The following is a 115,343-nucleotide window of genomic DNA, read 5'->3' as shown; positions in this document are numbered from 1 at the left end:
CTGAAACACCTCGGCTATAAGTCAGTAGTAGTAAACCTCTCTGATATCTACGCCATGAATGCCACCCCTACTCAGATCACCATGAGTGTGGCCTTCTCCAATAAAGTATCCCTGGAAGCACTGAACGAGTTCTATGAAGGCGTTTATGCAGCCTGCGAAAAATACGGTGTAGACCTCATTGGTGGCGACACCAGCAATTCCCAGAAAGGATTCATCATCAGCGTAACCGCCATCGGTGAAATAACCCCTGACCAGTTCGTCAGAAGATCTACTGCCCAGAAAGGCGATCTGCTCTGCGTTACCGGCGACCTGGGAGCTGCCTTCCTCGGCCTCACCCTGCTGGAAAGAGAAAAAAAGATATTCCTGGAAAGTCCAGGTGTTACGCCAGACCTGGAAGACCAGACCTATATCATCGGCAGACAACTCAAACCGGAAGCCCGTAAAGACATCATTGACTTCCTCCAGGAACAGGAAATCATCCCTACGGCTATGATGGACGTAAGCGACGGCCTGAGCTCAGAAATACTGCATATCGCCAAACAAAGCAACCTGGGCGTTGTGCTTTATGAAGAGAAGATCCCGATTGCACAGGAAAGCAAGGAGGCAGCCTTGAAATTCGGCATCGACCCTACTGCCTGCGCACTCAGCGGCGGCGAAGATTATGAACTGCTGTTCACCATGAAACAACAGGACTACGATAAAATTGTACTCAACGAACAAATCAGTGTCATCGGTTACATGGCTGATATTACCGAAGGTGCTCATATCCACACCAAAGGAGGCAATAAATTTAAACTGGTGGCTCAGGGCTGGAATGCTTTCAATCAGGAAGCATAATTTCTCCCCAAACGCCTGTAAATAACAAAGACGCAAGGACTAGCCCTTGCGTCTTTGTTTTTATGACTTGTTCTGATTAATTCTTTGACACTGTTACCTTGATGGCCTGGCTGTTATGCGTAGGCGGTAAGTCTCCTGCAAAAACACAGAATTTCAGCAAGTATTCTCCCGGTTTATCCGGCATCACTACCTGCATATCGATCACCCGCCTTAACATAGCCCGCTCCAGCGGAATAGTGGATTTCACCGCTGGCAGAGCTTCCTCTTTGGTAGAGAAGCCGTAACCCAGCACCGGCGGATTGTCCCTGTCTATCGGTATTGGCTGATGGTAGCCATTATTGGGCTGGAGAAACATTTTCACGGTTTCGTTCGGATGGGCCTTAATGGTCGTCAGTGCCGGCTTCAGCTCTACCAGGGAATAGGAGTAATATTTAGGCTGTATACTGATGTCCCAGGTGCCTTTGACGGTCTTCAGGCTATCAGTCACCGGCATATCAGTGCCTGGTTCAAACATTACCATTACCGGCTTGCCCCACAGTTGTTTTTCCGTATCCCAGAAGTTGTACTGGCTGCGCCGGGAATAGCGGCTATTGAGGCTGTAAGACAGCTGCCCGGTATAGAACATGTATTTGGAGGGTAGTTGATAGCTATTTAAGAACACTACGGGACGTCCTTCGGCCCGGGCAGCAACCTGTGATGCCCATTCCCTGTTATGGTGGATTTCAGGCCTTATTTCCACTCCTGGCAGAAAATCCCATATCATGTATACCCGGGTCGCCAGTACCAGCAAAAGAGTCACCGGCAAGGTATACAACAGTATTTTCCGGGACCATCCCCTACGTACCACCGCCTGATGTGCCAGTATCACCACCGGAGTGAATACCATCACGGTCCAGTTGGCTTCCACCCTGCCTTTGAATGTACTGATCAGGAAAAACACCAGTACGCCTATCAGACTGAATTTCAGCGCCCGTTCGAACGTATTCTGTATAGGGCAACGGAAAGCATAGTACAACAGTAACCAGCCTACCAGCGGGCCAAACAGCAGTAGCTGTCCTCCCAGATAGTCCAGCGTAAAAGTGATATCATAGGCCGACGCATTCCGTTCTACCAGATGATATTGCAGAGAAGGAAAACCGTGAGTATACTGCCAGTAGATGTGTGGGAAAAAGAGGACGGTAGTGATGATACAGGCTATCCAGAACTTAAATACCCTCAGCAGGTTCATATTGGACAGGACTGTAAAGAACACCAGTAATACCCCGTGGTATTTACTGTAAAACATCAGTGCCATGGTAATCCCCAGCAGCAGGGTATTACGCCAGCTCTGTTTTGCCAGAAAATACCGGTAGGCCCAGAAATAAATGGCAGCAAAAAATATCAGGGGCAGGTCGGGAACAGCCAGCATTCCCCCCATCTGCATGGCGCCCATCGCGCCAATGATCAGGTAAAAAAGTATGTTGTCTTTGGAAGCGATCAGCCTGGCGGTCACCCACAGGGTAATGGTATTCAGCAGCACAATAAAGAGGCGTACGCCTAGCTCATTATGAAAAATGCTGTACCCCATTTTTATCAGGAGGGCAATCATGGGAGGATGATCGAAATATCCCCAGTCGAGATGGCGGGAATATACCCAGTAATAGGCCTCGTCGTCCCACAGTTCGGAGAAACAGGCTTGCAGGAGGGCCAGCACCAACCATGTCAGCAGGAACAGATTTTTGTACTGGCGTCTCGTAAAAAAGTGGATTATGGCATCCATGCAGTCAGTTATGAATGATTTAATCCTGCGAAGATAGTAGTATTAACAGTAAACTGCCACGTCCCAGTGGTCGCGTAGTACGATAAATGCTGCCTCATAGCCTGCTTCGATGCGTCCTAACCGGCCATCCAGGCGCAAAGCCCTTGCCGGGTAAAGGGAAGCCATCTTCAGGGCAGTATGCAACGGGATGCCAGCCTTCTCTGCACAATTATGTACCGCCTGCAACATAGTCAGGCGGGAACCGGACAACACGCCGGCTGCATTTACATACCGGTTTTTCTCCTGTATATAGATATAATCGCCCTCCTGGCTTTCTGCCGCTGCGTCGGAGATCAGAAACAGCCTGCCTTCCATGATACGCTGGCTGATGCTGATAGCAGCAAAATCCACATGTACTCCGTCGGCTACAATACTGGCAAATATCCGTGGATGGTTGTATGCTGCGCCCACCAACCCCGGCGCCCGGCTTTCGAGCGGTGACATGGCATTAAACAGATGGGTAACATGATGTATCCCTGCCTCAAATGCAGCAGATGCCTCTGCATAGGTAGCGTTACTATGACCTGCGAAAATAGTGATGCCGGCATCCTGCAACTGCTTTACCAGTGCGGGATCACAGCATTCCGGTGCCAGCGTGATGATCTTCACCACATCTCTCCCCTTGTCAAGTATCCAGTTGATATCTTCCTGTGTAGGCTTGCGGATATATTTTTCCAGGTGTGCACCCTTTTTAGCCGGGTTGATGAATGGTCCTTCGAGATGCAGGCCCATTACTCCTTTCCCTCCGGCCTGCCAGTAATCTCTGACGGCCTGTATAGCCTGCAACATCTTTGCCGGAGAGATAGTAGGTATGGTAGGCATGATATGGGCTGTTCCTCCGGCTTTACTACCCTCATAGGTGGCTGTCAGGGTTGCCACGGAAGGATGTTGAAAAAACAGGGCTCCATTGCCCCCATACACCTGCAGATCTATAAAGGCGGGGGCCATAAACCCTCCCTGCAGATCTATCACATCGGTGGTACTGATATCTGCAGCAGGCAGGATGGCTGTTATCATTCCCTTGTCCGTTACTACTGCATGGTCATTGATGATCCTGTCGCCAGTGAATATCAGGGCGTTAACATATGTAACAGACATATTGGAAATTTTTTTTAGGGTTGAATTTCGTACAACTCTAAAGGTAGCCCATCGGGGTCAGTAAAAAAAGTGAAGCGTTTGCCGGTATAGGGATCTATCCGGATCGTTTCGGTAACAACTCCTCTGCTGTGAAGGGTTTGCACAGCCGCTATAATGTCGTTCACGGCAAAAGCGAGATGCCGCAGCCCACAGGCTTCAGGGTGACTGGGCCTTGGCAGCGGATCAGGGAAGGAAAAAAGCTCGATTACATACTGGTCTCCCAATGCAAGGTCCAGCTTCCAGGAGTCCCGTTCTTCCCGGTATACTTCCCGAATGATCTGCAGGCCCAGCACCTCAGTATAAAAGGCCTTACTACGTTCGTAGTCGGCGCAAATGATAGCGATATGGTGTACGGCCTGCAGCATGTATTCAGTTTAAACGAGTTCGTTACTTAAAATAGTGAAGTGATCAGCATCTTTCAGGAAAGGAATATTTTTCCTGACATTATCCAGATGCTCACGTTGAAGGGTATACGTAAAAATATCCTCATCATGTGATTTCCGGTAGACGATTTCCCCCATAGGATCTATCAGACTTGTTTCACCGCTATGGTAGATATTGTTGCCGTCGTTGCCTACCCGATTAACACCAATGGCATAACATTGGTTTTCGATGGCACGGGCCTGCAGCAGGGTTTGCCATGCGGTAGTACGGCGTTCGGGCCAGTTGGCCACATACACCAGCACATCGTAAGCAGGGCTGCCGTCGGGCTGTATGCTATTGCGTGCCCATACCGGGAAACGCAGATCATAACAGATATTGAGATTGATTTTCCAGCCTTTTACCTGTGCAATCAGGCGTTTGTTGCCGGGTTGATAATGCTCATGTTCGCCGGCATAACCAAACAGGTGGCGCTTATCATAGGTACCATAGGTACCGTTGGGCAACATCCAGATCAGCCGGTTCAGGTACTGACCATTTTCTTCAATTATAAGGCTGCCGGTGAGGATAATATTTTTCTCTGCCGCCTTTTTCTTCATCCACTGAACAGCGCTTCCATCCATGGTTTCAGCCAGCTTTTCGGGCTGCATGCTGAAGCCGGTGCTGAACATTTCGGGCAAAAACACTACTTCTGTCCGCTCTCCGATGTTGTTGATTTTTTCATCAAACATCTGAAGATTCGCCGCAATATCTTCCCAATAAAGCTGGGATTGTATCAATGTGACTTTTAAATCTGCCATTATCGATTATTGTAACTACAAAAGTAGTGTCTGACGGATTAGAAACTTTTTAAATTATCCGCTGTTCAGGCGTCATTATTTGCGATTTGTTCAAGTGCCTCGTTGATCAGGGAGCTTTCAAAGCCGCGCTGCAACAAGTGCTGCATGGTTTTATACCGCTGCTTCATGGCAGTTTCCCTGTTAAGGGACTGGTATTTTTTATCTGCCAGTTTCAGCAAGGCGGCGTAATAGTCTTCTTCATCTATTTCCGCCAGCCCTTTACGGATGCAGTAATCGGATACTTGCTTTTGTTTCAGTTCTGCCTTTATCTTGTTGCGGCCCCACTGTTTTATCCTGAATTTGCCACCGGCAAATGCTTTCGCAAATCGTTCCTCGTTAAGAAAATTTTCTGCGATCAGCATAGCAATGGCTTCTTCTACTTCGTCACCCCGGAGACCCAGCTCCAGGCATTTGTATTTTACTTCCTGGTGGCAGCGCTCCTGATAAGCACAGTAGCGGCGCAGGGTTTCAAGGTCTTTCTCCATTCAGTTATCTTACGATCCTCAACTTAGCGTAGTTGAGCATAATTTTTTTCTCACCGCCGCCTTTGGGGAACACCACTGTGGCGATACGGTTATTGGGTGCACCTTCCATACCCATGATGGTACCGAAGCCGAATTTCTGGTGTTCTACCTGCATACCGGGCTCCATTCCTGCCGGATCATCCGGGGCAAAGCCAGGAGTAGGCACGTGAGTGGTAGCCGCAGAAGTGGGTCTGGGTGCTGGTTTAGGAGAAGAAGACTGAGACACCTGTTGTTGTCCCGGCGTCTTTTTCTGCATGCGGTCAAACATGTTACCGGTGTTACCACCATTACCCCATCCGGCTGTAGTGCCGCCACCAAAGGCGTTGCGCATACCACCGCCACCAGCATAACTGCGGTCGATGTATTTATCAGGCATTTCTTCCAGGAAGCGGCTTGGTTCGTTTTGTACCAGGTTACCGAAACGATAGCGGCTGTTGGCGTGCGTCAGCCACAGTCTGGCTTTGGCGCGGGTAATGGCCACATAAAAGAGGCGCCTTTCCTCTTCCAGCTCCTCGCGGGTGTTAATAGACATACCGCTGGGGAACAGGGTTTCTTCCAGCCCCACCGTAAACACCACCGGGAATTCAAGTCCTTTGGCAGCGTGGATGGTCATCAGTTTTACCACATTGCTGTCTTCGTCAGTGCCCTGGTCTGCATCGGTGAGCAGGGTGATCTGTTGGAGATAAGTGCCCATGGTTTTATTATCCAGCAGTTCACCTTCTTCATCCGGCGTTTCAGTAAATTCCTTGATGGAGTTGAGGAGCTCTTGCACGTTTTCGTAGCGGGCCAGTCCTTCTGTGGTTTTATCGTTAAACAGTTCTTTTACGATATTGGTGGATTTACCAACCGTCACGGCCACATCATAGGCGTTATGGGTGGTGAGTAGTGCCTGGAAGCTTTTGATCATGGTCACAAAGGCTTCTATTGCTTCGAGGGTGCCACTTCTGAATCCGAATTCACGCGCTCTTTCCAACACTTCCCACATGGTGATGTTGTGTTCGTTGGCGAGCACGATAGTTTTTTCCATGGTTGTTTTACCGATACCTCTCACCGGGTAGTTGATGATCCTTTTCAGGCTTTCTTCATCACGGGTGTTCATGGTAATACGGAGGTAAGCCACGAAGTCCTTGATTTCCTTGCGCTGATAGAAAGACAGGCCACCGAAAATACGGTAGGGAATGGCTTTACGGCGAAGGCTTTCCTCGAAAGAACGGCTCTGTGCGTTGGTACGGTACAGGATCACGAAGTCGCGGTTATCGTAGTGGTTGCGCAACTTTTGTTCTGCGATAGTATCAGCCACAAACTTACCTTCTTCGTTGTCGGTCATGGTACGCACCAGTTTGATAGTATCTCCTTCTGTATTGTCGGTCCAGAGATTTTTTTCAATCTGTCCTTTGTTGTGGGCGATTACTTCGTTGGCCACGTTAAGGATGGATTTGGTACTGCGGTAGTTTTGTTCGAGTTTCACCACTTTCACATCATCGTAGTCTTTCTCGAACTGGAGGATGTTTTGGATGGTGGCACCGCGGAAGGAGTAGATACTTTGTGCATCATCACCCACCACGCAAATATTTTCGTTTACAGCACCCAGCAGTTTAATGATCTCATACTGAGCAGGGTTGGTATCCTGATACTCATCGATCATGATATATTTAAACTTGTGCTGATATTTATGTAATACTTCGGGGAAGCTTTTAAGCAGCACATACATTTTAAACAGGAGATCGTCGAAGTCCATAGCGCCGTTTTTAAAGCAGCGTTTGGCGTACATATCATAGATCTTTCCGATGAGGGGTCTGTTGGCCCTCATATCTTCCTGTTGTACGAGATGGTCGAGCTGGTATTCTTCGGGCCCCATCAGGCTGTTTTTGGCAGCGGAGATGCGATTATAGACGAAGTTGGGTTTATAATGTTTATCATCGAGGTTAAGCTCGTTTACGATGGTTTTCACCACACTTTTAGCGTCGTCGGAATCGTAGATGGTAAAATCGTTGGGATATCCCAGCCGGTGAGCTTCTGCACGGAGGAGGCGTGCAAATACGGAGTGGAAGGTACCGATGTAGAGGTTGCGGGCTTCGCTGCCTCCCAGGATTTTTTCCACACGTTCTTTCATTTCGCGTGCTGCCTTATTGGTAAAAGTCAGCGACAGAATATTAAACGCATCCACCCCATTTCTCATCAGGTGTGCAATACGTGTGGTCAGTACTTTTGTTTTTCCCGAACCGGCGCCTGCAACGATCATCAGGGGTCCATTGATATGAGCTACTGCTTCCCGCTGTCTTTCGTTAAGCTCGTCTAAATAATTTGCCTTCATCACGACTTTTTTGTAGGGTGTAAAAGTACGAAATGAAACTGTGATTCTTTTGATTTTGCTGATGCATCTGATGGGGGAAGCATGACTTTGCTTGCCCAGACCGGGAATCATTTTTTTGATGGTAGCAAAATGATTTTACTTCACCAGGCCGGGGCCGGTGTTTAATATTTTATCGATTTGATGGATACGGGGTAACGGTAAAGGGAACGGGGCGGATACATTTTTTCCGGGGTGTCGGCCTAAACCGAAGCCCGCAAACATAAGTACAGCAGATACTTACTGCCAGACCAGCAACGGTGCAGATAAAAACAGCATAGTATCCTAACACATCTCAGCGCTCTATCGGGTATTCATAGATAATAGCGACTTCCGGTATTTGTCCTGGTTTGCCGGGCTTCTGGTTTTACAAAAGCCTTAACAACTGGTAAATATCTCCAAAAAAATTTCAGTGCCTGGTAATCCTGGTTTTCAACATCTTGCGGGCGAAATGGATGCGGCTTTTTACGGTTCCCAGCGGCTCATTCAGAATAGCAGCGATCTCATAGTATTTGTAGCCTTCAAAATAGAGCAGGAATGGTTGTTTGAAGATAACAGGCAAATTATAGACAGCCATCTGTACATCTTTCACCCGGAGATCTGATTCTGCGAAATTGCCAATAGCGGAAGGCTGGTGGCTCAGCAGATAATCTCCTACTGCATTGTCCAGCAATTTATACTGGCGATTTCCCCGGCGGTAGTTGTTGATAAAAATATTCCGCATGATGGTGTACAGCCATGCGCGGATATTGGTACCGGCGAGGTATTTATCGCGGTTGGACAAAGCTCTGAACAACGTTTCCTGGTAGAGGTCTTTTGCTGACTCAGAGTCTTTGGTAAGCGTAACTGCATACGGCCGCAGGAAATCGGCATTTCCTAGTAACAAATTGTTGAATTCGGTGGATGACATAACGGTTAACTTTAAAATTTTCGAAATGGACTACAGCAAGCAACCCTTGTGGGGGCAGGGAGTGAGTGCATTTTTGGGGCAGCAATGGTAGCCACCGGTACTCCGTCCGATGTACTGCCCGGCACCTGCAGCGTCTGGTGGGGTGATATCAACACCCGCAAGCCGACTGAGAACAGGTGCCCTAACCAGGTGTCTTGATTCTCATCGTATATTCGTTTTAGTTAGAGAATAAGCGTGCATTTGGGGATAATTTGTTGAACAAAAACAGGGTCTTATGATTCTTAATTTATTTTCCTTCGAATTATTTTCTTTTTAACCGGAGAGATAGCGATATCAACATAATGCCTGATATCACTGCGTAAAATCCAAACAGCCAGGTCAGGGTAAGTGCAGCCGCTTCGGGGTTAGATAGTAGCAGGATACCAAAGAGAATAGAAATGGTCCCGCCTGCGATATACCAACCTTCACCCGTTATCAACGCCCGTAACCTGATCGCAATAATGATTTCAAAAATACCGGCCAGCATGGCCCAGAAACCAACCAGGAAGATCAGCGCCGCCCCGGTAGCAAAAGGATTGTATACTGTAAGGACACCTAATATAATACCTATCAAACCAGACAACAGAAATATGCCCCAGTTCTCTGTCGTTTTCCGTGCTGCTATCGCCCCAATCAAAGCGAACAGTCCGGCTACAAAAAGATAGCCCCCCAGGAAAACAATCAGCGTGGTGAAAGTGGCACCTGGCCAGATAATAGCCAGCACCCCCAAAATCAAGGCAAAAATCCCTCTAAGCAAAAAAATCCACCAATAGGCACTATAAAAATTACGCATGCATCTCTCGTTTTATAATTCACAATAAGTGGCTAAATGACAGGATAAATCGCGTTTAAACAACCAGGTATATGCTTGAGTTTCCCAGGATAAAATTATAAAACGATAAATGCCAACTACCTCCCTCAGGTAATACTGTGATAACATCGTACTCTGCCGCGGACTAATGCATACATCCTGATAGAGCCATGGTTTATCATAAGAAAGGTGGCAGGTGTTTTCATGGTGGTAATTTTATAATGATATCAAAGCAGGGTTTAAGTCTCCAATTGAATAGGATCAAGCTCTGCCTGATATTATTAAATACCGATTCGAACAACAACAGGTTAGTCTAAAATGTTTATAAGGGTATATGCCTGACTCTCGTAAAAAACTCATCGATTCACACACAAATGACAATGCTTACATTCGCTCATTGATTCACATAAAAAATAGGATATATATATCTATTATTATAAGCTAGGACTCCTTACACAATTTATAATTTTTTGTTAAAAAAACCAAAATAAACTGTGATTCATTTTGATAATTTTATCGGGCTACCTGAATGACAGTAATTATCTGATTCTTCTGATAGTATAACGGAGAAGGCTATATGATTCTTATCAATGAAAATTCAGATTGATAAGAATCAGAAGAGAGAAAGAAAAACAAAAAAATAACCCTGTCTGCATCTGCATCAGACAGGGTTTATTGCTTTAAAACATTTACACTGATCTCCGCTCATCAGGAACATCAGCGGCATCATACACATCACAGTTATCGTTCGTTTCTATCTACGGGCAACCGTACCGGCTTGTTGGCCAGCTCCCACGCTGTATAAAAAACAAGTTGTGCTCTTCTCGCCAACAGATTGAAGTTAATTTTATCAACGGTGTCAGTGGGCTTATGATAATCCGCATGTGTACCATTGAAATAAAAGATCACTGGTATTCCATGACTCGCGAAATTGTAATGATCGGAGCGGTAATAAAACTGGTGCGGATCGTTGGGATCGTTGTATTTGTAATCCAGCTGAAAACCGGTAAAGGTATTGTTCGCGTTTTCACTGATAGGACGCAGTGCTGAACTCAGCTTGTTATCACCAATGAGGTATACATAATTGGTATCATGTTCGTGTTCGGGATCAACACGGCCAATCATATCGATATTGAGATCTACAATAGTATTGGCCAGTGGATACACTGGATTAGCCGTATAATAGGCTGATCCCAGCAATCCCTTTTCTTCTCCGGAAACAGTCATAAATACGATGCTTCTGCGGGGCCGGTAGCCGTCTTTGGCGGCCTTTCCGAAGGCCTTCGCCATTTCAATTACAGCGGTAGTACCTGACCCGTCATCATCTGCACCGAAATGGATTTGTCCGTCTACAATACCCAGGTGATCATAGTGTGCAGTGACAAATACGATCTCGTCTTTTTTATCGGTGCCTTCCAGATAACCCAATACATTGGAAGGCCACAGGGTCAGATCTTTTTTGTGGAAAACGATATGCAGCGGCCTGGCAGAAGTTTGCGGCAGTATTCCTTTTTCAGCCTGCAGACTATCCCCGCCCATGATAAAGGCAGCTGTTGCCGGCGTAATGTAATAGATGCCTGTTCTGCTGCTGGTGTCGCGGGTTCTATAGATATCGGTTTTGCGGATATAATGCTGGTCCAGTGCGCGGAACCGGTTAGCACCTTTACTCACCACCAGCAAAGCCCTGGCACCTCTGAAAGCAGCCACAGCAGCTTTTTCTGTTGGGTTGGCTTTTTCTCTGGACATCGTGGCAGGCGCACCTTCCCTGACTATTACGATTTTATCTTTTACATCCAGTCCTTTGTAATCATTGTGTTCGGGCGAGATAATACCATAACCGGCATAAACAATGTCTGCACTGATATCGATATCAGGCGTTTCCTGAATGCCGGCGTAAAAGTCGAGGCCAAAATGAAAAGTACGATCTCCAGAGGTGAGTGTGCCCGTTTCCAGGCTGTCACGGTAGAGTGGATAATGCTGCTCCCAGGTGCCTTCAACACCGGGTTGCAGGCCGGCTTCTTTAAACTGGGAGATGATATAGGCGGCGGCCCTCTCCTGCCCGCGGGTACCTGTTTCCCGTCCTTCCATGGTTTCGCCGGCAATGACAGACAGCTGCTTTCTGGCAGATTCCGGAGTAATCATTGCTCCGTACCGGCTGGCGATTGTTTTGTTGGTAACTGGCTGGTAGGCCTTCTGTGCATTTGCACTGGCCAGAAAAAGAAAACATACTATCGTGGCAAGAAGTCTCATGAACTACGTTTTGGTGAAGCTATAACAGCTATAAAAGAAAGAGCCGGACTTTCATCCGGCTCTTTAATATACAAATAATATGATCATGTGTTTACCAGGCTTGTGGGGAATGGTTAAAAACCATTACAGACAGGCCATCTTGCTGACGCGATTCTGATGGCGGCCACCTTCGAAAGGTGTTTCAGCGAAGATATCAACCATCTGATTAGCCACGGCTACATCCACAAAACGGGCAGGAATACACAATACATTGGCATTGTTGTGTGAACGTGCCAGTCTTGCCAATTCTTCTCCCCAGCAGATAGCAGCACGGATGCCCTGGTGTTTATTGGCTGTAATAGCTACTCCGTTGGCGCTGCCGCAGATGAGGATACCAAAGGCAGCCTGTTCTCTTTCTACGGCTGTAGCTACCGGATGTGCGTAGTCCGGATAGTCTACCGAATCTTTGGAATGTGTTCCGTAATCCTTTACTGTGAATCCTTTTGCTTCCAGATAAGAAATCACGTCTTCCTTGTATTCAAACCCTGCGTGATCAGACCCGATAGCTACAGGCAAAGCAGTGTTAAAGGTATGTTGTTGCATAGCGTTACTGTTTACTGTTTGATAGTATCCTTAGGACCATTCTTCCACTTCTTGTTTTTTCGCTGCCTCTTCTCTTTCGCGCATCGCTTTCTTAGATATAAAGATACTGATTTCGTATAGACAGTATAAAGGAGTGAACACGATCAGCTGATCTACAAGGTCTGGAGGCGTGATGATGGCTGCCAGTATCAGGATTACCACGATCGCATGTCTTCTGTAATTACGCAGAAAATCAGGCGTGAGAATACCGAGTTTGGTCAGGAAATATACCAGTATAGGCAGCTCAAACAGTACACCCATACCCAGTACTATCTGAGACATCAGGTCAAAATAGTCATCAATAAAAAACTGGTTGATGGCTTTTGATGTCACGGTATAAGATGCGAGGAAGTTGATGGTAAAAGGCGCCATCAGGAAGTAAGCAAAACAGATACCCAGGAAAAACTGGAAAGACACCCAGAAGATAGCTCCCTTGGCCCATTTCAGCTCTTTCTCTTTCAGTGCGGGTTTTACAAAACGCCAGAACTCCCAGAAAATATAAGGGAAGGCACATATAAAGCCGATGGTGAAAGCCAGTCTGAACTGTAGCATAATCTGACCTACCATTTTGTAGTTCAGGAATTGCACTTTCACTGGTGTAATACAGAGGCTGTCGCCCATACCTACCCAGTGGCTCAACTTACACAATGCGATATAGGAAGGGAAGTTTGCGTTGGTAGGTCCGAATATTACGTTGTCCAGGATCTCCTGAGTATATACAAATCCGAATATACTAAATGCTACTATTGCTAATGCAGATCTTACGAGGTGCCAGCGAAGGTCTTCGAGGTGATCAAAAAAAGACATCTCTGCCTTATCCTCGTTATTTGAAAACAATTTTTTTAACATGTTTTATTACGATCGAGCGGTATTGAATATGATTTCTACAGGATCACAAATATAGTTGTTGAAGTCTACAATTTACAGCAGAAGCGAGATAAAGTATGAGGTTTTAATAGTCTTTTAAGAGAACAGGAGTAGCAATGGGAGCCGTAGTGGTGGTAGTGTTGGCTTGAGTAGGTACAAAAAAAAGAGCCAGCCCGAGAAGAATCAAGAGCCGGCCTTTCATCCATTGTTTGTTAACCCCAAAAAAGTTGAATTCGAGAATGTCTTTTGCTTCCAGTTCAAATTACTTACCTAATTGATGGCAAGCTTTCAGTATAAGTAAGGATCACTGGTCGCTTTTATATTGTAATACAAAAATAACAAGAATTATTTTATTATCAATGTTGGAACACTTTTTTTACAACCTTTTAACAAAAATCAAATCATTGTGTTACATCATCCACAGCAAATGTATACAATCCGTGTTAAATTCCTACTACTTTTTTAAAAAACGTTTTAGCAAATTTTGTTATTATGCCGTTAATACAAACATTACAATTAATTTCATATCATATAAACATCGTATAACATCTGCTAAAATACGGTCTGTCAACCCAGAATTTTCATCTTCACCATCTCGATGCGAGTGTCTGTAACGTTCAGTATATCAAACTCATAGTCACCAATAATGATCCTTTCTTTTATCTTGGGAATGGTTTCATGATGATTGATGATATACCCCGACAATGTTTCACTTTCATCTTCAGGAAAATCAAGACTATATTTTTCATTTAAGTAATCAAGCTCTAATCTTCCTGAAAAAATATACTCTTTTTCGGCGATCTGTTTTTCTACAAACTCTTCTTCATCGTGTTCATCTTTGATCTCTCCGAAGATTTCTTCCAGTACATCTTCAATAGTTACTATACCAGCAGTTCCACCGAACTCATCCACAACCCATGCGATACTTTTGCGCTCTTTGTTGAACTTGCTCAGCAGATCAATGGCACTCATTGTTTCCGGCACAGCCAGTATCGGGTGAATGATGCTTTCGATGTTCTGTGGATTTTTAAACATGTCCAGTTGATGAATATAACCCAGAATATTATCGATTGTTGTATCGTAGATAATAATCTTGGACAGTTTTGTTTCCATGAACTTCTTCCGCGCGTCAATGATAGGGTTTTTGATATCGAGCGCTTCTATCTCTTTGCGGGGAATCAGACAGCCACGGATTTTAACATGAGCCAGTGAGAGGGCATTTTCGAACAGCTCGGTATTCAGCTCCTGGTTTTCACCAAAGTGCTGCTGCGACTGCCGGATGAAATGCTCCACATCTACCCGGGAAAAAGATTCGCGGGTTTCGAGTATACGCACGTTAAAAAGGTATTTCAGCATCCATTCGGAAATAGACACCAGGACATTGCCGATCACGAACAGTGGTTTGGCCACGACAGAGATTGGCAGCGCGAAAAAGCTCAGCAGTGCTTCCGGGCGTGACCGGAAAATGGCTCTGGGTATAAAAAAGCCCAGGAACAACATTATCAGCGATGCCAGTAATATTTCCAGGAAAATTACGAGCGGCATGGGCACGTTTTCAGGCGCTGCAGTACTGGCTTCCCAGATCGGCTGAAAAAAGCCTGCGAGCAGGATGCTGTAGATCACCACGGTGATTGTAAGCCCTACGAGGCTGGTAGCCAGAAAACGGCTGGGATGCTCGTTAAAACCGGCCAGTATTTTGCCGGTAGCCCTTCCCTGCTTTTTTTTGAGCTCAATGCTGAGTTTATTCACATTGGCAAAGGCAGCTTCTATACCTGAGAAGAAGGCTGCCAGCAGTACGAGGAAAACTAGAATTATAATTGTGTATCCGTCCATCCTAACAAAAATAACGAATTAGGTACACCAACGATCACCCTGCTATTTTATATTCAAAAAATCATTTACCAGATTTTTCACTTCTTCGTAGGCCCGTTCCAGTTCATCGTTGACAACAATCCTGTCAAACTCATGAGAGAAAGACAGTTCGTACTGTGCTTTGGCCAGACGCTCGTCCAGTGAGGCCTGTGTTTCGGTACCTCGTTCGCTGAGACGGGTCCGCAGCGCATCGATAGAAGGTGGTTGAATAAAAATAGTGAGGGCTTTATCGTGGTAGTGTTCTTTGATAGAGAGGGCTCCTTTTACATCAATATCCACCATCGGAACCTTGTTGTTATCCCAGATGCGTTCCAGTTCGCTCTTCAGTGTACCGTAGTATTTGCCGGCATATACCATTTCATATTCTGCGAAGGCATTTTCATCAATTTTGGAGTGAAACTCCTCAGTGGTCATGAAATAATAGTCCTTTCCGTTTACTTCGCCTTCACGGGCGGTACGGGTGGCAGCGGACACAGAAAAGGCCAGAACAGGCATGCTGGCCAGCATTTTTTTTACGATGGTTGTTTTACCGGCTCCGGAGGGGGCGGTGACAATGATGATCTTTTTTTCCATTATGATAATAAAAGTCGAAAATAGGCTGCTTGCCTCAAATGCAAAACCCAAAATCCAGTAAAATGTTTCCTGGAGTTTGGGTTTTGAGGAGGTATTAACAGTTTGTTTAAATACGCTTGATATCGGCTCCCAGATTTCTCAACCGTTCGTCGATGTACTGGTAACCGCGGTCAATCTGGTCGATGTTCTGGATGGTGCTTTTGCCTTCGGCGCTGAGGGCAGCGATCAGCAGGGAAACACCGGCGCGGATATCCGGAGAAGACATGGTGATGCCCCGCAGCTGATGCTGACGGCCAAGGCCTATCACCACAGCACGGTGCGGATCGCACAGTACTATCTGTGCGCCCATATCGATCAGTTTATCCACGAAGAACAGTCTGCTCTCGAACATTTTCTGGTGGATCATCACGCTGCCTTTGGCTTGTGTAGCTACTACCAGCACAATGCTCAGCAGGTCAGGCGTAAATCCGGGCCATGGGTGGTCGGAGATGGTAAGGATGGAGCCATCGAGGAAGGTCTGTATTTCATATGATTCCTGGGAAGGAATATAGATATCATTTCCTCTGATCTCGAGTTGTATACCGAGGGAGCGGAATTTCTCGGGGATGATACCCAGGCTTTCCACGCCCGCATTTTTGATGGTGAGCTCACTTTGCGTCATGGCAGCGAGACCGATGAAAGATCCGATCTCGATCATGTCGGGGAGCATGCTGTGCTGGCATCCGCCGAGGGTGGCTACCCCTTCGATGGTGAGCAGGTTGGAACCTACACCGCTGATACGAGCGCCCATGCTGTTGAGCATTTTGCAGAGCTGCTGCAGGTAAGGTTCGCAGGCAGCGTTGTAGATGGTGGTCGTTCCCTGTGCCAGTACTGCGGCCATCACGATGTTGGCTGTACCGGTAACGCTGGGTTCGTCCAGCAGCATATAAGTGCCTTTGAGTCCGCCAGCAGGGGCTTCCAGGCGGAAGTAGTTATCGTCTGCATCGTAGATGAAGCGGGCACCCAGTTTTTCGAACCCGATGATATGGGTATCCAGGCGACGGCGGCCGATCTTGTCCCCTCCGGGTTTCGGGATCAGGGCCTTTCCAAACCGGGCCAGGAGCGGGCCGGCAATCATTACGGAGCCACGGAGCCTGCCGGATTTCTTTTTGAAATCGGCACTCTGCAGATACGCCAGGTCGATGTTGTCGGCCTGAAACTCACACTTATCGCGGCTGATACGGTTTACTTTTACGCCTGCATCTCCCAACAGTTCTATCAACAGGTTGACATCTACTATATCCGGAATATTGTGAATGGTGACTTTCTCTGCAGTCAGCATCACGGCGCTAATGATTTGTAAAGCTTCGTTTTTGGCTCCCTGGGGTATAATTTCCCCTTTCAGACGGTTGCCACCTCTTACTTCGAAGGCACTGCTCACTTGTTCCTGTTTTTGTATTTGTTATTGTGCTTGTTGTTATTGTTTTTGCCTCCGCCTCCGTTGTTGCCTTTGAACTTGTTGTTCTGCTGGAAGTTTTTGCGTTTGTTGGACCTGAAATGATCTCCGCCACCGGTGTTACCACTGGTATTGAAAGTCATGCCGCCACCGGTTTGCGTGTTGGTATTGCTGCTAACGCTGGCATTGCCTGGCTGGTAGTCCAGTTCATTATTACTGATGGACATCAGTTCACCCCTGATAGCATCGTCATGTACACTTTCCTTGTGCCAGTTGGAATAGGCGAGTTTCATGTAGTTGCCGATGCATTGAGTAAACCCTTCCTTTTTTTCCTGGTTGTCTTCATGGATCGCTTTGTCGATCACCAGTTCCAGGTTTTTACCAAAGTGACGGTTGCGGGGATATTTTTTAGGATAGGGCAAACGGTCCGGTTTGGCCTGCAGCGCTTCCCTTGTAGGTCTCGGATATGGAGATTCCACGTTCAGGTTGAATCCGGATATGTTAAAGATATGATCCCATAGTTTGTGCCTGAAGTCTTCCACATTTCTCAGATGCGGATTAAGCGTACCCATTAACTCGATCACAGCCATCGCATTGCGCTGGCGGTCCTCATCATCCTCTATGGTTACCAGGAATTCCACCATTTTCTGGATATTCCTGCCATATTCCTTCATTATCAGGTAATTACGCGTGGTATTATATTCCATTATATATATTTAAAAATATTATTGATGTAGGAACATCTTAAAAGTGAAGATAGTAAAGTGACTGCATCCATGCAAAAATAACAAAAAAATACAAGGAACATTTAACTGTACTGCATTGTTAAACACCCAAAACGGGATGACATGGGACTTTTAACGGACAAGGTAGCCTTAGTAACCGGTGCAGGCTCCGGTATTGGCAAATGTGTAGCGGAAATCTACGCGCACAACGGTGCCAGCGTGGTGGTGAGTGACATCGATGAAAAAGGCGGGAAGGCCGTCGCCGAAGGGATTACACAAGCTGGTGGCAATGCTGTTTTTATTAAATCAGACGTCAGCAAGGCAGCTGAATGTGAACAGCTGGTGGCCGCCACCATAAAGCAATACAAGCAGCTTGACATAGCCTGCAACAATGCCGGTATCGGCGGTGAGTCTGCTCCTACCGGCGCTTATCAGCTTAGTGAATGGGAAAAGGTGATCAACATCAACCTTAACGGGGTGTTTTATGGCATGCGTTATCAGTTGCCCGTCATGGAAAAAGCCGGCAGCGGCGTGATCGTCAACATGGCTTCTATCCTGGGCGCTGTAGGCTTTGCCGGGGCCTGCGCTTATGTAGCGGCCAAACACGCGGTGATAGGACTTACGCAAACAGCTGCCATAGAATATTCTGCCAAGGGTATCCGCATCAATGCTGTAGGTCCCGGATTTATAGAAACCCCTTTATTAAAACATCTGAGCCAGCAGGTGATGCAGGAGCTGGTGGCATTGCATCCCATAGGCCGGTTAGGCAAGCCGGAGGAAGTAGCAGAACTGGTACTATGGTTAAGTTCTCCCCCTTCTTCCTTCGTGACCGGTGGTTATTACCCGGTAGACGGGGCGTACCTGGCCAGATGATTTTCAGGATTTGGAGATTTATAGATTCAGAGAAGTAGAGATTTTGTTATTTTGTTAAAGTAGCAAGACCTTCAGATAACAAAATTTCTAATCCATAAATCTCTTGATATTTTAATGCAGCAAAATAAACTCCCCATACTCCTTCTCCACGGCGCACTTGGCGCCGGGATACAGTTTCAGGCGCTGGCCGCCCAACTGGAGCCTTATTACGATGTTCATATTCTCAACTTCAGTGGTCACGGCGATGTGCCGTTTTCAACCAATGGCTTTAGTATCCACGTATTTGCCGCAGAAGTGCTGGAATACCTTGACCAGCATCAGCTCGACTTTGTGCATGTATTTGGGTACAGCATGGGAGGTTATGTGGCCATGTACCTGGCCCGGCATTATCCGGAAAAAATAGGCCGGGTGATGACACTGGCCACCAAATACAACTGGAACGAGGCCACGGCCAGCAACGAGGTTAAACAACTGAATCCTGTACTGATTGAAGAAAAGGTACCGGGGTTTGCCAGGATACTGCAGGAAAGGCATGTGTCTAATGACTGGAAGGAAGTGGTATCGCGTACTGCGCAGCTGATAACGGAGCTTGGGCATCAGTCGCTGTTAAAGCAACAGGATTTTGCGCAGGTAGCATCGCCGTGTATGCTGTTGCTGGGCGATCGTGATAACATGGTGTCTTTTGCCGAAACGATCGAAGTATATAAATCGTTGCCGGAAGCTCAACTGACGATATTGCCGGATACGGCACACCCGCTGGAAAAGGCGGATGTACCGCTGCTGGCATATTTTATCAAGAGGTTTACTACGCAGAAAATAGCATAGGGGGTTATTCGTCACCCATAGCCAGTTTTCCCCAGTTGTTCAATTCTTCTTCTGTCCATAATTCCGGGAAAAACACGATACGTTTGTTTTTCGGGGGCAGATACTGTTGCCAGTTGGTACCGCCGGTGGCTGCGATGTCTTCCGGTTTTTTGTGCAGATACCTTACGGCGGATTTATAATGCATCAGGGGCCAGCGTACGTTGATGTTCAGGTCATACTCCTTCAGCAGAGGGATAATGGCCTGTCTGTCTGCTGCCGGCAGTTGCAGGTATGCTGACTGGATATTACGTTGTTGGTAACGGGTAGCCAGATCCAGGAAAGAGCTCATGTATTTAAGCTCAAACTGTCGCAGGGTCAGGGTTTTCTTGCCGGTGGCCAGTTCTGTGGCACCACTTCTCCAGTAAATATTGTCCAGCACAGTATTCAGCTCACCGTTTGTCAAGCCCGCACGTTGGGGCTCGTACACCAGATTTTGCAGTTGGGTGGAGCAGATCTCTATCTTACGGAACTGACCACTCTGAAATCCGCTGGCAGGCAGCAAAGCCATCCTGAACTGCAGGAACTGTTCTTTATCCATTCCGTCCACCATGATCTCGAAAGAGTTGATCAGGTTTCGGAAATAGTTGTTGATCCTTTTCAGTTGGGTGGTAAACACCGTTGCCGACAATTCCGGCGCCTGGCATATCTGATCGATAGCCTGCAGGGTCAATTTAAAATACAATTCCGTTATCTGGTGATAAATGATGAAGATATTTTCATCCGGAATCGGCGTGCGCGGATGTTGCAGGTTGAGCAAAACATCCAGTTGGATATAATCCCAGTATGTCAGATAGTCCGCGTACAGGAGCCCGTCGAGATAGGAAGACAGGTTTTGACCCATGGCGGCATACTTTTCTTCCAGCCGTTTGATTTTTTCGGCAATTTCTGTTGTAACCATTGGTGAAAATTAAGCATTCCGGGCGAAAAAGCAACTACAGGAGCTTTCAGGGCCGGGCACTTGATTATTCCACCACGTTGATAGTGCGGTAAAAGCTTTCTTCGAGAGAGATAAGGGTTTCAGTTCTTTCAATTCCTTTTATTTTCTGTAGTTCATCGTGGAGTATACGGCGTAACTGGGTGATGTCTTTACAAATAATTTCTGCGAACATGCTGTAGCTACCGGTGGTATAGTTGAGGCGTACCATTTCCGGGATTTTGCGGAGTTCTTTGGCGACAGTGTCGTACATGGAACTTTTTTCGAGATAGATACCGATAAAGGCGATTACATCATAACCAATCATTTTCAGATCTACATGTAATTTAGTACCTTTAACTATACCCAGTTCTTGCAATTTCTTCATTCTCACATGAATGGTGCCGCCGGAAACGAACAGTTTCTTCCCCAGATCGGCATAGGAGATTTCAGCATTATTCATCATCTCGCTGATTATCTGCAAATCGAGTTTGTCAATATTCAAATTGTGGCTCATTTTTACAATTTGTTTTTGAATGTTTTAAAGTTATATGCAAATATTTAAAAAATATCGAAAATTCAAAAATTTTTCTTAAAAAATTTGCAAGAAATCAGCCTTACCTTTAGATTTGCATTATAATCATTATTCAAATGGCTATTGAAAAGCACTGGCTGTAATGATAATACAAAATTGTGGGATGATGAAACTGGCAGACATGCCCCCTTGTCTCGGGGGTGGGGAGTTCGGGATAAACGTAGTATAAATGGGTTGACCACTAATCTTAATTGTACTATGGCTAACTGCCCCGTGGAGGTTCGACTCCTCCTCCTACAGCCAAATTGGTTTAAAGAGCTCGTAGATCACTGATCTATGGGCTTTTTTTATGCGCTCCTGTTCCGCAGAGACCGCAATGGAAGCCAGCTCAATAAGCTGGTTCTTGCCCCCTTTATGCCTTTGCAAGAAAATAAGCTAATTTTGCCCTCAATGGGACAAAAAAAATTACAACGCTTTGCAGAAATAGAGACCTTCCCCAATGTATTGATATATCCGGAAGGCATGCAGGGAAAATGGAACGAACATTTTAAGAATAATCATCCGGTTACGCTGGAACTGGCCTGTGGTAAAGGAGACTATACACTTGGGCTGGCCCGTATGTACAAGGACCAGAATTTTATCGGCGTGGATCTGAAAGGTAACCGCATCTGGAGAGGCGCCAAAACAGCCATTAACGAAGCTCTTCCTAATGTGGCTTTCCTCCGCACCCAGATTGATAAACTGGACAATTATTTTGCTCCCGGAGAGATCAAAGATATCTGGATTACATTTCCGGACCCATTTCTCCGTAAATCAAAATCCAAGAAAAGACTCACACATCCTAAGTTCCTGCAGCTATTCCAGCCACTGCTGGCAACAGGTGCTACCATTAATCTGAAAACAGATTCTCCGGAACTATACGCTTTTACACAGGAAGTGATTGCCGCCGCCGGCCTAACGCTGCTGGAAGACATTCCGGATGTATATGCCCTGCCCGAAGTACCACCATTGCTGAAAATACAGACCTACTACGAAGGTATGCACCTGGCAGATGGCCGTACCATCCGTTACCTCAGATTTCAGCTGCCAGCCACCCGACTGGACTGGCGCAGCATAAAACTGCCTTCCGATGAAGCAACCGTTGGTGGAGAAGATTGATTTTTACTATAACGCGGAGGGCTATATGGTGTTTACCGAAAAGTATCATCTAGATCGCGGCTACTGTTGTGGCAACGGTTGTAAACATTGTCCATTTGCATATGAAAACGTACCCGAACCCAAAAAGTCCATCCTCCTCAAACGACGCAGCGAAGAAAAAGACGGGCAGTGAGCCCGCCTCTTTCTTTGACGTGGTTTATAAAATAGCCCGTAAAATACCCAAAGGCCGTGTCACCACTTACGGCGCCATCGCGGAAGCAGCCGATATCAAACTCACGCCCCGGATGGTGGGCTGGGCCATGAACGGCGCCGGCCGTGCCAAACCGGTTGTGCCCGCCCATCGGGTAGTTAACCGCAACGGCGAACTGAGCGGACGACATTTTTTTGCTACCCCTACCCTCATGCAGGAACTGCTTGAACAGGAAGGTGTTACAGTAAAAAATGACAAGATAACCGACTTTAAAACCGTATTTTGGGACCCGGGCGCCCGAAAAGCTCCCGCTGCTAAAAAAGCCGTGAAAAAGAAGGCGTGATCACCATTCTCCCGTACAGCAATATTTTTATACTATGACTATACTCAAATTAAAACTGGACCAGGAGCAATTGGTAGAAGATTTTTTTGAGAACACCCACCTGATCGGTATCGCCTCTACCGCCCGCGATTATCAGCTCTGCTGGCAGATCAACCGGCAGCTATATACCAATTTCAGGGTCAACAATCTTCTGGAAATCACCCTTTCGAAGAAAAACAGGTCCTTCCATTTTACAGTGCTGGAGTTTCATGAACCCACCAACTCGGTATCTCACTACTTTTACAATAACCACTGCCAGGCAGAATTTTTGCTACCAGAACTAAAACATATCCACTTCCTCTGGCTGATCAAAGGAGATTATTACCAGGCTACGGATATAAAAAAATTATTGGACGAATTACGCCTCGTACCGCTCGTACAATTAGTATCTTTACTAGATACGAGAGAGATTAAAAATAAAATGAACCTCATTTTTTAGGACAGGATTTAAGACCGACAGCTGCTTCCAGCATAGTATTTTGACCAGCAACCTACTGAATTGCCTTGTTTTCACCTTTAAACACTCCGCTGTATGTGGGCAAAAAAAGACAATCAACTGTACCGGGCTTTTATCTTCAAAGACTTCCGGGAAGCATTCGGGTTCATGACCAAAGTGGCCCTGATAGCTGAAAAGATGGACCACCATCCCTACTGGATCAACGTCTACAATACAGTAGAAATATACCTCAGTACACATGATGCCGGCAACGTGGTGACAGAGAAAGACCAAAATATGGCGAAAGCCATCGATCAATTGTTATAATCAAAATCTCATACACCATCTGTGAAGCGCATTATTATCCTAATGCTGTTGTACTGTTATACTGCAGGAGCCTTTGCCCTTAACCCCTCCCATGATACCCTGATAGCAAAAGACGGTTTTGCTGCCTCGGAACTGGACCTGCGTCCCTACATAAACAGCCTCTCCGACAAAGAGGGTCACCTGACCGTACAACAGGTGACACATCTGCCCTTTACCCCATCTCCACAACTCTTTCATGACTACAAAAAAAATAACGGGCAGATCAACAACTGCTGGCTGCAATTAAAGGCAAAAAACGAAGGCACTACTCCTCTCAATGTTATTCTCTTTGCCGGATGGCACGACTTCATGTACTGGTACGAAAAACCACCCGGAGATACAGCCCGGCTGCTGATGCAAACCGGTCTGATGGCCGACAGAGGAGGCGTAGAAAGATGGGACCACTACGGATTCAACATCAACATTCCTCCCCATCAGTCCCGCACATTCTATCTGCATATCATCAATAAATCATACAACGAAAATCCGCTCACGCCCACGCTCTTCAGCGAGCAGGCCTTCGCCCGCTTCCATAACCGGCAGCAGGACACCTACCGCAAGGAAACGGTAGTGATACAGGTATTGCTAGGCATGCTGCTGGTGTTTTTCAGCATTTCCGTCATTAACTATATACAGTTACCCGACAAATCGTACATCTATTTTGCCATCTATATACTGGGACTGATACTGTTCTTCGCACTGCGGCTGGAAAGCAAGCCCTATCAGCTTTCCTTCTTTCACCGCTGGCCTATGTTGAAGTACTACTGGGACATCCCGGGGTTGTTGTTTTGTTTCTATCTCATGTACCTGATGTTTGGCAATACCTTCCTGAATCTGAAAGAAAGATATCCTTTCATGGAACAGGTGTTTGCCTGGGTATCTACAATTGTGGGCGGCCTGATCATTGTATGCATGTATTGTATCCTGATGGAACAATATCATTTGCCGGTGATCATCTACAGTTACGTATATTTTTGTACGCTGATACCGCTGCTGGTGGTATTTGTAGCACTGGCCAGACGTTCCAGGCATCATCCGCTGGTGCGTTTTTTTCTGTACGGGTCTGTATGTTTGTATCTGGCTTGTCTGGGCTCTTTCCTCATGCATATCCGGCCACTGGGACTGCTCAGTGCACTCGGAGAACTGGCAGCCCCCAGCATGTTACTAATCGGCGGCGTACTGCTACAGGCCATGTTTTTTCTGGCCGGCCTCAGTTATCGTAATAAACTGGTACACCTTGAACGAACACGCACACAAGAGCTGCTAATTAAACAGCTCAATAAAAACAAGGAGCTGCAACGCAAACTCAACGAGCAACTGGAAGAACTGGTAAAAGAACAGACCACGGAAATTCTCCGTAAAAAACAGGAGCTGGAAGAACAACGAAAGATACAGCTGGAAACAGAATACGATAAAAAGCTGACGGAGATAGAGCTGAAGGCCATCCGGGCACAGATCAACCCTCACTTTATTTTCAACTGCCTCAACTCTATCCAGCTGTTTGTGATGCAGCGGGATTATGAGTATGCCCAGAAATATCTGTCGGACTTCTCTTATCTGATCCGCAAAACGCTTGATTTCTCCCGGCGCAACTTTATATCCCTGGCTGATGAGATTATCTATCTGAATACTTATCTGGGTTTGGAGAAAATGCGTTTCGAAAACAGAATGGAGTATGAAATTGTAGTAGATCCGGAGATCGCCACGGCTGAACTGGAGATTCCGGCCATGTTGCTGCAGCCTTATGTGGAGAATGCCGTCAAACATGGTATGACGAATCCGCAGCAGCCTATTGGTCATCTCTCCATCCATTTCAATCAGGTAGCTGCTGATATGCTGGAATGTGTAATCGCCGACAACGGCATTGGTATTGCCCGGTCGAGGTCATTGCGCACTTTGCCTCAGCATCACCAGTCTTCCGGCATGGAGATGAGCCAGAACAGGGCCGAGTTGCTTAATAAGATGTATAATACAGAAATCCATATCGAAATAATCGACCGGTCGGCACGTAATGAGGAAGACAGTGGTACGGTAGTCCGGATTCTCATTCCACAGCTGTAAAAAAGTATATTCTTAAACGTTAGTATTAAAATGATAAAAGCAGTCATCATAGATGATGAGAGAAATAGCCGGGACATTATAGCCCTGATGCTGGAGAAATATTGCCCGGAAGTAAAGGTGGCCGCTACCGCTTCTGACTGTGCAGCAGGTATTGCACAGATCAGGGAGCATCGGCCGGAGCTGGTGTTTCTTGATTTGGAGATGCCCGACGGTACCGGGTTTGATGTACTCATGGGTACTCAGCAGGAAGTTGCTTTTGAAGCGGTGTTTGTGACTGCATTTGAGAAAAAGTTTCTGCATGTGATCCGTTGCAGCGAGGTGGAACTGATATTGAAACCGATAGACAAGGAGAGCCTGCTGCAAGCTGTAACACTGGTCAAAACACGTATTGCCAATAATAGCAGTAAGCAGCGGTATGAGGTGCTGCTGGAGAATTTCAACAATGTGCAGCATGCATCCTGGAAGCTGTTGATATATGACACTAACGGAGAAGAACGTACGATATTTTTACCTGCGGTGGAATGTTTTGAAGCGCAGCAGGACAACTGCCTGTTCCGGCTGGATTCCGGCGTGGAGGTGCAGGCTGAGCGGCCTTTCCGTTATTATGCAGATCTTTTTTCCACGTTGCAGTTTTACCAGGTCAACAATACCCAGATGGTGCAGCTGGCCAATATCAGCCAGGTAGATCCTCATTTGGGTAAGGTGATGCTGAAAAGTGGCATTGTGCTGGACATCACTGAGCGCCGGAGGAAAGACTTACTGAACCGGATGCAGCGGTAGTAAGCATATACAACGATTTACTTATTCTTATATATTGATATTTAAGGCATTTGCGCTCTCCTGATTGTTCAATTTCAATATTTTCAGATTGCTCCTTTAATTTCATCCAAGAAAAACCGCATTTTTTGACCGGGCTGACACCCTCTGCCCTTTTTTCTTCCCTTTTTAACATTTTGCGCGGAGAATACGTAACAATAATTTAACAAAAAAATTTGGTGGAATAACTTTTGGTCGTACTTTTGACCCGTCAAACAAAAAAGTCAGACAGTCAGACTTTAACATTGACGAGCTATCTATGGCAGAACTAGACCAAAAGCGGACATTAATCCTGGAGGCTGCTTTAAAGCGCTTCAAACGGTTCGGCTTGTCTAAAACTACCATGGAAGAGATCGCCAGGGATCTGGAAATCTCGAAAGGTTCTTTGTATTACTATTTTTCAGATAAGGAATCCATTTACGTAGCGGTGGTGGAGCGTATGATAGCAGATTGTTTTTTTGACATGTCTGCTTATGTGGAAGAAGCCACTTCCACAGATGCGATCATCAACCGTTATCTGGAGCTGAAAGAGAGGATGCTGGTGGAGTATCATTTTTTATTCGGAATAAACGAATGGATCAAGGATGTTCCTTCCAGCCGGATGCGGCAAACGATAGAGTTGTTGCAGACTGTGGAAGTTTCTTTTCTTTCTGCCACTATCCGGAAGGGGATCAGTATTGGTGAGCTGTGTGAAGCCACGGATCCTGATACTACGGCGCAGTTGCTTGTCAACGTATTATTTGGTTTATGGGTAATATGGTGCAAATGGCAGGCGACAAGTTTTGACCCTCACGACCGGAATGGCCTCAGATGCTTTATGGAAAGGGAAAGACAAGTATTGTATATTTTCTTTAATGGATTAAGATATAAACCGACAATCAACCAGGATCGGCATTCATGTATGTAGAAGAATCAAAGAAAGAGAGAACAGTTTTAATGTATATTTAAATTTTACGAAAGATGAAAAAGTTGATTGTAATGGCCGCAGTAGCACTGTTCGGCACACAAGTAGCAAAGGCACAGTTATCAAAAGGCGATGTTATCCTGGGCGGAAATGTTAACGTAAGCACCACTTCTGCTAAAGTAAAAGGCACTGATGCAAAAGAAACAAACACTACTTTCGGTATCAGCCCTAAAGTAGGTTACGCACTGAACTCCAACTGGGTAATCGGTGTATTTGCCAACTCTCAGTTCGGCACCGAAAAAGCAGTATCCGGCGTGAAAACTAAAACCCTGGAAATCACTCCTGGTATCTTCGCCCGTAACTACCATATGATCGGTCAGAGCAAATTTGCTTTCTTTGCTGAAGCTAATGCTGGATACGGTTTTGGTAACACTAAAGTAGGTGACACAAAAACTGAAACCATCAATGGCTTTAACGTAAACGTACTGCCTGGTATCACTTACTTCGTAACCAAACACTTCATGATTGAAGGTGCTTTTGGTGGTCTGGGTTACACTTATGCTCAGCATAAAAATGAAGCAACCGGAGTTAAAACAAACGTTAGCAACTTCGACTTCAACTTCACTAAACAGCTGAACCTGGGTGTTAACTTCATATTCTAATCACGTATTTGATTGATGTTATACATAAGAAAGTCAAAAGGTTAGATAGATTGGAGAATCCCGCTGCAGTATTACTGTAGCGGGATTTTTGCTTTTAGTACTTTTTTAATTTGCCTGATACATATTGATGCACATGATGCACAACAAAAAGCCCCGCCGGTTATCCGGCGGGGCTTCATTATGTTAGAAAGAATCTGATTATCCGTTCATGGAGATCAGGAACTCTTCGTTGTTTTTAGTGCCACGCATGTGCTGAAGCATAAAGTGCATAGACTCGTCAGTGTTCATATCTGCCAGGTGATTGCGCAGGATATGGATACGTTTGAGAGAGTCTTTGTCGAGCAGCAGGTCATCACGGCGGGTAGAAGATGCAGATACATCGATAGCCGGGAAGATGCGTTTGTTAGCCAGTTTACGATCGAGCGCGAGCTCCATGTTACCAGTACCTTTAAATTCTTCGAAGATCACCTCGTCCATTTTGGAACCGGTATCTATCAGTGCTGTAGCGAGGATAGTGAGTGAACCACCATGTTCAATTTTACGGGCAGCACCAAAGAATTGTTTTGGTTTCTGCATTGCGTTAGCTTCCACACCACCGCTCAATACCTTACCGGATGCTGGTGCCACGGTATTGTGTGCTCTTGCCAGACGTGTGATAGAGTCGAGCAGGATAACTACATCGTGTCCGCATTCTACAAGGCGTTTGGCTTTCTGCAAGGCGATAGCAGAAACTTTTACGTGTTTCTCCGCTGGTTCATCGAAGGTAGAAGCAATTACTTCTGCTTTTACACTACGTTCCATATCAGTCACCTCTTCCGGACGTTCATCGATCAGTACCACCATCAGATAAATTTCAGGGTGGTTAGTAGCGATGGCGTTGGCCACTTCTTTCAGCAGCATGGTTTTACCTACCTTAGGCTGCGCAACGATCAGGCCGCGCTGTCCTTTACCGATAGGTGTAAACATATCCATGATACGGGTGGAGTAGTTATTGGAAGTTGTTGTCAGTCTCAGCTTTTCGAAAGGGAACAACGGAGTCAGGTAGTCGAAAGGTACGCGGTCACGTACTTCTTCAGGAGACTTACCATTGATGGTTTCTACTTTCAGCAGTGCGAAATATTTCTCTCCTTCTTTTGGCGGACGCACGGAACCCTTAACGGTGTCGCCGGTTTTCAGGCCAAAGAGTTTTATCTGTGAAGGAGAAACATAAATATCGTCCGGGGAACTCAGGTAGTTATAGTCGGAAGAACGGAGGAAACCGTAGCCGTCGGGCATCATTTCCAGCACGCCTTCACTGAGGATCACACCATCAAACTCGATGTTGAAGATGGCGTCCTTTTTAGGATACCGCTGTTTCTGCGCAGCAGGAGCAACTGTATCTATGCCTTCAGGCATCACAAAATCATCATCCTCCTCTTCTTCCTCTTCTGCAGCCGGAACAGCAGGCACTTCTTCTTCCTCTTCTTCTACTTCATCTTCAGTGAAAGCAGGGATAATGATATCATCATCATCATCGAAAGTGAGTGATGGAATGCTGTCCAGGTCTATATCAAAGTCTTTTATTTTGGATTTAGCTGCCGGAGCTGGAGCCGGTTCTGGTTCCGTGTCTTTTGTTTTACCGGGAGCTTTTTTAGTAGATTTTTTTGCGGCTGGTTTTTCGTCAGCAACGGAGGGTTCTTCCGTTTCGTGATGCGCTTCGTCTTTCTTTACAGGTTTGCGTTTACGTGCTTTTTTCTCTTCTCCGTTGGACTGGTTATCTTCTGAGGCCATCACTGCTTGCTTGTCCAGTATTTTGTAGATCAGGTCCTGTTTGTTCAGTTTTTTAGCGTTGGGAACATCAAGCTTCTCAGCAATGTCAAGCAGCTCAGGAACGAGCATGTCGTTCAGTTGTAAGATGTCGTACATCATCTGTGTTGTCAAATTTTAGAAGTGTTGTGAGGCGGGTACCACTGCATACCAACATACACCAATTACAAATAATTGTTTTGTGTCAAGAAATTTAATTAGATTATTAAATTTGATAGGGAATGATTGAGTTTAGGAACTGCTGATGAAGATGTGAAAATGAACTTAATCAGTCAGATTATAACGCAAGATTAAAACAAGTTTTATTATTATCCAAAAAAATTTGCCCCGAAATGCCCCGTAGTCACAGTTGTTCAGCTATCCGGCCCTTCTATTTCCGGCTATAAAAGCGTAGTAGCGCGGTCCTTAAATCTGAGCCTGATCATATATCCGTTTTAATATTATATCAATTTTTAACATTTCTTTTGCAACCAGACAGGAGTATATTATCTTGTTAAGCCACCATTAGTGTTATGGACTATGGGGGAGAACACTTATTTTTGCAATCCTAAAAAAATTAATTTATGAGCCAAAGAGTGAAAGTCAAGCAAATCCTGTCCGATGACAGGACGCATTACGAAGTAACAGTAAAAGGTTGGGTGCGTTCCTTCCGCAACAACCAGTTTATAGCGTTAAACGACGGCTCTACCAATAATAATCTGCAAGTAGTTATCAATATAGAAAATACCGATGCAGCCCTGCTGAAGCGCATCACCACTGGTGCAGCCATCAGTGCCACCGGAGAGGTTATCCCCTCTCTCGGCAAAGGCCAGCGCGTAGAACTGAAGGCCAGCAGCCTTGAAATACTGGGCGACTGCGATGCAGAAAAATATCCTTTGCAGCTGAAAAACAAGCCCAGCCTGGAATACCTGCGTGAAATCGCTCACCTGCGTTTCCGCACCAACACCTTCGGCGCTGTTTTCCGCATACGCCATTCACTGGCCTTTGCAGTACACAAGTTCTTCAACGATCAGGGCTTCGTATACCTGCATACGCCTATCATTACCGCTTCTGATGCAGAAGGCGCCGGTGAAATGTTCAGAGTTACCACTCTCGACATGAAAACCCCGCCCCGTACGGAATCCGGCGAAATCGATTTTAAAGAAGACTTCTTTGGAAAGTCTACCAACCTGACCGTTTCCGGGCAACTGGAAGGCGAACTGGGTGCAATGGCCTTTGGAGAGATCTATACCTTCGGCCCTACCTTCCGCGCTGAAAACTCCAACACTGCCCGTCACCTGGCGGAATTCTGGATGATCGAGCCGGAAATGGCCTTCTATGAACTGGAAGACAACATGGACCTGGCAGAAGCTTTCATCAAATCCCTCATCAGCCACATCCTGGAGCACAACCGTGAAGACCTCGACTTCCTGGCCGCCCGCCTGGTAGAAGAGGAAAAACAAAAGCCTCAACAGGAACGCAGTGAAATGGGACTGCTGGAGAAACTGGAGTTCGTACTGAACAATGAATTCATGCGCATCACTTACACTGAAGCCATCGAGATCCTGAAAAACAGCAAGCCTAACAAAAACAAGAAGTTCCAGTATCTCATTGAAGGATGGGGAGCAGACCTCCAGAGCGAACACGAACGCTACCTCGTGGAGAAACACTTTAAAAAGCCAGTAATCCTGACTGATTATCCGAAAGAAATCAAGTCCTTCTACATGAAGCTAAACGAAGACAACAAAACCGTAAGAGCAATGGACATCCTCTTCCCCGGCATCGGTGAGATGGTAGGTGGTTCACAACGTGAAGAAGATTACGATAAGCTGGTAAAACGCATGGAAGAAATGCATGTGCCGGTAGATGAACTGTCCTGGTACCTCGATACCCGCCGCTTTGGCACCGCACCGCACGCCGGTTTCGGTCTGGGCTTCGAGCGTATGATGCTGTTCGTAACCGGTATGACCAACATCCGCGACGTGATTCCTTTCCCAAGGACACCGAAGAACGCCGACTTCTAACGGTGATGAATGATGATGTAAAGTGATTCTTCTGATGTTTTGCTTCAGATCATTTATTTGATACATCATGATTCATCAAATAAATTATAGTTACCCTGTATGAGCCTTGCTTGTACAGGGTTTTTTATGCGTTTTATTTTTTTGATTTTTATTTTTTTGTGGAAAGTGATGCAGGCTGCATCTAATTAGCAGAAAGCGCTTTCAACCATTTTTTCGTACATGCAAAACCGTTAGTTATGGCTGAAATAAATACAACTGCTCCAAATGGCCGCCACTGCGGCAAAAGAACACGCAGCAACAAAAAATCAACCCGTGTGGATATGACACCTATGGTAGACCTGGGTTTTCTGCTGATCACATTCTTTATGCTCACCACTACCTTGTCACAGCCCAAAACCATGGACCTGCTGATGCCCCGCAGTGATGGAGATCCTATGTCGCTGGCTGCCAGCAAAGCGCTGACTGTTATACTGGGACCTCAGGGACGCATCGCCTGGTATGAAGGCATCGGAGATGATCCATCACAACCGCCACAGGTAAATTATACCTCTTTTGCCAACCACAACGGTATCCGCGATATCATCATCCGTAAAAAAGAAGCAGTGAGTAAGGCCTTCCATCAAAATGATCTGATGGTACTTATCAAAGCTGATAAGCAGGCCCGCTATGAAAATGTAGTAGACATCATGGATGAAATGCTGATCAACCAGGTAGACCGCTACGCTATTGTAGACATCCATCCCAAGGAAGAAGCCTATTTCAAATAGAATTACGAATGGAGCATGGCAACTTACTGCGCTCAAAATGCATTCCTGCCCGCTCTGGTCATCATTATTCGTAATTCGCCATTCGTAATTCGTAATTGATATTCCGTACCTTTACCGCTCCAAAACAATTAAACGATATGGCAATTACCCATTCCATCCCATCAGTAGACCTGGCAGACTTCACCTCCGGTGATGCCAACAGGAAAGCTGCTTTTGTGCAGCAACTGGGAAAGGCTTATGAAGAAGTTGGTTTTGTAGCGGTAAAGAATCATGGTATTCCTGACGAGCTTATTGCAGACCTCTACAATTACGTACAAGCATTTTTCAAGCTTCCCTTTGAAACCAAACATACATACGAAATTCCTGAACTGGCCGGCCAGCGTGGTTATACCTCCTTTGGTAAGGAACACGCCAAAGGTTATGACGCGCCTGACCTGAAAGAGTTTTTCCAGTTTGGTCAGACTGTGGAAGACAACGATCCGATCGGGGAAGAATATCCACCTAACGTAGCGGTGGCAGAAGTACCAGCTTTCACACCGACCTTCTTTAAAGCTTACCGTGGTTTTGAGACTTCCGGCAAGCACCTGCTGCAGGCTATCGCCCTGTTCCTGGGTCTGGACGAGCATTACTTCGATGACAAAATACACAATGGTAATTCCATTCTCAGGGCCATCCACTACCCTCCTATCAATCAGGAGCCTAAATCGGCCATCAGAGCGGAACAACATGAAGATATCAATCTGATTACCCTGCTGGTAGGCGCTTCTGCCGACGGCCTGCAGATCCTGGACAAACAAAATAACTGGGTGCCGGTAACATCCCTGCCGGAACAAATTGTGGTAAACGTGGGCGATATGCTGCAACGCCTTACCAACAACCGGTTAAAATCCACTACTCACCGGGTTGTCAACCCTCCCCGTGAAATGTGGCATACCTCCCGCTATTCCATCCCCTTCTTCCTGCATCCTAAATCCGGTATGAAGCTGGATTGCCTGGGAAGCTGCGTTACCGCCGAAAACCCGCTGGCATATGAACCTATCACTGCCGGTGAATACCTCGATGAACGCCTGCGCGAAATTGGGTTGAAAAAATAAACTATCTCCTGATATACAGAGTCCCGGCAAGGTTACTTACCGGGACTTTACATTTATCCTGCGCGCGGGCAAGTCTGGTTATTTTCTTTTGGCTTCTCTGTATGGTTATTTTTTTCGCTGGTTTTTTCAATATGGTTAGACTTTTAGTCCGGGCACTCTTTCATGCCGGTGGGTTAAAATCTTCGCAAGAACAAACTGTCACAACGGATAAAAGGCCATATTCGATCAGATAGCCTCCCGTATTACAAGTATTGTGCCTTTATTACATTACAGATTAGTATAATTAGCGACACTATTGTATTTTGTAGGATTATTTTTACTAACTTATTGAATCCTTTGGAGCTGAATTCACTTTATCAATAACTGTGTTTCTACGTCATATACCTTTTCTCAAAGCGGTGCTATTACATAGCATAACTGCCTACGGTGGCCCGCAGGGGCACCTGGCAATGATGATGAAAACATTTGTATACCAGCGAAAAGATGTTACCGAGCAGGAGCTGATGGAATATAATGCTTTCTGCCAGTTGCTTCCCGGGGCATCATCATCCCAAACCCTTACCCTCATTGGCTATAAACGCGGTGGCGTGATGCTGGCCATCTTTACCCTGCTTATCTGGATCACGCCAGCCTGCCTGATGATGGGCTCGCTTAGTTTCCTGCTGCAGTATTTCAATAAAAGCGCCTTACAAACGGATATCTTTAAATACGTACAGCCGATGGCGGTAGGTTTTCTGGCCTATGGCGGCCTCAAGGCATACCGGATCAGCATCAACAATGTGGCCACCTTTGTGATCATGATTGTGGCCATGTTTGCAGCCTGTTACCTCAAATCACCCTGGACTTTCCCCGCCCTGATCATATTGGGCGGCATCGTTTCCAACTTCAGTAACAAACGTATTCCGGATATTTCAGACAAGCCGAAAAAAATACAGTGGGGAAATATATGGCTGTTTGTGCTCATCTTCGTACTGGCGGGTATCCTCTCGGAATATGCCCGTTCCCATGAATGGGTGACACGCCGTCCCTTCAACCTTTTTGAGAACTTCTACCGTTTCGGCAGCCTGGTATTCGGCGGCGGCGATATCCTGATCGCGATGATGCTGGAACAGTACGTTACCCGTGCCAAATCGCAATATCTGAGCGCGGAGGAGCTGCTTACCGGTGCGGGTATTATGCGTGCGCTCCCCGGCCCCACCTTCTCGATATCCGCTTATGTAGGAGGCATGGCTATGCGCAATCTGGGCATGGGCTACCAGTTTTTGGGCTGTGTGCTGGCGCCGATCGCCATTTTCCTGCCAAGCCTGTTACTGGTACTCTTCTTTTTCCCTATCTGGCATAACCTGAAAAAATATGTGATCATCTACCGCGCTCTCGAAGGCATCAACGCGGTAGTAGTAGGTATCATGTGGGCCGCCACCTTTATCCTCTTTCTGGCGATCCCCACCAACTGGTACAACATCCTGATCATGATCTGCACGCTGGCATTACTGATATTCACGAAACTCCCTTCGCCATTTATCGTAATTGCCTGCCTTATCATGGGCTGGATTCTGTAAGCAGCTAAATATTGTACTCTTTGATCTTATTATAGAGCGTAGTAAGGCCGATGTCCAGCAACTCCGCTGCCCTGGTCTTATTACCCTTTACCTGACCCAGCACTTTGATGATATGGCTTCTCTCCATATCTGCCAGACGAAGGGAAGACGTGCTGTCATCTTTCCCCTGCTGGAAATCAAAAGGAAGGGAAGACACATCCAGTATATCCGTATCCGTGAGAATGGCTGCCCTTTCAATCACATTACGCAACTCCCTTATATTACCCTTCCAGCTGTGTTGTTGTAAAGCCTGCAGGAAAGCGGGACTCATACCCGTCAGCCGTTTATTCATCTTGGGCGCGAACTGCTGAATAAACCAGGTGGCCAGTAAAGGAATATCCTTTTTACGGTTGTTCAGTGATGGCAGTGATATCTGGAAAACGGACAAACGATAAAACAGATCTTCCCGGAAATGACCGGCGGCGATCTCCTGTTCGAGATTACGGTTGGTAGCGGCAATCACCCGGACATCTGTTTTAATAGCTTTAGGCTCGCCCACTTTATAAAACTCCTGAGCCTCCAGTACACGCAGCAGCTTGGCTTGCAGCTCTACCGGCATCTCCCCCATTTCATCCAGGAAGATGGTACCGCCACGGGCTTCTTCAAAAAATCCTTTTTTATCTTTTACCGCACCGGTAAAGGCGCCGGTCACATGGCCAAACAGCTCACTTTCCAGGATGTCTTTACCGATAGCGCTGCAATTGACCGCCACAAACGGCTGCTGACGGCGGTTGCTGCCTTCATGGATGGCGTGGGCAAACACTTCCTTCCCTGAACCGGTTTCGCCCAGCAGCAGCACCGTCATATCCGAAGGAGCTACTTTCCGCGCCAGTTCTATCGCACTCATAATTTCGGGCGAAGAGCCCAGTATATTGTCAAAGTTATATTTGCCGGCGATCTTTTTCTCCAGGTCGCGGATACGGAACTGCAGCCGGGCTTTGTCCATGGCTTTGCTTACCAGTGGCAGGATGCGGTTGTTGTCATCACCCTTGGTGATATAATCGAAAGCACCGTTTTTGATGGCTTGTACCCCATCAGCGATATTGCCGTAGGCAGTCAGGACGATAGTTTCCACCTGCGGGAAACGGGTGCGGATCGTGGGCACCAGCTCCACCCCATTGCCATCGGGCAGTTTCACGTCCGACAGCACAACGCTGATTTCTTCTTTTTCCAGGATTTTCATGGCAGACCTGATATTGCCTGCTTCATGCATCGTATAACCCTCCAATGCCAGCAAACGGCTCAAAAGCTTCCGTAACTGGTCTTCATCATCTATAATGAGTATATGGCCCTTCAAGGTATCTCAGATTTAATTATTTGGATTGTTGCCTGCGGGACTACGGGCCCCACCTATAACAACAACAAAATAACTAAATAAGTACATAACAAAATCCTTAAATGTTGTCCTTTGTAGCTTCGCCGGCAGACTTCTGATTGGCCTTAAAAACGAGTGCTCCCAGCATAGCGGCCAGCACGCCCATAGCAATATCAGCAATCAACACATTACCCACAAACAGAATCCAGAACCTTTCCTTTTCTGTTTCTATCCCTCTGATAATCCTGGGCGTCTGCTGAAAGCCCTGAGGTATCAGGCGATGAATAGTCCCATTTACCACCAGAACATGAAATATCAGGGCAAATACCCCCAGCAGGAAGGTAGCGAGGAAGGTGGTCCGGATACCCAGGTAAAAAGCGGAAGCCGTAGAAGTCTTCTCACCATGCGTCCCGTTATAATGGATGATGGAGATTAAAATACCTACAAAAAACACCAGGGCGATACCAAAGCCTGTCCACAACGCACCGTATTGATCGGTAGCATAAGAAACAACCGTGAGTACCATACAAATAACGGCGAGAATGATGCCGTATCCCTTCGAATGTACAACGGGCAGATGTAGATGAAACCGTTGCATAACAGGTAGTTTAAAAAGTAAACAAGTCAGGCTTTTGTATGCTTTTCCACGTTACTGATGAATCTGTGCAGGTCATTCTTTGTTTGCAGTATATCCTCCCACAAGTCTCCTGCTTCGTTTATTCGTTGAAGTGAGTTAAAAATATCAAAGTCACTGATCCGCAGCGATTCATTCACTTCCTTCCAGGACAGCGGCATAGACACGGTAGCACCAGGCTTAGGCCTTACCGAGTATGGTGCTGCTACCGTTTGTGCCACCCTGTTCTGCAAATAGTCGAGATACACCTTTTTATTGCGGTCCGATTTAGTTCTTGTTACACTCGTGGTCTGAGGCAGTTCCCGATGAACATGCCGGGCGATATACTCCGCAAATAAACGGCTGGTATCGTAACTGTATTTGCCCCCGGTAGGAATATAGATGTGCAGCCCTTCAGAGCCGGAAGTTTTACAGAAACTCTGCAGCTGGTACTGGTCCAGAAAATCTTTAATATGCAGGGCCGCCTCCACTACGTATTTAAAGTCTATGTTTTGCGGGTCCAGGTCCATCACTACAAAGTCAGGATTATCCAGGCTGGAAGTACGCGACAGCCAGGGGTTGACCTCAATGCAGCCCAGGTTGATCATATAAGCCAGTGTAGCCTGGTTATTGCAGAGCAGATAATCTACTTTTTTACCAGTGGAAGCAGCCATCAGCGGAATGCTTTTAATCCAGTCAGGTGTTTGTTCCAGGTCCAGGTCTTTCTGGTAAAAAGAAGGGTGTGTAATCCCGTTAGGGAAACGATGTAACGACAGCGGTCTGTCTTTCAGGTGTGGCAGGATATAACTGGCTACAGACAGGTAATAATCGATCAGCTGTCCTTTGGTAATATTTTCTTTTGGCCAGTATATTTTCTGCTGGTTGGTGAGGGACACCTTTTTACCATTCAGGGTGATGGCGCGATTATTTTCCGCTGTTGCTGTTGTCATGGTCATGGATTTAGGTGTTTCCGGATGTATGTCCGCAGCGGGTTTATCTTCTCTCAGTCCCAGGAATACAGGCATACGGAGGATACCATCACCGGTCCATTCGGAGAACTTCACCTGACATACCAGTTTGGGTTTGACCCAGGTAACGGGCATGTCTGTCTTTATTTTCTGCGTAAAAGGCGAAGTCTTCTGCACCAGCGGCATCAGCTTGTTGTACAGTATGGTGAGCATGGCATCATTAAAACCTCCGCCGCAGTTGCCGATATACTTCAGCTTTTTATCTTCATACAAGCCCAGTACCAATGCGCCCAGTTTCTTGCGGCTGCCTCTGGGGGCGGTGAAGCCACAGATAAGAGCTTCCTGCTCGTTAGTGACTTTTATCTTCAGCCACGACATGGTTCTCCTGCCTTCTTCGTATGTGCTATCGGTTTTCTTCGCTATAATACCTTCCCACTGCTGTTGTTGTGCCTTCTGGAAAAAATCCTTTCCCTTCTTCAGTACATGAGCAGAAAACTGTACCCTTTTATCATTCAGCTGGTCTACCAGGTCTTTTAACAGGCTCTTTCGTTCCAGTAGTGTGAGCTGTTGTAATTCGCTGCCATTGAGGTGTAACAGGTCGAAGACCATGTATACGAGGTTACCTTTACCGGTAGTTTTATAATTCTGGAGTAATTGAAAGTGAGAATTTTTTTTGTTGTCCAGCACAATGATTTCGCCATCCAGCACCACATTATGCGCAATATTCTCTACAGCCGCCACCACAGCGGGATAGTCCCTGCTAAAATCTTTTTCATTGCGGGAGTAAAGGGATACTTTATGTTGCTGTACAGTGGCAATAGCACGATAGCCATCCCATTTAGTTTCGAATAACCAGTCAGCATCATTAAACGGAGCATCTACCAGTGTGGCCAGCATAGGTTTATATACTTTTTTGACCGCTTGTGTTTTCCGGGTGATGTGTTTTTTTACTGGCTCAGGTTCTGGTTCAGGAGTAGGTATGGGGCTTTTTTTTTACGGGAAGCTTCCTTTTCGCGGATGCCTTTTGTTTTTACGCTTTCCGGCGTATAGTCTTCACTGTTATATTGATCTACTGCATATTTATCACGATGTTTGATCATCAGCCAGGCATTGTCGTTAGCTGCTTTCATTCTTACGAGGGCAAACTCACCTTTCAGCTTTTTTCCTTTCAGCACAATTTTCAGATCGCCGGCTTCGATTTCTTTTTGTGCATCAGCATCAAAATTTTTTCCGCTGCCACGCATGAGTTCAAAGGTGCCTTTATCCCATATATAGACGGTACCAGCGCCGTAGTTGCCTTTGGGGATGGTCCCCTGAAAGTCTTTGTAATCATAGGGATGGTCTTCTACCTGCATAGCCAGCCGTTTATCTGCAGGGTTCATAGACGGCCCCTTGGGTACGGCCCAGCTTTTAAGTACCCCTGCTACTTCCAGCCGGAAATCATAATGCAGCCGGGTAGCATGATGCCGTTGCACTACAAACGCATGTGTTCCCTGCTGAGGTTTGCCTGCCACTGGTTCTGTAGTGGATTCAAAATTTCTTTTCTGTTTATACCTGCTCAGGCTCATGATGCGCGTTTTTTACCGGTGGCAGCTGGTTTACTACCCAGGCTGGCCTTCAGCTGGTCAAAAAGATCATCGCTTTTGGTATGCACAACCTTCATTTTCTTCACCACCGGCTTTTTGCCGCTGGCTTTGGCTTTGATGATTTTCATCAGTTCCTCTTTGTATTCATCTTTATACCGGCTGATATCAAATTCGGCAGCATATTGTTGGATGAGTTCTATCGCCATATCCAGCTCCTTTTTACCTATCTTAACTTCCGAAGGCAATGTCAGATCCTGCGAAGAGCGGATCTCCTCTTCATAGCGCAGTTGCTGCAGCAACAAATAATTTTCGCGGGGCCTGATCACAGAGAGATGTTCCTGACTCCGCAATACAAAGCGGCTCAGGCCTGCCTTACCGGTTTTCTGCAGCGCTTCCAATAGCAGCTCATAAGCTTTTTCACCGCCTTTGGCAGGTTCCAGAAAATAAGGATTTTCGAAATAGATATCGTCAATGGAGGCTTCATCCACAAAGGATTCTATTTCGATGATCTTGCTCTTTTTAGGACTGGCAGCTTCGAAATCTTCATCATCCAGTACCACGTATTCGTCTTTGTAGAGATAGCCCTTAACGATTTGTTCCCAGGGTACTTCCTTACCGGTATTTTCATTGACTCTTTTATATCGGATATGAGCCAGCCCGTTGCTGTCCAGCATATCCAGGTCGAGGCGACTGTCCTGTGTAGCACTATATAATTTTATGGGGATGTTTACCAACCCAAACCCGATTGACCCTGACCATATTGCACGCATGGTATAATGTTTTTGATGATCCGTTGATGATTAACACAAATGGTACCATTATACTGGTAAAACAGCGCGGCATAACTTTTGGTTTTTTCCATTGCTAACCAAAACCTGTTTTTATGGAAAAGCCAGGAGAAATGACGACCCTTACACGTGTCTTACAACGGTTGCATGAAAAAGGCTTTGATCATGAGCTGAAGATGAGTGACAATGGTAGCATGCAATCAGCGGATACTCAGAAAGTTTATCATCCGGAAGATCTTTTGATCATTAAAACCTACCGTTTTGAAGGTGAATCAGATCCGTCTGACTCATCCATTCTCTATGTTATGGAAGACAAAGAGGGCAATAAGGGTTTTGTACTGGATGCATATGGCGTATATAGTACACATGAAGAATCCGGTTTTGACGAATTTATCCATCAGATAAAAGTAGAAGACCGGGAAGAGCAAATACTGTTTGGCTGACTGATCCTGCAGATCAAGGACACTTTTTCATTTTCACAAGGCCCGCTGTATGGCGGGATTTGTGTCAGTAGGACAATTAAAAAAAGCCCTTGTAAAATTATTACAAGGGCTTTTTCGTTCAACAACTATACAGATCTGTTTTATTAAGCATGGTTTTGGTTTATTCGGCAGCTGCTTCTTCATTAACGGTAGATTCAGCTATCTCTGTAAGCAGGCTGTCAGTATGTTTTTCTTCTTCCAGGGTTTGCTCCAGGAGCTCTGCTACATCAGCATGTCCCATTACATTGGCCAGTGTGCGCAGACATCCGTATGTAGCAATTTCGTAATGTTCGATTTTCTGCATGGAAATGATAATGCCCGCATCCCTGACCATGGAATCAGCTTCGGTATCATCCAGAAACACCTGTGCTTCCATCATCAGACCTTCCATGGCTTCACATTTTTTTGTCTGGGGCTTTTTCCCCATTATTTCAAAAATTTCTTCGAGCCGCATGACATGATGTTTGGTTTCTTCCAGGTGTTCATCCATAGCATGAGTCAGTTCATCGGAAGTAGTTGCTTTCTGCATTTTTGGTATTGCCTTGAGCAGATTTTTTTCAGCCCAATAAATATCTTTTAGTTCTTCCATAAAGAGTTCTGAGAATCGGGTGCTGTTCATATGTCCATGGCTATCGGACCTGTGAGCAGGCCTTCTGGCAGAACCGTGTGCGGATTTTGAAGTAGGCATAAAAATTAAATTTTAGGTTCAACGTATGCTACTTATTCCGGCTTATGTCTATCAAAGGCCTTTTCGGCCTCTGGTGAGGCTGGCTGCCGGGGTACTTCCCGTTCAGGCAGCTCTTCCGGAACTGTATCCGGAGGCTTTTCCGGAGGAGGCTGCACCGGCATAGGATCTTCCCTTCTGGGCTCTTCCCGGTCCGGCGTAGGCTCTTCGTCTGGCTGCTTTTTTCTTTCCGGGTTCATAGTTATACTTTATGAGTTCAATTACTGAAAAATCAAAGTTCATTCCAATGCGGGTATACCAACCACCAATATTACAGCACCTGTTCATCAAACCCCTGTCAGTATTCCCTTTCATTGATCAACAACCTTTTCAGCCGGCATTAACAGCAAAGTTTCCCGTCATAGTTGCATGAACCGTAGAAATAAAAAGCATACTGTGGAAATAGTTGCTCAGAAAGGACTTGCCGGATTACGCTGTTTTGTCATCTTTTTTTAAAACATAAAATAGTATCTTGATTGCACTGTAACCATTTATAGTAGAAATCAATGCACTTTCCAGTACATAAAAAAATACGCATCGGATTCTTCATCGCCTTCACAGTTATAATAGCTGCGTCCATATTTTCTTATCTGGTAGCTAAAAACCTGCTGGAGAATGCTGGCAGGCTCAATCATGCGATCGAAGTTTCCAAAAGACTGGAAGTGATCACCCGTCAGCTGAAGGAAGCTGAAGCGGCTATCAGGGGCTATAATCTAACTAAAGACAGTTCCTTCCTCGATCCCAGTATGAAAGAAAGGAGCAAGCGGATTGAGCGGGAATATCTGTTGCTCCGGCAAATAACCGCAGAAAGCCCCCAGCAACAACGACATCTCGACACGCTGCGCGATCTACTTGCGATCAAATACCGGCAACTGATGTCTGGTAGTCATGCTGTTACCGTTGCGAGGCAGGAAAGTTCAGTCAAGGAAGGCGAAAAATCCATGGACAAGCTGGACCGTAAGGTACAGGACATGATTCGCATTGAGGAAAGCCAGGTACATGAGAAGGCCAGGCTCTTTCATTTTTTCTCTGTTCTTTGGGTGCCAGTGATCTTTATTTCGTCGATTGTAGCGATCCTGATAGGGATCTACTCCTACGTGACTCTCACACGTGAATTCAGGCTGCAACTGCATATAGAGAGCAAAATGAAATCCTACCAGCGAGACCTTCAACAAAATATTTCCCTGCTTAACAAAACCAACCAGGAGCTGGAACAGTTTGCTTATGTGGCCTCCCACGATCTTCAGGAGCCGTTGCGCAAAATTTCTACTTTCAGCGACCGGTTGCAGATGAAATATAAAGATCAGCTGCCCCCCGATGCCACCCAGCTGATAGACCGCATGGTATCTGCCGTATCCCGTATGCGGGTACTGATCAACGATCTGTTGGTTTTTTCCCGCGCAGGCCGCATAACGCCGGAAAGCATCACCACCATAGATATGAACGTGCTGCTGCAGGAAGTACTGGCAGATCTGGAAGTGACCCTGGAAGAAAAGAATGTAACCGTTACCACCGAAACCCTCCCGGTAATCGAAGGCAGCGCCACCTCCTTCCATCAGCTGTTCCAGAACATCCTTGCCAATGCCATCAAATTCGCCAGCCCCAACAGACCGCTGGAGATCCATATCCGTCAACAGGTACTATCCGGCAGGGAACTCGGTTTTGTAAAAGAAAACCGCTGGGATACACCCTTCTGCCGCATCAGCATTGAAGATAACGGTATCGGTTTTGATCCCGCCTTCGCCGAACGCATTTTCCTCATCTTCCAGCGTCTGCATGGCATTAGCGAATATTCCGGCACCGGGATCGGACTGGCCATCTGCAAAAAAATTGTTGACAGCCACAACGGTTTCATCTTCGCCGAAGGCATGCCCAACAAAGGTGCAACCTTCATCATTGTGCTCCCCCTTGCACAAACCAACAAAAATGAGAACTGATACAGTCCTGACAAAGATTAGCACTTTTCTTGCTGTGTAAAACACCTGACAGCAATTGCCCGAATTTTAATTTACCCTGATGAGCGACCGTCCGATACAAATACTCATGATTGATGATGATGAAGATGATTTTTTCCTGGTAACGGAATTACTGCGCGATATCTCACCCGGACAATACACGCTGGAATGGGCCCCTACCTATCAGAAAGGAGTGGAAGCCATTGAACGCAGAACCCACGATATCTTCCTGGTAGACTACCGGCTCGGCCCACACACCGGTTTAGACATCCTGCATCTTTTCCAGGAAATGCAATACCGCATGCCCGTGATCATGCTCACCGGCAAAGGCGATTATGCGATAGACCAGGAAGCCATGAGGGCCGGAGCCTACGACTACCTCGTAAAGGGAGAAATCACCGCCGACCTGCTGGAACGCTCTATCCGCTACGCACTCGATGAATACAAACATCTCCGGACCATCGAAGAAAGTGAAAAAAAATACTATGGCATCTTCGAAAAAGCACATGATCTTATCATTCTGGCAGACTGTGATAAAAACATCATTGATGCCAATCCTGCGGCGCTGAAAACCATGCAGTATACCAAAGCGGAAATACTGAAACTACATCTGCGGGACCTTTTTGTCGCCCGCGAACAAAGCGAACAATTCATCGAAAATATCTGCAACGACGGCATTGCTGTCACACAGGAATACGAGTTTAAAACACGGAACGGCAAAAAAATGATGGTGCTTATCAATGCCGTGATGCTGGATGAAGCAGAACAGATTTTCCTTTGTGTAATACAGGATATCACAGAGAAAAAAAGAGAAGAACAGGAAAAACAACACCAGGAAAAATTTGTCATCACCGGTCGTATCGCCCGGGTAATTGCACATGAGGTCCGCAATCCGCTGACCAACATCCTCCTGGCAGTGAGCCAGTTCAAAGATGAAGATGAAGTGGCCGCCAGTAATGAGTCTTCGCTCTACACCGATATCATCGAACGTAACTGCACCCGCATCAACCAGCTGATCACTGAACTGCTGGACAGTACCCGCATGATAGAACTACACACCGCAGAACATGGCATCAATCAGCTGATCGATAATGCACTCAGGCTGGCCCAGGACAGAATGCAGCTGCATGAAATGCGACTCAACAAACAGCTGGCCGCTCCGGATATCCGCGTGAATGCAGATGATGAAAAAGTAGTGATCGCATTTCTGAATATTATTATTAACGCCATTGAAGCGATGGCGCCTGGCAAAGGCATTCTAACCGTTACCACCCGGCGTAATCAGGACAAAGCCCAGGTGCAGATTTCAGACAATGGCATCGGTATCCCCGGAGATAAAATATCACGACTGTTCGACCCCTTTTATACCAGCAAATCCAAAGGAACAGGCCTTGGCCTTACCAGCACCCAAAACATTCTTTTAAATCATAAAGGAACCATACATGTAGACAGTGAGCAAGGCAAGGGTACTACCTTCACCATCACACTGCCTGCAGTTTAGAACGCCCCTTCAATAGCCTCTTCCACAGCGTGCGACTCGCTTTTTTGTTTCTTCCAAAGAAAAAAAGGAGCAAAGCACTTTCGGTACCTTGCTCCCCTTCTCTCTATAAACCAATACTTTTAATAGTTGATATTCAGCAAACGTAGTTTATTGTAAAGCGTTTTGCGGTCAATATTGAGCAGCTGTGCTGCTTTTGTTTTATTGTATTTTACTTCTTTGAGTACATTGATGATTTTGTTGTATTCAGCCTGTAATGCCACCGTTTTCAAATCGTTGTCATTGGCCATAATAGCCAGTTCTCCGCTTAGCGGCATTTCTTCAACCGGCTGTGCAAAGGCTTCTTTCATTTCCAGTGGCAGTGCCGACATGGATATCTCCTGCATTTCCGGAGTGAGCAGACAGGCGCGACGAATAATATTTTTTAGTTCACGGATATTGCCTGGCCAGTTGTATTGATGGAAACACTTCCATACTTCCGGAGATATTTTACCGCAGGTTTTTTCCAGTTCTTTTTCCACCTGTTCTACAAAGGCTGCTACAAAGAGCGGCAGGTCTTCGCGACGTTCGCGCAAGGGTGGAATATAGATAGTAAATTCATTAAAACGATGGAAGAGGTCTTCCCTGAACTTGCCCCGCTGCACTGACTCAGAGAGCTTTTCATTGGAAGCTACGATAATACGTACGTCCACCGGTATCTCTTTGAGGCTTCCCACTCTCCGGATTACTTTCTCCTGCAATACACGCAGCATCGCTACCTGTATATCATAAGAGAGATTGGATATTTCATCCAGGAAGAGCGTACCTCCTTGTGCCTGTTCGAAAGCACCGATTTTAGTATTGATAGCGCCGGTAAATGAACCTTTTTCATGGCCAAACAATTCGCTGGCTGCCAGTTCTTTTGAAAGGCTGCCACAATCCAGTGCTACAAAAGGTTGTGCAGAGCGTTTGCTGTGATGATGGATCAGATGTGCAACAGATTCTTTACCGGTACCTGTTTCGCCGAAGATGATCACACTATAGTCCGTAGGTGCTACCAGTTTAATCTGGCGAATAAGTTCACGGGCGCCATCACTTTCTCCGTACACATACTTTTCATTTTTTTCGCTCTGGTTGCGGGACAACAATGTTTCCCGGGCTTCCGGCGCGCTGCCGGTATCTACCGGCTGTACGGCCATACGTTCCTGTTCGGATTCCTTATGAGCGAATGCTTTATGTACGAGGTTGAGGATTTCATCGGGATACAGTGGTTTGGACAAATAATCATAGGCACCATTTTTCACCATTTCCACGGCTACACGAACATCGGTATAACCTGTGATGATGATGACAATGGTTTGCGGATTTATCTGTTGTATATCCAGCAACAACTGCGCACCGTCTGTATCTTTCAGCCTGTAGTCACAAAGCACCAGGTCGAATGTTTTTTCCTTCATCATTTTCAGGGCAGCGGCGCCCGTCATGGTGGTGTCCACATTAAATCCGTGTTTGCTCAGGAATTTACTCAGGAGCGTACAGATATTAATTTCATCATCTATGATCAGAATATTTTTCATACTTCTCTAATATGTGGTATTGTCAACAGCTAAATAAAATTACTAATAAATCCCGGCTCTTTCGTGCTAGTGCCTGATACTTCCGATTAATTCATCAACATGTTTTACACTAAAAGGTTTTGCGAGAAAGAAAGTTGCTCCTGCGCTCAAAGCCTTTTGTTTCTCCATGCCGTTATCGTAGGCACTAATGGTAATGACCGGTAAAGTTGGGCACTTTTTCCTGATCGCAGGCAATGCTTCCAGCCCCGATCCATCCGGGAGGTGGATATCAAGAAACAGCAAGTCTGGCTGCTGCTGTTGCAGAAACGACAGACCTTCCTTCAATGCATGGACATATTTAACATTATATCCATGTCGTACAAGTGTCAGCTGCAACAGTCGGCAGATATCCGGTTCATCATCTATGATCAGAATACAAGGACCTTTCCTTATATCATCCGTTGAACCCAATCCGGACAGGTTCAAGGTTGTCTTTTTTGGTTGTAACATATTTATGTTTGTTCCATTGTTCCATCAAAAGACGTGCGATCAGATAACACACTGTAGACTCTGCTCCCTGGTTCTGGTTTACATTGTAACGTTCCAGACCATCGTAGCAGCCATAAGTCAGTGGATTATAAATCAGCTGTTTGAGATGATTATTTCCCAAGTACCAGCTGAAAGCGACGCGCATTTTTTCAAGGTACAATTGATTTTTTGTGATATTATAGAATGTATCCATTGCCAGCATAGTATAAGCTACTTCGATTGACTGTTCTCCACCGGGTTCATTATTGGGAGGTGTATTTTTATGGTACCATGTCTTATTACTGATGACTTTCATGTAACTGTCAGTGAAAGTTTTGCTGCAAAGGAAAGTCAGGCTTTCTTCTGCTGTTTTGCGGTAATTGTGATTACCTGTTACCTCGAAGGCCATCATCATGGCTTCTGGGAGTACGGCATTACCGTAGGTAAGACTTGCTTCAAACCATTTCCATTCTTCATCGGCTTCCAGCACATAGTATCCCTGAAGTCTGGCAGCGAGCGTATCGAGCAATGTCACAGCCTGTTCTGAGGCGCGATATTGCAAGGAATAATACAGTCCTTTCATGGCAAAGGCCATAGCCCTGGGCGAGGTGAGGCTGTCTACCCAACGAAGGCCAGGCCTGAATAACGATATCACATCCTGTACCACATCAAAAGGTAGCGTTCGGTGATTAGCCAGTGTAAATCCCAATGCCCATATAGCGCGACCATTGGCATCTTCCAGATTGACATCATCATTTTGTGTGGTAAAGCCTCCGTCTTTATCTACGTAATTCAGGAACTTGCCGGATGCTTTCTGGCAGTAGCCGATAAAGTCGATGTATTTGCGCAGCAGCGTGATCGTGAAGCTGCTGGATTTAATTTCAGTGATATACATGCACATAGCGATCAGTGCTCTGGCATTGTCGTCAAGTGTATATCCATAGGCCGGATCGGGCACATCATGCCGGGCAAACTGCAGCATACCAAATTCATCTGTCATGCGATCTATATGATCAAGGTATGGCGATGGTAAGTTAGGCATCATTACCTTATTATCTGACAGCACTTCATTGAATATAGACATGTGAGCGATGGCTACATTATCCCAGATAGAGTTCCGTGTTTTTTCGATGGCATTCATGCTCATCTTCCGGCGCAGATCAGCGTTGCCCAACAGATTGATGGCTGCGCTGGCCAGCTGTTCCGGATTATTAAAATCGATGAGGCAGCCACAACTTTCATCGAGCATTTCCCGGGCTTGTACAAAAGCGGTGGAAATAACCGCACAGCCCGCGCTCATGGCATATACAAAAGTACCGCTTACAGCCTGATGAGGGTCTTTGGAGGTGAATAGGTAAATATCCGTTAATGATAAGTAGTCCAACAAGGTGTTGAGGGACAGGTAGGTGTTAACGAACCTCACATTGTTTTCCAGCTGGTATTCCTTTACCAGTGCTTCCAGGTGTTCACGGTACTTTTCTCCTTCCCTGGCTACTATTACAGGGTGGGTTTTACCCAAAATCAGGTAGATGGCATCAGGAAAATCCTTAATAATCTCCTTCATGGCGCGGATACCTGTTTCCAGGCCTTTATTGGCGCTCAGGAGTCCAAAGGTGCTCAGCACCAGTTTATTCTCAAGATGATATTGTTTTTTGAGTGCATCTACATCCTCGGTAATACGGGCATGCGTACCGTGGGGGATGTAAACGATTTTGCTGTCCGGCACCTGGTATACTTCCCGCAGCAGATTGACTGAGGCATGTGTCATCACGGTCACTTTAGCAGCCAGGGCACTGATCAGGTTGACTACCTTGCGGCATTTCTGATCAGGGGCGGGCAATACTGTATGAAAACGGACAATAAATGGTTTATCCAGCAAGGATAGCATGGCCAGCAGATTATGGCCGTATTCTCCGCCGTAGAGGCCAAATTCGTGTTCAAAACAGAGAAGGTCTATTTTGCTGTTTTCGTTGATCTGCTGGGCAAATGCGATACAGCTGTCGATATCAAAAGGGTTTACACTATACGTAACAGGGGCCTGCTTGTTTAACCATGGTTTTCCCGAGGCTTCCAGCGCACATACTTCGATATTCAGTTTCCCTGCGAAGCTTTTGTCCAGCGCGTTTACCAGGTCCTGTGCAAAAGTAGCAATACCGCATTCCCGTGGCGGAAATGATGATACAAAAAGCAAGGTCTTAGTCATCGGTTAAATATTTTAAGGCTTCAAGTCATCCCATTCCAATCGGTGGTCCGGGATGGAAAGCTGGTCAAATATCAATCCAATGCGAGTGTGCTGCATTTTACCGAATTCAGCAAACAGAAAGTGTAGAAAATCCTCCCCATATAACTATCCCCTTTTTTCCCGCTGTGGAACTTTTTTTTAAAATTTCTGAGGGCGTTAAGATTTCATTAACACTTTGAATAATCATTTATGATTACAATTGTAATAAGTTATGCAAATGTAAATCTTATCCTGAAGCAGGATTTTTAATGAAAAGCATTCAGTTGCTCTGCTTTTCTAAAAATGTTTCATTATCAATGAAAATGACAGAAAACTCATCGGAAGAATGAGGGTTTTCGGGAACGATACAGGCTGTGCAAGTGGAATTATCGGGGTTTCAAACTATCATTTTTTATATTGATAAAAAACATTAAAATGTATACAATTTTGTTAATTGTCCAAACTTGCTTATTTTTAAATTCATAACCATGTCGATCCCATTTAACCAATAATTAACAACTCCTGAATTGTAACAGTAATCGCAGCTAAATCTATCTGTTCATTATAAAAAAAACCTTACCGCGCTTATGCGACATATTGCATGTACCCTCAACGTGGATGGTGTCCCCACCAAAATCAACATTCGTAAAGTAGCCAAGGAAAGAAGGTTCCTGGCCATTGTAGATCAGACTGTTACAGAATACATCATTTCTGATGAAACCAATGAAGTGGAATACTACGAAGGACCTGTTCTTAATAACTACCTTACAGAGAAAATAGCCGCCCTGATCAAGCAGTATTTCCCCAAGGTGAAAGCCATTGTAAAAGTGGGTGAAGATAATTATGAGGATTATGACGACTACTAGTCGTCATTCCCCATTAGATAAAGCCTTTTTCCAGTGACAGGAAAGCCTCGGAAGGATGTACCTGCTGCCATAATACTGCGTATACAGCCTGCGCAACAGGCATATAGGCCCCTATGTTTTTATTCATCTCGTACATGCATTTGCTGGCATAATAACCCTCTGCAATCATATTGAGCTCCAGCTGTGCTGCCTTCACGGAATAGCCTTTTCCGATCATATTCCCGAAAGTACGGTTCCGGCTGTGGAGTGAATAACAGGTCACCAGCAGATCCCCGAGGTAAGCACTGGCACTGTAGTTATGTATCATAGGGCCGGCACCGCGCTGTGCAGCTTTCTGTGCCTCATATTGCTCCAGGAATGTCTGCATCTCCCGGAAACAGTTGGTGATATAAACACTCAGGAAATTATCACCGTATTCCAGCCCATGTGCAATACCTGCACCCAGGGCATAAATATTCTTCATCACAGCAGCCAGCTGTACCCCTATCATGTCTGTATTGACAATTGTTTGCAGGTAGCTGCCGGTAAATCTGTCGGCGATAGCCTGTGCCGACGCCTGATGTATTCCGGAAAAAGTAAGATAGGACAGTTTTTCATTCGCTACCTCTTCCGCATGACAGGGACCGGTTATTGTGAAATACTGTGTAGCAGGCAACTGAAAACGTTGCTCCAGGTATTCATTGATCAGGAGATTGTTGCCCGGCACCAGACCTTTGATGGCAGAAACGATCTGTTTGCCTTCCAGCGCCTCTGCGGGCAGCTGATCCAGCACATCCACCAGAAAAGCAGAAGGAACTGCCAGTACCACCACATCACAAGCTGCTACCACCGCCCGGATATCGTTACTCAACGATAACAGGCTCGTATCAAAATATACAGAAGTGAGGTAGTGCTTATTATGATGGCGCTGCTGCATATGACGGATCGTGTCTTCGTTTCTAATCCACCAGTGAATATGCTGTCCATTATCCGTCAATATTTTCGCCAGCGCGGTGGCCCAACTGCCACTACCAATGATACCAATGCTATTCTCCTTGCTCACAATCAATGCAAATTTTACGCAAGATAACACTAACCGCTGATTTATCTGATGTTTCTGATGCTCCCTATATGCGAAGGCCAGCCGTTGCTAAAACGAAGAAGCCCATGGATATATGCATCCATGGGCTTCTTCGCTTAAATATCTTCCTATATCAGGAGCATCAGATCAATCTACTTGTTCCCTTCGAAAAGCTTGCTCTTAGGCACTACCTGCACCTTTTTACCATTATTCAGGGTGCGGGACACGGCACTGTAGGGGGCGCTGATCACCTGATCACCTTCCTGCAGTCCGGAAAGTATCTGGATGTTGGTATCATCCTGTACCCCTGTTTTCACGGTTACCATTTTCACGGAATTATCTTTCTGCAATACAAACACCACTTCGCTCATATCGGATTTGGTGTTGGAGGAATTATCGTGATCGCGGTCATGTTGTTTTTTGTCTGCTGTTTTAGCAGAATCCAGATCGCGGGTAGTTACTGCATTGATGGGGATAGACAGCACATTGTTTTCATGTCTTGTCTGGATATCCACGCTGGCGCTCATTCCCGGGCGGAAAGGAAATGCCTTGTGATTTTTTGCCATCAGAAGGTCTATGTATGTTTCCGGCAGGATACGTATGTGAACGATATAGCTGGTCACCTGTTCAGCGGAGGAGGCAGAGACTGCGGTAGCAGTAGCTGCACCTTTGCTGGAGCTGGCGATCTGTGTAACGACACCTTTAAAGCGACGACCGTTGTAGGCATCTACTTCGATCAGGGCGGTATCGCCATATTTTACTTTAGGGATATCGTTTTCTCCGACATCCACCTGTACTTCCATTCTGTTGAGGTCGGCGATACGCAGCATTTCGGTACCAGTCATCTGGGCGGTACCTACTACGCGTTCTCCTTTTTTAACATTCAGCAGGGAAACGATACCGTTCATCGGTGCTACGATGGTAGTACGGCCGAGGTTTTTGTTGGCCTCGTTAAGGTTAGCCTGGGCGCTTTGAACGCCATATTTACTGCTGTTGATCTGCTGAAGGGCAGCGTTGTAATCTGCCTGAGCCGCCAGGAAGGTAGCTTCGCTGGTTTCGAATTCAGACCGGGAGATCACTTTCTGGTTGAGCAGTTCCTTGTTACGCTGATAGGCTGCTTTATTCTGGTCAAGCTTTGCCTTAAAGGAGTTCAGCGAAGCAGAGGTGTTGGCCAGCTGTGCCTCCGACTGACTTACAGATGCCATGGCTTTATCTACCATGGAGCCGTAGATGTCGCCGTAGATACGGGCTACTACCTGCCCTCTTTTTACGGAGTCTCCTTCCTGTACGGTTAATTCGGTGATTTCACCGGAAACGTCTGAGCTAACTTTTACTTCTATCTCAGGATAAATTTTACCACTGGCGGTAACCACCTCAATGATGTTTTTTTTGCCAGCTTTGTCAACAGCAACATTCAGTGCTTCTTCCTTACCGATTACTCCTGATGCTTTCAGCACCATGAGCATAATAACGAGTGAACATAAAATGCCTGCGAGCCAATAAAGTGTCTTCTTCTTCATAAAGCAGTTTATTACCCGGCTATTCTACAGGGAAATTTTCTGGTCCCGATAGAACTCCAGCAATTTCATTTTAAAAATGTAATCGTATTGCGCCGAGACTTTATCAATCTGGGCTTTGTACAATTTGGTTTGGGTTGTTATATAATCAATGGTGTTCATTAATCCCAGGTTAAAACGTTTGGTAGCGAAATCATACGCTTTCTGAGCGGCCATTACACCGGTAGCAGATGCATTGTATTTCTGTAATGCAGCTACTGCATTTGCATGGGCGGTATAGATATCCTGCCTTAGTTTCAGGTTGTCCTGATCTCTGGTCAGTTCCAGGTTGTACACATTCAGTTTTGCTTTTGTCACATTGGTACGTTGCTGATAACCGTTGAAAATCGGGATACGCAGCCCCAGTCCGATATTTTTGTTGAATGTATTGTCTATTTGCTGGCCGAAGGAGATCAGTTTTTTAGTCATCGGATCATAGTAGTTGTTGGCATAACTGGTACTTAATCCTCCTCCGATTGTGAGTGCCGGGTATAACTGCCCCTTAGCAGACCTGTAGGCACTCATTGCGCTTTTAATCCTTAATCCATCTGACTTCGCCAGTGGATAAGATGCCAGCGCCGCGCTATACACCATTTCCGGGTCCATTTCAGACAAGGGGGTGATAGGCAGGGATGATATATTGGCCGGAATTTCCGGAGCGAAAGGAATATCAAAACTGAGGTTGAGATATGCCTTTATTTGCAATATAGATAAAATTACGTCATTCCTGGCAGTTACCAGATTGGTACTATCCTGTGCCAGCTGTGCTTCCAGGTCGGCCTGGTTGCTTTCCGGTACTGAGCCTGCGATTACCAGTTTTCTGGTATTCTCCAGATTAGACATGGTTTGTTTTACCTGTACCTCATTTACCTTCAGCTGTTCATTTTTCAGGAGAATCTGCAGGAAAGAGGTCGCTACGTTAAAAGCAAGGTCATTACGTGCTTTCTGTAACAGGAAACTGTTGGACTCAGCATCCAGTCTGTTTGCCTCAATGGTGTTTCTTTTGGAAAACCAGTTGAAGATATCTCCAGACATATTGAATTGTCCACTGGCATTGAAGATAGACTGGTTAATGTAGGCGTTGTCCTGGATACTGGCGATCCTACCATCAGAGTATCCCGCATTCACATTTGCCGAGAAATTGGGGATTATACTCAGACGGCTCTGCTGATAAGTAAGTTCAGACAGCCGTTTTTGTACCTCCTGTTGTTTTACGGAGATACTGTTTTTCATAGCATAATCCACACAACGTTGCAAACTCCACGTATCCTGCGCCACAGCCGGGGTTATGTTAGCGAGCAAGCAGTAAAACAGGAAAATTCCTGCGATTTGGGATAGTCTCATAACAGGCCAAAAATATACTAAAGGTAAGGATAGTTTCCTTCGGTTCTTGATAGAAGGCAAAATTTTAGTAGGTATGGCACCATACCCCACTAATTGCTGATACAACATACTCTTTTTTTTACAGATTTATAAAAGAATCCTTCCTGCTACCCCTGAATTTGCCCGTCACTGATCTGAATAATACGGTTGCCATAAGTAGCATTCACATCGGAGTGGGTTACCTGTACAATGGTAATCTTATCCTGCTCATTCAGGTGTTTAAACATTTCCATGATCACCCTGGCCTGGTCAGAGTGCAGGTTTCCGGTAGGTTCATCTGCGAAGATCACACGGGGTTCTGCGACAATGGCGCGGGCAATGCCCACCAGCTGTTGCTGTCCGCCGGAAAGTTGATTAGGAAACAGGTCTTTTTTGGCCACCATATTAAAACGATCCAATACATCCGCTACCCTGCTCTTTCTTTCCGAACCAGACAGATTTTTATACAGTAAAGGGGTTTCTATGTTTTCATATACAGTCAGCTCATCAATGAGATGGTAGGCCTGGAACACAAAACCGATTGCATCACGGTGTAACTGCGTACGTTTTTTTTCATTCATTTTATCTACACGCTCTCCCTGAAACAGGTACTGTCCGCCAGAAGGCTCTTCCAATAATCCCAGTATATGCAACAGCGTTGATTTACCGGATCCGGAGGGTCCCATTATAGAAACAAATTCCCCCTCTCCAATGTTGAGATCAACGTCTTTTAATATTTCATTTTTACCAAATCCCACCGGATAATGCTTGGATATTTTCTGCAGTTGTATCATGATAGTAGCTTTTTAAAATTTCAGGCTTCTTGTTAACAATTTCCGGCAAAGCAATATAAATGCATTTTGCCGGATCTTTTCATTCTGTTATTCAGTTTTTAATGCATCTACCGGGTTACTGAGAGCAGACCGCACCGTTTTTATGCTCATAGTGGTTAATGCCAATACAACCATTATCATTCCCCCCACCGCAAACACCCACCAACTAAGACTTGTACGGTATACAAAAGATTGCAGCCACTTGTCCATTACCCACCATGAAAGGGGCACCGCCAGCACAAAAGCCACGAGGACCGGCTTCATAAAGTCCTTTGTCAGCAACCGGATCACCTGCCATACACTTGCTCCCAGTACCTTTCGTATCCCTATTTCCCGGGTACGCTGATTAGTGGTAAAAACAACTAAACCTAGTAGCCCTAATGCACTGATAAAAACAGCTAATCCTGAGCACCAGTTCAATAAACTTGCAATACGCAGTTCATTTCGATATAGATTTTCTATGGTCTTATCCAGAAACTCATAACTGAACTCTTCCCTTGGGTAAATCTCTTTCCATACTTTTTCTATGCCGGCAATTCCATTTTTCCAGACGACACCCTTTTCTCCGGCATCATGCAACCGTATATGCAAAGTACGATGGCTTTTGGCAGCAGCACTGCCCAGCGCCAGCGCCGGGATCTCCCTATGCAGATTACCAGCATTGAAGTTTTTCACCACTCCTACAACCGGCTTCCCTGAAATGAGCTCCCCCACTGCATCTTCCGGACGCTTGAAACCAAAAGCACGGACAGCAGTTTCATTCAGTAGCCATTCCCTCACGGTATCCGAATTCATCAGGTTTCTTCCTGCCAGCAGTTTCAACTGATACACCTTTAAATAAGAGCTGTCCACATAGCGCATTTCTACTACTTTCTCGATAGCCTTCCGGCCATCCTTGCGGTCGAGGACAGAGGTCATGAAACCATTGATGATCGGTGAACGATTCGACAAGCTCACCTCTTCTACTTCCGGCAGCGCGGCAATACCTGCCTGCAGCCTGTTGCGCAGGCTGTTATTCTCATCCCGTGGCGGTGTAGCAACGGTAAGAATAGCATCCTTACGGAAACCAAGATCTTTATTCAACGAATAATGAATCTGTTTACTGACAATCAATGTGGCAATAACAAAAAACTGGGCCACCATAAACTGAGTAGCAGTCAGTGTTTGTCGCAACCATGCTTTGTTTCCCACAGTGCCCGTCTGTGATTTCAGCACCATTACCGGCTGAAAACGAGCTAACACATACGCCGGGTAAATACCAGACAACAATGCTACCACTACCGCCAGCAACAATAAAAACAGCAATACCGGCCAGGAATACAATTGCATGGCAGGCAGGTCTTCCGGCAGAAAGCCGTGAAAACTCTTTACCAGCAAAGGTGCTATCAACAATGACATTGTCGCGGACACAAAGGTGAGCACAAAAGTTTCTCCCATAAACTGCACCATCAGCTGCCGCATTGTACCACCGATAGCTTTACGGATGCCGGTTTCTTTAGCCCTGCGGGCTGCCTGTGCTGTTGTCAGATTGATAAAATTGATCACCGCCAGGATTAATAATGCTACTGCTACCAGTGACAACATATACAACTGCTGCCTGTCTGCAGTCCTTTTATAGGCATAATAGTTCCTATTGAAGTGAATATCCTCTAAAGGCTGCAACCACAGGGATGTCCGGGAACTTTTATCATTGTGCAATTCCATATATTTAGCCAACAAGGCAGTCGCTTGTTTCGGATCGGCTCCTACTTTCAGCTTTACCAGCAACTGGCTGGATGAACTGGTGTTCGTCCAGTTATCGACAGCATAGACGTCTTTCCGGTATTGGCTGGCATAAACCGTTGACATAGATACTATTTCCCTGAACCAGAAATCAGTGCGGTAAGGTAAATCAGCCACCACACCAGTTACTGTTGTCCTGATGGAATCATCGTAAACAATCTCTTTTCCCATGACAGCTGCCGGCGAAAGCCCCGGGAAATAGGTATCTGCCTTGTCTTTTGTCAACACCACTGAAAAAGGCTGTTTCAGCGCGGTGGCCGGCGATCCACTCAACCACTGATATCCCATCATATCCATATATGAGGAATCCGCAAAAATGATATCTTCCTTGTTTCTAAAATCCTTACCATCTACTGTAATTCTACCTGTGATATCATCTGTAAAAAAATGAATTGTCTTTTCTACCTGTGGAATGTTTTCTCTCACCACCTGTACTACCGGTACCGTTACTCCACTGTTTCTAACGCTATCTCCTGAGAAACAGATGGTAGACACTATCCTGTAAATACGGTCTTTATTTTGTTGTTGCTTGTTAAAACCGGCCTCATACCATACCACCAGACATACTACCAGCGCTGCACTGATACCGACTACCAGCCCCAGCATATTTAACAGCGAAAACATTTTATTACGCCAGATATTTCTGACAGCCACCAGGAGATAATTTCGAAACATAGTAATTCTTTATTCTGATTTGAGACTATTAACCGGATTCATCAAGGCTGCTTTCACCGACTGCAGGCTGACGGTGAGCAAAGCCACCACTACCGCCATCAAGCCCGCCATCAGAAACAGCCATATACTCAGGGAAGCATGATAGGCAAAAGCATTGAGCCAGTTGCCTGCAGCATACCAGGCCAGCGGCGCCGCAATCAGCAAAGCAATCAGTACCAATCTGATAAAATCTTTCGACAACATGGTCACCACACTACCCACAGAAGCACCCAACACCTTACGGATACCAATCTCACGGGTACGTTGTTGTGTAGTCAATGCAGCCAGCCCCAACAATCCCAGGCAGGACACCAGCATCACCACACCGGCAAATATTCCCAGCACCTTTCCTACACGGTATTCCGACTTATACAATCTATTAAAATCATCATCCAGGAAATGATAATCAAAAGGAACTCCCGGCTGCATTTCTTTCCAAAGTCCTTCAATGCCTGCTATCAGTTGTTGTTTGTCTTTACCACTTGTTTTGATAAATATCTGCCGCAACCATTCATATTCGGGGAATACGATGATAGGTTCGATTTTGTTTTTCATGGAAGCAAAATGAAAATCCTTCATCACTCCCTTTACCGTTCCGTTACGGCCATTCAACGACATCCTCTTTCCCACAGCCACTTCAGGTGACCATCCCAGTCTTTTGCTGGCTGTTTCATTCAGGAAAAAATGATACGTACGCTCTTCATTTTTTTCTTTAGTAACATCAGCGATGTCACCTCTGGTGAGATCTTCACCAGCCAACAATGAGATACCTACTGTTTTCAGATAATCTTTTTCCACCGGCACCGCTGCAATGCTGAGGGTGAAACCCGGCTGATGCTCTTCTACATGGTCAATGGTGTAACCACCCTGGATGGAGACAGGAGAGTCAGCAGATGCTGTTACATACAATATACCGGTGAGTTGAAGCAGCCTGTTTTTAAAGGCTTCCATGGCATTGCTGCCTGCTTTGAAACCATCCAGCACTAGTACTTCAGACCGGTCCATCCCCAGCTTCTTATGCTGAATAAACAGCATTTGCTGTTGCACTACCAGCGTACAGATGATAAAGAATACAGATGCCGCAAACTGAAATACCACCAATGATTTACGGATACTCCTGCCCTGTGGAGTGGCTGTCATAGAACCTTTCAGCACCTGCACCGGTCGGAAACCAGAGAGGAACAACGCCGGATAGATACCCGTAACAAAAGCCACCAGGAAAAAGATCCCCACCAATATGCCGTAAATACGGTATCCGCTGGCGCCACCTAATTGAAGTCTTGTATCTGTGAGTTGATTAAATGCAGGCAATAACAGGCCTGCCAGCAACAGTCCTATCACCAGGGCTATTCCGGTGAGCAAGGCTGATTCCATCATAAACTGCCAGAAAAGCTGCGAACGTTGGGCACCCAAAGCCTTACGGACACCCACTTCCCTGCTTCTTTCGGAGGAACGGGCCGTGGCCAGGTTCATAAAGTTAACACAAGCTATTACCAGCAGCATGACGCCTATCAGCCCGAAAATATAGTTGTAGCGGACATCTCCGGCATCTTCAGTAGCAGCACTGGCAGCAGAATGCAGATGAATGTCAGTAACCGGCTCCGGAACAAAATTGAAGATGGCGCCATTTTTTATATCGCTTTCACTCAACTGCTGCCTGGCGATCTGGCTCAGGCTGGTCTGCAGACTTCCTAACTGAGCCGGATTACCAACCTGCACATAGGTGTAGTAATTGGCAGATCCCCACTGCTCCTGGAGTTGCAGGGTGCTGTAGCTGGCTACAAAATCAAATTTCAGGTGGCTATTAGCTGGCACATCGGCTACCACACCTGTTACCTGTAACGCCCGTGTACCATTGATTTGTAATGTTTTACCAATGGGCTCTACATCACCGAAATATTTTTTTGCCATAGAGGCTGTGAGCACAACCATATTAGGCCCGTTCAGCACATTGGCAGCATTACCGGACAATAGCCGGAAAGAAAACATTTCAAAAAAAGGAGCATCAGCATATACAAAGCGGTTTTCATTCCAGCTCTTGTCGCCATACTGTACCGTTACTTCTCTTGGGAATACCCGCGCGAGCTTTTTGATTTCCGGCAGGGGTTTGATGGTAGTAGCCAATATATTCGGCGTCACGGCTATCTGCATTATCTTCTCCCCTTTTTCACCATAGTCCATACGAATACGGTATAACTCATTCGCGTTTTTATACCAGCTATCGTAAGTCCATTCGTTTTCCAGGTATAAAGACAACAGAATAAAACAAGCGATCCCCGTTGCCAGTCCGAATACGTTAATACCCGTATACAACTTCCGTTTCAACAGATTCTTCGCAGCTATCTTCAGGTAATTCTTCCACATCGATTTAGAATTTTATTGGTTTTAATCACGCTTGAGGCTATCAACAGGATTGGCCAATGCAGCTTTTATTGTTTGCAGGCTGGTAGTGGCCAAGGCAATGATAACAGCCATCAGGCCAACCATTGCAAAAAGCCACCAATGGATATTTACATGAAACTCGAACCTTTGCAGCCATTGCTGCATCAGGTACCAGGATAAAGGAGTAGCAATCAATACCGCTATCAGCACCAGCTTCAGAAAATCTTTTGAGAGCAGCAATACAATTCCACCTACAGAAGCTCCCAATACCTTACGGATACCGATTTCCTTTTGGCGCTGAGCCATCACCAGTACAGCAATAGCAAACAGGCCCATACAGGAGATCACGATAGCCAGTACGGCTCCACTCATAAATATTTTTGAGAAACGGGCTTCCTGGCGGTACAGCCTGTTGGTGTTTTCATCCAGAAAACTGGGATCATTTTTAGCCAGCGGGTTAATATCTTTCCATATGGCTGAGATATGTTTCAGCGTGGCTACCGGATTGCGGGTATTTACTTTTACAAAGACATAGTTGGAATGTGGAGTAATGGTCATAACCATCATCAGCGGATCAATCTTTTTACGCAGTGACTCAAAATGGTAATCTTTCACCACCCCGATCACATGCAGTGGGACATCGCTGGGTGTAATAACAGCACCTATCAGGTCTTTTTCTCCCAGCAGTTTCGCCATTTGTTCGTTGATCACCACACCAGTGGTGTCTGCTCCAAAATTGCGGGAGAAATCACGACCCGCCACCATTTTGAGATCCAGCGTACGTGCGTAATCGTAATCTACTATGATACATTGTGTGTTAATGTGACTGCCTTTATAGGTAAATCCCCGGTACCAATTGCCGGAAGAGCCGTCTTTACCCAGCCCCAGGTTCAGCATACTACCTGACACACTCTCTACGTCCGCTTCTCCGGCCAGTCTGCTGCGCAGCGATGCAATAACCTGCGGCGATGCATTATCGCCCGGTATACTGATCACTTGTGTAGTATTAAATCCTAACGGTGTCGATTGTATGAAATCAAGCTGCTGCCAGATAACAGCCGTGCAGCTGATCAGCAAGGCAGCCACAATAAACTGAACGATGATCAACCCATTACGTACACCATTGCCTTTAGCCAGGCTCAGTTTACCTTTCAGCACCTGAATAATATTCAGTCTGGCTACTTTCCAGGCTGGATATCCACCCGCCAGCAATGTCACCATAAAGAAAATAAATGCAGCTCCCAGTACCAGCCAGATATTACTGAAAAGCCGGAGACTCAGCTCATGGTTGAAAGTGGCGTTGTAATATGGCATCAGCAGTATCGTCAACAATAAACTAAGTATCAGTGAAATAAAACAAAGCAGAAAAGCCTCACTCCAGAACTGAAACAACAATTGTCTGTCCATGGCCCCCAGCGCTTTTCTCAGGCCGATCTCACTGCCACGGGTAAACGATCTGGCGATAGACAGGTTAATAAAGTTGATACAAGCGATGCCAATAATCAGGACTGCCAGAATCACCATCAGCCAGGGATAAAATGGATTCAGACCATTGCTGAAAGAGCTGAGGGTATTAAGATGAAACTCATTCAGAGGAATTCCGTTCATCCGTATCAATACCCCGTCTTTATTGGGTATTCCACCATTCTTTTTCAGCTCTTCGATATTTCCCGCGTAATATTTGTTCGTTACAGGCACCAGGCTCTTTTCGAATGCCGCTGTAGTAACGGAAGCTTCCACTTCCACCATCAGAGGATAATTGCCCATATTCCAGTTGTTGCGGATAGTGGCATAGTCATCCACATTTTCAAATCGGACCAGGGCTTCAAACATAATACTGGAGTTATCCGGTACATTCGCTGCCACTGCTGAAACGATAAAGGGACGCCATTGATTGTCGATATTGACTTCTACTGTTTTACCTACCGGATCTTCCTGATTGAAGAGCGCCCGGGCAGTCTTTTGTGTCAGTACCAGTTGGTCCGGCTGTTGCAACGCTGTAGAAACGTTACCCTGCAACAAGCGGAAAGAAAACATCTTCAGGAAATCGGCGTCCACCATTTCCACATCAAAGTAAATATGTTTGCCGTTGTATCTTACTGGCATATCGCCACCGCCTATACGGGAAACATGTTTCACTCCCTGTACCTCCTTCCGGAGTACATCTGCCATGGGCTCTGCAAAGCTGGTACCTATCCTCATACCCTTAGCAGTACCATCTTCCCGGTATAACTGGTAAATATGTTCTTTATTCACCTGAAAATCATCGTATGTCCATTCCCGATAGGCCGTGAGTGACAGCAATAAGGCCGCACAGATAGCGGCACTCATACCTACTACATTCACGGCTGCAAACACTTTCTGTTTTAGTAAATTTCTCCAGGCAATCTTGATATAACTTCCAAACATGCGCAATGATTTAAAAGATTATTTTAAAAAGCAGGGCGCGTAGATACACACTCTGATTTGCTGTTCACTTGTTATTCTCTTTTATAATTATTTTAGTCATTTCTCAATACATTCGCCGGGTTGGCATCCGCAGCACGCCATGTTTGCGAAATAATGGCCAACAGGGCAATTGCCAGCAAAGCTGCAAAGCTGCCTGCCAGCGTAAAAAATCCTATGCTAATGCGGTTGGCAAAGAGCTGAAGGAATAAGGTACTTCCCAGGTAACCCAATGGCAAGGCTATAATACCAGCCAATACAATCAGGCGGAGATAGTTTTTGGAAAGCAGCATTACCAGACCTGGTACACCAGCACCCATCACTTTACGGATACCTATCTCTTTCTTACGGGTAAAGGTCGTATATGAGACCACACCCAATAGACCCAGGGCAGCGATCACAGTGATCATAAATACCAGCACCGCGAGTCCGGATATAGGTTCTTTCCCACTGGTACGTTCGATCAGTTCATCATTCATCCAGGATGCGGAAAATATCTCACCAGGATGCATTTCCACCCAGGCTTGTTTAATACCCGCCATTACCTGGTCTTTATCCTGTGTATTCACCAGCACCTGCAGCTGTTTGAATTGCTGTGGTACGAAGCGTATAGTCATTGGCAGTACAGGCATTTCTATGGGTTGATAATTGAAATCTTTCACTACTCCAATGATACTCACCGCTGTGGAATCTGTCAGCCATAAGGTTTTACCGATAGCATCTGCTGGTGTTTTCAGATTCATGGCCGCTACCAATCGTTCGTTAACGATGATATACTGCTCTTTGCTTTGGGAAGCTGCTGCCGGAAATCCGGACCCTGCCAGCAATCTGAGCTGCATCAGTTTCAGAAAATCGGCATCACCGGCGTAGTAGCCCAGCTCCATACGGTTGCCATCCAGTGCGGTACGGGCTTGCAGAAAACCGCTCTGGTTGGGCATGCCCAGGGTACCTGAACTGGCAGTGGCGGCCTCTACTCCTTTCACCTGCATTAACCGATCTTTCATCAGCTGAAAGTCTACATCGGCCAATGGCACATTCAGTATATTGTTACGGGCAAATCCCATATCAAAGGCCTCTTTAAAAGAAAACTGGCGGTAAACGGTCACAAAAAATATGATCGCTGTCATTGAAAGCGAAAACTGAATCACGATTAGCGTCTTCCGCAATCCCAACCCTCCAAAAAGTTTGATGTCTACAATATTTTTCAGCACCCTCGCTGGCTGGAAGGAAGACAAAGCCCAGGCAGGAATGACGCCTGCCAGCACACCTGTTAACAAGCTAAACACCAGGAACCACCCCATCAGTACAATATCAAACCTTTCACCTGATAAAAATCCAATACCTACATGGGTATACGATTCCATCAGCACCAGTAACCCCATCGCCAGTATTAATGACAACAGACACATCACCACAGATTCTACAATAAATTGCATAAACACCTGCGAACGTTTAGCTCCGTTAACTTTACGGACACCTACTTCACGCGCCCGTTGCAATGAGCGAACAATAGACAGGTTGGTATAGTTGAAGCAGGCACACAGCAGCAATGCAAGTCCCACGGCTATTTCGGCCAGTACTTTCCCCCAGGGCTGGCCACCTCTCATGTCATTATATAGTTCCTGAGAAGGGGTGATACTGCTCAGTGCTTGTTTTTCAAAAGTGATACTGCCAATCCCTTTGGAAGCAGGCTGGTAATATTTTTCAGACAAAAATTCCAATGCAGTAGAAAGTGAAGCTTTGTTTACACCGGGTTTTAAAACAACATAAGTATAGGCATCCTGTACATTATTCCAGTTCTGCAACCGCTCCGGCAGCACTTTCTGCTGTTCCAGTGCAGACACAGAAGACAGGGAAGCATAAGCCTCATAGTTGATATGAGTCAAACCCGGTGCAGGCGCAAGAATACCGGTAACAATATAATCTCCCAGTATTTCAAAATGTACAGTCTTACCCATTGCCTGTTGGTTACCGAAAATCTTTCTGGCGGCATCTTCTCCGAGTACAATACTATTAGGTGTGCTTAGTGCTGTAGCCGGATCACCACTTTCCAGTTTAAAGCCGAAGACATTGAAAAAAGATGGCTCTGTAAAAGCACCATTGACAGGTAATTTCTTCTTTCCATTGATCACATTGCCATGCAGCACACTATACACACGCACTTCTGCTTCTGTGAGGGCGTAATCCTGATGCAGCACCGTTGCCAGTGGCAGTGGTGTACTGGCCATATGATAGTGTTTTCCGTCCTGAGTAGTGGCCTGTGAGGTAATCCTCCAGGTTCTCGAGGTGGCCGGATGGAATTTATCGTAGCTGAAATTCTTTTTAGTAGACTTCAATACCATCAGGCATACAGCCATGCTTAATGCCAGGCCGGCAATATTAATAAAGGCAAACAGCCTTTGCCGGCGCATATTTCTGAAAGCGATCTGTATGTAACGGAGAAGCATAAACGATAATTTATTCTGTCTTCAATGATTTTACCGGATTCACCAATGCCGTCCGGACAGCCTGAAAACTCACAGTCAATAAGGCTATCAGCACCACTACTACCGCTGTGAGCACAAACACCCACCATTGTACTATTATTCTGAAGGCAAAATGCTGCAACCATTTTTCCATACCATACCATGCGATAGGAGAACCGATACAGATACCTAACAATACAAGCTTCAGGAAGTCACGCGACAACAGCGCGGACACATTGGCCACAGAAGCCCCCAGCACCTTGCGGATACCGATTTCTTTGGTTCGCTGTCTGGATATCAGCATAGACAATCCCAGCAGCCCCATACATGCGATAAAAACGGCAAGGCCGGAAAAAATGCTGAATATATTTCCCATCATCTGCTCTTCGGCATAAATGGCCCTCAGGTCCTGGTCTACAAAAGAGTAATTGATTGGATTGTCGGGCACAATATTGTTCCATACCTTTTCTATTCCGGCCAACTGAGCGAGATGGTCGCCCGGAGCCAGCCTTACAGACAGGATAGCTGCATTCCGGGGGTTTATCAGGTATGCGGCCGGCTCTACAGAAAAACGTAGGGAGCGGAAATTAAAATCTTCCATTACGCCAATAATGACACCGTGTCTGGCGAAGTCACCAGGCCTCCATTCGATGCGTTTCCCGATAGGGTTTGTAAATCCCAGCCGTTTGGCAGCCGCCTGATTAATAATAAAAGCATCGGTAGAATCAGTGGCCATTGCTTTATCGAAATCCCTGCCTGCCAGCAGTTTGATTCCAGTTGTCTTCAGCAGGTCATAATCTCCCTGAATGATAGCCGATACAAAACCATCCTTGTCTTCTCCTCCTTCCCGGACTATCGGGTTGTTATTATACGAACCAAATCCCATCAACAGGTTGTTCAGGGATGTTTGCTGCACACCGGCCAAACCGGCCACTGTAGCCTTTAAAAGATCCTTTTTCGGTAAACTATCTGCACCTGACAGATAGATATTCACCAGGTGCTCTTTATCAAAGCCCAGATTTTTCTGTTGCCAGAAACGCAACTGCGTATATACGACAACGGTAGCAATGATTAACGCTACCGCAATGGCAAACTGAGACACCACTAGTCCTCTGCGGATGAATACCCTGGCCCCGACGGTAACAAAACTGCCTTTCAGCACTTTTACCGGCATGAGGCCGGAGAGATATAAGGCAGGATAACTGCCAGCCAGCAAACCTACCGTGGCCACCAGCAACAATAATCCGCCATACAGGAAAGCATCTCCCGAAGCCAGTAAATTCAATTCCTTTCCGGTGATCCGGTTGAATAGCGGCAGTAAGGAGAAGGCCAACACCACCGCCAGTATCAGCGACAGCACACTGATCACCAGCGATTCGGTCAGAAACTGGAAAACGAGGCTTTTCCTTTGTGCACCCAGCACTTTGCGCAACCCTACCTCCCTGGCTCTTTCATGAGCTCTGGCGGTAGTAAGGTTCATGAAATTTATACAGGCAATGAGTATGATAAACGCAGCGATAGCTATATATAACCAGATTAAGGGGGAATTATCCACACCACCTTTGTCGCCATCCGGATGGAGATGGGCATTGTGAAGCGGCTGCAAATCCAACTCAAACTTTATTCCATGCCTTTTGACAATCGGATCAATATGCAGTTTTACAAAATCTCTTAACTGGGGAACAATCTTTTGGGGATTGGTACCATCGGTCAGTTGCACATACGTCACATTATTACTGAACATGTACCATAGTTTCTCAAACTCGGTATTCTCCCTCGTCATCGTAGCAAAAGACATGATCACGTTCATCCGGAGGTCGGTATTATGGGGCATATCCTTCACTACACCGGTAACGGTGCAGCTATAACCGTTACCCACTTTCAGAAGCTTCCCTATCGGTGATCCGTTGCCGAAATATTTTTTTGCTGCACTGACAGAGAGAACTACTGTATAAGGCTCTTTCAGTACAGTGGCGGGATCTCCTTCAAGCAAGGGAAAATCAAACATCTGGAAAAAAGCAGCATCCGCAAAACAACTCTCTGTTTCCAGCATCTTTTTATCTCCGGCAGTAAATAAAGTTGTGCCCGGAACAAAAACCCTTACCGCTTCTTTGATACCACTGACTTCTTTTTTGAGGTTAGGCGCAATAGGAAACTGGGTAGCTGCTCCATAGGCTGTTACTCCGGTGGCCTGTGTATTTTCGATGGTCGTAATACGATAGATATTATCTGCCTTGGTGTGAAAACGGTCAAAGCTCAGTTCATCCCGTACATACAGCACTATCAGTATACAACAGGCCATTCCCACTGCCAACCCACAAACGTTGATGGCAGTGATAAATTTATGACGCTGTAAATGACGGATAGATATTTTGAAGTAATTCCGGAACATAGCAGAGTGGTTTTAGAATGGCGGAATAAAATCACACATGGAACTGTTCCTTGATATTTTCTGTCACTACCCGTCCGTCAAAGAGATTGATGATACGGTGAGCAAACCCGGCATCGTAGGGAGAGTGGGTAACCATGATCAGGGTGGTGCCGGCATTATTGAGTTCCTGCAACAGTTTCATTACCTCTTCTCCGTTGGTGGAGTCCAGGTTACCGGTAGGTTCATCCGCCAGGATCAGATTGGGTTTGGCTACTACGGCGCGGGCGATGGCCACACGTTGTTGCTGACCACCGGAAAGCTGTTGTGGGAAGTGGTTACGGCGGTGCATGATATTCATACGTTCCAGCACTTCTTCCACTTTTTGTTTTCTTTCAGCCGGAGCTACTTTCAGATATAATAATGGCAGCTCCACGTTTTCATAAACGGTCAGCTCATCGATCAGGTTAAAGCTCTGGAATACGAAGCCGATAGATCCTTTACGCAGTTGCGCGCGCTGGCGCTCGCTCATCCTGGCGACTTCCTTGCCCCAGAAATGATACTCACCGTCGCTGGGATTGTCCAGTAAACCAATGATGTTCAGCAGGGTTGACTTACCACAACCGGATGGCCCCATGATCGCTACAAACTCACCATCCTGCACTTCCATGTTAATGCCATTGAGGGCGGTTGTTTCCACTTCTTCTGTTGTAAATAACTTCTGTAAGTTAACGGTGCGTATCATATGTTTTGATTGTCTAAATGAATGATAGTTTTACAATAGCAGTATATAAAAAAATGGATGAATCTTAAAATGCCAGCACATCCTTGTTACCAAAATTCTCATAAGAAGACGTGATTACCTGGTCGCCTGGCTGTAATCCTTCCAGTACTTCAAAATACAAAGGATTTTTTCTACCCAGTGAGATATTACGTTTTAAGGCACGTTTCCCGCTTTTATCTACCACGTACACCCAGTTACCACCAGTGTCGGAAAAGAAGCCTCCCAGAGGCAGCAGGATCGCTTCTGCAGACTTACCCAGTACCAGTCGGATAGGAGAAGATTGTCCACGGCGGATGCCTTCAGGTGTTGTTTTTTCAAAATTCATATCAGCCTGGAAACGACCGCTTTTAACTTCAGGATATACTTTGGTCACCACCATCTCATAGGTTTTACCATCAAACTCAAAGGTGGCTTTCAAACCGGCGAACACCTGTGATACGTAGTGTTCATCGATATCGGCACGCAGCTTAAAACCATTCAGATCGTCAATCTGGCCTATGTTCTGGCCTGCAGTGATGCTGGAGCCTACTTCCACATCGATGGAAGACAGCTGTCCGGAAACAGGGGCCCTGACAATCAGGCTGTTGAGGTTTTGTTTCATCAGCTCCAGGTTGCGCTGGGTACGTGACAATGTACCTTCCAGCTGAGAGATCTGTTGTTTGGCATTCTCGCGTTGATAAGACTGGGACTGCGACATAATATCGCGCTGCCTTTTCAGTCCTTCCAGTTCTATCTTGTTTTTGTTGAACTCCTGACGGGCAACGATCTTTTCGTCAACCAGTTGTTTATTACGGTCATACAGGTCCTGAGCTGCATCAATCCTGGCAGTCAGTTCGGAAAGACTCTGCTGCATAGTAAAGTCCTGCTGACGGATGGACAAGCGTGTATTCTGCAGCTCATTACGTAAACGGTATATCTCTGTCTCATGATTTACAAACTCCATCATCATGTGCTGGTTGTCCAGTTTGAGGATAGAATCCCCTTCTTTCACCATGCTGCCGCCTTCCAGGTATTTACGGCTTACATAGCCTCCTTCAATGGCGTCGAGGCGGATGGTCTTCAGTGGCATTACCACTGCGGTTACAGCGATATATACATCGAAAGTGCCTTTTTTCACTTCAGAGATGGTGATCTTATCCTTTTCTACATTGAGGGTAGCGCGGTGGTCGGCAAAGATCAGTGTATACAACAGCAACAATGCAATCAGTCCACCACCACCAATCATCAGGATGCGTTTTTTATTCCAGAACTTCTTTTCAATTTTTCTATCCATGTTATTTAGGAAAAGTTTGTGACCAAAGAAAGTCAATCCATATGCCAAAGCCAAAAACCCTTTACCATCAATGTTTTCCAAGCATTTCCACTTTTAAAAATGTCCTATGGCGGACAACCGGTGTTCACAAACGGACACTTTGAAAAAGGCGCTGAAATTAGCTGCTGATGTAAAAAAATCTTTCTGTAATATTGTTACCCATTCACTATTTGCCCATGACCACAATGCAACCCGGAAAAATCCTGATAGTAGACGATGATGTAGATGTATTGCGTGCTGCACGTCTACTGTTGAAGAGACATTTTGAGCAGGTGGATTTTGAGAAAAATCCGCAGAAGATACCTTACCTCGTTTCCAACTTTGATTACGACGTGATCCTGCTGGATATGAACTTCACCCGTGACCTCAGCAGCGGAAAAGAAGGCTTCGAATGGCTGGACCGTATCCTCGATATCAAGCCCGACACTGCTGTAGTGCTGTTTACCGCCTATGGCGACGTAGAGATGGCTGTAAGAGCCATTAAGTCCGGCGCCGTGGATTTTGTGCTCAAGCCCTGGGAAAACGAAAAGCTGCTGGCCACTATCCAGTCGGCATACAATAAACGGGCAGCCCGGCAAGACAAGCCTGCCGCCGTTGTCAATACCGGCAACCTCATAGTAGGCAGCAGCCCTGCCATGCAGGCGGTATTCGACACCGTATCACGCGTAGCGGCTACAGACGCCAATGTGCTCATACTTGGTGAAAATGGTACCGGTAAAGACATGCTGGCCCGGCATATTCATCAGCTCTCCCTCCGCAACAAAAAATCGTTTGTCAGCGTAGACCTCGGCGCCATCAGTGAAACACTTTTCGAAAGCGAGCTTTTCGGCCACGTAAAAGGTGCCTTCACCGATGCCCGCGAAGACAGAGCCGGACGCTTCGAAGAAGCCGCCGGCGGCACCATCTTCCTCGATGAAATCGGAAACATCACCATCCCCTTTCAGGCCAAACTGCTGACGGTATTGCAAAACAGATCTGTTACCAAAGTGGGCTCCAATAAAAATATACCCATTGACGTTAGACTAATCTGCGCTACCAACCGCAACATACAGCAACAGGCCGCCCAGCATCTGTTTCGTCAGGACCTGCTCTACCGCATCAATACCATCGAAATACATCTGCCTCCCCTGCGCGAACGCAAGGAAGACATCGTTCCCCTCGCCGAACATTTCCTGCAGCTCTACCGCGAAAAATATAAACGCCCGGTTAACAGCATGCATGAATCACTCATACAACAACTGGAAAAATATGAGTGGCCCGGTAATATCCGCGAACTGCAACATGCCATGGAAAGAGCCGTCATCCTCTCCCAGAGCAAAACACTGCAGGCCAAAGACGTATTCGTTAAAAGCAGCAATACCCAGGACCAGCAAATGGATACGGGTTACAACCTGGAAGAAATGGAACGCAACATCATTGCCCAGGCGATGAAAAAATGTAATGGCAATATCACCGAAGCCGCCAAAGAACTGGGCCTCAGTAGAGCCGCTCTCTACAGAAGACTCGAGAAATACAATATTTAGTCATCCTGCTTACCGGGGAATACCACCCCGGTAAGTTAAATTCCATCATGAACCGTTTCAGCGTCAATATCAGCCTGCGGGTACTGTTGCTTACCTTTACACTGGCCACCTCCACATGGCTGTACATGCATGGCATGACGCCCTTATCCCTGCTGCTGTTTCCGCTGGTAGTGCTGCAGATGTACGGCATCTATCATTACCTCAACCGCATCAACCGTAAACTCACACTGTTTCTGGAGTCTATCCGTTATGAAGATTTCTCCATCCGCTTCAGCGGCGATAACAAGCTGGGGAAAAGTTTCCGTATGCTCAACCACCAGTTCAATGAAGTACTGGAAGCCTTCCGGCAAACAAGAGCAGAGAAAGAAGCCAATCTCAAATACATCGACACCATTATCCAGCATATCAGCATCGGCGTATTTTCCTTCGACAGCGAAGGCCACATCGAACTGATCAACCCCGCTGCCTTCCGGCTCATGGGCATCTACCGGCTGCGTAATATCTCAGAACTGAAATCCATGCATCCCGGCCTTGCTGAACTACTAAGGGAGCTGTCATCCGGTAATAAAACGCTGTATGCCACCACACAAGGCCAGCAACTGTCCATACATGCCGCCACTGTAAGGCTGCAAGGCCGCCTGATCAAATTGATCTCCATTCAAAACATCCATTCGGAACTACAGAAAAAAGAACTGGAAGCCTGGCAGAACCTCACCAAAATATTACGTCATGAGATCATGAACTCTGTAACCCCCATTGTGTCGCTCATTGGCACTATGAAAGAAATTGTAGATCTCGATATTGCCCCCACTTCCGGCAGCCACGAAGGCATCGCCGACCTCCAGGAAGCCCTGCTGACAGTAGAAAGCCGGAGTAAAGGCATTATGAACTTTGTAAATGCCTACCGGGATTATACCACACTGCCGCAACCACAGTTCACCCGGGTAAATATCAAATCGCTGGTAGCTACCGTAAGCAGCCTTTTTCAAGCCGATATGAAACAGGCCAACATCCGCTTCCTGCTGGAGGTAGATGCTGAAAATGTAGAGATCCATGCAGATATATCTCAGTTGCAGATGGTGCTCATCAATCTGGTCAAAAACGCCATGGACGCGCTGGAACAGACATCCAATGCCAGCATACAGATAAAGGTATACCTCAACAACGTACAACAGATCTGTATTGAAATCACCGATAACGGCCCTGGTATTGACACCGAAGCCATGAACAAAATTTTTATTCCCTTCTTCACCACCAAAAAAACCGGCTCAGGGATTGGCCTCAGTTTGTCACAGCAGATTATCCAGATGCATGGCGGTCAGCTGAAAGTGCTTAGTCCTGGCAATAACGGTAATGGATCTACGTTTCTCATTTTACTCAATACCTGATCGGGGTCCTGAAAGATTCGTTATATTGTAGTAACAATTACAGGTCCTCATGATAACATCCAGATGGCTAGTCCTCTACTTCATTACCCTATTTGCCGATCTCGTACTGATCGGCCTTAACATGGACGCTTTCCGTTATGCTACCAAACCCTTGCTGGTACCTTTACTGGCAGCGTATTTCATGTCGTCAGCAGCAGATGTGCCGGGCAAGCAGCGGATGTGGATGTATGGAGCCCTTTTTTCCTGTTTTCTGGGAGATGTGTTACTGATGTTTGATAATCTGTTTCTTCCCGGATTGGGCAGTTTTCTGGTAGGACACTTGTTTTATATCACCTTCTTTCTCACCATCCGGTATTCCAATCCGCCTGTCCCCTATTGCAAATACCCCCTTGTATTCCTGAATGCAGCTATCATCATTGGCTTTATTCTTTTTCTGATGCCTTACCTGGGCAATCTGGCTATTCCGGTCATCATATATTCGCTGGTCATATCCATTACGGTACAGAGTGTCATACATGCCTTCCACTACCGTTACCAGCCTGCAGCCTGGTATTGCCTTATCGGGGCCATTCTGTTCTTGCTTTCCGATTCTCTGATTGCGCTGGGCAAGTTCTACCATCCCATGTCGGCCGGCGGTATACTGGTGATGCTCACTTACGGCCTGGCACAAGCTGGGTTGGTACATGGGTCTGTGAAGTATTATGGAGATAAAAGTTGAGTCTAAATTGAGGTTGCTTTTTAAAAAACAGCTCCAGTTTTCCCGTCATTCTACCCATATCATGGCCATCCGGAAGATCAAATGCATTAGTGGTCAAAAATCATAAAAATCAATGTTCAAAAAGGGGTATTTTTGTTTTCTATGCAGCAAACAGATTTTCTTGTCATCGGTTCCGGGATTGCGGGCTTAACCTATGCTCTCAAAGTATCGCAGCAATACCCCGACAAAAAGATTACCATCATTACCAAAAGCCGTGAGGATGAGACCAACACCAAGTACGCCCAGGGAGGCGTGGCTGTGGTGAATGATCTCGAGAATGACAGCTTTGAGAAACATATAGAAGATACGCTGATCGCAGGTGATGGCCTTTGTAATGAGCGCATAGTGGAAATGGTGGTAACGGAAGGACCGGAAAGGGTCAGTGAGATCATCGAATGGGGCGCCAACTTCGACAAAAATCCGGATGGCGACTTTTCACTGGGCAGAGAAGGCGGGCATTCCGTTTTCAGGGTCATCCATCACAAGGACGTTACCGGCAAAGAGATAGAGCGGGCATTGCTGGAAGCGATACATCGCAGGCCCAATATACAGCTGGTCACACATTGTTTTGTGGTAGACCTCATCACCCAGCACCATCTGGGCTACCTGGTCACCAAGGCTACCCCGGATATCGAATGTTACGGAGTGTACGTCCTCAACCTGACCAACAAAAAAATTGAAAAGATACTGTCTAAAGTAACGCTGCTGGCCACCGGCGGCAACGGACAGGTATACCGCAGCACCACCAACCCTACTATCGCTACGGGCGATGGTGTAGCCATGGTTTACCGTGCAAAAGGCCGTATCGAGAATATGGAGTTCATCCAGTTTCACCCTACAGCCCTGTATCAGCCCGGTGTCAACCCATCTTTCCTGATCACCGAAGCTGTACGTGGTGACGGCGGTATCCTCCGCAATATCCATGAAGAAGACTTCATGCATAAATACGATCCCCGTCTGTCACTGGCCCCACGCGATATCGTGGCCCGCGCTATCGACAGCGAGATGAAAATCACCGGTACTGAGTACGTATACCTCGACTGCCGGCATATGGACATCGACAAGTTTATCCATCACTTCCCCAATATTTACGAAACCTGTATAGCTGCCGGCATCGATGTACAACACCAGATGATACCGGTAGCACCAGCAGCCCACTACAGTTGCGGTGGCATCAAAACCAACGAATGGGGCCTTACCTCCATCCGTAATCTGTATGCCTGCGGCGAATGTGCCAGCACCGGCCTGCATGGCGCCAACCGCCTCGCCTCCAACTCACTGCTGGAAGCCATGGTATTTGCCCATCGCTGTTTTATGGACGCCACCAGCAAAATAGACAGCCTCGAATTCAAGGAAAACGTACCCGACTGGGACGCCCGTGGCACTAACGCCCCCCGCGAAATGATCCTCATCACCCAAAGTCTAAAGGAGTTGAAACAGATCATGAGCGATTATGTAGGCATCGTAAGAACCAACGAACGTCTCGAACGCGCAATGCGCCGCCTTGATATATTACATGAAGAAACAGAAGCCCTGTACCAGAAAACGGAAGTGTCTCCTCAGTTGTGTGAACTGCGCAACCTGATCACTGCCGGCTATCTGATTGTAAAAGGGGCATCCTTCCGCAAAGAAAGCAGAGGCCTCCATTTCAATACCGACTATCCGCTCAAATCCGAACTGGTGCAAAACATTGTCTTGTAAGCCAAACCATTGGTTTTCATTACCTTTGTGAGGTATTCAATATTAGAGGAACATGTATTATCTACTGCTTGGTTTTTGCTACAGCCTTTCTATATTGCCGTTCCCGGTACTTTATCTCATCAGCGACATTCTGTATGTGCTGGTGTATCATGTATTCGGTTATCGTAAAAAGGTAGTGCTGGAGAACATGAAGCAGGCTTTCCCGGAAAAATCACCGGAAGAGATCCGCAGGCTAGCTAAAAAATATTATCGTAATCTGACTGATATGATGGTGGAAACCATCAAGCTGCTGACCATGAGCAAACAACAGCTACAGGAACGCTTCACCTGCGACCTCTCTGTTTTACATAAGCTCTATGCAGAAGGCAAAAGCTGTCAGCTTCACCTGGGTCATAATTTCAACTGGGAATGGGCCAACCTGTTCTGTATGCAGGGTGTACAATTTCCTTTTCTGGTAGTGTACATGCCACTCAGCAGCAAGCCCGCCGATCGTATGTTCCGGCACTTCCGCGAAAAGTTTGGCACCATCCTCATACCGGCCAACGATATGGCCAACAGCATGAGGCCCTGGATGGAAAAACAGTATCTCATTGCCCTGGTTGCCGATCAGAACCCGGGCAATCCACGCAGCTGCCTCTGGTACCCTTTCCTCAATAAAATGACACCCTTCTATAAGGGCCCTGAAATGGCCGCCAGAAGAAATGATATCCCCGTTGTTTTTGTGGACATCCGGAAAACCAAACGCGGCTATTATCATGCAAAGCTTCAATTGATGTTTGAAGATCCGCAACAGGAGCCCGTTGGCAAGATCACTGAAACATTCGTTCGTTTCCTGGAAAAAAATATTCACGAGCAACCTGAAGTTTGGGTATGGAGCCACAGAAGATGGAAACATACCTATCCTGGCCACCAGACAGTAATATAACATTTATAACGAAAAAGGCCGGAGCATGATGCTCCGGCCTTTTTCGTTATAATAACCTGTAAGCTTATCCTGGAATTTTCAGTTTCTGTCCGGGATAGATCACATTAGGATCTTTGATCTGATCTTTATTAGCCTGATAAATATCCTGCCATGACACACCGGGATAGTTCTTAGCTATCTTACTCAGGTTATCACCGGATTTTACTTCATACACCTGCTCTCCACCGCCACCACCAGTTACAGCGATGTTCATCACTACATCAGCAGAGCGCATTTCCGGGTCCAGTTTTTCGTAGGTGCTCCACAGTTGGTCTTTCACTTCAGCAGTGGCTTCCCCATCGATATACAGTACATTATCCTGCTCTCTAACCTGTAAATTGTTGACGCCGGCACTATTGGCCTGGCTGATCAATTCCTGGTATTTATCCTGTAAGCTCATGACAATAATTTTTAAAGGGTTATTTCAATTTAAGGCTGTTGTTAACCTTCTTGGGTTTTGATTCCTGTGCTGTCTGTATGATTTTGCGCAGGTCGCTCTTTTTGGCTTCGCCACTCAACGTTACTTCACCATTGGCAACAGCAACGGTTACAGTGGAGAATCCGGCTGCCGCATAAGCAGAATCAAGGGTTTTCTTTAACACATCGTCGGGGTTGATGGTCACAGGTGCTGCCGGAGCAGGTTCAGCTGCTTTCACCATGATGTTGTTGGTAACTGTTTTTACGCCGGAAACACCTTTTAATGCTTCTTCAGCAGCGGCTTTGGCGGCATCATCGGTTACTTCACCGCTGAGGGTCACTACGCCACCTTTCACTTCCGCAGTAATGCCTGGAATAGTACTCAGCTTTTCATTAACCGCCTTTTGGATCTTGGAGTCTGAAGGTTTACACGCAAAGAAGAATACGCCCATCAACATTAAAAGGGCGAGTGTTAAGGATTTTCTATTCATGGTTACATATTTTAGTTCCCAGAAGATAACAAATAACATGCTAATAGAAAATTTTTTCTTGCTTAACTTATTGTTAATCAATCCAACAGAAACGTATTTCCTCATAAACGGAAAAAGGACATTGTAGAGAAAACAGCACTAATAAAGGATTTGGGGGAAATCAGACCGCAGCGGTATATATATAATATTTTTCATTATAATAAAAATAGCCATCAGCATTTCTAACGCTGATGGCTATATAATTTTATGACTAATGGATTAGTTCAGTACATTTTTTTCCTGTACTATTTCCAGGCCTTTTTCATCTTTCATTTTAGCGAAACCACCATCTACATTGCGCAGGTTGTGAATGCCTTCCCTTTTGAGGATAGAGCAGGCGATGATACTACGGTAGCCGCCCTGGCAATGTACATACAGATTCAGGTGTTCGTCCAGGTCTGCCAGGTTGAGTGGATCCATCATATCGCCGAGAGACAGGTTGGTAGCGCCTTTAACGTGACCGTTGGCATATTCAGCCGGTTTACGGACATCCACCACTACCAGGTTTTCGTCGTGTGGCATATCCATGGCCAGCTCGTCTGCTTCAACGGTGATGATCATATCTTTTTCTTGGCCGGAAGCTTCCCAGGCAGGATAACCACCTTCCAGGTAGCCGTTCACGTTTTCGAAGCCTACACGAGCCATTCTCACTACGGTTTCTTCTTCCTTGCCGGGTGTGGTCACCAGGATGATTTCCTGATCGAAAGGCAACAGACTACCGGCCCATTCTGCGAAACGGCCTTCCAGTCCGATGCTGATGGAGCCAGGTACAAAACCGTCGCCGAATTCGGTAGCAGGACGAGTGTCCAGGATCAGTACACCAGCATCACCTTTTGCTTTAAAAGCAGCAGGTGTGAGTGGTTGCATAGCCTTAGCCATTACAGCCTGCAGGGCGTCGTAACCTTCTTTATTGATTTTTGCATTGATCGGGAAGTAAGAAGGCGGGGTAGTAAGACCGCTGGTTACTTCATTGATAAATTGTGCTTTATCGGTAGCCAGTAAGGCGTAGTTTGTATTTTTTTCCTCACCGATGGTGCTGTAGGTGTTCGGACCCAGGTTTTTACCACAGGCAGAACCAGGACCATGTGCAGGATACACGATTACATTATCCGGCAGTGTTTTGATTCTGTTGTTGAGTGAATCAAACAGATAAGCTGCCAGCTCTTCTTTGGTGAGATTGCCGCTGAACAGGTCCGGACGGCCTACATCTCCCACAAATAAAGTATCGCCGGTGAACACAGCATAAGGTGCTTTGTTTTCATCGATCAGCAGGTAGCAGGTAGATTCCAGTGTATGACCGGGTGTGTGTAATACTTTGATGGTAACGTCACCGATGGCAAATTCTTCGTTGTCTTTGGCTACATAGGCATCAAAACCGGTTTCTGCATTTGGTCCGAATACAATCTTTGCGCCGGTAGCTTTGGCCAGTTCGAGGTGGCCCGACACAAAATCTGCGTGGAAATGGGTCTCAAAAATATATTTAATCGTTGCATTGCGCTCCCGGGCGAGGTCTACGTATACGTCAATATCCCTTAGCGGGTCTATCACTACGGCCACTCCTCCCGATTCTATAAAATAGGCGGCTTCTGACAGGCAGTTGGTGTATAATTGTTTAACGAACATTGGTTTTTTGATTTTCACAAATTTACAAATAAATCACCCCGCGCACCTATGGATAAAATCTATATGAAAATAAAAAAGTAGCCTTGCGGCTACTTTTTTTAATAATTCAATTCCGTATTTTAAATGGTTAAATTCAATTAACCAACAAGTTCTTCCACAAATTTAGCCACCTCAGCAATACGCTGTTTGTTGATGGTGTAGTGGATAAACTTACCATCTCTTTCTGTAATTACAATACCAGCCCGCCTTAATATAGCCAGATGCTGCGATGCTACCGATTGTTCCAGACGCAATTTCACATATATCTCTGTCACAGTCATTTTTTTATGATCCTCCAGCAGTTTGATCATCTGCTGGCGCAACTTATGGTTGATAGCACGCAAAACCATAGCGGCCTTTTTTACGGCAATGTAATCCAATTTGATCTGGTCTTTTTCATTGTTACCTCTAGAAATAATAAGAGTATTAGAAGAGGTAGTTAATAATGTTTTTTCCATCGCATAATAGTTTTTAAAAAATGATGAAATGAAAGGGATCAACGGACAGTAATCGCAAAACAGTTAGACAACAAATGCGGTTATCGATTTATACAAAAATATAATATCTATCACAATAAAAAAAATTTCCATACCTTATTTTATCATATATAACCTGGAGATATGTGCAAATTAGATGTAATTTGACATTTCTATGACAAATAAAACGAACGTGTTAGTGTTTTTGGGGAAAATAGAAGCCTTTGAGGTAAAAAGGACTGAAATACGCCAGATCTGCGAAGGATTTTTGATGGAATAACTGTTCAGCGAGCGGTGCCATATCTACGGCACTCATTTCATAGGGGATAAACTCGGCATTATCGATGGAAGGCAACATGGTGGCCCATTTCGGGCTACCGTTACCAAAAAAGTAAATCTTTTTTTGTGCCAGCCAGGCGTCAAAGGAATTCGGCTCCAGCACCAGTGCCTGCGGCTCCATAACAGGCTGCAAAGAAGCATCATAAATAGCAGTAAATACTTCCTGCCGGCGTGCATCCAGCATAGGACAATACCAGGCTGCCGTATCTTTCACTGCATCCAGGGCGCCCTGCGCCATCATCTGCAGCGTGGAAACAGCCAGCAGCGGCTTATTCCAGGCATAACACAACCCTTTGGCAGTAGCTACTCCCACACGCAGACCCGTATACGAACCCGGACCGGCACTCACTGCAATCGCATCCAGGTCGTCGGCTGTAACACCCTGCTCACGGAAAATCTGCTGCACATACAGTACAATAGCTGCTGCATGGTCCTGCTGCTGCTCATTAACTAATGTCTGCAATGTTTTCCCATCACGGGCAAGACTAACCGAACCTGTCGTTGTAGCTGTATCTATGCTAAGTATTAATGCCATAATATTGTTATATCGCCTCGTATTCTGTTTGTAGTAAGGCTGCCACCTCATACCGGTCATCACCGGTAACATCATGCACTGCCTTCAGCACCTCATACACATGTTTTACACCTATTCGCTCACACCACTCAAAAGGTCCGAACGGATAATTGGTGCCCAACCGCATAGAGGTATCAATATCCTCGCGGGAAGCAGTACCCTCCTCCGCCGTCAGATAAGCCTCATTGATGATCATACATACCACCCTTGGTGTCACCATCCCCGTAGTATCCGCTACCAGCGTGCATTCCCAGTTGAGCTGATACATGATGTCATCCAGCACCTGCTGCTGACCATCATCCATCAACGTTACCTCCAGCATCGGTAAACTGATAAATCCCGGCAGAAAATTACAGCCCATTATATTGAAGCCCTGCTCAAATGCATATTGATTCATCACCTCCGATAAAGAAGTCTTTACCATACCCGCCAACACCGGCACACCAGGATTTTTGGCGTACACCGCTGCATGCTCAGGCCGGTCATCAAAAAGGAGATCTATCACCAGATCAAACGCCTTCACCGACAAAACATCCTCCAGATTGGTCTTCCATTGTACCTGATGCCTGGAAAAATCCCTTTGCCTCAACTCGTCATACCGCTGTGCATCTGCTATTACGAGGATATTCATGCGTTAAATTTCAGCAAACCTAAGAAAAAATCCTTTTCCCCAGGGCTGAAGCCCTGGGCTAAAATTGTTGTACAGCTGTTTGCATAAAAAAAGATAACCTTACAGGTTCAATAACTCATTTACTGAAACTCCCGGATAGAAATTCTTCAGAAAATATTCCCAAGCCTTCTTCCTTACAAAATCTCCAATAAAATTCTCCTAGCGATGTTCCACCCCCCGTCTTATCCTATCTATCATAGCCCAGGGCTTCAGCCCTGGGACACTAATAGCGAATTCCTTATTTTCGTTTTATGGAAAAGCAAATCATCAATACCAATCAGGCGCCCGCTCCTATCGGGCCTTATAACCAGGCTGTAAAAGCTGGTAATACCCTCTATGTGTCCGGCCAGGTACCGCTGGACCCTGCTACCGGAGAACTGGTAAAATCAGGCATCGTGGATGAAGCCCATCTGGTCATGAAAAACCTGCAGGCTATCCTGAAAGAAGCCGGCCTGTCCTTCGATGCGGTAGTGAAAGCGACTATCTTCCTCACCGACATGAATGATTTCCCTAAAGTAAATGAAGTATACGGAAGTTATTTCAGTGGCAACTACCCTGCCCGCGAAACCGTGCAGGTGGCCGCTTTACCGAGAGGAGTGAATGTGGAGATCTCTGTAATAGCTGTTTATTAATTGATATGATGAAAACTGATTCTCCTGATAAGGCATCAGAAGAATCAGTTTTCATCATACTAATCACAGTTATGGTTTGCTGAATAATGTCGTTGCCAGTCTCGCATCGTGACCATACACGTCGTCGCGGAAATTCAGTCTTCCTTTGCTATCCACGAAGGAGGTGAAATACACGATGAATACAGGCACCTTATCTTTTATCGTTACAAATTTTTCCTTGCCTGCGTTCAGGGCGTCGTCGATCTTCTGGTCTGTCCAGGAAGAATCGCTGCGCAACAGCCATTCGGCCAGGTGTTTAGGTTCTGCTATTCTGATACAACCGTGACTGAAAGAACGTTTGTTTTCCCCGAAAAGATAACGGGCCGGTGTATCATGCAGGTAGATATTATATTCGTTCGGGAACAGGAATTTTACTTTACCCAATGAGTTTTTCCCACCGGGGCGCTGTCTTACAATATAAGGGAAGTTACCACCGGAATATTTACTGAAGTTGATGGAGCCGGGAGGAATCACCTTACCACTGGAACCAACAATTTCCATATTCTGACGAGCCAGATAGCCCGCTCCACTGCGTTTAAGGCCCGGCAGCACTTCTTTTGCCAGGATACCAGGAGGCACGTTCCAATACGGACTAAACACAACATAACGCAGCTCTTTGCTGAATATTACAGAGTTGGCGCCGGGTTTTCCTACCACTACATTACAGCTCCAGTCCAGTTTTCCTTTGTCATACACATACATTGTAAAGGCCGGGATGTTTACCAGGATATAGTCAGTAGTAGGTTCCAGCGGTACCCACCGGGAACGTTCCATATTCACCAGTATCTGGCGGATACGCTGTTGCAGTGGTGTATTGAGGGCATCTACGGTAGATTGTTTGATGATACCATCTACTTTCAGGCCCATGCGTTCCTGGAATGATCTGACAGCGCTGTCCAGTTCAGGTGTAAAGCGCTGGCTGCTATCTTTTACAGTAAGGTCACCCAGTGCTTCCAGTCTTCCTTTGATGGTAGCGATGACATGGGCAGAATCACCTTTTTTGAAGGTATTTTTTGCGATGTGGATAGAGTCCCATTTGGCGGAGGCTTCGAGGCTGGCCAGTTTTTTCAGCGCGTTGCGCAGCAGTTTATACTGCCTGTTTACCGGCTCATCTTCTTCGAAAGCGTTAGATTTTTTGCGCACGACAGAGTCCAGCAGACTCTCCATATCAATTTTTTTGCGGGGTATAAACCATTCCAGGTCTTTTGCAGAATCTGCGGTGAAGCCACCCCATACTTTGTTGCCATAGGCAAAGAACTGTGCTGTCAGCAATATTTCAATCCTTGAGCGGGCGGTATCACTGATTTTCAGACCAGCTTCTCCTACGAGAAGTGAATCGGTGATCCGTTGTAGTTCAGGGTTCAGCAGGCTGCTGTCTTTGATGCCGTCGGCAGCATCGTTTTTCATCATGTTGATGAAGTTGGCGGCCTGTTCTGTCAGGGAATCCTTATTGATCCAGGCGTAGTGATAGTCCCGCTTCTGATAGAAATTACGGATGTAGCCATCATACGCATCATAGGTGGTATTGGAGGCAAGAAATTTATTCAGGATGTTACTGTCCAGAGATGCTTCGATATACTCTTCTTTAGTGTAATGCGTAGTATCTCTTATTCTCAGCTTCTTACGCAAGCCTCCGTTTTGCTGGCAGGCGGCAAAAATAATCAGGGTTAATAAAGAGATGGCGGTGTAAAAACGTACGGTCATAAGTGTAATGGATGTGATTAGATAACTGAACAAAACATGACGGGCAAACAGTATGGGATCTGCACTGTTTTACCGCATAAATGTATGAAATATATAGAATTATGGGAGATACATGTTTTGGGGGGAGATAAGGACCTGTGGGAGATCACGGACGAAGTTGATTCGTGGTGTATCTGCCCACAGATACTTAATTATAATTTAATCTCTTCATCATTAGCGTCGAAGAAACGATATTCAGTAAGATGATAGTTGGAGTCAGCTTTGAGTTTGATCCATTTTTTGTATTGGAAGTACCATTTCCATTGTTTGGATGTCAGGAAACCTTTGGTCAGATACGCGTGCATGATTGGGTGTATCCGGATGGTAAGACCTTTATGTTGGTGGTTCAGGAGGTACTGCAGATTTTTCTCGATATCTTCCAGTATAAGCATGGATGCTCCGATTTTGCCGGTTCCTTTGCAGGTAGGACAATCTTCGGCTACTGAGATGGTGATTTCCGGTTTTACGCGCTGGCGGGTGATCTGCATCAGGCCGAATTTGGAGATGGGCAGGATGGTATGTTTGGCCCTGTCCTGTGACATGAATTTCTCCATGGCTTCAAATACGGTCTTTTTGTTTTCCGGCAGTTTCATATCGATAAAATCGATGATGATGATACCGCCGAGATCGCGCAAGCGCAGCTGGCGGGCTATTTCTGCGGCAGCTTCCAGGTTGGAGGCGAGAGCATTCTGTTCCTGGTTGTTGCTGGAGCTTTTATAGCCACTGTTGACGTCTATGACATGTAATGCTTCAGTAGCTTCGATAATGAGGTAGACGCCGCTGTCGAGGTTGACGGTTTTCCCGAAGGAAGCCTTTACCTGGCGGGTGATGCCGAAGTTATCGAAGATAGGAGAGCCGTTGTTATAGTAGTTAACGATATCCTGCTTTTCCGGTGCGATCTTCTGGATATAAGTTTTGGTATCCGTGTAGATATTTTTATCGTTGATCACGATCCGGTTAAAACTTTCATTGAGCAGATCGCGGAGGATACTGGTGGTTTTTGTTTGTTCACTCAGTATTTTCTGCGGGGCCTGGGCACCGTTCAGGTTGGACTGGATATTTTTCCAGGTTTGAACGAGGGTGGTCAGGTCTTCGTGCAGTTCTGCAGTTTTCTTTCCTTCCGCAGCGGTTCTAACGATCACACCGAAGTTAGGCGGTTTGATCGCTTCCACGATTTTCTGCAGTCTTTTTCTTTCTTCGGAAGAATGGATTTTTTTGGAAACGGCAACAATATCGTTAAAGGGTGTTAACACGATGAATCTTCCGGGAAGAGAGATTTCGCAGCTCAGGCGTGGGCCTTTGGAGGAAATGGGTTCTTTCAGAATCTGTACGAGGATATTGGGTTTACCGCCCAGTACGTCTGTAATTTTACCGGTCTTAACTATTTCCGGTTCATTTTTAAACTTAGTGAAATCAAATCCTTCAGGGGTTTTATCGCTGAGGGCAGTTGCAGTAAATTTAAGAATAGAACGGATATAGGGGCTGAGATCCGTATAATGTAAAAAGGCATCCTTCTCGAAGCCTACGTCCACAAATGCAGCATTTAAGCCGGGTATCAGCTTTTTTACTTTACCCAGGTATAAATCGCCTACTGCGAAGTTAGGATTACCGCTTTCGTGGTGCAGTTCTACTAACTTTTTATCTTCCAGTAACGCAATTTCCACCCCTGTGGGAGCCGCATTTATAATAAGTTCCTTATTCAAGCGTCCAAAATTTTAACCTTTAAAACTTCACCTTTTATGCTATGCACACAGCTATGTAAGAACAGCTTACTGCATACCAAACAATAGCTCACTATAAAGTTAGCATATTCTTCACCTATGTGATGATGGATTGCTTAAGGGTTCAGCGATCACTGCAGGCAATGTTCCGGAGAATCTGGTATGCGGGGATCTATGGAAACACCTGCATGACTCAGGCAATTTAAGATTAAATGCCAGAATCATGCAGGATATATGAAAATTTTTATCCGACCACCGCGCCGGGAAAATACCTGATTAGTATAAATGGCGGGAAACTGGAGTAATTATTTCTTCTTACTTTTATGCCGGTTCTTTCTCAGTCTTTTTTTACGCTTGTGAGTGGCAATTTTATGTCTTTTTCTTTTCTTACCGCAAGGCATACGCTTAAACGTTTTAAATGATGGAAAAAATAAATATTATCGGATATCTTTGATATAATTATCAACTTCTTTTTTCAGCTCCGGGTCTTTCATAGCCTGTTTGCTTTTTTCAAACAATTCCAGTGCTTTTTTAGTGTTCCCTTTGCTTCTGTAGGATTCAGCCAGTACAAACAGTACTTTGGCATCATCCGGATGTTTCTGCATAACACCTTCCAGTCTTTCGATGGCTTTATCGAACTGGCCTGATCTAATGGCCAGGTTAGCCAATGTAACCTGTGCGTCGATGTTATCAGGATTTTTGGCGACCACCTCTTTCATCTTTGCCACTCCCTTCATCGGTTCGCCGGTGTTCATATACACCATAGCTTGCGACATCTTCAGGGTGTCGTTGGCCGGATTCAGCAGAATTGCCTGATCAAACAGGGCGGTTGCCTGGTCGGCTTCCCATTTTGCTATCCTTGGATCCTGAGCGTGTTGCAGGTGTGCCAGAAACAAATTGGCTGCAAAGGTGAGGCTTTTTTCGGAATTTTCCAACTTAGCGGCTTGTCCGAGATAATAAGCAGCTACGGGCAGCTGGTTTAGGCTGTCCCAGGTGTTATACAATTGTTTGTACGCAGCTATTTGCTGGGCATTCACATCACCACGTATAACGTTGGTCTCAATTGTGTTGATCTGTAATAATTTTTCAGCAGGAATTTTCCCTTTAGCCGTTTCCAGCAGCTCGGAAAAGGCAATAGGCTCTACACCCTGTCCGCCCTGCATAGGAGCGGCAGTTGACATAGCTTGCTTATCTGACCGGGGGATAGTTCGGCCAAAGGCATATAAAACCACCAATAGTGCTACAGCGGCACCAACCAGGAGAACTTGTGACTTTCGCATCGCCTAAATTATTAGGCTGCAAAACTAAGAACTTTTAAGCTTCTTTACCTCAGCAACAAATTCTTTCGATGGTTTGAACGCCGGAATAAAATGCTCCGGGATCTCCACAGCCACGTTCTTCTTGATGTTACGGCCTATCTTGGCGGCTCTTTTCTTGGTGATAAAACTGCCAAACCCACGGATGTAAATGTGCTCACCGTTGGCCAGGGCTTCTTTCACCTCTTTAAACATAGCCTCCAGTGTAACTAACACATCTACTTTGGGGATGCCGGTTTTTTCAGCAATGTTGTTTATTAAATCAGCTTTTCTCATATGAAAGCGAGAGGATTACTTTACTCTCAAAGTTAATTTAAAAATTTTAATTGCTGAATTTTAAGCAAATAAATTTTATCATTTTTTCTTATAACTCTATTGATGATAAATTATATTTATTTGCAGGCCCGGAAAGGGGTATCTGGTGTACCTCATAGGGTTTTTGGACAGCTTTTACCATATCAATTTACTAAATAATTTTATTAAAATAATATATAAATGGCCGATTCCCGACTTTTTTTTACAGAAAAATTATTGGAGTGGAACCAGCTCAGCAATACCCGGACCATGCCCTGGAAGGGCGAAAAGGACCCCTATCGCATATGGCTATCCGAAATTATTTTGCAGCAAACCCGCGTGGAGCAAGGATTGCCGTACTATGAGAAATTTATTAAAAACTACCCCAACGCCAAAAAGCTCGCAGCAGCACCGGAAGAAGAGGTATTCCGACTCTGGCAGGGACTGGGTTATTATGCCCGTTGCAAAAACATGCTCGCCGCCGCCCGGGAAATAGCCACTACCTATAACGGCAAATTCCCCGGAGAATACGAGCAGATCAAAGCCCTTAAAGGCATCGGCACCTATACCGCCGCCGCCATCGCCTCCTTCGGCTTTCAGCTCCCCTACGCGGTGCTGGACGGTAACGTGTTCCGGGTACTCTCCCGCTACTTCGGCATCGAAACTCCGATTGATACCACCGCCGGCAAAAAACAGTTCGGCGATCTCGCCCAGGAATTACTCCCGGCCAACCAGTCTGCCGCCTACAACCAAAGCATCATGGACTTTGGCGCCGTAGTCTGCAAACCGCAACAGCCCGCCTGTGGTACCTGTCCGCTTAACAGAAAGTGCCAGGCCAGACAGCAACAGCTCGTGGACGTACTCCCCGTAAAATCAAAAAAACTACAGATCAAAAAACGTTATTTCAACCACCTCCTGATAGAACTGAAAGACAATATCTATATCCGGAAACGGACCGAAAAAGATATCTGGCAAAATCTGCACGAATTTATCCTGATCGAAACTTCAGAGGCGGTAGAGCTCGACGAGCTCCGGCAACAGGAGGCTTTCCGGGAGTTGTTTAAAGATGTTCCCTTTACAGTGGTGAACGTTTCTGCTCCGGTCAAACAGCAACTCACCCACCAAACCATACACAGCCGCTTTTTCACCCTGGAAATCAAGCAGCCCCTCCCGTTACCCGACCATCTGCTCGTTTCCCGTAAAAAGCTGGACAATTACGCTTTTCCAAAAACAATTACTGATTTTCTTCACAGCAAAAGACTGCAATTATTCTGATTACAGACACATAAAAAATAATTAAAATATATTACATAGTAAGATTACAGGTTGTTATAATGCATGCAACAAATGTTGCTTAACACACTCTCAGGGAGAAATTTTTCACTGTCGATTGGAAAAAAATATTAACTTTAAGAAGGTTGTTTATTTATAAAAGAAGAACCTTTTAACAATAGACTAAAAAAACCTACAACTATGAGAGGTGTTAACAAAGTAATCCTGATAGGCAATTTAGGCAGAGACCCGGACGTTCAGTTTCTTGAAGGAAATATCGCGGTAGCGAAATTTTCACTGGCAACCACAGAGACCTTTAAGGACAGAGCCGGAAAACTCATTTCGCAAACAGAATGGCATACCGTAGTGCTTTGGCGGGGATTGGCCGAACTGGCACAGAAATACCTGCACAAAGGCAGCCTCGTATACATTGAAGGTCGTTTACGCACCCGCAGCTGGGAAGACAAGGAAGGCAATAAAAAATTTGCTACTGAAGTTGTAGGAGACAACCTGGTTATGCTGGATAAACGCATGGACCTCAATAGCACTGATCACCCCATACCTCACCATAGCAGTACAGGATCGTCAACCGGAGAAAATTTCGCTGGTAACATGGAAATACCCCCTTCGTTGAACGAGCCCGCAGACGATCTGCCGTTTTAGTTGCCCGTTAAAATATTAACTTTCCGTAAGTACGTAATCCCATAAAGGGACATTACTTATATTTGCGTGCGTGGAAATGTAGTTATGTGAATTACCTTTCCTATTTTTGATTTATTACATCAAAGTTGAATATCTTGGAGATCCTCTCGGCAAGCAACATATCCTGTTTGTTACAAGTAAATGCACCTATTGCTACACCTAATATGGTTGTGTTTTTACTTGTCATTTTTGTATTACTGCTGCTTACCTTCATCGTTTCCGGCGCAGAAGTAGCCTTCTTTTCCTTGAACTACAAGGACCTGAATGTGCTCAAAACACGGCAGAACACCTCCGGCAAGCTCATCACCAAGCTGCTGGAAAAGCCTAAATCACTTCTCGCCTCCCTGCAGATAGCAGGCATCCTGCTCATGATAGCATTTATCATGATTACCAACTATCTGATCACCCAGATGGAAGACCTGCAGACCCTGCCGGTAGTGTCCTTTGTGGTGCGCATTGCCTTCATCTGCCTCGTACTGCTGTTCTTCGGCCAGATACTCCCCCGGGTATGGGCCGCACAGAATAATATCCGTTTCGCCACTTACTTCGCGTGGTTCGTCAGCCTGATCCATGCTACGTTGGAGCCTGTCAGCGATTTCTTCGTAAGCATCAGCGGCAGCGTTGAAGCACGCCTGTTCCACCGCGGAGCCGGCCCGGTCAACTACCACGAAATTGACGAAGCCATCGAAATGAGCGTAGACCCTACCGCCTCCCAGGAAGAAAAAAACATCCTGAAAGGCATCCTCAAATTTGGCAATATCACCGTCAAACAAATTATGCGTGGACGCCTCGACGTAAACGGTATCGAATATGACAGCACCTTCGATGAAGTAGTGAAACACGTGGCCGACCTCCACTACTCCAGGCTGCCGGTTTATAAAGGCAACCTCGACAGCATCGTAGGCGTTATCCACACCAAAGATCTGCTCCAGCACCTTGATAAAGGCAATAAATTCGACTGGCACGAAGTCATGCGCCAGCCTTTCTTTGTACATGGTCACAAACTGATCGAAGACCTGCTCTCAGAATTCCAGAGCAGACGCATGCACTTTGCCGTGGTAGTCGACGAGTTTGGCGGCACCTCCGGTATCGTAACCCTCGAAGATATCATGGAAGAAGTTATCGGAGACATCAAAGATGAGTTCGATGAAGAAGAATTCAACTATAGCAAGTTGGACAACTTCACCTACGTTTTTGAAGGGAAAACCATGCTCAACGACGTTTGCCGTATCATGAACATACCACCGGAAACATTTGAAACGGTAAAAGGAGAAAGCGACTCCCTCGGCGGCCTCATCCTCGAACTCGCCGGAAAATTTCCTGAAGAAAACAGCGTTATCAATTATAGCAACTATGATTTTACTGTACTGGAAGTCACCAAAATGCGCATCCAGAAAGTACAGGTAACCATCCGGCCGGATGCTTCCGAAGAAGCCTAATCCGTCCTCCTAAACGAGATCCGAACAATGCCATACTTAAAAGGAAAGGGCATCCTACTATCCCTGCTGACAGTCCTCTTCGCTGTGGCCTGTAACACACCGCCTACTCCTAAACCAAGGGGTTTCTTCCTCATGAAGTTTCCCGAAAAAAAATACCGCACCTTCGATGTGCCCGGTTATCCGTACACTTTCGAATATCCGGTATATGCCAATGTGGTAAAGGACACAGCCTTCTTCGGGGAAAAACCGGAAAACCCTTACTGGATCAACCTCGACTTCCCTACCCTCAATGGTAAAATCTATCTGAGCTATAAAATCATCGGCGAAAACAACAATACCTTCCAGAAACTGGTGGATGATGCTTTTAAAATGACTTATAAGCACACCTACAAGGCGGAATATATAGACGAAAATAAAATCCATACCCCGAACCATGTAGCCGGCACTTTCTATGAAGTAGGCGGCAACGCCGCTTCGGCCAAACAATTTTTCGCTACCGACTCTGTCCGGCACTTCCTGCGGGGTGCGCTCTACTTCTATGCTCCCCCTCAGGCCGATTCCCTGGCACCCGCCAATGAATTCCTCGAAAAAGATATGTGGCATCTGGTGGAAACCCTCCGCTGGAGATAAGCCGGCAATCATGTAACTTTGTGGTCTTTAAAATGCTTGCTGGCCTTATCTGGCCATCAAAAGACCAATTACCCGATGATCATCATTGACGATAAATACATTAGTGACGAATTAGTTGAGGAGCAGTTTGTATGCAATCTGTCTGCCTGTAAAGGCGCCTGCTGCGTAGCCGGCGACTGCGGTGCTCCGCTGGATAAAGCCGAAACCAAAACCCTGAAAAAAATATATCCGCAGATCAAATCCTATCTCCGCCCCGAAGGCATTGAAGAGATAGAACGCACCGGCACCAACACCACCGACAAAGAATACGGATATGTAACACCGATTGTCAACAATGGTATCTGTGCCTATGCAAGTGTAGATGCCAACGGCATCGTGGGCTGCGGCATAGAAAAAGCTTACAACGACGGCGTAATCGATTTTAAAAAACCCGTCTCCTGTCATCTGTATCCTATACGTATTACCAAATACGAATCCTTTGAAGCGGTTAATTACGACCGCTGGGATATATGCAAACCTGCCTGTAAAAATGGTAAAGCACTGAAAGTGCCTGTGTACCGTTTTCTGAAAGAAGCTATCATCAGAAAATACGGCACGGAATTTTATGAAGTCCTAGATAAAATTGCTACCAAAAAGTATTGATCTATTTTTTTTGATTTTGACAGGGTTGATAACCAGGTCAAAATCAACTTCAAATGATCTATCTTTAATAAAGGAATTATCGTTTGCTTATGCATCAAACAGCCTCCTCTTTTCTCGAAGCGAGTGAAAAAAAAGCGTTAGACCTTGGTCACCGCCAGACGATCAACTTCAACATAGGAAAATATAATACCGCTGTGAAAGCCGGTAAACAACAGTTTGCCGATCTCGCCATAGCACGTGAAAGAGCCAAAAATATAAAGTGGAGAGCGATCGAACATCTCGACAACCACCTCGAAGAGTTTGAGATGAACTTCACTAAACGTGGCGGAAAAGTTATCTGGGCTGAAACAGCCGAACAGGTGCAACAGGAAATTCTCGCCATCTGTCAGGCCAAACAATGCAAAAGCATCGTCAAAAGTAAGTCCATGGCCACCGAAGAAGTACATCTGAACGACTTCCTGGCACAGCATAACATCGAGTGTGTAGAAACAGATCTCGGTGAATATATACAGCAACTCGACGGAGAACCACCCTACCACATTGTAACACCCGCCATGCATAAAAGCAAGGAAGATGTGGCACGACTCTTTGCTGAAAAACTGGGCACGGCACCCGACCTTACTCCTGAACAGCTCACACTCGTTGCCCGGGAAAAACTAAGACAAAAATACCTGGAAGCAGAAATAGGCATCACCGGCGCCAACTTCATCATCTCTGATACCGGCTCTGTAGCGGTTACTGAGAATGAAGGTAATGCCCGCCTCAGCACCGCTTTTCCTAAAACACATATTGTACTGGTAGGCATCGAAAAGGTACTGCCTTCTGTGGCTGATCTGGCTCTCTTCTGGCCACTGCTGGCCACTTATGGCACCGGACAGAAAGTGACCGCCTACAACTCCATCTTCAGCGGCCCACGCCAGGAAGGAGAAATCGATGGCCCGGAAGAAATGTATGTGATCCTGATGGACAACGGCCGGACCAATATCCTGAAAGATACTACTGCCCGCGAAAGTCTTTACTGCATCCGTTGCGGCTCTTGTCTCAACGCCTGCCCTGTATATAAAAATATTGGCGGCCACAGTTACGCCACTACCTACAGCGGCCCTATTGGCTCTGTCATCACCCCTCATCTGAAAGGGATGGACGACTATGTCCACCTCAGCTTTGCTTCTTCTCTCTGTGGTAACTGTACAGAAGTATGTCCTGTGCGTATCAATCTGCATGAGCTGTTGCTTCATAACAGACAAAAGGCCGTAGAAGAAAATCATACTTCCGGTGGAGAAAAATTTGCCTGGTTTGCCTGGAAACAGGGCTGTACCAGCCGCAAGATGATGAACATGGCCAGTGGTAAAATGAAGAATTTCCTGCTGCGTAAGTTTTTTGCTAAAAGCTGGGGAGACAACAGAGAGCTGCCGGTATTTGCTGCCAAGTCTTTCAATCAGCAGTGGAAAGAACGAAAAGGTTAATCCGCTTTCACTTTAAATATCACCTCCAGTGTAACCCTGGCAGGTTTTCCATCTGATGCTGGCTTCCATGCCGGACCTTCCTTCACCACCCGGATTGCTTCTGCATCGCAGGCAGCATTCAGGCTTTTGACTACCGTAATCTCCTGTAAGGTACTGTCAGGCATTACAGTAAAAGTGAGTGTGACCACTCCGTCAAACTTATTTTCCGGATTGATGGTATGACTTTGCAGATACTGTTGATAAGCGATACGGCCAGTAACCGGTGCAGGAAGGGTATCATAGGGCATTTGTACGCCTGCCCGTCTTTTAGACATCACCACCATTCCGGAGGCTTTCCCTTGTACTGCTTCAGATGCCGCATAGTTACCCAGATACCCATTGCTCATTCGCTGGCTATCTTCTCTGGAAGCCTTTGCCAGCGTGTGTTCATAATCCTTCGCTGGCTCTGCTGGCGGCGGAGGTACCATGGCAGGGCTGGCGGCCAGTAACGGACTTTCTGCCGGAGCTGCCTTTTTAAGCATCAGTGCAGGCTCCCGTTTTAACTTTTTCTCTTCTGCAGCTTCCGTTACCTGTTTATCATCACGGGCTATTACATCCGCTGCAGGTGCAGCCATTTCAGCCTGAATGGTAGCGGGAACAGTATGTTGCTGTTGCTGCTGCACATATCCATCTTTTTTATTAGTGGGTTTTTCTGTTGTTGCAACTGTAGGTGCGGCAGCAGGCGCCGGTACAGTAGAAGAAGTAGCAGCAGGCGTTTCCTGGCTGACAACATTATTATTAGCCTGGGCAAGGGATACTTCGGTTACTTTCCGGTGCTGTTCGTGGAACAGGAACCAGCCTCCGGTAAATAACAGCAACAAAATAGCCGCAGCGGCAGCCCAGCGGGTATACATTGGCCGGACCACTGTTTTGCGCGGCGCCACCCGATCGGCCAAACGGGCCATCAGTTCATCCTGATGAACCTGCTGGTCAGGGTTGTGCAAGGCATAACCTTCCAGTGCGTCTGCCAGGAACGGGTCATCCAGCGCCTGACGTTCCAGGTCGTGCATGGCCTTGTCATTCAGCTCTCCGGCCAGGTACTGGCGGATAAGCTCGGCGCTTACGTTGGGCTTGTTATGTGCGTCCTTGTCAGGCATGTTGTTGCTCCATACAAATTTTAAGGTTACGTTTTCCGTTCTGGATATAACTCTTCACCTTACCCATGTCATATCCGGTGATGGCAGACACCTCGCGGTAGCTTTTTTCTTCCAGATAAAACAGGTTTACACTGCGTTTTTGCTCTTCCGGCAAGGTTTCCAGGCATTTTTCCATGGTCTGGAGGTTATCTTCCAATGTGATTCCACCGTCATGATGCGCCAATTCTCCGTTTTCCATAAGCGGCGAATCATCTTCAATAGCCACCTGCATAGACTCCTTGTTTTTCATAGCCCGGATCTTCATCAGGCAATGATTTCTGGCCAGTACATGCAACCAACTTTTGAAGTTCTGCACTTCATGGTGCTTCAGCTTGCCGATCAGCTCCTCAAAAATCTGCATCACAGCGTCTTTACTGCCTTCTTCATCAAAATACTGCAGACATACCCCATACACCAGGTTCATATAACGCTGGTACAGGGCAGCCAGTAACTCCAGACTGCCGGATGTTTTATACTCCCGGATCAAATCTGAGTCAGCGGTTTCCCGCATCATATTATGCTGAATAAAGGCCATGGACAACAATACTATGGATTTTCAGGCAAAGGCGCCAGTTTTTTTTATGCTGCTGATTACAAAAAAAGCGGAGCACCACCTGCCGGTGGTCTCCGCTCTCTCTGTAATATGTAGTGTATTTGCTTTAAAAGGATTAGTGGCGGAAGTGACGCATACCGGTCATTACCATCACCATATCATGCTGTTTGCAGAATTCAACTGAATCGTTGTCGCGAACGGAACCACCCGGCTGAATCACCGCGTTGATACCCTGTTCGTGCGCAATGCGTACACAGTCATCGAATGGGAAGAAGGCATCGGAAGCCATCACCGCACCTTTCAGATCGAAGCTGAACTGACCTGCTTTTTCAATAGCATGGCGGAGAGCATCGATACGGGAGGTCTGACCACAGCCTTTACCAACCAGCTGTTTGTTTTTCACCAGCGCAATCGCGTTGGATTTCAGGTGTTTGCACACGATGTTGGCAAACTCCAGGTCAGATTTCTGTTCTGCGGTAGCAGCGTGAGCTCCTACATCATTCCATTCTTTGTAGTTACCGTTGTCACCATCCTGCAACAGCACACCGTTCAGTACATTTTTAAACATGTATTTGCTGCTAACAGGTTGTTTCTGTTCCAGCAGGATACGGTTTTTCTTGGCTTGCAGTACAGTGAGGGCTTCGGCTTCAAATCCCGGAGCAATCAGTATTTCAAAGAAAATTTCGTTGATGGCTTCGGCAGTGGTTTTATCGATGGTTTTGTTGCACACCAGTACTCCACCGAAAGCACTTTCCTTATCGCCGGCCAGTGCTGCGTCCCAGGCTTCTTTCAGGGTAGAACGGGAAGCGATGCCGCATACGTTGGTATGTTTGATTACAGCGAAGGTTGTTTCTGTAAACTCCCGGATCAGCTGGCAGGCAGCATCTACGTCTACCAGGTTATTGAAAGACAGTTCCTTGCCATGCAGTTTGTTAAAGATTTCATTCAGGTTACCGTAGTAAACACCACGCTGGTGAGGGTTTTCACCGTAACGGTTCACCTGTCCCTGCGGAGCAGATACCTGGAAATAATCACCAGGTTCGTTGTTCAGGAAATACTGAGAGATGGCCACATCATAGTTGGCACATACTTCAAATGCTTTAGCAGCGAAGTTTCTGCGGTCCTGGATGGTAGTAGCACCATTGTTTTCAGTCAGCACCTTTTCGAGATCAGCGTACTGGTCTTTGGATGCAACAATCACTACGTCTTTGAAGTTTTTGCCTGCAGCACGGATCAGGGAAACACCGCCTATGTCTATCTTCTCAATGATCGCCTGTTCTTCTGTTGTACTCTTTACGGTTTCTTCGAAAGGATACAGGTCTACGATCACCAGGTCTATTTCCGGGATCTCGTATTGTTTCAGCTGTTCCAGGTCCTGCGGGTTTTCGCGACGGGCCAGGATACCACCAAATACTTTAGGGTGCAGTGTTTTCACACGGCCACCCAGAATAGAAGGATACGCTGTCAGATCTTCTACTGCCACACACTTTACGCCCAGCTCCTCAATAAATTTTTGTGTACCACCGGTAGAATAGATGGTCACACCTTGTTCACCTAACTTTTTTACAATGTTCTCCAGGTTATCTTTATAGAAAACGGAGATCAGCGCTGATTTAATTTGCTTTTGCATGGATGGAAAACATTAGAAATTTTAATAACATAGGCTCCCTGGTGCGGAACCGAAAAGCTGCGCGAAGTTAACACGTAAGTCTCATTTTTCCATTGCCTGCTTGTCGAGACATAAAATTAAAACACCCTTAAAGCCAGACAGGGCGCGAAAACCACTAATTTGGTTTTTATTTTTTCACCTGTTAAAAATCAGCATTAAACCTATGAAGTCACTGTTATCCCTTCTGTGCTGTACTATCATTCTGTTGTCAGCAAAAGGACAAAGTTATCCGGACATTGTTACCTATCACACTACCCAGACTGCTACTTATGGTACCAAAATCAAGACCAATCTGGGCTTTGTGAATGGCAATCACATGCCCACCATCATTATTGAAGGTTATAATTTCGGGACCGGTGAAACGATTGGGCTGGTCATCAACTTTTACATTTATGGTGATGTGTTTATGCGCTACAATGTAGCCTCTTTCGGCTCCTTTACCCCTCCCATGTACCTCGCCAATGAGGGCGGGAAGATTGTAATCTTTATGGACAGCCGTGAATATTACCAACGTTTTGCTGTAAGAGCTTTCGCCAAAGGACAGGCCGATTACACTGCCAACTACCAGGGATGGACAGTTGCGGACGAAGCCATTAGCCCAACAGCCACCCAGAAAACCCGTCTTACCTATCAGAACAAGTTTCCCGGCCAGATAGTGTTACCTGGAAACAGCCTCTGGAGCGAAACCAATGTTGGTATTGGCACTACTAATCCCGGTTCCGCCAAACTGGCTGTAGAAGGCCTGCTCAGCGCCCGTAAGATAAAGGTGACAAGCCTCAATCCATGGCCTGACTATGTTTTTGAAAACGACTATCCACTGATGTCCCTGGAAGCAACGGAAGATTATATCCGTACCCACAAACACCTGCCTCAGATGCCCACTGCCGGAGAAGTTGCCGCCAACGGCCTTGATCTGGGGGAGATGAACCGCAGACTGCTGGAGAAAATGGAGGAAATGACCCTTCATATGATTGAAATGAAAAAGAAGATCAACGAACTGGAAGAAAAGCTCCGGCAAAAACAGCAGCCTTAAAAGCTGATAGTACAGGCTCCTTCATCCGGAATACTGTAACAGCGCTGTTTTAACTCCCGGCATTCCTGCGTCCAGCGCCGGATACGGCCGGATGAACAGGCAGCGCCGAAGATGATAGTATCACAACGGAAGTACTCCTGTAGTTGCCGGATGTTTAGCCGTGGGTTGTGGTTGAGCAGCAGATAATTCACTTTAATTCCACTGGGATGGGCTGCTGGCAGTGCACTCCCCTTCCTGTGATAAAAAACCGGCAGTGTACTGTCGACGATCAGCAACTGTTTGTGGCCGAAGCGCAGATAACGTCCGTGCTGCAGGCAGTTGCTAACCACGCCGGGAGACACACCCAGCATTGTTCTTGCTGAACGTAACTGAGCAGCGACAGGCGTCTGCCAGAGGCTGTCGTTGCCTATAAACTGTACCTTGCCCCCACTAACACAGTCGATTGCCGTATAGGCGGGTACGTTATAGATGATCAGTTGTTGTCGTTGCAGGGTTAGCAGCTGGCGGACTACTTTATCAGCCACCATGGCCCAGCTACAGATCAGTGCCACCCATAGTCCGGTACGGGACTTCTGCAGCCACCATACCGCGAGGCCCGCCAGCAGGGCGTAAAAACAGCCGGTTTGCAGGAGGCTTAACTGCAGGTCACCAATGACCGCGTAAGGTAGTTGTCCCAACCATTCCACCCCGGCATTCATCCATCGGATCACCAGCCGGATAGCCAGTCCGGTCCATTCTGCGAGCATCACAAAAGGTGTCATCATCAGTAAAAATACTTCTCCATAAATCACCACAGTAGACAGCGGAACAGCCAGCAGATTGGCCGGCAGAAAATAACAGGGAAACTGATGAAAATAGTAAATGGACACTGGCAAAGTGAGTATCTGTGCAGCTATTGACAAAGCTGTCGTTTGCCACAGCAGTGTGGCCCATCGCCACCGGAAATGCAGCAATTCAGACAGGGGCGTATAAAACAACAGGATACTCAGCACTGCCAGGTAAGAGAGCTGAAAACCTGCGTCCACAGCCAGCCAGGGCTTATAGCATAACAATACGAAAGCCGAAGCAGCCAGGGTGTTGTAGGTACTGGCGCGCCGGTTTAGTATCAGTTGTCCGATAGTAATGCCGGAGAACATAACGGCTGCCCTTAATACAGAAGCCGAAGCCCCTGTCAGCAGGGCGAATCCCCACAATACGCTTAAAATAATGAGGGCTTTCATCCCATTGACGAGGGTACTGGCTGGTAGCCAGCGCAACAGCCATAACAAGGTGCCATACAGCAGTGCCAGGTGCATACCGGAGATAGCGATGACATGTACAATACCGGTGTTGCTATAACTATTGACCATGTCTTTGTCGAGGTCTTGCCGGTAGCCGATGAGCAGTGCTTCTGCCATACCAGCTTCAGGCCCTTCTCCGATATTTGTTTTCAGGCTATGCAGACAAAAATCTCTTGCTTTCAGGAGCCAGATTGTCAGATCCCGGGCCGGAGGCTGTTTCAGCTGCTGATATTCTCCGGCACGCAAATATACCTGGTGATAGATCTGTTGTGCTGCACAGTACTGCCGGTAGTCGAACGCACCTGGATTGCCGCTGTTTTTGATTATAACAGGCTTTTTAGCCAACAACAACCGTGTTCCGTACACTAATCCCACCGAAGCAGTATCCCTGCTAAAATAGGCCAGTAAATGCCCTTTTGCGGGCACCAACTTACCATGTGCATATACGCCTTCAATGCTCAGAACGGTTTTGCGTGTGCGGGCTTTCTCCTGCAAGGGTTCTTCCACTGCTGCCAGCAGGAAATCCCCCTCCTTTTCGGGTGCAGAAAAATACCCGTCTTGCCCTCGAATATCGGCACAAACCAGCAACAGTGCTCCGCCGCAGAGGATCATGATAAAAATAAGCAACCCACCTATCCATGAATAATGATAGCGATAAGCCAGTGGCAACCGGCTCAGGCCCCATACCGCCGTAAATGCGGTCAGGATAAGTATGTACAGGGATAATGCGGAAAGCTGTAAATTCAGTTGTATGAAAATACCGGCCAGCAAAGGGGCTGTCAAACGTAGAAAGGGCGCACGTTTCCAGTACGCCACAAATGTGGGGGATTCAAACTGCATGGGGTTAACTTTTTTTGCAGTATTAAATGTAGGAATTAAACCGTCTCAAAAACGCAAAAACAGCATATACGAAAAATGTATGATAGCTTGGTAACTTCTGCTTCAGGGCGTGTTAATGCAAAATATCTGTTAAAAATTCAATTTATTTAATATATTAAAAATCAATCATTTCAATATTTTAACTTTCCAAATCTGTTATTGATTAGTTAACATCTTCTTTAAATATAATATTATTTGTAAACTGCATTACCGGTCACGCTATTTGTGTCGTATCAAGATTCAATAGTCGTGTCTTTAATGGTTATTTTGAGGGAAAAGAAGGAGCCTGATCTTTATCAGGCTCTGTTATTTTAGAGCAATTCCAAACTAAAACAATATACGCAAAAAGCCCGTCAGCTTAATACTGACGGGCTTTCGCTTTTTATATCCGACACTGTCTTATTTAGACAGGTACATGCTCTTTTCTTTATACAACTGCCTGAAATAAGGATCTCTCAGGTCTTTAATAAAGCGGATAGCTTCACCGGTGGACTTCATTTCAGGGCCGAGTTCTTTGTTCACGCCCGGGAATTTATTGAAGGAGAACACTGGTTCTTTGATAGCAAAGCCGGTGAGTTTCTTTTCAATTGTGAAGTCCTGCAGCTTTTTGGCACCGATCATCACTTTGGTAGCGATGTTCAGGTAAGGCACCTGGTAAGCTTTTGCGATGAAAGGTGTAGTGCGGGAAGCACGTGGGTTGGCTTCGATCACGTATACCTGTCCACCTTTGATAGCAAACTGAATGTTGATGAGACCACGGATATTCAGTGCTCGGGCAATTTTCTCTGCGTAGTATTCCATCGTAGTCACTTCAATCGGAGTGAGATTGAAGGCTGGCAGCAGCGCATGGCTGTCACCACTGTGGATACCGGCAGGCTCAATGTGTTCCATTACACCCATCACGTGGAAATCAGTACCGTCGAAGATACCGTCAATCTCAGCTTCCTGGCAGCGGTCCAGGAAGTGGTCGATCAGGATCTTGTTGCCTGGCAGGTGACGCAGCAGGCTCAGTACAGATTGTTCCAGTTCTTCTTCGTTGATCACGATACGCATACGCTGTCCGCCCAGTACATAGGAAGGACGTACCAGCACAGGGTATCCTACTTCCTTGGCCACTTCAATAGCTTCGTCTGTATTGTAAGCGGTGCCGTATTTAGGATAAGGAATACCGAGGTCTTTCAGCATATCGGAGAAACGGCCGCGGTCTTCCGCGATATCCATGTTGTCGAAAGAAGTACCGATGATTTTGATACCTTTTTCTTCCAGGCGTTTGGCCAGTTTCAGAGCAGTCTGACCACCCAGCTGAACGATCACACCTTCTGGTTTTTCCAGCTCAACGATCTCCCACAGATGCTCCCAGAATACCGGTTCGAAGTACAGCTTGTCGGCCATATCAAAGTCGGTAGACACCGTTTCAGGGTTACAGTTTACCATGATCGCTTCATAGCCGCAATCCTGGATTGCCTGCAGACCGTGTGTACAGCAGTAGTCAAATTCAATACCCTGGCCAATTCTGTTAGGACCGGAACCCAGTACGATAATTTTTTTCTTATCGCTAACCTTGCTTTCGTTTTCTGTATCGAAAGTAGAATAGAAGTAAGGTGTTTTAGCTTCAAACTCAGCGCTGCAGGTATCTACCATTTTGTAGGTACGAACAATGCCGAGGGCTTTACGTTTTTCGTAAACTTCTTCTTCTTCGCAGTTACCGAAGATGATAGCCAGCTGTTTGTCGGAGAAGCCCATGTGTTTGGCATCTTTCAGCATGTCGGCCGGAACGCTTTCCAGGTCATGCTCAGCCAGTTGTTTTTCCAGATTTACGATATCCTGTATCTGGTGCAGGAACCAGCGGTCGATATGTGTCTGCTGGTGGATATGTTTCACAGAAGCACCTGCCATCAGGGCATCTTTGATACGGAAGATACGATCCCAGGTAGGACGTTTCAGTTTTTCGATGAGATCTTCCGTTCTCATCAGCGACTTGCCATAGTAGCCCAGACCCAGCGCATCGTTTTCGAGGCTCTGGCAGGCTTTCTGCAGCGCTTCGGGGAAAGTACGGCCGATAGCCATTACTTCACCTACAGACTTCATCTGCAGGCCCAGGGTGTCGTCTGCACCTTTAAATTTATCGAAGTTCCAGCGTGGCATTTTTACGATAACGTAGTCCAGCGCAGGTTCAAAGAAAGCGGAAGTAGTTCTGGTGATCTGGTTTTCCAGTTCATCCAGGGTGTAGCCAATCGCCAGTTTGGCAGCGATTTTTGCAATCGGATAACCGGTTGCTTTGGATGCCAGGGCAGAGGAGCGGCTTACACGCGGGTTGATTTCAATAGCGATCAGCTCTTCATTTTCCGGATTGAGGGAGAACTGAACGTTACAGCCACCGGCGAAGTTGCCGAGGTCACGCATCATCATCATGGCTTTGTTACGCATGTCCTGGAAAGCGGTATCGCTCAGGGTCATGGCAGGCGCCACCGTGATGGAGTCCCCAGTGTGGATACCCATCGGATCGAGGTTCTCTACGGTACAGATGATCACAACGTTGTCATTCTTGTCGCGCAGCAGTTCCAGTTCGAATTCCTTCCATCCGAGTACTGCTTTCTCAACCAGTACTTCGTGGATGGGAGAAGCTTTCAGACCACGGTCCAGTGCTTCGTCCAGGTCTTCTTTGCTGTGAACGAAGCCACCACCTGTACCACCCAGGGTAAAGGAAGGACGGATTACCAGCGGGAAGCCTATTTCCTGTGCAAACTCCTTACCTTCCAGGAAAGAGTTGGCCGTTCTTGCAGGCGCTACCGGTATGCCCAGTTGGATCATCCACTGACGGAACTGTTCACGGTCTTCAGCCTTGTCGATCGCTTTGATGTCTACACCAATGAGGCGAACGTTGTTCTTTTCCCATATTCCCAGCTCATCTACCTCTTTACAAAGGTTCAGCGCTGTTTGACCACCCATGGTAGGCAATACAGCGTCAATCTGGTTTTCTTCCAGAATCTGCTCAATGCTTTCCACGGTTAATGGGAGCAAATAAACCTTATCGGCCATCATAGGGTCCGTCATGATGGTAGCCGGGTTGGAATTAATCAAAATCACTTTAATTCCTTCTTCCCGCAGCGAACGAGCTGCCTGTGAACCGGAATAGTCAAATTCGCAAGCCTGACCAATAATAATGGGACCAGATCCGATAATGAGGACAGATTTGATAGATGAGTCTTTTGGCATTTTTGTAATCTATTGAAAATGAAAAACCACATTGATTTTAATGCCGTGCGAGGGACCAAAAAAATCGTGCAAAGTTACGTCATTTGAAATTTAATAGTGGAATTAAATTTGATTTTTTAGAAAAGATTTTTGTGAGAAAGATGACTATAAGCTTTTTTTGAATACAATAATTATAACATATGACGATCATTTCCCAATCTCAGGACTGAAACACTGGGCTATATTTGTGTAGATTGAGGTGTAGGGAGTTTATAGTGATCTGATGCGCTGGATGCCGCTAGTGCTCGCTCTGCTTGTATAGGTTGAAGTGCAGGGAATTTATAGTGACCTGATACAGTTGGATGATGCTGAAGCCCGGGCCATACTTTGAAGCCCGAGCTTTGCCATGATATTATATTTATTACAATTTTACACGTGTGGACATCACCGCAATAGCTGCTCCCATCACTGCTATGATGGAAAAAGAAACGGCCAGGCTGGTGGCCTGTGCCACAAAACCAATCAGTGGCGGGCCAAACAAAAAGCCCAGGTAACCAATGGTAGAAACCGCCGCCAGCGCCATTCCCGGAGACATCACTTTTGACTTGCCGGCTGCACTATATACCAGCGGTACTACAGACGAGACACCCGCGCCTACCAGCATAAAACCAAACATGGCACTGATAAAATAAGGGAATATCACCGCTATCAGCAACCCACTGGCAGTAAGGATACCGCTGATCAGCAACATCTTTCTGGTACCCAGCCGGGTGATCATCCAGTCGGCCACAAAGCGGCCGGAAGCCATGGTACTCATGAAAGCTGCATAACCAGCGCCCGAAAGACCATCCCGTACATGCACTACCCTGCGAAAATACACGCCGCTCCAATCAAACATAGTCCCCTCGCATATCATGGAACACATAGCGATTATACCCAGCGTCAGCAGGAAAAGGTCAGGTTTGACAAACAAAGGCTGATTCGGTTGCACATTTGCATCCTGCTGTACTATATGACGCATGGTCAGCAATACCAGTGTCCAGGCAATACCGGTAATCAGCAGGAAGTGATATACCGGCGCAATGTTCAGCCCGCTCATCGCGGTTCCGATGGCAGCCCCTGTAAAACCTGCGACACTCCACAATCCGTGAAAAGAAGCCATAATAGACCTTCCATACATTGCCTCTACGGCCACAGCCTGGGTGTTTACTGCAATATTGGCCAGGTTGCCACAAAAGCCGAAACAGATCAGCACCGTGATTAATTCCCAGGGGGTCCGGGCCAGCCCCAGCACGGGCAACAGCACCCCATAAGCGACTGCCGCCATAATCAGTACCTGCCTGCTTCCAAAGCGGGACACCAGCACTCCCGCCACCGGCAAGGAAATAAGTGAACCTACCGGCAGCGCCAGCAACACACTTCCCAGTCCGGCATCATTCATATGTAGTGCCTGCTGTATATCAGGTATACGCGAAGCCCAGCTGGCGAAACATAGGCCGGTAAGGAAAAACAACGCACTCACCGCTATACGTGCACCTCTCTTATGTATTACCGGTGCCGATAATTCCTGTAACATCATCATCAGTTCAGATCAGATCAGATAAAAAAATACTTCCGTTTTTAAGCGGTTAAATCACCTGTATACCCAGGTTTAAATCACCTGTATACCCAGGTTTAAATACGGTTTGAGCGAAGGCAGGTCAGGATTGTCTGTAACAATTGTATCCAGCTCAGTAATATCGCATACCTTGAATGGCTCTGCCGTACCCATTTTATCACTGGTGGCCAGTGCAATGTTTTTATTGGCCGATTCCACCATCACGCTTTTAACCTCTGCTTCCTCAAGGTCCAGGCCAGTTACGCCGGCATCAGGATGCAGACTGCAAATACCCATGAAATTGAGATCGGCACGGACCTTCTGCAGCATGCGTATGGTTTCCATACCGCAGGCTGTCTGGGAGATTTTGCCGATACGGCCACCAGTAAATATCACTTCAATGGTTGGATGTTCCACGAGTTGCGCAACAATCGGAACGCTGTTGGTGATGACTGTCAGCCGCAGATTGAGCGGGAACAGTTTCACCAGTGCCAGCGTAGAAGTTCCTCCATCTATGATGATTGTTTGCCCGTCATGCAGAAAAGAAAGCGCTTTGCGGGCGATATGTTGTTTATCTGCTTCATGCAGCGCGCTTCTCTCCTTAAATGCCAGCGGATTAGGAGAATGCGGGATAGCCCCTCCCCTTACTTTGATAAGCTGACCGTTTTGAGCCAGCACTTCCAGATCCCGGCGCACAGTATCCTCAGACACCTGTAAATCAGTGCTTAGCTCCGCCTGCAGTACCTTTTGATCGGCCTGGAGCTTTTTCAATATATAATCGAGCCTTTCCTCTTTTAACATAACACCTGCTATTTTCTGCAATATTATGAAATATTTTGCAACAATTTGCAAAATACTGCATATCTTTGCAAGAAATAGCAAAATATGGCAAGAATTGCAATCGACATGGATAATGTAATGGCAGACATCACTACACATTATCTTACTTATTACGAAGCAGCGCACGGCATTAAGTTAGACTCCGAAACCCTCCAGGGGGTTCCCGAAGGAGAAGCCTTACCGGAAGGGATGGTACGCCAGTTTCTGAACACTCCTGGCTTTTTCAGGACGGCACCGGTAATGCCAGGCAGCCAGGAAGTAATTAAAGCCCTGTGTGAAAAATATGAGGTATTCATTGTTTCCGCCGCGATGGAGTTTCCGTTGTCTCTTCAGGAGAAACTGGAATGGCTGAACGAGCACTATCCGTTCATCAGCTGGAAAAATATTGTATTCTGCGGCTCCAAAACCATTGTGGAAGCGGATTACATGATCGATGACCACGATAAAAACCTGCGCTACTTTAAAGGAGAAAGGTTATTATTTACAGCTCCGCATAATATCAATCTGACAGATTACAAGCGGGTGAACAACTGGGAAGAGGTAGCAGAAGAATTGCTGGCCACCGCTCCTGCCGTGCTTTAGGCGTTTTCGCCACACTACCGGCATCACCAGGGTATTGACAATACAAGCCCCATCCACTGCTGGCCTTATTGAGCCAGGTGGTCTCTGTCTTCATATTTATACGGTTGGATGGTAGATATCAACCGGATGGGTTATGCCGGTTCATTATTGATTATATTTTTTGCCGGAGTATACGCCAGCTGCGCATGTGCATGTAGAGGATAGTACTGATATAGGCTTTACGTTGTTTTTCAGGCTTTCTTTGCTTTGCCTTTACGGTACGTGACCAGCTCTTTTTTCAGTTTGATCATATCATCTTTAATGGCGGCATAATTCTTCAGCAGTTGGTTATGCTCCTCCAGGATTTTGTAATACTTCTCACGAAGCACCATCATTTCCTCGCTTTCCGTTTGCCGGGTTTCCTGTATGGTGCCGGGATTGAGGAAAGCTTCTGTGGTCATGTCCAAACCGCGGGCTACCCGGTCCAGCTCATCCGGTGAAAATGTTTCCTTTTCAAAAACATTGTACATGGTCCGCCTGCTCATATTGAGGCGTTCGGCCAGTTTGCTTTTGTTGAGTCCTTTTTCAGCGATGAGGTCCTGTAGCCGGTTGCCGTGGTGGATATTTTTCCCGTTTGCCAGTTGGGTGCTGCCGTTCCACCGGATAAATTCATCAGGGGTGATTTCTATCAGCTGACAGAAACGTTCCAGGTTAACCCGTTTCATGTCGCTGTTTCTCAGGTGATAGTGGGCGATCTGATTAGTAAAGCCGGCCATTTTAGCAAAATCGATGATTTTTATTTTTTTCTGCTTCAGTATCTGCTTTAGCCGCTGGCCCATGTGTATCAAACTCGACTGCATCATTTAAGCTTTTTATAAATAATTGTATAATATAACAATTAATCTTTCATTTCGTAAATAAAAATATAGAAATGCAGCAAAAAATAATAAAATGATCACAAGTCCATTTGTATGAAAATCAGTCATAACTTTTAGGCATACACGAACGCTGAAAATATTTTTTTCACATCATTTTGAATGTAATTAACCCTCCTTTGACTGTTTAACATGTGAATAGATGATCACATAAAATCATGATGAAAATTTCTCCCCGTAACTTGATTGAAAATCTGTCTTAACAAACCATCAAATCCAGTACAGTAAAGGGTTACCCATATTTTTTTAAAACTAATAGTGTAATTTTATGATGATAATTTGCACAATTAGAAACACATTTAATTATGGCCTAAACGATTATCATTTTAGCGGTGATAACAATGTGTAAATAATTGGGTTATTTAAAAATCTAAAGTAATCCCACATTATGAGCCGGGAACCCTCAAATCTTCTTTTTGCAATTCATGAAAAGTTCTCCGGTCTTGCGGCCGGATTCCGGGAAAGGGTTTGTGAAGACTGTAACTGGAGCACACCTACTTTCTACCGGAAAATGCGGGCCAAAGAAACCCGTGGCCCTGCTGACAAAGGCAAACAAAGCACTTATCTCAGCAGCGCCGAAAGACAGCGGATTGTGGAAATCATGGACGAAGTATACGATGCCTTCTGGAAGTCCATGGCTAAATACCGTAAGTAACCCACACCGCCCACCTCCCTTTCACAGACAGCCCCGCTGCTGTGACAACAAGTCCCATTGTCCACCTTTCCAAACACCTTTGGCGGCATGCAAGTCTCTCCCTTTCAAAGGGCAGCGATTGCCATGCCCTAAAGGTGCTTTACCATGGCCTTTCTTCAAATGTATTTTGAAAAATAATCTGGTTTTAACATGTTTTTTTAGATTTTCTCTAGCGAACCGTCGGGTTTTTCTTAAATTTAAAGCCCGTTAGGAAAAAATCTACTTAACCAATAAACAAATGATGGTGCTATGTCGTACCCATACCAGATTAAGACTTTAGAAGATTATCAACAGGCGTATCAACAGAGTGTAATGGACCCGGAAGGATTCTGGGCCAATGTGGCAGACCACTTCATGTGGCGCCGTAAGTGGGACAAAGTATTGGACTGGAATTTCAAAGATCCCGACATCAAATGGTTCTCCGGCGCCAAACTGAACATCACCGAAAACTGTCTGGACCGCCACCTCGGTACCCTTGGTAATACCCCTGCCATCATTTGGGAACCCAATGACCCCGAAGAGCATCACCGTATCATCACTTATCGCGATTTATACAATAAGGTATGCCAGTTCGCCAATGTACTCAAAAACAACGGCGTTAAAAAAGGCGACCGCGTATGTATCTATATGGGCATGATTCCTGAACTGGCCATCGCTGTACTGGCATGTGCCCGCATCGGCGCTATCCACTCTGTGGTTTTCGGCGGCTTCAGCGCCCAGTCCATTGCCGACAGGATACAAGATGCCCAGGCCAGCCTGGTAATCACCTGTGACGGCGCTTTCCGCGGCAATAAAGACATTCCGCTGAAATCCGTTATCGACGACGCGCTGATGAGCTGCCCTTCCGTGAAAAAAGTAATTGTATGCACTCGCACCCGCACTCCGGTGAGCATGCTTAAAGGAAGAGATAGCTGGTGGGAAGATGAAATCAAACAAGTGGAAACCATGGGCAACCCTCCCTGCCCCGCCGAAGAAATGGATGCAGAAGACATGCTCTTCATCCTCTATACTTCCGGCTCTACCGGCAAACCCAAAGGTGTAGTACACACCTGCGGCGGCTACATGGTATATACCAACTACACCTTCGTCAATACCTTCCAGCATCAACGCGGCGAAGTATTTTTCTGCACCGCAGACATAGGCTGGATCACCGGTCACAGCTACATCGTATATGGCCCGCTCAGCGCAGGCGCCACCACCCTCATGTTTGAAGGCATGCCTACTTATCCGGATGCCGGCAGACTGTGGGAAATCGTTGACAAATTCAGGGTAGACACCCTCTACACCGCTCCTACCGCCATCCGCAGCCTCATGGGATACGGTCTCGGCCCGGTTAATCATAAAGATCTCAGCTCCCTGAAAAAACTCGGCAGCGTAGGCGAACCAATTAACGAAGAAGCATGGCACTGGTTTAAAGACAATATCGGCAAAGGCCGCTGCCCTATCGTTGACACCTGGTGGCAAACAGAAACAGGCGGTATCATGATCACCCCTATTGCCGGCGTCACCCCGGAAAAACCCGGTTTCGCCACCCTACCACTCCCCGGCGTTCAGCCGATCCTGGTAGACGAAAATGGTCAGGAAGTGAAAGGCAACGGCGTAAACGGTAACCTCTGCATCAAATTCCCATGGCCTGGTATGCTCCGCACCACCTACGGCGATCATGAACGCTTCCGTAAAACCTACTTCTCCACATACGAAAATCTCTACTTCACCGGAGACGGCTGTATGCGCGACGAAGACGGGCACTACCGCATCACCGGCCGCGTAGATGATGTACTCAACGTCAGTGGCCACCGTATTGGTACCGCAGAAGTGGAAAACGCCATTAATATGCACGCGGGTGTCATAGAAAGCGCTGTGGTAGGCTACCCCCACGATATCAAAGGTCAGGGTATCTACGCCTACGTGATCCTGGAAAGGCTGTCACATGACGCAGAACTCACCAAAAAAGATATCGCCCAAACCGTGTCCCGCATCATAGGCCCGATCGCCAAACCGGATAAAATCCAGATTGTAAGCGGTCTGCCTAAAACCCGCTCCGGCAAAATCATGCGCCGTATCCTGCGCAAAATCGCAGAAAACGACCTCGATAACCTGGGCGACACTTCTACTCTCCTCGATCCTTCGGTAGTAGACGAAATCAAAAAAGGAAAACTGTAAGCCAGTACCCATATTAAAGCAACAAAGGAGCAATGGTGCCAAAACGCACTCTTTGCTCCTTTGTTGCTTTATCAGACCTTTGTGCAAAATTTAAACATCCACATGCGGCGCATTCTCAAAAAAGTCCTGTATCCCCTGCTGTTCCTCGTGCTGTTGCTCAACTTCATTGCGGCCTTCCACGCCTGGAAGTTCACCCACTTCTATGAAGATAACCGCCACCGCAACAAACGCCCGGAAGAAATGAACACAGGTGAAAAACTACAGATCATTTTTCTGGGAGTACGGTTATCTAAATCTATTACCAGCGCCCATCCTGATGTACCTTATGAAACTGTCAGGCTCCTCACTTCCAGCGGCCTGCACCTGGAAGGCTGGTGGATGCCGGTAGCCAACGCCAAAGGTGCGGTTATCCTCTTCCATGGCTATGGCGGCAATAAAGGGTCGCACCTGCCGGAAGCCGACTGGTTCCGGCAGCTGGGATACAGCACTTTTATGATCGATTTCCGTGCACATGGCAACAGCGATGGCAGCACCTGCAGCATCGGTTATAAGGAAGCCGAAGACGTAAAACTGGCCTGGGATTTTGTAGCTTCCAAAACCAAACAGCCCATCACCCTCTGGGGTATGAGTATGGGCGCCGCAGCCATCCTGAAAGCTGTACCTGAATATCATCTCACTCCACAAAAAATTATTCTCGAATCACCATTTGCCACACTGCTGGATGCTGTAAAAAGCCGCATGCGGTCTGTTCATCTCCCTGCTGTTCCGCTGTCGCAGTTGCTTACTTTCTGGGGTGGCATAGAACAGGGCTTCTGGGGCTTCAACCATAACCCGGAAGATTACGCCTCACACATACAGGTGCCGGTGCTTTATATGTGGGGCCAGCAGGATATCCGTGTCACGCCCGATGAAACACAGCGGGTCTTCAGCCACCTCGCCACCACCAACAAAAAACTGTATATTTTTAAAGATGCCGGTCATCAGTCCTTTTGCCTGAAAGACGGTCCTCGCTGGAAAAAACTGACACAGGACTTTCTGGCCCAATAAAAAAGCGCGCACCATCCGAGTGGAGCGCGCTCTTCACAGGAACCTGACCCGCCGTATATATTGGAGTCATGGTACAGTAACGGATTACTGACCACTAGATGCAATACACTTTATGCAGTATAAAGGTACAAACACCTGCTGCCATTGGAAAACACCAGACCCAACTGCTGCAAAAACCTTTCTTTTTTAACGGCGGATTACAACGGGAGTTCCTACTTTAATAATTTCGTATAATTCGTTTACGTCCGCATTTTTCATACTCACACAACCCATCGTCCAGTTCTCGCGGCTATCCACATAATTATCGCGGATACCAGCACCATACTCTACGCCATGAATACCAATACCACCGCCTATCGTGGCACTCTGTGACAATGACCCGTCACTCTGAAGCTGCTGGAACTTCCGTTTGGAGTCTTCGTTGGGGTAATCCAGCAACATAAAACGGCTCCAGCGATTGTCCAGTCTTTTGCTCAGAATATGAAAAGTACCTTCCGGTGTTTTCCGGTCTCCTTCCACTTCTTTGTCTCCCTGGTCTTTATTACCAAAAACAACCTTGTAAATTTTTCTCAGTGTTACATCTTCATAAAGGTACATGCGGTAATCGCTCTTGTCTATCAGCAGGAAAATCTTATCCGGATTGACATTACTGGTAGTGAGCCGTACATTGTACAGATCACTGTTACCAACAAATGCGGATAATGGCATCAGCAATAGTATCACTGCATACCAGTAAAATCGGTTCATCATAGGGTGATTAAATAATGCTGATAACGTTGATAAAGATTCTTTTATTGCAACCCAATAAAAAGCGCGACATACAGGTGTATGCCGCGCTTCGCTTTAAATATGCATGGATTAATAACCGAAAATCTCTTCCAGGGAAAGTGTTTTCACCTGACCGATTTTTTTCAGATCATCCATATTGACTTTCTTTTCAGAAGCTACCACACAATAAGTGTAAGGCTTGTGTGCAATGTTTTCATCGTGGAATTTCTTCACATCGCTGAAATTCATTTTATTGATAGACTCATACACCTGTTTGCGGATATCTGTGCTCAGACCCAGTTTCTGTGCAGCCAGGTAACTGAAGACAATACCGTCGTTGGTGATGCGTTCTGTTTCGATATCCTGCTTCATGGATTCCTTAGCTGTCTCTAACAGTTTATCAGAACGGGGGATATCATTCAGCAGTTCATTCATGCCTTTGATAGCCTCATTCATTTTATCTGCCTGACTACCTACATAAGCAATCTGAGAATAACGTTCTCCTTTTTTGTCAGGAGATACAAACATCGCGTAGGTTGAGTAAGCCAGTGCTTTAGACTCACGGATGGTCTGGAACACGATAGAACCCATGCCTCCGCCGAAGTAGTTATTGAACAGGGTGATGACACCGGTATTGGCAGGATCATATACTGATTCGTTACCTACCCAGTTAACTTCTGTCTGTACCATGTCGTAGTCAGCAAAAAGCACCTGGTTGTTGCTCTGGGTTGTTTTTGTGAATTTCACGGCAGCTGGTGCTTCTTTAAAGCTGGCTGGCAGCGTGTGTACTTTCTTCACATCAGCAGTAGCGGCAGCAAGTGACTGAGGACCATAGTAGATAACAGTATGCTTATAGGAAGGCAGTTCATGCAGCAGTGTGGTGAGCTCTGTAGCAGTCACGGCATCCAGGTCAGCCTGGCTCAGCTGGTTATTGAAAGGATTGTGTGCACCAAACATTGCATAGTTGACAACCCCTTTCATGATAGCGCTCTTGTTGAGTTTCGCATCAGAACGGGTTTTCTGCATACGGGCTTTCAGGGAAGCCAGTGCAGCTTCATTAGGCTGGCAGTGTGTCAGTACATTTTCAAACAGTGTAACCGCTTTGTCGAAGTTTTCCTGCAGACCAGTGATAGTAATGGTTGTATTTTCAGCGGAGGTAGCTACGCTGAAGTTGCAGGCGATATTGTAAAACTCCTTACTGATCTGTTCTGCAGTGTATTTATCAGTACCCAGGAATTGCAGGTACTGAGCAGCCAGACTCAGTTTTTTGTTGCTCCAGGAGCCCATATCAAAACGGTAATAGAGGCGGAACAGACCGTTGTCTTTGTTCTGCACATACATCATATTGGTATTGCCAACAGAAGCAGTCTGGATATCTTTTTCATAATCCAGCCACTGAGGCTTCACTGGTGTAGCAGGCATCGCAGCTACTTTCTGCAGGAAGGCAGATTGTGCTTCACGGTTTACCTCTACCGGGGTGATAGCTGGTTTCTCTACCTTCTGGATGTTTTTATCTTCGCCTTTACGTTTGTACACCACTACATAGTTGTTGCTGAGGTATTGATTGGCGTAGTCAACGATCTGTTTTTTGGTCACGTTACCCATATCATCCACATAGGCCACATCGTAGGTCCAGTTGGCGCCTTTGCTCTTAATGAAAGCATCCATGATGGAAGTAGCGCGGGTATTGTTGCTTTCCAGGCCCTGCAGTTCAGACAGTTTTGCGTTGTTAACAATCGCTTTCACGAGCGACTCATCGAACTCTCCTTTTTTGAGGATGTCCAGTTGACCCAGCAGCAGGCTTTTAACGTCGTCCAGTGTTTGGCCAGGTTTGGCTTTACCAGATAAAGACAGGATAGAGTAGTCTTTCAGAGACATTACACCGGCGCTTGAATTCAGGACTTTCTGTTGTTTGTTGATGTTGAGATCGAGCAGACCAGCTTTACCATTTTGCAGGATGCTGGAGAGCACACCCAATACCAGTGAGGATTTGGTATCCAGAGCACCGGGCAGTCTGAAGGCGATATCGATGCTTTCTGCATCAGGACCGAATACTTCTTTTACCACTGGAGCTTTGAAAGCTGCTTCCGGAGCAGGTTTGTATTCTTTTACCGGTTGAGCTTTCATGTAGCCAAACTTATTGTCGATGGTTTTGATCACGTAGTCCGGATCAAAGTCACCAGCCATTACGATAGCCATATTATTAGGCACGTAATAGGTATTGTAGAAGTCGCGGATGGCCTTCAGGTTTGGATTTTTGAGGTGTTCTATGGTACCGATGGTAGACTGCTGCCCGTAGTTATGGGTAGGGAACAGTGCTGCCAGCAGGGTTTCATATACTTTGCGGCCGTCGTTATCGAGGCCACGGTTTTTTTCCTCATATACAGCTTCCAGTTCAGTATGGAAGAGGCGGAATACCGGGTCACGGAATCTTTCTGACTGAACGGTCAGGTATTTATCGATGGCGTTGGAAGGAATATCCTCTTCGTAGATGGTTTCTTCCACCCAGGTATGTGCGTTGGTACCCTGGGCTCCCATGCCGGTCATCATTTTATCGTATTCGTTGGCGATAGCGTATTTAGCGGCTATGCCGGAAACGCTGTCGATCTCATGATATACGGCTTTACGAGCGGCGGGGTCTGTTGTTTTGTTGTACTTATCATACAGGCGTTCGATCTGGTCGATATAAGGTTTTTCCTTAGCCCAGTCGAGAGAACCATATTGCTGGGTGCCTTTAAAGAGCAGGTGTTCCAGGTAGTGGGCCAGGCCGGTATGATCCTTCGGATCGTTGTTACTACCAGCGCGGGTACCGATCAGTGTCTGGATGCGGGGCTCTTTTTTATTGACACTCAATACAACAGTAAGGCCGTTCTTCAGGGTATAAAAACGAGCTTTCATGGGGTCGTCTGTTACATAACGATAGGAGTAGCCTCCGGAGGTGGCGTCTTTCCATTGGAATTTCCCCTGCGCAATGGCTGTTTGCAGTGTTCCTGCAAACAACAACAGCGATACAGTTAGTTTAAGCAGTTTCATAAGAAATCTGTTGGTTGGTTTAGAAATTGTCACCAAATATAACCGGAAGGGGAAAAATAACCGCGCTAAAAAAATGATAATTCTATGAACGGCAAGGCATAGGCATATACAACCGATTGAAAATCAATCAGCATCACAAGACAAGCACACAACTTATCTAATTAAAAATCAAGGAATTAGGTTATTCAATAAAAAATTTGAGTGTTTACTGGCTACCAGTCCGTTCCAGAGAGAATCGGCGGGCGGCACAGCATGATGGCGTTTTTTGGCAATTGTGGGTTTGGATGGAGTTGTATGAACGGCAGGCCGGCTGGCTGTCGCAAAAATTTTCTGCGGGGCTTCCTGGTTGCTGGCAATAGCCGGAACATCGACAGGAAGTTGCAGATTTCCACCCGAATTTCTGGTGACTTTTACACCAAGCAGGCGTTTATCACAGGAATGCACCCAGGCAATACAACCAATACACGCCATCAGGGCGATGAATGAACGCATAAAGATATTTTTGGTCTGGTCAAAAAATGTTAGAATCCATTTAACCGCAACCCAATAGAAAACGGATATTGCTGTAATCCGTAGTCGTGCAAAGGCGTGAGGGCGAAGTTTCCATAGAGTTTCACAGGGCCATAGCCAAGTTCACTAGTGAGTCCGAAACGCCATTTGTTGAGGTTGAAATCATCGGTTTTCCGCACTTTGCCTCTTTCTTCACTGATTTGTTTGGTTCTGGATTTGATCAGGTAACCACCGGAGACACCAAAGCTCGCCTGAAATGCGCGATTAGGGCGGGCCGGGTTAGAATTAAAGTTAAGCATCACCGGGATCGATATATATTCGGCAAATAACTTGTTTTTTGAAAACTCTATTGTATCCCTGATAATCCTGGTTGTATAACCAGGTTGGTAAGTTATATTTCGGGCATACCTGAAGTTGTTCATCTCCAATCCTAAGGCATATAACAAGTTCAACTTGTGTTTTGTTATATTCAACCGTTGTTCAAAAAGCCAGATATTAAAATTGATCGATTTTCCGGTGATAAGTTTAAATTCAGCTGGTGTTAATGGTTCACTTCCTTCTCTGGGTGCAAAAGTGGCCAACCCTGCGCCGGAGTAGTCGTAGGTTTTGGCAGCAGGCATGGCGCCATTGTAAAAATTGGTGGTATTGGGGTACCATGCAATATAACTGGCACCATTATACTCACTTCTGTCGATATAATTATTGAACCCGATATCGAAGACAAACCACCTGGTATGCAGGTTCTTTTTCAGCTTTGCACGGGCGTAGGCTGTATCGCTATAAATTTTATAGGAATTGCGGCCCTTTTCAGTTTTTCCTTTGATGATGATCAGACCTTTGATCCAGAAGGTGTCCGGAAGGGGAGCTGCAACAGCAGCTGCTGTGATACCCTGGTGGCTGGTGTCAACATTTTGTCCCTGGGCCAACCCTACACATAATACCAGTAATAAACAGAGTAAAACTTTATGCTTCATA

The 115,343-nt window shown here is 46.2% G+C and carries 98 protein-coding genes (1 of these 98 cut by a window edge); 37 read left to right on the top strand and 61 right to left on the bottom strand.

Going from position 1 to position 115,343, the window contains the following annotated elements:
* Positions 1–837 carry the 3' portion of a thiamine-phosphate kinase gene (gene thiL / locus DF182_RS14695; RefSeq protein WP_113616336.1) on the top strand. It extends 201 nt beyond the left edge of the window, so 837 of the gene's 1,038 nt are visible here — the last part of the coding sequence; the start codon falls outside the window, past its left edge; the stop codon is at positions 835–837.
* A 76-nt stretch (positions 838–913) separates the two neighbouring features.
* Here thiL and DF182_RS14690 read toward each other — a convergent pair whose 3' ends face one another.
* The 15 genes from DF182_RS14690 to DF182_RS14620 form a co-directional block, all read right to left on the bottom strand.
* Entirely contained in the window at positions 914–2,596 is a 1,683-nt protein-coding gene (locus DF182_RS14690) for an ArnT family glycosyltransferase (RefSeq protein ID WP_113616335.1), read from the bottom strand.
* A gap of 42 nt (positions 2,597–2,638) precedes the next feature.
* Positions 2,639–3,733 (bottom strand): N-acetylglucosamine-6-phosphate deacetylase, encoded by a 1,095-nt coding sequence (nagA, locus tag DF182_RS14685; RefSeq protein ID WP_113616334.1) that lies wholly within the window; start codon positions 3,731–3,733, stop codon positions 2,639–2,641.
* 14 nt (positions 3,734–3,747) lie between these two features.
* Positions 3,748–4,137 (bottom strand): VOC family protein, encoded by a 390-nt coding sequence (locus tag DF182_RS14680; RefSeq protein WP_113616333.1) that lies wholly within the window; start codon positions 4,135–4,137, stop codon positions 3,748–3,750.
* 9 nt (positions 4,138–4,146) lie between these two features.
* Positions 4,147–4,953, bottom strand: a complete 807-nt coding sequence (locus tag DF182_RS14675) for an amidohydrolase (protein WP_113616332.1) — start codon at positions 4,951–4,953, stop codon at positions 4,147–4,149.
* Positions 4,954–5,018: 65 nt separating this feature from the next.
* Positions 5,019–5,477, bottom strand: coding sequence for a regulatory protein RecX (locus DF182_RS14670; RefSeq protein WP_113616331.1), 459 nt, complete (start codon positions 5,475–5,477; stop codon positions 5,019–5,021).
* 4 nt (positions 5,478–5,481) lie between these two features.
* A complete protein-coding gene (locus DF182_RS14665; RefSeq protein ID WP_113616902.1) occupies positions 5,482–7,830 on the bottom strand; it encodes an ATP-dependent helicase in 2,349 nt (782 codons plus the stop codon).
* 445 nt (positions 7,831–8,275) lie between these two features.
* Positions 8,276–8,776, bottom strand: coding sequence for an RNA polymerase sigma factor (locus DF182_RS14660; RefSeq protein WP_078669945.1), 501 nt, complete (start codon positions 8,774–8,776; stop codon positions 8,276–8,278).
* Between the two features lie 301 nt (positions 8,777–9,077).
* On the bottom strand, positions 9,078–9,608 hold the full coding sequence (locus DF182_RS14655; protein WP_113616330.1) for an HdeD family acid-resistance protein: 531 nt from the start codon (positions 9,606–9,608) through the stop codon (positions 9,078–9,080).
* 759 nt (positions 9,609–10,367) lie between these two features.
* Complete coding sequence (locus tag DF182_RS14650; protein ID WP_113616329.1) at positions 10,368–11,876, bottom strand: M28 family peptidase; 1,509 nt, start codon at positions 11,874–11,876, stop codon at positions 10,368–10,370.
* Positions 11,877–11,999: 123 nt separating this feature from the next.
* On the bottom strand, positions 12,000–12,458 hold the full coding sequence (gene rpiB, locus DF182_RS14645; protein ID WP_113616328.1) for a ribose 5-phosphate isomerase B: 459 nt from the start codon (positions 12,456–12,458) through the stop codon (positions 12,000–12,002).
* A 30-nt stretch (positions 12,459–12,488) separates the two neighbouring features.
* Positions 12,489–13,346 carry a twin-arginine translocase subunit TatC gene (gene tatC, locus DF182_RS14640; protein WP_113616327.1) on the bottom strand — a complete coding sequence of 286 codons (858 nt, stop codon included), beginning with the start codon at positions 13,344–13,346 and terminating at the stop codon, positions 12,489–12,491.
* Positions 13,347–13,931: 585 nt separating this feature from the next.
* The gene (locus DF182_RS14635; RefSeq protein ID WP_113616326.1) at positions 13,932–15,197 is read right to left on the bottom strand and encodes a hemolysin family protein; all 1,266 of its coding nucleotides are present in this window, start codon (positions 15,195–15,197) and stop codon (positions 13,932–13,934) included.
* Positions 15,198–15,239: 42 nt separating this feature from the next.
* A complete protein-coding gene (gene gmk, locus DF182_RS14630) occupies positions 15,240–15,809 on the bottom strand; it encodes a guanylate kinase (protein ID WP_113616901.1) in 570 nt (189 codons plus the stop codon).
* Between the two features lie 106 nt (positions 15,810–15,915).
* Positions 15,916–17,229, bottom strand: coding sequence for a UDP-N-acetylglucosamine 1-carboxyvinyltransferase (murA, locus tag DF182_RS14625; protein WP_113616325.1), 1,314 nt, complete (start codon positions 17,227–17,229; stop codon positions 15,916–15,918).
* Complete coding sequence (locus DF182_RS14620) at positions 17,226–17,951, bottom strand: DUF4290 domain-containing protein (protein WP_113616324.1); 726 nt, start codon at positions 17,949–17,951, stop codon at positions 17,226–17,228. The genes murA and DF182_RS14620 overlap by 4 nt, the downstream gene beginning before the upstream one ends.
* Before the next feature lie 141 nt (positions 17,952–18,092).
* Between DF182_RS14620 and DF182_RS14615 the strand changes: the two genes are divergently transcribed.
* Entirely contained in the window at positions 18,093–18,842 is a 750-nt protein-coding gene (locus DF182_RS14615) for an SDR family NAD(P)-dependent oxidoreductase (protein WP_113616323.1), read from the top strand.
* Positions 18,843–18,956: 114 nt separating this feature from the next.
* Positions 18,957–19,667 (top strand): alpha/beta fold hydrolase, encoded by a 711-nt coding sequence (locus tag DF182_RS14610; protein ID WP_113616322.1) that lies wholly within the window; start codon positions 18,957–18,959, stop codon positions 19,665–19,667.
* A 4-nt stretch (positions 19,668–19,671) separates the two neighbouring features.
* Here the strand turns inward: DF182_RS14610 and DF182_RS14605 are convergent, their stop codons facing one another.
* Together DF182_RS14605 and DF182_RS14600 are read right to left on the bottom strand one after the other, a co-directional pair.
* On the bottom strand, positions 19,672–20,604 hold the full coding sequence (locus DF182_RS14605; protein WP_113616321.1) for a tryptophan 2,3-dioxygenase family protein: 933 nt from the start codon (positions 20,602–20,604) through the stop codon (positions 19,672–19,674).
* A 64-nt stretch (positions 20,605–20,668) separates the two neighbouring features.
* A complete protein-coding gene (locus DF182_RS14600; RefSeq protein ID WP_029465139.1) occupies positions 20,669–21,136 on the bottom strand; it encodes an Lrp/AsnC ligand binding domain-containing protein in 468 nt (155 codons plus the stop codon).
* Positions 21,137–21,604: 468 nt separating this feature from the next.
* On the opposite strand from DF182_RS14600, the gene trmB reads away from it, so the two are divergent.
* From trmB to DF182_RS14555, 9 genes are all read left to right on the top strand, one after another.
* On the top strand, positions 21,605–22,312 hold the full coding sequence (gene trmB, locus DF182_RS14595) for a tRNA (guanosine(46)-N7)-methyltransferase TrmB (RefSeq protein ID WP_113616900.1): 708 nt from the start codon (positions 21,605–21,607) through the stop codon (positions 22,310–22,312).
* Positions 22,284–22,484 carry a DUF5522 domain-containing protein gene (locus tag DF182_RS14590; protein ID WP_113616320.1) on the top strand — a complete coding sequence of 67 codons (201 nt, stop codon included), beginning with the start codon at positions 22,284–22,286 and terminating at the stop codon, positions 22,482–22,484. Before trmB ends, DF182_RS14590 begins: the two co-directional genes overlap by 29 nt.
* Positions 22,414–22,845 carry an MGMT family protein gene (locus DF182_RS14585; RefSeq protein ID WP_113616319.1) on the top strand — a complete coding sequence of 144 codons (432 nt, stop codon included), beginning with the start codon at positions 22,414–22,416 and terminating at the stop codon, positions 22,843–22,845. The genes DF182_RS14590 and DF182_RS14585 overlap by 71 nt, the downstream gene beginning before the upstream one ends.
* Positions 22,846–22,879: 34 nt before the next feature.
* Positions 22,880–23,323, top strand: coding sequence for an IPExxxVDY family protein (locus DF182_RS14580; RefSeq protein ID WP_113616318.1), 444 nt, complete (start codon positions 22,880–22,882; stop codon positions 23,321–23,323).
* A 93-nt stretch (positions 23,324–23,416) separates the two neighbouring features.
* Positions 23,417–23,647 carry a 4a-hydroxytetrahydrobiopterin dehydratase gene (locus DF182_RS14575; protein WP_113616317.1) on the top strand — a complete coding sequence of 77 codons (231 nt, stop codon included), beginning with the start codon at positions 23,417–23,419 and terminating at the stop codon, positions 23,645–23,647.
* 21 nt (positions 23,648–23,668) lie between these two features.
* A complete protein-coding gene (locus DF182_RS14570) occupies positions 23,669–25,747 on the top strand; it encodes a histidine kinase (RefSeq protein ID WP_147243439.1) in 2,079 nt (692 codons plus the stop codon).
* Between the two features lie 30 nt (positions 25,748–25,777).
* On the top strand, positions 25,778–26,527 hold the full coding sequence (locus DF182_RS14565) for a LytR/AlgR family response regulator transcription factor (RefSeq protein ID WP_113616315.1): 750 nt from the start codon (positions 25,778–25,780) through the stop codon (positions 26,525–26,527).
* A gap of 295 nt (positions 26,528–26,822) precedes the next feature.
* A complete protein-coding gene (locus DF182_RS14560) occupies positions 26,823–27,470 on the top strand; it encodes a TetR/AcrR family transcriptional regulator (protein ID WP_113616314.1) in 648 nt (215 codons plus the stop codon).
* A gap of 53 nt (positions 27,471–27,523) precedes the next feature.
* The gene (locus tag DF182_RS14555) at positions 27,524–28,129 is read left to right on the top strand and encodes an outer membrane beta-barrel protein (RefSeq protein WP_113616313.1); all 606 of its coding nucleotides are present in this window, start codon (positions 27,524–27,526) and stop codon (positions 28,127–28,129) included.
* A gap of 198 nt (positions 28,130–28,327) precedes the next feature.
* Here the strand turns inward: DF182_RS14555 and rho are convergent, their stop codons facing one another.
* Entirely contained in the window at positions 28,328–30,034 is a 1,707-nt protein-coding gene (rho, locus tag DF182_RS14550) for a transcription termination factor Rho (protein ID WP_113616899.1), read from the bottom strand.
* A 464-nt stretch (positions 30,035–30,498) separates the two neighbouring features.
* Between rho and asnS the strand changes: the two genes are divergently transcribed.
* From asnS to chrA, 4 genes are all read left to right on the top strand, one after another.
* Positions 30,499–31,938, top strand: coding sequence for an asparagine--tRNA ligase (asnS, locus tag DF182_RS14545; RefSeq protein ID WP_113616312.1), 1,440 nt, complete (start codon positions 30,499–30,501; stop codon positions 31,936–31,938).
* Positions 31,939–32,174: 236 nt separating this feature from the next.
* A complete protein-coding gene (locus tag DF182_RS14540) occupies positions 32,175–32,705 on the top strand; it encodes an ExbD/TolR family protein (protein WP_113616311.1) in 531 nt (176 codons plus the stop codon).
* 137 nt (positions 32,706–32,842) lie between these two features.
* On the top strand, positions 32,843–33,799 hold the full coding sequence (locus tag DF182_RS14535; RefSeq protein WP_113616310.1) for an isopenicillin N synthase family dioxygenase: 957 nt from the start codon (positions 32,843–32,845) through the stop codon (positions 33,797–33,799).
* A 365-nt stretch (positions 33,800–34,164) separates the two neighbouring features.
* Complete coding sequence (gene chrA / locus DF182_RS14530) at positions 34,165–35,358, top strand: chromate efflux transporter (RefSeq protein WP_113616309.1); 1,194 nt, start codon at positions 34,165–34,167, stop codon at positions 35,356–35,358.
* 4 nt (positions 35,359–35,362) lie between these two features.
* Here the strand turns inward: chrA and DF182_RS14525 are convergent, their stop codons facing one another.
* The 5 genes from DF182_RS14525 to ku all read right to left on the bottom strand — a co-directional run bounded on the left by DF182_RS14525 (position 35,363) and on the right by ku (position 40,649).
* Positions 35,363–36,694 carry a sigma-54-dependent transcriptional regulator gene (locus tag DF182_RS14525; protein WP_113616308.1) on the bottom strand — a complete coding sequence of 444 codons (1,332 nt, stop codon included), beginning with the start codon at positions 36,692–36,694 and terminating at the stop codon, positions 35,363–35,365.
* Positions 36,695–36,791: 97 nt separating this feature from the next.
* Positions 36,792–37,310, bottom strand: a complete 519-nt coding sequence (locus DF182_RS14520; RefSeq protein ID WP_113616307.1) for a DUF4199 family protein — start codon at positions 37,308–37,310, stop codon at positions 36,792–36,794.
* A gap of 26 nt (positions 37,311–37,336) precedes the next feature.
* Positions 37,337–39,190: a DNA ligase D gene (ligD, locus tag DF182_RS14515; protein ID WP_113616306.1), complete on the bottom strand. Its 1,854-nt coding sequence runs from the start codon at positions 39,188–39,190 to the stop codon at positions 37,337–37,339.
* Between the two features lie 50 nt (positions 39,191–39,240).
* A complete protein-coding gene (locus tag DF182_RS32685; RefSeq protein WP_113616305.1) occupies positions 39,241–39,861 on the bottom strand; it encodes a DNA polymerase ligase N-terminal domain-containing protein in 621 nt (206 codons plus the stop codon).
* The gene (gene ku, locus DF182_RS14505) at positions 39,858–40,649 is read right to left on the bottom strand and encodes a non-homologous end joining protein Ku (protein ID WP_113616304.1); all 792 of its coding nucleotides are present in this window, start codon (positions 40,647–40,649) and stop codon (positions 39,858–39,860) included. Before ku ends, DF182_RS32685 begins: the two co-directional genes overlap by 4 nt.
* Before the next feature lie 113 nt (positions 40,650–40,762).
* Between ku and DF182_RS14500 the strand changes: the two genes are divergently transcribed.
* Entirely contained in the window at positions 40,763–41,110 is a 348-nt protein-coding gene (locus tag DF182_RS14500) for a hypothetical protein (protein ID WP_113616303.1), read from the top strand.
* A 160-nt stretch (positions 41,111–41,270) separates the two neighbouring features.
* Here the strand turns inward: DF182_RS14500 and DF182_RS14495 are convergent, their stop codons facing one another.
* Together DF182_RS14495 and DF182_RS14490 are read right to left on the bottom strand one after the other, a co-directional pair.
* Entirely contained in the window at positions 41,271–41,837 is a 567-nt protein-coding gene (locus DF182_RS14495) for a YciE/YciF ferroxidase family protein (RefSeq protein WP_113616302.1), read from the bottom strand.
* Positions 41,838–41,869: 32 nt separating this feature from the next.
* Positions 41,870–42,073 carry a hypothetical protein gene (locus DF182_RS14490; RefSeq protein WP_113616301.1) on the bottom strand — a complete coding sequence of 68 codons (204 nt, stop codon included), beginning with the start codon at positions 42,071–42,073 and terminating at the stop codon, positions 41,870–41,872.
* A 306-nt stretch (positions 42,074–42,379) separates the two neighbouring features.
* Between DF182_RS14490 and DF182_RS14485 the strand changes: the two genes are divergently transcribed.
* Together DF182_RS14485 and DF182_RS14480 are read left to right on the top strand one after the other, a co-directional pair.
* A complete protein-coding gene (locus tag DF182_RS14485) occupies positions 42,380–43,810 on the top strand; it encodes a sensor histidine kinase (protein WP_113616300.1) in 1,431 nt (476 codons plus the stop codon).
* Positions 43,811–43,889: 79 nt separating this feature from the next.
* Positions 43,890–45,329 (top strand): hybrid sensor histidine kinase/response regulator, encoded by a 1,440-nt coding sequence (locus DF182_RS14480; RefSeq protein ID WP_113616299.1) that lies wholly within the window; start codon positions 43,890–43,892, stop codon positions 45,327–45,329.
* A gap of 119 nt (positions 45,330–45,448) precedes the next feature.
* Here the strand turns inward: DF182_RS14480 and DF182_RS14475 are convergent, their stop codons facing one another.
* The 3 genes from DF182_RS14475 to DF182_RS14465 form a co-directional block, all read right to left on the bottom strand.
* The gene (locus tag DF182_RS14475; protein WP_113616298.1) at positions 45,449–46,882 is read right to left on the bottom strand and encodes a sigma-54-dependent transcriptional regulator; all 1,434 of its coding nucleotides are present in this window, start codon (positions 46,880–46,882) and stop codon (positions 45,449–45,451) included.
* 66 nt (positions 46,883–46,948) lie between these two features.
* Positions 46,949–47,347, bottom strand: a complete 399-nt coding sequence (locus tag DF182_RS14470; RefSeq protein WP_245957444.1) for a response regulator transcription factor — start codon at positions 47,345–47,347, stop codon at positions 46,949–46,951.
* Positions 47,316–49,592: a glycosyltransferase gene (locus DF182_RS14465; protein WP_113616296.1), complete on the bottom strand. Its 2,277-nt coding sequence runs from the start codon at positions 49,590–49,592 to the stop codon at positions 47,316–47,318. Before DF182_RS14465 ends, DF182_RS14470 begins: the two co-directional genes overlap by 32 nt.
* Before the next feature lie 605 nt (positions 49,593–50,197).
* Between DF182_RS14465 and DF182_RS14460 the strand changes: the two genes are divergently transcribed.
* Complete coding sequence (locus DF182_RS14460) at positions 50,198–50,476, top strand: hypothetical protein (RefSeq protein WP_113616295.1); 279 nt, start codon at positions 50,198–50,200, stop codon at positions 50,474–50,476.
* Between the two features lie 13 nt (positions 50,477–50,489).
* On the opposite strand, the gene DF182_RS14455 is transcribed toward DF182_RS14460, so the two are convergent.
* From DF182_RS14455 to DF182_RS14405, 11 genes are all read right to left on the bottom strand, one after another.
* Positions 50,490–51,518, bottom strand: a complete 1,029-nt coding sequence (locus tag DF182_RS14455; protein WP_211327110.1) for an NAD(P)H-dependent glycerol-3-phosphate dehydrogenase — start codon at positions 51,516–51,518, stop codon at positions 50,490–50,492.
* 170 nt (positions 51,519–51,688) lie between these two features.
* Positions 51,689–53,056, bottom strand: a complete 1,368-nt coding sequence (locus DF182_RS14450) for an efflux RND transporter periplasmic adaptor subunit (RefSeq protein WP_113616293.1) — start codon at positions 53,054–53,056, stop codon at positions 51,689–51,691.
* A 24-nt stretch (positions 53,057–53,080) separates the two neighbouring features.
* On the bottom strand, positions 53,081–54,436 hold the full coding sequence (locus DF182_RS14445) for a TolC family protein (protein WP_161964145.1): 1,356 nt from the start codon (positions 54,434–54,436) through the stop codon (positions 53,081–53,083).
* Positions 54,437–54,582: 146 nt separating this feature from the next.
* Positions 54,583–55,248, bottom strand: a complete 666-nt coding sequence (locus DF182_RS14440) for an ABC transporter ATP-binding protein (protein ID WP_113616291.1) — start codon at positions 55,246–55,248, stop codon at positions 54,583–54,585.
* A gap of 87 nt (positions 55,249–55,335) precedes the next feature.
* A complete protein-coding gene (locus DF182_RS14435; RefSeq protein WP_113616290.1) occupies positions 55,336–57,744 on the bottom strand; it encodes an ABC transporter permease in 2,409 nt (802 codons plus the stop codon).
* A gap of 9 nt (positions 57,745–57,753) precedes the next feature.
* Entirely contained in the window at positions 57,754–60,147 is a 2,394-nt protein-coding gene (locus DF182_RS14430; protein WP_113616289.1) for an ABC transporter permease, read from the bottom strand.
* 21 nt (positions 60,148–60,168) lie between these two features.
* Positions 60,169–62,574 carry an ABC transporter permease gene (locus tag DF182_RS14425; protein WP_113616288.1) on the bottom strand — a complete coding sequence of 802 codons (2,406 nt, stop codon included), beginning with the start codon at positions 62,572–62,574 and terminating at the stop codon, positions 60,169–60,171.
* Between the two features lie 92 nt (positions 62,575–62,666).
* On the bottom strand, positions 62,667–65,057 hold the full coding sequence (locus DF182_RS14420) for an ABC transporter permease (protein ID WP_113616287.1): 2,391 nt from the start codon (positions 65,055–65,057) through the stop codon (positions 62,667–62,669).
* A 10-nt stretch (positions 65,058–65,067) separates the two neighbouring features.
* Positions 65,068–67,467 carry an ABC transporter permease gene (locus DF182_RS14415; RefSeq protein WP_113616286.1) on the bottom strand — a complete coding sequence of 800 codons (2,400 nt, stop codon included), beginning with the start codon at positions 67,465–67,467 and terminating at the stop codon, positions 65,068–65,070.
* A gap of 31 nt (positions 67,468–67,498) precedes the next feature.
* Positions 67,499–68,188 carry an ABC transporter ATP-binding protein gene (locus DF182_RS14410; RefSeq protein ID WP_113616285.1) on the bottom strand — a complete coding sequence of 230 codons (690 nt, stop codon included), beginning with the start codon at positions 68,186–68,188 and terminating at the stop codon, positions 67,499–67,501.
* A 64-nt stretch (positions 68,189–68,252) separates the two neighbouring features.
* Entirely contained in the window at positions 68,253–69,500 is a 1,248-nt protein-coding gene (locus DF182_RS14405) for an efflux RND transporter periplasmic adaptor subunit (protein WP_113616898.1), read from the bottom strand.
* A 215-nt stretch (positions 69,501–69,715) separates the two neighbouring features.
* Between DF182_RS14405 and DF182_RS14400 the strand changes: the two genes are divergently transcribed.
* The 5 genes from DF182_RS14400 to DF182_RS14380 all read left to right on the top strand — a co-directional run bounded on the left by DF182_RS14400 (position 69,716) and on the right by DF182_RS14380 (position 75,833).
* Positions 69,716–71,062: a sigma-54-dependent transcriptional regulator gene (locus DF182_RS14400; RefSeq protein WP_113616897.1), complete on the top strand. Its 1,347-nt coding sequence runs from the start codon at positions 69,716–69,718 to the stop codon at positions 71,060–71,062.
* Positions 71,063–71,109: 47 nt separating this feature from the next.
* Positions 71,110–72,450 (top strand): sensor histidine kinase, encoded by a 1,341-nt coding sequence (locus tag DF182_RS14395; protein ID WP_113616284.1) that lies wholly within the window; start codon positions 71,110–71,112, stop codon positions 72,448–72,450.
* A 49-nt stretch (positions 72,451–72,499) separates the two neighbouring features.
* Positions 72,500–73,168, top strand: a complete 669-nt coding sequence (locus DF182_RS14390) for a lysoplasmalogenase (protein WP_113616283.1) — start codon at positions 72,500–72,502, stop codon at positions 73,166–73,168.
* Positions 73,169–73,309: 141 nt separating this feature from the next.
* Complete coding sequence (gene nadB / locus DF182_RS14385; RefSeq protein WP_113616282.1) at positions 73,310–74,908, top strand: L-aspartate oxidase; 1,599 nt, start codon at positions 73,310–73,312, stop codon at positions 74,906–74,908.
* A 52-nt stretch (positions 74,909–74,960) separates the two neighbouring features.
* Positions 74,961–75,833 carry a lysophospholipid acyltransferase family protein gene (locus tag DF182_RS14380; RefSeq protein ID WP_113616281.1) on the top strand — a complete coding sequence of 291 codons (873 nt, stop codon included), beginning with the start codon at positions 74,961–74,963 and terminating at the stop codon, positions 75,831–75,833.
* Positions 75,834–75,897: 64 nt separating this feature from the next.
* Here DF182_RS14380 and DF182_RS14375 read toward each other — a convergent pair whose 3' ends face one another.
* The 6 genes from DF182_RS14375 to DF182_RS14350 all read right to left on the bottom strand — a co-directional run bounded on the left by DF182_RS14375 (position 75,898) and on the right by DF182_RS14350 (position 80,501).
* On the bottom strand, positions 75,898–76,272 hold the full coding sequence (locus DF182_RS14375) for a LysM peptidoglycan-binding domain-containing protein (RefSeq protein ID WP_113616280.1): 375 nt from the start codon (positions 76,270–76,272) through the stop codon (positions 75,898–75,900).
* A 19-nt stretch (positions 76,273–76,291) separates the two neighbouring features.
* The gene (locus DF182_RS14370) at positions 76,292–76,780 is read right to left on the bottom strand and encodes a BON domain-containing protein (protein WP_161964144.1); all 489 of its coding nucleotides are present in this window, start codon (positions 76,778–76,780) and stop codon (positions 76,292–76,294) included.
* A gap of 258 nt (positions 76,781–77,038) precedes the next feature.
* A complete protein-coding gene (locus tag DF182_RS14365; protein ID WP_113616278.1) occupies positions 77,039–78,442 on the bottom strand; it encodes an MBL fold metallo-hydrolase in 1,404 nt (467 codons plus the stop codon).
* A 137-nt stretch (positions 78,443–78,579) separates the two neighbouring features.
* The gene (locus tag DF182_RS14360; RefSeq protein WP_073084462.1) at positions 78,580–78,939 is read right to left on the bottom strand and encodes an ArsR/SmtB family transcription factor; all 360 of its coding nucleotides are present in this window, start codon (positions 78,937–78,939) and stop codon (positions 78,580–78,582) included.
* 214 nt (positions 78,940–79,153) lie between these two features.
* Entirely contained in the window at positions 79,154–79,831 is a 678-nt protein-coding gene (gene tsaB / locus DF182_RS14355; RefSeq protein ID WP_113616277.1) for a tRNA (adenosine(37)-N6)-threonylcarbamoyltransferase complex dimerization subunit type 1 TsaB, read from the bottom strand.
* A 7-nt stretch (positions 79,832–79,838) separates the two neighbouring features.
* Positions 79,839–80,501: a 3-hydroxyacyl-CoA dehydrogenase family protein gene (locus DF182_RS14350; RefSeq protein ID WP_211327109.1), complete on the bottom strand. Its 663-nt coding sequence runs from the start codon at positions 80,499–80,501 to the stop codon at positions 79,839–79,841.
* A 290-nt stretch (positions 80,502–80,791) separates the two neighbouring features.
* Here DF182_RS14350 and DF182_RS14345 point away from each other — a divergent pair, with 290 nt between their 5' ends.
* Positions 80,792–81,172 (top strand): RidA family protein, encoded by a 381-nt coding sequence (locus DF182_RS14345; RefSeq protein WP_113616276.1) that lies wholly within the window; start codon positions 80,792–80,794, stop codon positions 81,170–81,172.
* Between the two features lie 69 nt (positions 81,173–81,241).
* Here DF182_RS14345 and DF182_RS14340 read toward each other — a convergent pair whose 3' ends face one another.
* From DF182_RS14340 to DF182_RS14325, 4 genes are all read right to left on the bottom strand, one after another.
* Positions 81,242–82,915 carry a L,D-transpeptidase family protein gene (locus tag DF182_RS14340; RefSeq protein ID WP_113616275.1) on the bottom strand — a complete coding sequence of 558 codons (1,674 nt, stop codon included), beginning with the start codon at positions 82,913–82,915 and terminating at the stop codon, positions 81,242–81,244.
* A gap of 191 nt (positions 82,916–83,106) precedes the next feature.
* Positions 83,107–84,657 carry an Rne/Rng family ribonuclease gene (locus tag DF182_RS14335; protein ID WP_113616274.1) on the bottom strand — a complete coding sequence of 517 codons (1,551 nt, stop codon included), beginning with the start codon at positions 84,655–84,657 and terminating at the stop codon, positions 83,107–83,109.
* A gap of 455 nt (positions 84,658–85,112) precedes the next feature.
* Positions 85,113–85,955, bottom strand: a complete 843-nt coding sequence (locus DF182_RS14330; protein ID WP_113616273.1) for a tetratricopeptide repeat protein — start codon at positions 85,953–85,955, stop codon at positions 85,113–85,115.
* Between the two features lie 24 nt (positions 85,956–85,979).
* Entirely contained in the window at positions 85,980–86,267 is a 288-nt protein-coding gene (locus DF182_RS14325) for an HU family DNA-binding protein (RefSeq protein ID WP_073084475.1), read from the bottom strand.
* A 219-nt stretch (positions 86,268–86,486) separates the two neighbouring features.
* On the opposite strand from DF182_RS14325, the gene mutY reads away from it, so the two are divergent.
* The 6 genes from mutY (at position 86,487) to DF182_RS14295 (ending at position 92,436) form a co-directional block, all read left to right on the top strand.
* Positions 86,487–87,560, top strand: coding sequence for an A/G-specific adenine glycosylase (mutY, locus tag DF182_RS14320; protein WP_113616272.1), 1,074 nt, complete (start codon positions 86,487–86,489; stop codon positions 87,558–87,560).
* Positions 87,561–87,758: 198 nt separating this feature from the next.
* The gene (locus DF182_RS14315) at positions 87,759–88,220 is read left to right on the top strand and encodes a single-stranded DNA-binding protein (RefSeq protein ID WP_113616271.1); all 462 of its coding nucleotides are present in this window, start codon (positions 87,759–87,761) and stop codon (positions 88,218–88,220) included.
* A gap of 167 nt (positions 88,221–88,387) precedes the next feature.
* Positions 88,388–89,698 carry a gliding motility-associated protein GldE gene (gene gldE / locus DF182_RS14310; protein ID WP_245957443.1) on the top strand — a complete coding sequence of 437 codons (1,311 nt, stop codon included), beginning with the start codon at positions 88,388–88,390 and terminating at the stop codon, positions 89,696–89,698.
* A gap of 27 nt (positions 89,699–89,725) precedes the next feature.
* Positions 89,726–90,328 carry a gliding motility lipoprotein GldD gene (gene gldD, locus DF182_RS14305; protein ID WP_113616269.1) on the top strand — a complete coding sequence of 201 codons (603 nt, stop codon included), beginning with the start codon at positions 89,726–89,728 and terminating at the stop codon, positions 90,326–90,328.
* A gap of 75 nt (positions 90,329–90,403) precedes the next feature.
* Positions 90,404–90,970 (top strand): DUF3109 family protein, encoded by a 567-nt coding sequence (locus DF182_RS14300; RefSeq protein WP_113616268.1) that lies wholly within the window; start codon positions 90,404–90,406, stop codon positions 90,968–90,970.
* Positions 90,971–91,059: 89 nt separating this feature from the next.
* On the top strand, positions 91,060–92,436 hold the full coding sequence (locus DF182_RS14295; protein WP_113616267.1) for a LutB/LldF family L-lactate oxidation iron-sulfur protein: 1,377 nt from the start codon (positions 91,060–91,062) through the stop codon (positions 92,434–92,436).
* Here the strand turns inward: DF182_RS14295 and DF182_RS14290 are convergent.
* From DF182_RS14290 to purH, 3 genes are all read right to left on the bottom strand, one after another.
* Positions 92,433–93,572: an energy transducer TonB gene (locus DF182_RS14290; RefSeq protein ID WP_113616266.1), complete on the bottom strand. Its 1,140-nt coding sequence runs from the start codon at positions 93,570–93,572 to the stop codon at positions 92,433–92,435. The genes DF182_RS14295 and DF182_RS14290 overlap by 4 nt on opposite strands.
* Entirely contained in the window at positions 93,565–94,125 is a 561-nt protein-coding gene (locus DF182_RS14285) for an RNA polymerase sigma factor (RefSeq protein WP_245957442.1), read from the bottom strand. The genes DF182_RS14290 and DF182_RS14285 overlap by 8 nt, the downstream gene beginning before the upstream one ends.
* A gap of 154 nt (positions 94,126–94,279) precedes the next feature.
* Positions 94,280–95,794, bottom strand: coding sequence for a bifunctional phosphoribosylaminoimidazolecarboxamide formyltransferase/IMP cyclohydrolase (purH, locus tag DF182_RS14280; RefSeq protein ID WP_113616264.1), 1,515 nt, complete (start codon positions 95,792–95,794; stop codon positions 94,280–94,282).
* A gap of 202 nt (positions 95,795–95,996) precedes the next feature.
* Between purH and DF182_RS14275 the strand changes: the two genes are divergently transcribed.
* Positions 95,997–96,866 (top strand): hypothetical protein, encoded by an 870-nt coding sequence (locus tag DF182_RS14275; RefSeq protein WP_113616263.1) that lies wholly within the window; start codon positions 95,997–95,999, stop codon positions 96,864–96,866.
* Here DF182_RS14275 and DF182_RS14270 read toward each other — a convergent pair.
* The 4 genes from DF182_RS14270 to DF182_RS14255 form a co-directional block, all read right to left on the bottom strand.
* A complete protein-coding gene (locus DF182_RS14270) occupies positions 96,863–98,986 on the bottom strand; it encodes a ComEC/Rec2 family competence protein (protein WP_113616262.1) in 2,124 nt (707 codons plus the stop codon). The two genes, DF182_RS14275 and DF182_RS14270, sit on opposite strands and share 4 nt — an antisense overlap.
* 438 nt (positions 98,987–99,424) lie before the next feature.
* A complete protein-coding gene (gene carB / locus DF182_RS14265; protein ID WP_113616261.1) occupies positions 99,425–102,241 on the bottom strand; it encodes a carbamoyl-phosphate synthase large subunit in 2,817 nt (938 codons plus the stop codon).
* Positions 102,242–102,641: 400 nt separating this feature from the next.
* Positions 102,642–103,802, bottom strand: coding sequence for an MFS transporter (locus tag DF182_RS14260; RefSeq protein ID WP_245957441.1), 1,161 nt, complete (start codon positions 103,800–103,802; stop codon positions 102,642–102,644).
* Between the two features lie 69 nt (positions 103,803–103,871).
* Complete coding sequence (locus DF182_RS14255; RefSeq protein ID WP_113616894.1) at positions 103,872–104,618, bottom strand: DeoR/GlpR family DNA-binding transcription regulator; 747 nt, start codon at positions 104,616–104,618, stop codon at positions 103,872–103,874.
* An 84-nt stretch (positions 104,619–104,702) separates the two neighbouring features.
* Between DF182_RS14255 and DF182_RS14250 the strand changes: the two genes are divergently transcribed.
* Positions 104,703–105,239, top strand: coding sequence for a 5' nucleotidase, NT5C type (locus DF182_RS14250; protein ID WP_113616260.1), 537 nt, complete (start codon positions 104,703–104,705; stop codon positions 105,237–105,239).
* Between the two features lie 230 nt (positions 105,240–105,469).
* Here DF182_RS14250 and DF182_RS14245 read toward each other — a convergent pair whose 3' ends face one another.
* On the bottom strand, positions 105,470–106,081 hold the full coding sequence (locus DF182_RS14245) for a helix-turn-helix domain-containing protein (protein WP_113616259.1): 612 nt from the start codon (positions 106,079–106,081) through the stop codon (positions 105,470–105,472).
* 460 nt (positions 106,082–106,541) lie between these two features.
* Between DF182_RS14245 and DF182_RS14240 the strand changes: the two genes are divergently transcribed.
* The 3 genes from DF182_RS14240 to DF182_RS14230 all read left to right on the top strand — a co-directional run bounded on the left by DF182_RS14240 (position 106,542) and on the right by DF182_RS14230 (position 110,057).
* Positions 106,542–106,808, top strand: coding sequence for a hypothetical protein (locus DF182_RS14240; RefSeq protein ID WP_113616258.1), 267 nt, complete (start codon positions 106,542–106,544; stop codon positions 106,806–106,808).
* A 288-nt stretch (positions 106,809–107,096) separates the two neighbouring features.
* Positions 107,097–109,010: an acetate--CoA ligase gene (gene acs, locus DF182_RS14235; RefSeq protein ID WP_113616257.1), complete on the top strand. Its 1,914-nt coding sequence runs from the start codon at positions 107,097–107,099 to the stop codon at positions 109,008–109,010.
* Between the two features lie 102 nt (positions 109,011–109,112).
* Positions 109,113–110,057 carry an alpha/beta hydrolase gene (locus DF182_RS14230; RefSeq protein ID WP_113616256.1) on the top strand — a complete coding sequence of 315 codons (945 nt, stop codon included), beginning with the start codon at positions 109,113–109,115 and terminating at the stop codon, positions 110,055–110,057.
* Positions 110,058–110,243: 186 nt separating this feature from the next.
* Here the strand turns inward: DF182_RS14230 and DF182_RS14225 are convergent, their stop codons facing one another.
* From DF182_RS14225 to DF182_RS14210, 4 genes are all read right to left on the bottom strand, one after another.
* Positions 110,244–110,807, bottom strand: a complete 564-nt coding sequence (locus DF182_RS14225; protein ID WP_113616255.1) for a L,D-transpeptidase family protein — start codon at positions 110,805–110,807, stop codon at positions 110,244–110,246.
* A 108-nt stretch (positions 110,808–110,915) separates the two neighbouring features.
* On the bottom strand, positions 110,916–113,858 hold the full coding sequence (locus DF182_RS14220) for a M16 family metallopeptidase (RefSeq protein WP_113616254.1): 2,943 nt from the start codon (positions 113,856–113,858) through the stop codon (positions 110,916–110,918).
* 168 nt (positions 113,859–114,026) lie between these two features.
* Positions 114,027–114,350: a hypothetical protein gene (locus tag DF182_RS14215; RefSeq protein ID WP_113616253.1), complete on the bottom strand. Its 324-nt coding sequence runs from the start codon at positions 114,348–114,350 to the stop codon at positions 114,027–114,029.
* Positions 114,351–114,379: 29 nt separating this feature from the next.
* Entirely contained in the window at positions 114,380–115,342 is a 963-nt protein-coding gene (locus DF182_RS14210) for an outer membrane beta-barrel protein (protein WP_113616252.1), read from the bottom strand.
* Position 115,343 lies beyond the last annotated feature (1 nt).

Origin of the sequence: Chitinophaga flava, assembly GCF_003308995.1 — a bacterium.
GTDB lineage: Bacteria > Bacteroidota > Bacteroidia > Chitinophagales > Chitinophagaceae > Chitinophaga > Chitinophaga flava.
Note: the sequence above shows the minus strand (reverse complement) of the source record. Positions and strands in the feature narration are given on the sequence as shown.

Bases quoted from the DNA above. Each gene is read 5' to 3' on its own strand.
- DF182_RS14465 (WP_113616296.1), bottom strand. From the start codon at position 49,592: ATGACTAAGACCTTGCTTTTTGTATCATCATTTCCGCCACGGGAATGC.
- DF182_RS14680 (WP_113616333.1), bottom strand. From the start codon at position 4,137: ATGCTGCAGGCCGTACACCATATCGCTATCATTTGCGCCGACTACGAA.
- asnS (WP_113616312.1), top strand. From the start codon at position 30,499: ATGAGCCAAAGAGTGAAAGTCAAGCAAATCCTGTCCGATGACAGGACG.
- acs (WP_113616257.1), top strand. From the start codon at position 107,097: ATGTCGTACCCATACCAGATTAAGACTTTAGAAGATTATCAACAGGCG.
- DF182_RS14210 (WP_113616252.1), bottom strand. From the start codon at position 115,342: ATGAAGCATAAAGTTTTACTCTGTTTATTACTGGTATTATGTGTAGGG.
- DF182_RS14555 (WP_113616313.1), top strand. From the start codon at position 27,524: ATGAAAAAGTTGATTGTAATGGCCGCAGTAGCACTGTTCGGCACACAA.
- DF182_RS14560 (WP_113616314.1), top strand. From the start codon at position 26,823: ATGGCAGAACTAGACCAAAAGCGGACATTAATCCTGGAGGCTGCTTTA.
- DF182_RS14350 (WP_211327109.1), bottom strand. From the start codon at position 80,501: ATGAATATCCTCGTAATAGCAGATGCACAGCGGTATGACGAGTTGAGG.
- tatC (WP_113616327.1), bottom strand. From the start codon at position 13,346: ATGTTAAAAAAATTGTTTTCAAATAACGAGGATAAGGCAGAGATGTCT.
- DF182_RS14670 (WP_113616331.1), bottom strand. From the start codon at position 5,477: ATGGAGAAAGACCTTGAAACCCTGCGCCGCTACTGTGCTTATCAGGAG.
- DF182_RS14605 (WP_113616321.1), bottom strand. From the start codon at position 20,604: ATGGTTACAACAGAAATTGCCGAAAAAATCAAACGGCTGGAAGAAAAG.
- DF182_RS14675 (WP_113616332.1), bottom strand. From the start codon at position 4,953: ATGGCAGATTTAAAAGTCACATTGATACAATCCCAGCTTTATTGGGAA.
- DF182_RS14340 (WP_113616275.1), bottom strand. From the start codon at position 82,915: ATGACCGTACGTTTTTACACCGCCATCTCTTTATTAACCCTGATTATT.
- DF182_RS14410 (WP_113616285.1), bottom strand. From the start codon at position 68,188: ATGATACGCACCGTTAACTTACAGAAGTTATTTACAACAGAAGAAGTG.
- DF182_RS14435 (WP_113616290.1), bottom strand. From the start codon at position 57,744: ATGTTTCGAAATTATCTCCTGGTGGCTGTCAGAAATATCTGGCGTAAT.
- DF182_RS14575 (WP_113616317.1), top strand. From the start codon at position 23,417: ATGTGGGCAAAAAAAGACAATCAACTGTACCGGGCTTTTATCTTCAAA.
- trmB (WP_113616900.1), top strand. From the start codon at position 21,605: ATGGGACAAAAAAAATTACAACGCTTTGCAGAAATAGAGACCTTCCCC.
- gmk (WP_113616901.1), bottom strand. From the start codon at position 15,809: ATGGAAAAAAAGATCATCATTGTCACCGCCCCCTCCGGAGCCGGTAAA.
- DF182_RS14395 (WP_113616284.1), top strand. From the start codon at position 71,110: ATGAACCGTTTCAGCGTCAATATCAGCCTGCGGGTACTGTTGCTTACC.
- DF182_RS14450 (WP_113616293.1), bottom strand. From the start codon at position 53,056: ATGAAGAAGAAGACACTTTATTGGCTCGCAGGCATTTTATGTTCACTC.
- DF182_RS14650 (WP_113616329.1), bottom strand. From the start codon at position 11,876: ATGAGACTTCTTGCCACGATAGTATGTTTTCTTTTTCTGGCCAGTGCA.
- DF182_RS14220 (WP_113616254.1), bottom strand. From the start codon at position 113,858: ATGAAACTGCTTAAACTAACTGTATCGCTGTTGTTGTTTGCAGGAACA.
- DF182_RS14660 (WP_078669945.1), bottom strand. From the start codon at position 8,776: ATGTCATCCACCGAATTCAACAATTTGTTACTAGGAAATGCCGATTTC.
- DF182_RS14290 (WP_113616266.1), bottom strand. From the start codon at position 93,572: ATGCCTGACAAGGACGCACATAACAAGCCCAACGTAAGCGCCGAGCTT.
- DF182_RS14590 (WP_113616320.1), top strand. From the start codon at position 22,284: ATGAAGCAACCGTTGGTGGAGAAGATTGATTTTTACTATAACGCGGAG.
- DF182_RS14325 (WP_073084475.1), bottom strand. From the start codon at position 86,267: ATGAGAAAAGCTGATTTAATAAACAACATTGCTGAAAAAACCGGCATC.
- DF182_RS14430 (WP_113616289.1), bottom strand. From the start codon at position 60,147: ATGTGGAAGAATTACCTGAAGATAGCTGCGAAGAATCTGTTGAAACGG.
- DF182_RS14375 (WP_113616280.1), bottom strand. From the start codon at position 76,272: ATGAGCTTACAGGATAAATACCAGGAATTGATCAGCCAGGCCAATAGT.
- mutY (WP_113616272.1), top strand. From the start codon at position 86,487: ATGGCCGATTCCCGACTTTTTTTTACAGAAAAATTATTGGAGTGGAAC.
- DF182_RS32685 (WP_113616305.1), bottom strand. From the start codon at position 39,861: ATGAGCCTGAGCAGGTATAAACAGAAAAGAAATTTTGAATCCACTACA.
- ligD (WP_113616306.1), bottom strand. From the start codon at position 39,190: ATGCTGGCCACACTGGTAGATGCTCCGTTTAATGATGCTGACTGGTTA.
- DF182_RS14245 (WP_113616259.1), bottom strand. From the start codon at position 106,081: ATGATGCAGTCGAGTTTGATACACATGGGCCAGCGGCTAAAGCAGATA.
- DF182_RS14390 (WP_113616283.1), top strand. From the start codon at position 72,500: ATGATAACATCCAGATGGCTAGTCCTCTACTTCATTACCCTATTTGCC.
- DF182_RS14580 (WP_113616318.1), top strand. From the start codon at position 22,880: ATGACTATACTCAAATTAAAACTGGACCAGGAGCAATTGGTAGAAGAT.
- DF182_RS14365 (WP_113616278.1), bottom strand. From the start codon at position 78,442: ATGTTCGTTAAACAATTATACACCAACTGCCTGTCAGAAGCCGCCTAT.
- DF182_RS14535 (WP_113616310.1), top strand. From the start codon at position 32,843: ATGGCAATTACCCATTCCATCCCATCAGTAGACCTGGCAGACTTCACC.
- DF182_RS14665 (WP_113616902.1), bottom strand. From the start codon at position 7,830: ATGAAGGCAAATTATTTAGACGAGCTTAACGAAAGACAGCGGGAAGCA.
- DF182_RS14610 (WP_113616322.1), top strand. From the start codon at position 18,957: ATGCAGCAAAATAAACTCCCCATACTCCTTCTCCACGGCGCACTTGGC.
- DF182_RS14585 (WP_113616319.1), top strand. From the start codon at position 22,414: ATGAAAACGTACCCGAACCCAAAAAGTCCATCCTCCTCAAACGACGCA.
- DF182_RS14440 (WP_113616291.1), bottom strand. From the start codon at position 55,248: ATGATACAACTGCAGAAAATATCCAAGCATTATCCGGTGGGATTTGGT.
- ku (WP_113616304.1), bottom strand. From the start codon at position 40,649: ATGCGTGCAATATGGTCAGGGTCAATCGGGTTTGGGTTGGTAAACATC.
- DF182_RS14485 (WP_113616300.1), top strand. From the start codon at position 42,380: ATGCACTTTCCAGTACATAAAAAAATACGCATCGGATTCTTCATCGCC.
- DF182_RS14300 (WP_113616268.1), top strand. From the start codon at position 90,404: ATGATCATCATTGACGATAAATACATTAGTGACGAATTAGTTGAGGAG.
- DF182_RS14420 (WP_113616287.1), bottom strand. From the start codon at position 65,057: ATGCTTCTCCGTTACATACAGATCGCTTTCAGAAATATGCGCCGGCAA.
- DF182_RS14345 (WP_113616276.1), top strand. From the start codon at position 80,792: ATGGAAAAGCAAATCATCAATACCAATCAGGCGCCCGCTCCTATCGGG.
- rpiB (WP_113616328.1), bottom strand. From the start codon at position 12,458: ATGCAACAACATACCTTTAACACTGCTTTGCCTGTAGCTATCGGGTCT.
- DF182_RS14215 (WP_113616253.1), bottom strand. From the start codon at position 114,350: ATGCGTTCATTCATCGCCCTGATGGCGTGTATTGGTTGTATTGCCTGG.
- nagA (WP_113616334.1), bottom strand. From the start codon at position 3,733: ATGTCTGTTACATATGTTAACGCCCTGATATTCACTGGCGACAGGATC.
- rho (WP_113616899.1), bottom strand. From the start codon at position 30,034: ATGTACGACATCTTACAACTGAACGACATGCTCGTTCCTGAGCTGCTT.
- nadB (WP_113616282.1), top strand. From the start codon at position 73,310: ATGCAGCAAACAGATTTTCTTGTCATCGGTTCCGGGATTGCGGGCTTA.
- DF182_RS14295 (WP_113616267.1), top strand. From the start codon at position 91,060: ATGCATCAAACAGCCTCCTCTTTTCTCGAAGCGAGTGAAAAAAAAGCG.
- DF182_RS14360 (WP_073084462.1), bottom strand. From the start codon at position 78,939: ATGGAAAAAACATTATTAACTACCTCTTCTAATACTCTTATTATTTCT.
- DF182_RS14460 (WP_113616295.1), top strand. From the start codon at position 50,198: ATGCGACATATTGCATGTACCCTCAACGTGGATGGTGTCCCCACCAAA.
- DF182_RS14275 (WP_113616263.1), top strand. From the start codon at position 95,997: ATGAAGTCACTGTTATCCCTTCTGTGCTGTACTATCATTCTGTTGTCA.
- DF182_RS14240 (WP_113616258.1), top strand. From the start codon at position 106,542: ATGAGCCGGGAACCCTCAAATCTTCTTTTTGCAATTCATGAAAAGTTC.
- DF182_RS14225 (WP_113616255.1), bottom strand. From the start codon at position 110,807: ATGATGAACCGATTTTACTGGTATGCAGTGATACTATTGCTGATGCCA.
- DF182_RS14425 (WP_113616288.1), bottom strand. From the start codon at position 62,574: ATGTTTGGAAGTTATATCAAGATTGCCTGGAGAAATTTACTAAAACAG.
- DF182_RS14655 (WP_113616330.1), bottom strand. From the start codon at position 9,608: ATGCGTAATTTTTATAGTGCCTATTGGTGGATTTTTTTGCTTAGAGGG.
- DF182_RS14445 (WP_161964145.1), bottom strand. From the start codon at position 54,436: ATGAGACTATCCCAAATCGCAGGAATTTTCCTGTTTTACTGCTTGCTC.
- DF182_RS14635 (WP_113616326.1), bottom strand. From the start codon at position 15,197: ATGGACGGATACACAATTATAATTCTAGTTTTCCTCGTACTGCTGGCA.
- DF182_RS14315 (WP_113616271.1), top strand. From the start codon at position 87,759: ATGAGAGGTGTTAACAAAGTAATCCTGATAGGCAATTTAGGCAGAGAC.
- DF182_RS14615 (WP_113616323.1), top strand. From the start codon at position 18,093: ATGGGACTTTTAACGGACAAGGTAGCCTTAGTAACCGGTGCAGGCTCC.
- purH (WP_113616264.1), bottom strand. From the start codon at position 95,794: ATGCAAAAGCAAATTAAATCAGCGCTGATCTCCGTTTTCTATAAAGAT.
- DF182_RS14370 (WP_161964144.1), bottom strand. From the start codon at position 76,780: ATGAATAGAAAATCCTTAACACTCGCCCTTTTAATGTTGATGGGCGTA.
- DF182_RS14255 (WP_113616894.1), bottom strand. From the start codon at position 104,618: ATGTTAAAAGAGGAAAGGCTCGATTATATATTGAAAAAGCTCCAGGCC.
- DF182_RS14475 (WP_113616298.1), bottom strand. From the start codon at position 46,882: ATGAAAAATATTCTGATCATAGATGATGAAATTAATATCTGTACGCTC.
- DF182_RS14285 (WP_245957442.1), bottom strand. From the start codon at position 94,125: ATGATGCGGGAAACCGCTGACTCAGATTTGATCCGGGAGTATAAAACA.
- tsaB (WP_113616277.1), bottom strand. From the start codon at position 79,831: ATGGCATTAATACTTAGCATAGATACAGCTACAACGACAGGTTCGGTT.
- DF182_RS14480 (WP_113616299.1), top strand. From the start codon at position 43,890: ATGAGCGACCGTCCGATACAAATACTCATGATTGATGATGATGAAGAT.
- DF182_RS14495 (WP_113616302.1), bottom strand. From the start codon at position 41,837: ATGCCTACTTCAAAATCCGCACACGGTTCTGCCAGAAGGCCTGCTCAC.
- DF182_RS14400 (WP_113616897.1), top strand. From the start codon at position 69,716: ATGACCACAATGCAACCCGGAAAAATCCTGATAGTAGACGATGATGTA.
- DF182_RS14405 (WP_113616898.1), bottom strand. From the start codon at position 69,500: ATGGATAGAAAAATTGAAAAGAAGTTCTGGAATAAAAAACGCATCCTG.
- DF182_RS14690 (WP_113616335.1), bottom strand. From the start codon at position 2,596: ATGGATGCCATAATCCACTTTTTTACGAGACGCCAGTACAAAAATCTG.
- DF182_RS14500 (WP_113616303.1), top strand. From the start codon at position 40,763: ATGGAAAAGCCAGGAGAAATGACGACCCTTACACGTGTCTTACAACGG.
- DF182_RS14415 (WP_113616286.1), bottom strand. From the start codon at position 67,467: ATGTTCCGGAATTACTTCAAAATATCTATCCGTCATTTACAGCGTCAT.
- DF182_RS14600 (WP_029465139.1), bottom strand. From the start codon at position 21,136: ATGAGCCACAATTTGAATATTGACAAACTCGATTTGCAGATAATCAGC.
- DF182_RS14490 (WP_113616301.1), bottom strand. From the start codon at position 42,073: ATGAACCCGGAAAGAAAAAAGCAGCCAGACGAAGAGCCTACGCCGGAC.
- DF182_RS14620 (WP_113616324.1), bottom strand. From the start codon at position 17,951: ATGGAATATAATACCACGCGTAATTACCTGATAATGAAGGAATATGGC.
- DF182_RS14270 (WP_113616262.1), bottom strand. From the start codon at position 98,986: ATGCAGTTTGAATCCCCCACATTTGTGGCGTACTGGAAACGTGCGCCC.
- DF182_RS14565 (WP_113616315.1), top strand. From the start codon at position 25,778: ATGATAAAAGCAGTCATCATAGATGATGAGAGAAATAGCCGGGACATT.
- DF182_RS14520 (WP_113616307.1), bottom strand. From the start codon at position 37,310: ATGCAACGGTTTCATCTACATCTGCCCGTTGTACATTCGAAGGGATAC.
- DF182_RS14380 (WP_113616281.1), top strand. From the start codon at position 74,961: ATGTATTATCTACTGCTTGGTTTTTGCTACAGCCTTTCTATATTGCCG.
- carB (WP_113616261.1), bottom strand. From the start codon at position 102,241: ATGCCAAAAGACTCATCTATCAAATCTGTCCTCATTATCGGATCTGGT.
- DF182_RS14230 (WP_113616256.1), top strand. From the start codon at position 109,113: ATGCGGCGCATTCTCAAAAAAGTCCTGTATCCCCTGCTGTTCCTCGTG.
- gldD (WP_113616269.1), top strand. From the start codon at position 89,726: ATGCCATACTTAAAAGGAAAGGGCATCCTACTATCCCTGCTGACAGTC.
- DF182_RS14540 (WP_113616311.1), top strand. From the start codon at position 32,175: ATGGCTGAAATAAATACAACTGCTCCAAATGGCCGCCACTGCGGCAAA.
- DF182_RS14330 (WP_113616273.1), bottom strand. From the start codon at position 85,955: ATGCGAAAGTCACAAGTTCTCCTGGTTGGTGCCGCTGTAGCACTATTG.
- DF182_RS14260 (WP_245957441.1), bottom strand. From the start codon at position 103,802: ATGATGATGTTACAGGAATTATCGGCACCGGTAATACATAAGAGAGGT.
- DF182_RS14250 (WP_113616260.1), top strand. From the start codon at position 104,703: ATGGCAAGAATTGCAATCGACATGGATAATGTAATGGCAGACATCACT.